This window comes from Thalassobaculum fulvum, from assembly GCF_014652915.1.
Lineage (GTDB): Bacteria > Pseudomonadota > Alphaproteobacteria > Thalassobaculales > Thalassobaculaceae > Thalassobaculum_A > Thalassobaculum_A fulvum.
Genome location: NZ_BMZS01000002.1, coordinates 206728 through 318047, shown reverse-complemented (window position 1 = coordinate 318047; position 111320 = coordinate 206728). Strand labels below are relative to the sequence as shown.

Below are 111320 nucleotides of genomic sequence, written 5' to 3'. Positions count from 1 at the left end.
AGGTCGGCGGCCGCGAGGTCGCGCGCCTGCACCCGGACACCGCGGCGGCCCGCGGCATCGCGACCGGCGACGTGATCCGGATCTTCAACGCCCGCGGCGCCTGCCTGGCGGCGGCCGAGCTGTCGGACGCGGTGATGCCGGGCGTGGTCCACCTGCCGACCGGCGCCTGGTTCGACCCGGCGCCCGGCGGCGAGGGTGTGGATGACGAGGCCGGCGCGTTCTGCGTGCACGGCAACCCGAACGTCCTGACCCGCGACGTCGGCACCTCGCGCCTGGCCCAGGGCTGCTGCGGCCAGGTCACCGTGGTGGAGTGCGAGAAATACGCCGGCGAGGCGCCGGCGGTTCGGGCCCATGTGCCGCCGGTGGGGGCGTAGGGGAGGCTCTGGAAAGGAGCAGGGTTGGCGGGTTTGGGTGGGAAGCGGTCGTTCGGGAACCGAACTGGCAATGTCAGATAGGCGCCACAAAGCGGTCTTTGCTTGTCAGGGAGCGCAGCCGGCAATTGAGACCATAGCGGCTTGACGAGTTTCGCCACGGTAATCCTGTATCCTACCAGTCACGGTGATCACAGTCCTCCGATTGACCATTCATCCCATGGCACTCCATTCGAGAGCCTGCCCGCCGCAATCTCCCGAGCGACAGTCGAAGAATAAGTTGAGAGAGGCCATGGTCGCATTGAGCCAGATCCGCTTCCTCCAAGATTCGCCAGTCGGAAGTAGTCGGCAATGTCACGGACGTTCGGGTCTGCCCATGCAATTTGGCGGGTCAGGTCGTTGAGCAGGGCACCAACCGGACGGAAGGTGGTATCTTGCGATGCTGAATCGTGCGAACTGCAGCTCATTGCCGTCATTGGACCACATGCGGCACCGAACACCTTAGTCAACTCTGCTTCGGTGTCTGGATTCCAAGCAGCCTCGTAGCGCGATATCAACATCTTGGACCAAGTCGCCAGATCAGCGACACATAGGACATCCATCTCGAGCCGAGGATGCGCAACTTTGGACGCCGTCGCCTCAAGAGCACTTTGGATATTCTCGATGGGTTTTGATTTTTCACCCTTCCAACTGTGAGAATGCGCAAGAAGTCCATAGATGAGCGGTGATCGGAGTTCAACGCGCGGGCTCCCTTCTCGGGGGGCGTAAAGCCCCTTGAATTCAGCGCATCTTATTATCGACGCTGTCACGTGCGCGGCGGTGATAGTGGTCTTGCATTCAAACGCTGCAGCCACACCGCCTGCCAACCAGATCTTCTTCTCCAGGAGCTTTCTTGGGTACGCAGGCTTAAGCACAACGACGTCGATCTGCGGCGACATCCGCCCGTCGTGTCCGATCAGCCTGCCCTTGGTCTCGACGTGATAGGCTGGCGGCAACCACTCCTTGAAAAGTCTTGCCCAATTTTCCTCGCCTTCATCGCCTGCGGTCCCGGGATCCTGTGCAGCGCGTGCGTAGATACGATCGTATTCAGATCCCATCTCATTCGTAATCTGCGCCATGAAACTATGAAGGTCGTGATCGGGCATGCTTCGATGCCTTTCTGAAATCAGGTCCGACAACCGGCATCATAACGTGTGAATTCTTGACTGACGCCGTGCCTAGGAAATCACGAAGGGAATTTCGACCCAGGCAATATCCTCTTTGTGCCAAAAGCCGCCATCACGATCCTGAAGCGCCGACGGCGGCAATGGGTCGACTCCGGTCGCTTGGTTTCTCTCCCGCTATCCCCCACCCCTGACCCGCTCCACCGCCGCCAGCACCCGGGTCGGCGTCGCCGGGGCGTCCAGCTCGACCTTCGCGCCCGGCGGCCCGACGCTCGCCACCGCGTCGCGGATCGCCAGCCAGACCGACAGCGCCAGCATCAGCGGCGGCTCGCCGACCGCCTTGGAGCGCATCACCGTGGCCTCGCGGTTCGGGGCGTCCGCCAGCAGCCGGGTGTTGAACACCGGCGGCACGTCGCGCGAGCCGGGGATCTTGTAGGTCGACGGGCCGTGGGTGCCGAGCCGGCCGCGGTCGTCCCACCACAGCTCCTCCGAGGTCAGCCAGCCCATGCCCTGCACGAACGCGCCCTCGATCTGGCCGCGGTCGATCGCCGGGTTCAGCGAATTTCCGCAGTCCTGCAGCAGCTCGGCGCGCAGCACCCTGAGCTCGCCGGTCAGGGTGTCGATCGCCACCTCGGCCGCCGCCGCCCCGTAGGTGAAGTAGAAGAACGGCCGGCCGGTGCAGGTGGCGGCGTCCCAGTGGATCTTCGGGGTGCGGTAGAAGCCGGTCGACGACAGCGACACCCGACGGCTCCAGCAGAGCTGCGCCAGCTCGCCGAACGACAGGCTCTCGTTGCGGGCGAACACCCGGCCGTCGTCGAACGTCACCTCGCCGGCCGGCACGCCGAAGCGCTCGGCCATCACCTCGACCATGCGGCCCCTGATGGTCTCTGCGGCGGCCAGCGCCGCCATGCCGTTCAGGTCCGACCCCGACGACGCCGCGGTCGCCGAGGTGTTCGGCACCTTGGCCGTGCTGGTGGCCGACACCCGGACCCTGTCGACGTCGATCTTGAACGCCTCGGCCACCACCTGGGCGACCTTCACGAACAGGCCCTGGCCCATCTCGGTGCCGCCGTGGTTCAGGTGCACGCTGCCGTCGGTGTAGACGTGCACCAGGGCGCCGGCCTGGTTCAGGGTCGGCAGGTTGAACGAGATGCCGAACTTCACCGGCACCGTCGCCAGGCCCTTCTTCACGACCGGGCTGCTGGCGTTGAAGGCGTCGACCGCGGCGCGCCAGCCGGGCAGGTCGACGCTGCGCGCCAGCTCGCCGGTCACGCGCTCGATGATGTTGTCCTCGACCGTCATGCCGTAGGGCGTGACGTTGTTCGCCTCGACGCCGTAGAAGTTGCGGGCCCGCACGGTGTCGAGCGGCAGCTTCAGGTGCCGCGCCACGTCGTCGAGGATCGCCTCGATCGCGAACATGCCCTGCGGCCCGCCGAAGCCGCGGAACGCGGTGTTCGAGACCTTGTTGGTCTTGCAGGCGAGGCCGGTCACCCGGATGTCGGGGATCCAGTAGCAGTTGTCGGAGTGGCAGAGCGCGCGGGCGACTACGGCCGGCGTCAGGTCGGCGATGTTGCCGGCGTCGCCCGCCAGCACGAGGTCCAGGGCCAGCAGCCGGCCGTCGGCGTCCAGCCCGACGTCGTAGCGGATCAGGAACGGGTGGCGCTTGCCGGTGGCCAGCATGTCGTCGTCGCGGGGCAGGCGCAGCTTGACCGGCCGTCCGGCCTTCCAGGCCAGCAGGGCGGCGATGCCGGCGATTATGGTCGCCTGGCTCTCCTTGCCGCCGAACGCGCCGCCCATGCGCCGCACCTCGACGGTCACCTGGGCGAACGGCAGGCCCAGCAGGTGGGCGACGCCGTGCTGCACCTCGGTCGGGTGCTGGGTCGAGGAATAGACCTGCATGTCGCGGTCCTCGCCCGGCACCGCGATGGCGATCTGGCCCTCCAGGTAGAAATGATCCTGGCCGCCGCAGCGCACCTCGCCCGACAGCCGCAACGGCGCGAGGCCGAGGGCGGCTTCCGGGTTGCCGCGCGCCATCACCTGCGGCGGGGCAACGAACGATTCCGCCGCCAGCGCCTCCTCGACGCTCAGCACCGCCGGCAGCTCCTCCCAGTCGACCGCGACCAGGGCGGCGGCTTCGCGGGCCGCCTCCAGGGTCTCGGCGGCGATCGCGGCGACCGGGTGGCCGGCGTACTCGGCGACGCCCTCGGCCAGCGCCGGCTCGCCCTTCAGGATCGGGCCGATATCGTTGACGCCGGGGATGTCGCCGGCGGTGACCGCGGCGACCACGCCGGGCACTTCCAGCGCGGCGGCCAAGTCGATCGCGCGGATCCGGGCGTGGGCGTGCGGGCTCAGCACCAGGGCGGCGTGCAGGGCGTTGGTGGGGAGCGGCATGTCGTCGAGATACACCGCCCGGCCGCTGACGTGCCCGGCGGCGCTGTCGTGCCGGACCGAGGCGTGCGCGCCGCGGCGCGGGGAGGTGGGGGCGTTCATGGGGCCTCCGCGGTGACAGAGGCCGGTCGCTTCGTGGGTTCCGGATCGACCGCGCCGGGGCGGCGCGCCCGTCCGGAATGACGACAGAAGAAGAGGCTGCCCGCTTCCCGACCTTCATTGTCGTCATTCCGGACCGGATCGCCGTAGGCGAGACGGATCCGGAACCCACGAAGCGACGGGCGTTGCCTCGTGCCCAACATCACAGCGCCTCCAGCCGGACCGGGGCCGGCGCGTCGCACGTCTCCATCTGCAGCCGGCGCAGCAGGTTGGCGGCCGCCGCCAGCCGGTACTTCGTGGTCGCGCGCTGGTCGTCGATCGGGCTGAAGTCCTGCGCCACCGCCGCTTCGATGCCGGCGAGCGCGGAGACCGTCCACGGCCGGCCGACCAGCGCCGCCTCGACCGCCGCCGCGCGCGCCGTGGTCGCGGCCATGCCGCCGTAGTACGCCCGCAGCTCGGTCAGCACCCCGTCCGCGACCGTCAGCCGGAACGCGGCGACCACTGCCGAGATGTCCTGGTCGAAACGCTTCGACAGCTTGTAGGCGACGAAGTGCTGCCCGGCTGCCAGGCGGGGGATGCGGATCGCCGCGATCACCTCGCCGGGCCGCAGCACGGTCCGGCGGTAACCGGTCACGAAGCCGTCGGCCGACACCGTGCGCCGGCCCGCGGCCGAGACCAGCTCGACCGCGGCGTCCAGCGCCATCAGGCAGGGCGGGGTGTCGCCGATCGGCGAGGCGTTCGCCAGGTTGCCGGCGATCGTGCCGAGGTTGCGGATCTGCCGCGAGCCGATCCGCCGCACCAGCGCGCCGAACGCCGGGAAGGCGGCGTCGAGATGCGGCAGCGCCGCGCTGTAGGTGACGGCGCCGCCGAGCACCAGCGCGTCGCCGGTCGTCTCGATCCGCCGCAACTCCGGCACCCGGGCGGTCGAGATCACCACGTCCGGCCGGGCGCGGCGCTTGGTGACGGCGATGCCGAGGTCGGTGCCGCCGCCGAGGATCCAGGCATCCGGGTGGGCGGCCGCGACCGCGGTCAGCTCGTCGAGGGTGTCGGGTGCGAGGAACCGGCGGGAGCCGTCGCCGAACGCGGTGCCGGCCCGGATCGGATCGCCGGCCGCGACCGGCGCGCCGACGGCGATGATCCGACAGGCCTCGACGATCGGCCGGTAGCCGGTGCAGCGGCAGAGATTCCCGGCCAGCGCCTCGTGGATCAGGCCGTCGTCGGCCGGCTCGCCCCCTTGGCCGTAGGCGAACATCGCCATGGCGAAGCCGGGCGTACAGAACCCGCACTGCGTCGCGTCGGACTCGGCGAGCGCGGTCTGCACCGGGTGCGGCGTGCCGTCCGGCCCGCCGAGCCCCTCGACCGTCACTACCGAGCAGCCGTCGAGCTGTGGCAGCAGCATCAGGCAGGAATTGACGGCGCGCCAACCGCCGCCCGCCGATGCGATCGCGATCGTGCAGGCGCCGCAGTCGCCCTCGGCGCAGCCCTCCTTGGTGCCGGTCAGGTGGCGGGTCTCGCGCAGCCAGTCGAGCACGGTGGCGGTGGGCGAGGTGCGCTCCACCGCGACCTCCTGCCCGTTCAGCCGGAACCGGACCGCTCCCTTGATCATCCGGTCAGCTTACACGCGTTGCGGGCAAGCGCCAGACGCCGCCGACTACGCCGCGGCGCTGCCCGACGAGCGGAATGCCCAGCGGGTCATCCGGCGCTCGACCAGCGCGAACACGCCGTACATGGCGATGCCCTCGACCGCCAGCGCGACCAGCCCGGCGAACACCAGCGGCATCTGGAAGTTCGAGCCGGCCTGCGCCATCAGGAAGCCGATGCCGGCGTTGGCGGCGATGGTCTCGGACACCACCGAGCCGACGAAGGCCAGCGTGATCGCCACCTTCAGCGCGCCGAACAGGTACGGCGTGGTCCGCGGGATCCCGACCTTCAGCATGATGTCGAGCTTGCGGGCGCCGAGCGCGCGCAGCACGTCCTCCAGCTCCGGCTCCATGGTGGCGAGGCCGGTGGCGACGTTGACCACGATCGGGAAGAACGAGATCAGGAACGCGGTCAGGATCGCCGGGACCTCGCCGATCCCGAACCAGATCACCAGCACCGGCACCACCGCCACCTTGGGGATGGTGTTGAAGCCGACCATCACCGGGTAGATGCCGCGGTAGACCGTGCGCGACCAGCCGACCACCAGCCCCAGCGCGATGCCGAAGACGACCGCGAGAGCGAAGCCGGCCATGGTGGTCCACAGCGTCACCAGCGAATGCCGCAGCACCGGCCGCCAGTACTGCACCAGGGCGCCGAACACCTCGGACGGTGCCGGCAGGATGAACGGGTCGACCTCCAGCAGCCGGCAGGTCGCCTCCCAGACCGCGAACAGGGCGACGGTGAACCAGACCGGCGCCAGGCGTTCCAGGGTCGCGGTCATGCCGCCCTCACATCGGCGATGCGGCCGCGCAGCTCGTGCACCAGGTCGACGAAGCCGGGCTCGAAGCAGACCTCGAGGTCGCGCGGGCGCGGGAACTCGACCCGGCGGGTGGTGACGATCCGGCCGGGGCGGGCGCTCATCACGTGGATGGTGTCGGCCAGGAACGCGGCCTCGCGCAGGTCGTGGGTCACCAGGATCACCGTGAAGCCGATGCGCTGCCAGAGGTCGCGCAGCACGCACCACAGCTCCTCGCGGGTGAAGGCGTCGAGGGCGGCGAACGGCTCGTCCAGCATCAGCAGCGCCGGCTCGTGGATCAGCGCCCGGCACAGCGAGGCGCGCTGCTGCATGCCGCCCGACAGCTCCCACGGGAAGCGGTCGCCGAAGCCGCCGAGGCCGACGGTCGCCAGCAGCTCCTCGGCGCGCTGCCGGTACTGCTTCTTCTCGGCCCGGAACCGGCGGCGGTGCGGTTCGACGATCTCCAGCGGCAGCAGCACGTTGTCGATCACCGAGCGCCACGGCAGCAGGTTCGGGTTCTGGAACGCCATGCCGGCGATCTTCACCGGCCCCCCGACCGCGGCGCCGTCGACCGCGACCCGGCCGGCGGTCGGCCGTACCAGCCCGGTGACCAGCTTCATCAGGGTCGACTTGCCGCAGCCCGACGGGCCGACCACGGCGGCGAACTCGCCGCGCCCGACCGAAAGGCTGGCACCCTGCAGGGCCGTCACGTCGCCCGATGCGCCCCCACCGGATCGACCGGGGTAGGTCAGGGTGACGTCGTCGAGGGCGACGAAGGGGGTGCTCATGCAGGGGCTCCGATGCCCGTCGCGACGTGGGTCCCGGGTCCGTTCCGCCTGCGGCGAACCGGCCCGGGATGACGGCGGAGAAAGGGCGACGATAGATGCGGAAGGATGGGCGGAATTCCCCCACCCCCTGTCGTCATCCCGGACGGCCCGCCGAAGCGGGACGATCCGGGACCCACCCGCCGCTCCATCGCCACGGCCACTACTTCAGCATGCGGTCGGCCGCCGCCGGCAGGTATTCGGCGGTGAACACGTCCTCCGGCTTCGGGCGGTTGGTGAACTCGTAGGTCACCGCGATCTGGTCGATCGAGGCGGCCAGCCTAGCCGGGTCGACGGCGCCGAAGCCGTTGGCCATCACCCACGGCGTGGCGATGTTGTCGCGGATCGCCATCTTCAGGCGGGCCAGCTCGGTCGCCCGGTCGGCGGTCTCGTTGCGCTTCATGACCGAGTCGATGGCGCTGTCCGGGTCCTTCACCGTGTCCTGCATGCCCTTGATGGTGGCGCGCACGAACCTGGCGACGACCTCCGGGTTGGCGGCGGCGAACTCCGGGTTGACCATGATGGCATTGCCGTACAGCACCAGGCCGTAGTCGGCCATCAGCATGACCTTGATGTCCTCCGGCTTCACGCCGCGGAGCTGCAGGTTGAAGTAGGACGAGAACGAGAAGCCGGTGATGGCGTCGACGTCGCCGTTGGCCAGCATCGGCTCGCGCACCGGGAAGCCGACGTTCTCGATGGTCACCTTGGCGGCGTCGATGCCGTTCTCCTTCACGAACGCCTTCCACTGGGCGTAGGCGCCGTCGGGGGCCGGGGCGCCGAGGATGCGGCCCTCCAGGTCCTTCGGCTTGGCGATGCCGGTCCTGGCAACCGTCACGATCGCGAACGGCGGCCGGTCGTAGACCATCAGCACCGCCTTGACCGCCTTGTCCGGGTTCTGGTCGCGGAACTTCACCAGCGAGTTGATGTCGAAGAAGCCGAGCGGGTAGGTGCCGGCGGCCACCCGGCCGATGCCGGCGACCGAGCCCGGGCCGGTGTCGACGGTGACGTCCAGCCCCTCGGCCTTGTAGTAGCCCTTGTCGATGGCGACGAAGTAGGGCGCCGACGGTCCCTCGAACTTCCAGTCCAGCGCGAACTTGACCGCCGTGTCGGCGAGCGCCGCTCCGGCCGTGGCCAGGGTGAATACCGCAAACGTCGCAAATGCGGCCATCGCCGCGCCGATCCGATGCATCCGCATGGTCCCTGCTCCCTCGTGTTGCCGCCGTCCGCCGGCGAAGCGCCCGCCCGATCCGCAAGCCCTGTGCCATCGGCCCAAGCGGCGGATCGTCGAGCGCCGCCGCGATCCGGTGCCCAAGGCGAGGGCAGAAGAGCGTCTGCAGTGCTCAATCATACGCCAGTGCGGTCGTCCGGATGCTGTCGGACCGAAACGGATTTCGCCGACGGCGAAGTGTCCGCACAAGTCCGGGCAGCCCGCCGGTGGACCGGGCCTTAGCCTATCAGAGGTTGCGACGGCAGTGACTGCGGTGCAAGACTTCCGAGAGTGGGTCGAAGTCGAGCGGCAATGATTGTCTTGGACAGAGTGACTCTGCGCCGTTGCTCGATTGGTCATCAGGACGATCTGCACCGAAACGATCAGGTCGATGAGGGTCGGTAGATGTCTGTTGCTCCGCCCAAAGACGAAGGCGCGGCTGACCCGCCCCGGGAACCGGGGTCGTCGGGCGGTTGGGAGGCCGTCAAGAAGCTGTGGTCAAAGCCTATCGCAACGGCGGTGCTGGCGCTGATCGTTCCGTTCGTCGCCTTGAGCGAGACGTCGCTGAAGGCGATCTTCGCTGCCTGGTTCGACGAGTGTCGCCTGATCATCGAGAAGGATGCCCCGCAGCGCGGGAAGGATCCGGGCACTACGGTCGTGCCCGTGAGGCTGATCGCCGTCGGCAACGCGCCGCAGACGTTGAACCTGGGATTCTCGACGGGCACGCAGAAGGCGCTTCGCGGCGTGGTCTTCGAGCGCGACTACCAAGCCGAGAACTTGGCGTTTCACGGTCTGTCCGGCCAGCCCTGCCCGGGCGACCTCTGCAAGGACCCAGCCTCAACCAACAAGGAAGCGGCCCCGTTTTCCGACGTTGTCGTAAAGATCGCCGACTTCAACCAGAACCTCTCCTACGCCTTCAGTGTCCTGGTCGAGAAGAACGTCGCCAAGTCAGGTGCCGGTGACCGCCTCGATGTCTTCGTTCTGTACGAGCCAATCCAGCTTGCGAAGGCAAGTGGGGTCAGCCCGGTCGTTTGCCGCGCCGAGCGGGCGTCGGTTTTCAATCTCTGGCCGAGGCTCGGGCCGTGGTCCAGGTTTGCGGCGCTCTGCGCCGTCTTTCTGATCCTGACCGCGATTGCGACCCGGCTGCGGTCGACCACACAATGATGTTGCCAGCGGGGGTGGCTATGTCACGGGCATCCTGTCGAATACGCACCATTCGATGGCTGGTCGGTGTACTGCTTGCGGCCGGTCTGGCCGGCCGGGGCGGTGTGGCGGTCGCCGAATCGGTCGTCCTGACCTTCAACGGACACAAGATCGAGGCCGACGGTGCAGAGGCGATCATGACCGACCTGCAGTTCTCGGCCGTGTCGCCGCACGGAGCCGCCTGCGACGACATCGGCGACGAGAACGGTGTGCTGCGGTGCGAGATCCCGTGCGACACGTCGTCGGTCCTGACCAAGCTCGTGCAGGTCTCGCCGGTTCGCCGCGACAGCTACAGTGTCACGCCCGCCCAGCCGCAAGCGCGCCTCAGGGGATGCTCTGTGGATCCGGCCCGGATCAGCATCGTCTACACCCACCTGCGGCATCTGTCGGAACTTGCGCAGTCACGGCTGCGCCGGATCGTCGCGAAGAGCGTCGCGTTGCAGCCGATAGACGTCGCCGGATTGACGAACTCGGTGGCTGTGGCAAGCGCTCTCGCAGCCCATGTCAGCGATCGGACGGATGAACAGGACATCGTGGACTTCGCCGAAATCACCGCAGATCTCGCGGCCTACGAGCAGGGGCTGGGCAATGCTGCCGCGGCCAAGCAGTACGCTGCCTATTCGACGGCGGCGAGCAACGTCATGATCGCGGATGTGGCGCGGTTCTATGGCAAGGAGATCGAGATCCGGCAGTCGGGACTCTTCGGCGACTACTTCAAGAACGTCGAATCGGTATCCGGTCTGCCGAAGAACGATCAGGCCGTTCCCGAAGTCCCGACCGCGCTCCGCGACCGCACCGACGACTTCTTCACTGCCGCGGCCAGGAACAAGAAGCTCGGGTTCGAAACCAGGAAGGGCCTCGGGGACGTCTGGATCGCGCATCGCCAGCTCGAGCGGTAAGCGGGGCTCGCGGAACAGGGTCCAGTTCCCGGTCGCGGCCGGCACTGCCTCTTGATCGCAGCCGTGCGGACGCGCTTATCTCGGCTGGTGGGGCCATAGACGCCCAGCGCGCAGCAACGCCCGGGGGCGGTTTGTGACCGGATACAACGCGTGATCAGCCGCCGCGCCGTCTGGTCGCTGGCCATTGCCGAGACCGTGGTGTGGGCCGGCACGCTCTACCTGTTCCCGGCCCTGCTGACCCATTGGGAGGCCGATCTCGGCTGGTCGAAGACCACGCTGGCCGGCGCCTTCACCCTGGCGGTGCTGATCTCCGCCGCGTCCGCCCCGGTCGCCGGCCGGCTGATCGACGCCGGCCACGGGGTGCGGCTGCTGACCTGGGGAACCGTGGCGGCGGCGGTGCTGGTCGCGCTGCTCTCGCAGGTCCGCGAAGTCTGGCAGTTCTATGCGGTGTGGGCGGTGCTCGGCGTCGCCGCCGCGGCCTGCCTGTACGAGCCGTGCTCGGCCTTCCTGGTGCGGACCCAGGGCGCCGACGCCCGGCGGGTGCTGACCCTGATCACCCTGGTCACCGGCTTCGCCAGCGCGCTGGCGTTCGCCGGCGCCAACGCGATCGCCGGGCCGTGGGGCTGGCGGGCGGCGGTGCTGGCGTTCGCGGCGATGATGCTGGTGGTGGCGACGCCGCTGTTCCATCTCGGCGGGCGCGATGCCGACCGCGGCACCGCCGACCTGCGGGTCGGGCCCGCCCGGGCCGGCTCCGGCGCCCTGCACGCGGCGCTGCGGCGGCCGGCGTTCTGGCTGCTGGCGACGGCGTTCCCGATGATCGCGCTGAACCACGGCATCCTGATCACCCACCTGCTGCCAATGCTGGCCGAGCGCGGGGTGTCGCCGGGGGTGGCGGTGCTGGCGGCGTCCGGCATCGGGCCGATGCAGGTGGTCGGCCGGCTGCTGATGATGTCGGTCGAGCGCCGGGTCTCGATGAACGTGGTGTGCGGCCTGTCGTTCGCGCTGATGGCGGGCGGGGTGGTGGCGCTGATCCTGGCCGAGGCCTCGCCGGTGCTGCTGGCGGTGTTCGTGATCCTGGAGGGGGCCGGCTACGGCGTCACCGCGATCACCCGTCCGGTGGTGTCGGCGACGGTGCTGGGGCGCGACGGCTTCGGCGCGATCTCCGGGGCGCTGGCGTTGCCGTTCATCACCGCCAGCGCGATGGCGCCGACCCTGGCCGCCGCGGTCTGGTCGGTCGCCGGCTACGACGCCGTGCGCATCGGCTTGCTCGGCCTGCTGGCGGTGGCGGCGGTCAGCTTCTTCCTGGCGATCGCGTCGAGCCGGCGACGGTGACCGCCCGCGGAGAGGTCGCCGCGGGCGGTCCCGACGAGCGGTCGGATCAGTACCGGGCGTACACCTTGTCGCCGCCTTCGGCGCCGAACAGCACGACCGCGTAGGGTTCCCCGGTCCGGCCGTCCATGCCCGGCGCATCCGCCGGCATGCCGGGCACCGACAGGCCGCGCGCCTTCGGGCGCTCGGCGAGCAGGCGCCGGACGTCGGACGCCGGCACGTGGCCCTCGACCGTGTAGCCGCCGACCCTGGCGGTGTGACACGAGGCGTACTGGTCGGGCACGCCGGCCATCTCCTTCATCGGCTGCACGTCGTCGACGTCGTGCACCTTCACCGAGAAGCCGGCGGACTGCATGTGCCGGACCCAGCCGGCGCAGCAGCCGCAGCTGGGCGATTTCCAGACCTCGACCTCCTCCTGCGCCGCGGCCGGCATGGCCGCGACGAGCGGCACGCTGAACGCGACGGCACCGAGGGCCAGGAGACCGGCCGCGGCGGAGCGCAGGGACCTTCTGATGGTCATCGATACCTCCAAGGCGCGCGGCCGGTATGTCACATCATGCCCATGGGGCCGGACAGCAGCGCATCGGCCTTGGCCCGCTGATCCTCCGACAGGGCATCGTACAGCGGCCGGACCGCCTGCTCGACCGTCTTCAGGGCGTCGCCGCGGGCCGACATCATGGCGGCCATTCCGGCGATCCGGTCGGGCCAGGGCTTAACGCCCGACTGCATCCGCTCGGCCATCTTCTGGTGCATGGCCCGCATGGTCTCGGCGTTCGCCCGCAGGGCGGTCGCGAAGGCGTCCCATGCCGGTTGCTGGGCCTCGGTGATGCCGATTTCGGCCTTCAGGAAGGCGATGCGCCCTTCCACATGCTCGAACGGCAGGCCCATGCCGCCGCGCATCATCGCCATCATCGGCATGCCGCCGGCGCCGCCATGCATCTGCTGCATCATGGCGGGGCCCATCGAGCCGCCCATCATGCCGCCACCCATCATGCCGCCCCCCATGGCGGCCGGCGGGGTCGGTTGGTCGGTCGTCGCGGCCGGTCCGGCCTGTCCGGCCTGTCCGGCCGAATGGTGCGCCGGTTGCTGGGTCTGGGCCTGGGCGACGGTGGTTGCCGCCAGCAGCGCGACGGCGGGAAGTGTCATGCGAAGGAAGCGGGTCATGGCATTCTCCAGAGGGCGCTCAGCGCCGAACGGCGGGCGGCCCGGGTCAACGGGTGATGCATCGACGGAAAGCCGGGGCAGGGTCTCGCCCCGGCCGCGTCAGGCGCCGGATTTCGGCGGACGCATGCCGGGATCGGGCTCGGCGCCGACGAGCCGGTCCACCGCCGACGACCGGTTTGCCGGAGTCCCGGGGCCGGTCGACACGACTGCGCCGTGCGGCGGCGGGGCGCCGTAGGCGGACAGGCATTGGGGGTGGGAACAGCAATGGCGGTCGCCGGCAGGATCGCCGCGGCAATCGCCGTCGTCGGTGGTCATGCGGTCACGGCCGATGCTGGCGACGCAGGTTGTCCCCTCGCCGCCTTCCGCGCACGACGCCGCGGCCATGCCGGGATGGATTTCGGCGAAGCCCGGGGCGGGGGCGGAGACCAGCGATGCCAGCACCAGCAGGCACGCCATCGCCACACGTATCAGACTGCCGCAGCCCTGCATCGATCCGGTCCGACTGTTCCCTGCCGAGATGGCTTCGCATCGTCGCTCGCGCAACCCTGCGCCGCCGCCGGGCCGAAACCATTGATGCAGGTCAAGCGACGATACCGCTCAGCTCCCCCGGTAGGTCGTGTAGCCCCAGGGCGTGGCCAGCAGCGGCACGTGGTAGTGGCCCTCGGGCTCGGCGATGGCGAACCGGATCGGCACCACGTCCAGGAACGGCGGGTCGGCCAGCGGCACCTCCAGCCCGGCGAAGTAGCCGGCGAGGTCGAAGCGCAGCTCGTAGCGGGCGATCGGCAGCGGCCGGCCGGCGATCAGCGGCGCGTCGGTGCGGCCGTCGGCGTTGGTCATGCCGCGCGCCACCGGGCGCCGTTCCTCGCCCCACAGCTCGAACAGCTCGACCGCCACGCCCTCGGCCGGGCGGCCGCGATGGGTGTCGAGCACATGGGTCGACAGCCGGCCCACCACCGGCAGCCGGTCGGCGGCGGTCACCTTCTGGTCGAGCCGCAGGGCGCCGATCCGCAGCACCTCCTCGAGCGCGGTGGCGAGCTCGGCCTCCGGGGTGTTGTCCAGTCGCCGGGCGAACCGGCGCAGGATCGATTCCTTGCCGTGCCGGCGCACGCAGACGATGAACGGGAACCCGAACCTGGCGTGGTAGGCGGCGTTCAGCTCGTGGAACCGCTGGAACTCGGCGTCGGTCAGCCGGTCGAGCCCGGCGCTGGCCTGCTCGGCGGTGGATTCGTCGGTCAGGTCGCCGGCCCGGGCGGCCTTGCCGGCCAGGTCCGGGTGGCCGCGCACCAGCGCCAGGCGACGCTCCACCGGAGCCCCGCGGATGGCGGCGCAGAGCGCGGCGTGGAGGTCGGCGAGGCTGGCGTACGGCCGGCCGGAGGCGGCCGCCTCGACCACCCAGGGTGCGTGCTCGAACACCCCGCCGAGCGCTGAAACGAAGCCGGCGTCGTCCAGGCGGTTGAGGTCGTCGAGGGTGATGGCGTCGGTCATCGCTGCTGCTCCGGGCCGGGCGCGCCGGCGGCCAGCCAGGCGGCCAGCACGGCCCGCTCCTCGGGCCGGATGTCGGTGACGTTGCCGGGCGGCATGGCCGACGAGCGGACGGCGTTCAGGCCGATCATCTGGGCATGGGCGCGGATGCGCTCGGGCGTGTCGAGCTTGACGCCCTTCGGGGCCGCGGGGATGCCGTCCCAGGCGGCGTAGTCGCCGTGGCACATGCTGCAGCGGGAGATCACGATCTCCTCGACCGCGGCGAATTCCGGGGCCGGCGAGGCGCCGGAGCCAAGCACCTCGTCGCGCGGTCCGGCGGCCGACAGCCAGCCGATCAGCGCCAGCCCGGCGGCCGCCACGCCCCAGGTCCACCATGGGCTGCCCTTGCCGGCGTGCCGGGCGTTGAAGAAGTGCCGGATGACCGGGCCGAGCGTCAGCAGGACGGCGACGATCACCCAGTTGTATTTCGTCGCGAACAGCAGCGGGTAGTGGTTGCTGACCATCAGCAGGATGACCGGCAGGGTCAGGTAGTTGTTGTGCACCGAGCGCTGCTTGGCCTGGGCGCCGAGCGCCGGGTCCGGCTTCTCGCCGGCCAGCAGGGCGGCGACCGTCTTCTTCTGGTTCGGGATGATCACCACGAACACGTTGGCCACCATCATGGTGCCGATCAGCGCGCCGATCTGCACGAACGCGGCGCGGCCGCTGAACACCTGGGTCAGGCCCCAGGTGGCGGCCACCAGGAAGACGTAGCCGACCAGCGACAGCGCGGTGGCGTTGCGGCCCAGCGGCGAGCGGCACAGCGCCTCGTAGATCAGCCAGCCGGCCAGCAGGGCGCCCAGGCTCAGCGCGATCGCGGCATTCGGATCGAGCGCCATCACCGTGCGGTCGACCAGGAACAGCTCGGCGCCCAGGTAGTAGACCAGCACCAGCAGGGCGAAGCCGCTCAGCCAGGTGGTGTAGGCCTCCCACTTGAACCAGGTCACCTCGTCGGGCATGCGGGCCGGCGCCACCAGGTACTTCACCATGTTGTAGAAGCCGCCGCCGTGGACCTGCCAGGCCTCACCCTGGACGCCGTCGGGCAGGCCGTCGCGCCGGCGCAGGCTGAGGTCGAGGGCGATGAAGTAGAACGAGCTGCCGATCCAGGCGATGCCGGCGACGACGTGCAGCCAGCGCACCGTCATCTCGGCCCAAGCGACGACCACCGCATCCATTTCGCCGTTCCCGCCCTTGCCGCACCCGGAACCGTCACGCTACACGGCGGCCCGATCGGCCAGCAAGCTTCGCGGCGGCGGCCGGCCGCGTCATACTCGTATCCCGATTGCACCGGAGACCGTCATGACGGACGAAACCTTCCTGCGCCGCGCCATCGAGCTGAGCCGCGGCAACGCCGTGTCCGCCGAGGGCGGGCCGTTCGGCGCCGTGGTGGTGCGCGACGGCGAGATCGTCGGCGAGGGCGTCAACCGGGTGACCACCGACCAAGACCCGACCGCGCATGCCGAGATGGTGGCGATCCGCGAGGCCTGCGCGCGGCTGGGCACCCACGACCTGTCCGGCGCGGTGGTCTACACCAGTTGCGAGCCGTGTCCGATGTGCCTGACCGCGATCCTGTGGGCCCGGATCGACCGCATGGTCTACGCCAACACCCGCGCCGACGCGGCCGAGATCGGGTTCGACGACGCCTGGTTCTACGAGCAGGTGGCGCTGCCGATCGGCGAGCGGGCGCTGCCGGCCGTCAACCTGCTGCGCGACGAGGCCCGGGCGGTGTTCCGGCAGTGGTACGAGAACCCCGACAAGAACCCGTACTAATAATTTATCGAGATGGATTTAAGGTTTTGTTTAGTCCAGCGACGCGAGGACATCTTGTATTTTCGTTGGTTGAATAGCCCAGCGATATGCGGGCAGAACCTCCCAAGAATACCCGAAATCAACTGCATCTGATACGACGGTTTGGCGCTCTTGGAAATTGATGCGCTCAATTGTTCCATCAGATTGCTTGTACCAAGCTTGGAGAAAGTCAATTCTATACAAGAAATCAATGATTCGTCGAAAATCAGGCGTGCCGCGTTCATCAGAGAATCGAATTCTAGCTCCATGAATCCGTAAGGTATCTTTGATATGAGTAATAAGTTTATCATTTGTATAGCGGAAATGCTCAGTAGCTTTGCCGGTAGATTTAGCTGGCTTGAATGATGTTAGAAGGTGTTCAAGCCCATGAAGTCTTGTTCTAAACTCAACTCCAAGATCATTTAACCTATCTTCAGAGTATCTTGGGAATATATCGTTCAAATTCGTTGATGATATTATATTATTGGATTTTACGTGAGCTTCAGATGCTGCCATTGTAAGTAAAGTAATGAGATCTCGCGGCCTGCTTCTTACCATAGAAAGCAGAACGTGCCGAGTGGGCGCGTTTTCCCATTTTCCGTACCCGTCAAATCTAGGTACGATTACTGCATTATATATCCGTGCAATTTCTTCTTGTGAGGCATCAGAATTCAAAAACTTACGGTAATCAAATTGAATATTAAAATATTTTGCAATTCGATTTGCAATCACGACATAAATATCATGTATTGACCAGCGAAGAAATATAGTGTTCTCTCTGATTTTATCAATATCAGAGTTATTACGAGATAGCATATCCCACATATCCCATCTGATTGCAATTTTGAATTTGATATTCTTCTCCCGCCTGCTGATATCAAAGCACGCATTCAGCATGGAATTTATGTAGTGAAGTGCTTTCGGACTGCCGTCCCATCCTCTGTCAAGGTCGTCTAAATAAAAAACAATAGATTTCACTTTCGATAAATTAACATTATTTCTAACAAATATATCTGATGCGCCTTGTGATTTTCTTGAAATGTACTTCGATGCATATGATAAAAACTCTGGTAAGCTTCTTAAGTGCTCAGATATTCGATTGTCAGTGATATCGGATGCGCTGGATGTCACAAGATGCGCCATTGCTTCACGCGCAAATACATTTTTCCATTCGCTAACGGCCTTCAGCATGTTATCGGAAACGGAATCGGTTCGATTGTATAGATCAGAGGCATCCATGATAACTGGTATTATTTCATCGCTCTGAAGTCTTTCAATGCGATGGGCGCGAAGCATTGCACTCTTGCCGCTACCCTTGTTGCCAACGGCTATGCGGAGCGGAAACTCCGCTGAAAAGGCCTCGTAGAAGCCATTTGTTACGAAATACTCTTCGAATTTTTCGATGCTTTCCTGTTCAGCGTCAAGAGAACCAAAAAGATCTCTGACGGTCTGAGGGTCGAATGCAAAAACGCGCTTTTTTCCAGTGCCTGATACCGGCGTTGCCATTATGTTCCCATTCTGACGGTTGAGCCTATTGCTTGTTGTCAGGCGAATACGGACAAACTGCCAATCCAAGCATCATCGGCTAAACCAGCGAGAATGCAAGCTTTGCGGGAGCCGGCTGGATCATAACGTAGATGGTCGGTCGCATCGAAAGTTCGAGTTTGACCGGAGGGAACTGCCCAGCGAATAAGTGAAGTCATGGGCTGGTCGAAGGACGGATCGGGCGGACGGCGCCGCGGCTACCACCACGGCAACCTGCGCGAGGCGCTGATCGAGGCGGCGCTGGCGCTGATCGCCGAGAAGGGTCCGTCCGGCTTCAGTTTCGCCGACGCCGCGCGCTCGGCCGGGGTCAGCTCGGCTGCCCCCTACCGGCACTTCCGCGACCGCGAGGCGCTGCTCGCCGACGTCGCCCGCCGCGGCTTCGAGCTGTTCGAGCAGCGCCTGGACGCGGCCTGGAACGACGGCCGGCCCGACACCTTCGCCGCCTTCGAGAACACCGGCCGCGCCTACCTGGCGTTCGCGCGCGACGAGCCGGCGCACTACTCGGCGATGTTCGAGGCCGGGGTCGACCTGGATTCCGATCCCGAACTGCGCAGGGCCGCCGACCGGGCGTTCGCGGTGATCCGCAAGGCCGCCGAGGCGCTGTGCAGCCATGCCCCCGCCGGGGTGCCGCGGCCGCCGGCGATGATGGTCGCCCTGCATCTCTGGTCGATGGCGCACGGCATCGCCTCGCTGTTCGGCCGCGGCGACGCCGGCCGCCGCAAGCTGCCGATGGCGCCCGAGGAGCTGCTCGAGGCCGGGGTGCTGGTCTATCTCAAGGGGCTGGGACTGGGCGCGACGAAGGGGTGACGCGCTCTGCGGTCCGCCCGTCCGATTTTTCGTCCGTCGGTTCTTGAACCGCGGTACGCGCCGGGCCATGTGAATGTTACTAACATTAACATGGTGTGGTCATGGCGATCGTTGAGAAGCTGGACGACATCGGCAAGCCGGCCTGGATCGGTTTGATGGTGTTCGGGTTCATCGTGTTCTGGCCGGCCGGTCTGGCGGTTCTGGCCTATCTGATCTGGAGCGGACGAATGGGATGCTGGAAGCGTAGCCGGGGCCAGTGGTGGCACGGCGAGAAGCGGGCGAGCACGGGCAACAGCGCGTTCGACGAGTACCGTGCCGAGACCCTCAAGCGCCTCGAGGACGAGCAGAAGGAGTTCGTGGACTTCCTCGACCGGCTTCGCAGGGCCAAGGACAAGGCCGAGTTCGACCAGTTCATGGCGGAGCAGCGAGGCCGCCGCCCCGACGGCCCGGCCCCCGAGGCCCCGGGCGCCTGAACACTGCAGATCAGCCCTGTCGGCCCGTCGCGCCGCGGTCACCCGCGGGGCGGCGGGCTCTCGGTTTCCGGGTCCTCGTCGAGATCCGTCGGCCGGGTGAGGACGATGACGCCGAGCATGCCGGTCTCCGGCATCCCGATCGGCGCCTCCGCCCGGTACCAGACCGGGTGGCTCATCGCATCGCCGACATACCGCAACTCCCCGATGAACAGCCGCGGTGCGGCCAGCAGCGCCCGATAGTGCGCGAGGAAGATGCCGCGCGTCGGTTCCGGCAGCTCCGACACCCAGCGCCCCTGCATCCGCATGTTGGCCTCGGCCGCGATCAGGTTGCCGTAGATCCGGTAGCGGAAATCCTCGCCATCGCGGCCGACCTCCAGCTTGTGGACGTGCCCGAGATGGCGGGCCAGCCGGTCGATCGGCGTGCCCGGCGGCAGGAAGCCGGCAACCGCGTGGCGGTCGAACCATGCCTTGAAGTCGTGCTGGGCGCGGTACCAGCGCCCGGGATCGGCGATCTCGACGATGTTGCCGCCGACGCTTCCGGCGACGTGCGGGGGATTGTCGGGGTCGATGTCGTCGAGGTACTGACTGGGCACGGTCGGCAACCCGTCTGTTCGAGTTTCCTGATATCTACAATACCAGAGAACCGCCGGCCTCCCCAATCCGGGGGGTATTGCCGTCTCCGGTTCGTCAGGCCGGATGTCCGCACTCGCGGACGCCGGGCGGCAGCGGCGGGACCGCTGGGCGGGACCGCTTGGCGGGACCGGTGCTCCCGCACTAGCATTCACGGGAGCCCGGCGGGCCCGGGTGGATGGCAACGGTGCAGGGCTGCGGCCGATGGCGACACCGGCGGGCGGATCGGGCGAGGGCGGCGGCGAACGGCTGCGGGACGTTCTGGTGACCCCGGCCTGCCGGGATTTCCTCGATGCCTGGATGCGCTGGCGCGGCGACGCGGTGGCGCCGCGGCGCGGCCAGATCGAGCTCGGCGATGTCGCCCGCCACCTGCACTGGCTGAGCGTGCTCGAGATCCGGTCGGCCGAGGACATGGTGTTCCGGCTGGTCGGCTCGTCGATCAACGCGAGTCGCGGGCGCGAGCTGACCGGCACCAGCCTGAAGAACCTGTCGCGGCCGGAGGACTGGCCGCGCCGCTCGCGGATCAACGTGGCGCTGGCCGAGCGGCCGTGCGGACTCTGCTTCCGGGTGCTGTTCGGCTACACGATCGGTCCGCCGGTCTATTCGGAATACGTCTGCCTGCCGGTGTTCGCCGACACCGACGATGCGCCGCGCCAGTTGTTCACGATCCGTCAGCCGGTCGAGAACGTGGCGCTGAAGCTGCCGCAGCTCGACCCGGTCTACAACCAGGTCGGCGAGGCGAACCGGTTCGTCGACATCGGGGCCGGCGTGCCGGACATCGGGATGCTGCCGGTGCCGCTGCCCCCGATGACGCTGTGACCGCCGGTCGTCACACGATCATCCAGCCGGACTGCCCCTGATCCGCGGCCGCCACGTCGGTTCCCGCCGGGCGAAGGTCGATCGCGTACCAGGCGACCCCCTCGTACACGTAGCCTTCGGCGGTCGTGCCTTCGTCGTAGTCGGCGGTGTAGAGATGGTCGGTGCTGCGCTCGGAGTAGAACCGGTGGATCGCCACGGTCCCCGGCTGCTGTGCGGCGAGGCCGGTGAAGCTTCCGCCTTCGTAGGCGAAGTCGCTGCCGGGCTGCGACAGGGCCGCGATCTCCGCCGGGTCGGTGGTCAGAACGTAGTCGGAGGCGCTCGCCGAGAAGAACCGGTGCACACCGATCAGGCCGGGTGCGGACCCCTCGTTGGAGAACGGCACCCCCTCCTCGACGTAGCCGGTCCGCAGCGCAGCCTCGGCCTCGCTCGAGCTGGCCGTGTACAGATGCGTGCCGTTGCCCGGGTCGTAGAGCCGGAACACCACCGGCAGGTCGTCGTCGGCATCGTAGTCGGCCACGTTCTGGGCGGCGTAGCTCGTCGTACCGAGATCGTCCAGGCTGACGTCGATTGAGAACCGCTGGGCTGCTGCCGGGGCGGTGTAGATGACCCCGTCGGTCGGCGTGCGTCCCGGCCCGCCTGGGTTGTAGACGTCGGTGTACCCGGCCTCGGAGCTGCCGGGCATCACGACGGTCGTCAGCCTTGCGATCGCGGCAGCATCGCCCGTCAGGATGATGTCGAGGTAATTGTCGTGGTCCTCCTGGTACTGGATCGGGTTGATCGCCGTCTCGTCGTCGACGGCCTCACCAAGTTCCGCCAGACCGATGACCCGCAGCTTCCCGACCCCGAGGTCGTAGTCGACACCGTCCTGCGTGATGGTGACGGTGGAGCCGTCGGCATGCGTCGCCTCGAGCTTGAACATCCGCTCGAACTCGGTCGGCAGGAACCCGCTGACCCCGTCGGGCGAGAACCCGCCGGACGTGTAAAGCCGCAGTCGGTAGGTGGCCTCGTCGCCGTAATACGAGGCACCGTCGTTCGGCATGTTGTTCGACAGGACGGATGGCGAGAAGTCGCCGGCCGAGGTGAACTCGGTGAGCCGGGCGCCGACCAGTTGCGGCCCGGAGACGTAGTGATGGCCGCTCTGGGCGGTCAGGCCGACGATCGAGACGGGCCCGTCCCGGCCGACCGCCATGAGCGGCGTGTCGTCCTCGACGATGGTGACCGAGACCGGGTAGCGGGCGCCCTCTGTGCCGGGGGTCAGCCGGTTGCCGAAATCGCCGAAGAAAACGATGACGTGGCGTTCGTTGTAGTCGTAGTTGGGGTTGAGGGCCGCCACCTCGGGGGTGATCACCTCGCCGGTGTTGAGGGTGATGGCGATGTCCGTCGGATCGACCGTGCTCGGCAGCACCGGCCAGCTGAACACCACCGGCATGGCGTCCTGAAACTCGGGCAGACCGCCGAATCCCCCGACCGCGATGCCGAGCGGCGATCCCGCCGAGGAGAGGTTGCGCAGCGGCGCGGTCGGGTCCGCCGCGGCGTAGTCCAGGTTGACTCCCGCCCCGGCCTGTACCGCGAGGTGCAGGTCGTCAACCGTCAACAGCCCGGGAATGCCGGAGATGCCCTCGAAGGCATAGTCCGCGGTCAGGATCTGGGGTGTCTCGGTCCAAAGGTCGGCATTCAGAATGACGTCGCGGTGCAACTGCACGTAGGCCGGCAGCGATGTCGCGTCGGCCGTCGACGTGTCGGACATGAATGCTCTCCCCTCCGGTCCGGAACGGACCTCACCGGGTGCGGACGGTAGTGGCATCTCCGCTGCCCGATCAATTCCGTTCTGCGAGCTATTGGTTTTCTGTCGCGGAGGATCGTCTGTCGCGTCGCGGTGTCGTAGGTTCCGCCATTCTGTGGAGGGCGACGACGATGATCGACAGGACGAATTCCGAACGCCTGACCGCGTTGAGCGCGGCGCTTGGCACCACGGCCTGGACCCGCACCTTCAAGTCGGTACCGCCGAGCCTCGACCATACGCGGATCGAGTTCGCCGACGTCGCGCCGATCCACCGGGCGTTCGCGCCGATGGTCCGCGATCAGGCGTTCGACATCTGCGAGATGGCGCTGTTCACCTTCCTGCAGGCGCGGGCCTACGGCAAGCCGCTGGTGCTGCTGCCGGTGGCGGTCGCGGCCCGGTTCCAGGAACAGTCGCTGTGGTGCCGGGCGGACGACGCGGGCATCGCCGGGCCGGCCGATCTGAGCGGCCGGCGGGTCGGGGTCCGCGCCTACAGCCAGACGACGGGCGGCTGGCTGCGTGGCGTGCTGGCTGAGGATTTCGGGGTGGCGGCCGACAGCATCCGCTGGACGACCTTCGAGGGGGCGCACGTGGCGGAGTATGCGGATCCGCCCTGGGTCGAGCGGGCGGCGGCTGGCGCCGACATGCTGGCGATGCTGCGCGGCGGCGCGCTCGACGCCGTCATCGTCGGCAACGAGCCGCCGAACGACCCGGCGCTGCGCCAGGTGTTCCCGGACCCGGCCGCCGCCGGCGAGCGGTTCCGGGCCCGGCACGGCTTCGTGCCGGTCAACCACCTGGTGGCGGCCCGGCGGGAGCTGGCGGAGACCCGGCCGGAACTGGTCTCCGGCTTCGCCGCCGCGCTCGGCCGCGCCCTGACCGAGGCCGGCGCGCCGCTGCCGCTCGGCCGTGCCGCGCTCGACCCGGCCGTGACCCTGGCGGCGCGCTGGGCCTTTGAGCAGGGCCTGCTGCCGCGCGCCCTGACCCTCGACGAGATCTGGGCGGGCACGCCCGGCTGACTCCGCAGCGGCCGGTGGGTTCCGGCTCCGTCGCGCCGCCGGCCCTCCGGTCCGGCATGACGACGGAGGAGGGGATCGCGTCGCCTCTCTTCCCTACCGGTATCTCAGTGGTATCTCGGTGACAGTGGTATCTCGGTGACAGTGCGCTTATCTAAGCGCGTATCTCGGTGACAGTGCACTTATCTAAGCGCGTTCGCCGGTCAGTCGCGCCCCTCCAATAAAGTGCACTGTCACCGAAACCAATAAAGTGCACTGTCACCGAAACTTACTGTCACCGAAACTTCTGATACGGTTGCCAGACCGAAGCGCACCGCCGACTCTGTCCTTCCGAGAGGGAGGAGCCGAATGAGCCTGACGGTCAGCCGCCACATCCCCGTGCGCCCGGACTGGGTCGCGAGCCGGGTCGAGGAGCCGCTCGAGCCGGCCCTGCCGATCGTCGACCCGCACCACCACCTCTGGCACCGGCCCGACTCGCGCTACGTCGCCGAGGACCTGCTGGCCGACATCGCCGGCTCCGGCCACCGGATCGTCGCCACCGTCTACGAGGAATGCCACGCCTGGTACCGCGACGGCGGCGACCCGGTCGAGGGACCGCTGGGCGAGGTGGAGTACGCCGCCGCGGTCGGCGACCGGGCCAAGGCGGAGGGCCGGCCGACGGCGCTCTGCCGGGGCGTGGTCGGTACCATGGACCTGACGGCCGGCGACCGGGTGCGGCCGGCGCTGGAGCGGGCGATCGACCTCGGGCACGGCCGGCTGAAGGGGCTGCGCTGCAGCAGCGTCCATCATCCGGACCCGACGGCCCACGGCTCGATGCTGAACGTCCCGCCGGGCCTTCTGGCGGGCGCGGCCTTCCGCGCCGGCTTCGCGCATCTGGCGCCGCTCGGCCTGTCGTTCGACGCCTGGATGTACCACACCCAGCTCGCCGACTGCGCCGACCTGGCCGATGCGTTTCCGGACACCGCGATCGTGCTGAACCATGTCGGCGGGGCGATCGGGATCGGCCCCTATGCCGGACGGCGCGACGAGGTGTTCGCGGCCTGGCGTACGGCCCTCGGCGAGGTGGCGCGGCGGTCCAACGTGGCGGTCAAGCTCGGCGGGCTCGGCATGCGGCTGTTCGGCTTCGACCTGCACGAGGGCGAGCGGGCACCGGACTCCGAGACCGTGGCCGCCGCCTGGAAACCCTATGTCGAGACCGCGATCGAGCTGTTCGGCCCGGAGCGCGCGATGTTCGAAAGCAACTTCCCGGTCGACAAGGGCAGCTGCGGCTACGGGGTGCTGTGGAACGCCTTCAAGCGGCTGGCGGCGGGGTATTCGGCCGACGACCGGCGGGCGCTGTTCCTGGGAACCGCCGACCGGATCTACCGGCTGGGGCTGGACGGCGGGGCGTGAACCTCGGTCGCTCTAGCGGGACGCCCGCTGCTTCAGCGCCTTCTCGATCTCGGCCGACGGGGTCTCGCGCAGCAGGGCGCCGCTGCTCGGGTTGTAGACGCGGTCGCCGCAGTGCACTCCGCCGGCGAAGTAGCTCTCGCGGATCGGCAGCTTGGTCGTCTTGTTCAGGCGCTGCATCACGCCGTTGAAGACCCGGAGCGTGGTGGCCTTGTCGCAGGTGACGCCACGGGTCTTCTCGGACGGCTCGCACACGCAGGCGCGGTTGTCGCCGGTTCCGCACCGGTACAGCTCGACACTGGAATCCAGGCGCTCGCCGTTCGTCGCCTTCGCGAAGCAGCCGTCGGGCGATAGCGCCAGCGGATAGCCGTCGGCGGCCATCGCGGTGCCGTCGACGCCGAGCCATTCGAGCTTCACGCCCTCCTCGCCGACATGCACCGAGGGTTCGAAGCGGTGCATGTACAGGCTGCCGCTCTCGCGATACCGCCAGGTCTCGACGAAGTTCTGCCCAGGGCCGAGATGCAGGTAGCGGCGCTCCTCCTGAAGGCCGCCGCCGGCATAGTAAGATTTGCGGACCTTGCCGGCGTCGGGGTTCTCGGCGTCCCGGTCGCTGTCACCGTATTCGGTCAGGCCCTCGACCGAGCCGTCGCGCCGGACCGTCACCGATCGAACGCGCTTGCCGTGGTCGTAGTAGGTTGCGCTCAGGTCGCCGGCCTTGCTCTTCAGCCAGCCGGTGAACGGCGTGCGCTTCTCCTCGTCGATCTGGCAGCGCCCGTCCGGCAGGATCTTCTTGCAGGTGATGTGGTAGGCGCCGAACAGGTTGGCCACGACGTCGCCGGTCTGCTGCATGCGGAACACCGTGGCGCCCGAGATGTCGATGCGCGGCGCCCGCTCGCGCTGCGACCCGACCTCGTCGCTGGCGGTACGACCCGGTTTCGGCGCGGCCTGCACGGTGATCCGCACCTGCTCCTCGACGGTGACGCCGCCCTTGTCGCGGGCGACGACGGCGAGGTCGTAGAGGCCCGGCTGCTCGAAGGTCAGCGGGAACCGGGCGCGCTGCTCCTGGACGGTCTGCTCGGATACCGTCTGGCCCCCGGATCTGAGGGTCAGGGCGAAGGGCGGGCTGCCGGCGGTGATCGCGACCTCGACGGTGGCGCTGCCGCCCGGCTTCACGGTGCCGGGCACGGCGGTCAGGGCCAGGGCCATCGGCGTCCGGTCGTCGATGCCGATGCGGGTCGGCACCTCGATCCGGGTCGCCTTGTCGAACACGTCGAGCTGCAGCCACTGCAGCTTCCTGCCGGAGCCGACGTTCAGGCGCTCGAAGAACCGGTCGCGCCCGACCTCGCGGGTGACGTCGATGCCGGTGTCGGTGGTCCACCGGACCGTATAGGCGCCGTCGCCGCCGGTGATCGATGCGACCGCCAGCAGGCGGCCCTGCTCGTCGGCGCTGTCGGCCAGCTCGACGTCGACCCTGAAGGGGACGATCACCCGCAGCCGCTCGGATCCGGCGATGCCCCGCTGGCCGGTGGCGGTGACGTCGAGCATGTAGACCTTGCTGCGGTCGAACGTCAGCGGGATCTCGAACCGGTTCGCGTCCACCGTCTGCCGGCCGGCCGGGGCGTCGTCGATCGACCAGGACAGTGCGTAGGGCCCGACGTCGGCGCCGGCGGGGGCCTCGATCCGGCCCCTGATCGTGATCGGCGTCCCGACCGGTTGCGGGTCCAACGCCTCGAACGCGATGGTCAGGCCGGCTTCGATCCGGGCCTGATGCTTGGTGATGATGTGCGACCAGTCGTCGACCGCCAGGGTCTGAGACCGGAACGGGCCGACGGCGACCGTGTACTCGACGCGGGCGTCGGGGCTGCCGACCAGGACGATCTCGTACTGGCCGTCGGCGGCCGAGACGGTCTGCGACGCCACCAGGACCTCCGGGGGGGCGGCGATCTCCAGGGTCGGGCTGGCGTCGCCGAGATCGACGCCATCCGGCAGCTCGAACCGGCCGAGCACCGCCTTCGGGCGCACCGTCTTCAGGGCCTCGAGGGTCTCGTCGTCGCGCCGGGCCGAGCCGCCGTCGCCGAGGCGGGAGACCAGGTGGTCATGGATCAGCAGGTCGGGGTCGGTGGACAGGCGTCCCCTCAGCTCGGCGTCGAAACCCGGCCGGCCGGTCCGGCGCTCCAGGATCGCGGCAGCCTGCGCCCGGGCCATCCCCAGCGAGACCATGATCCCCTTGATGCGATCCCAGATCCGCAAGGTCTCGCGGAACGTCTCGGCGGCCTGGCCCCGGGCCGCGGCGAAGCCGCCCGGCAGTCCATAGAACCTGAACGCCGCCGGTACGTCGACGACGGTGGCGTCGCGGTACAGCTTCACGCGCCGCAGGAACGCCAGGATGTCGTCGATCGCCGGGGCGCCGCCGACGCCGGCCGGCGCCCTGTCCCACCCGGTGCCGTTCCAGAAATACAGGACGGCGTCGTTCTCGAAGTCGACATACAGCTCCTTGATGGTGCCGGACGGGCAGGCGGTGCCGCCGAAGCCGAAGGCGGCGTTCTTCGGGTTGGCCTTGTTGGTGACGCCGTGGGCCCAGGCGCCGACGCAGCCCATGTCCCACTTCGAGAACACCACCCGCAGGCGCAGCGTCGCGGCCAGCAGCTCGTTCGCCATCTCGGCATAGGCCTGAACGAAATCGCCCAGGATCGGCAGGCTGCCGGCCGCGGTGCCGAGCAGCGAGAACAGCGCCCTTTCGCGGTCGCCCAGCTCGGTGCCGGTCAGGCCCTTGTGGATGGTGCCGGCGACCTCGAGGGCGGTGCCGACCGGCTTCTTGAGGTAGTCGTGGATGCCGCGCAGGCGGTCCTCGGTCGCCTCGAAACGGTCGAGCCACTGGCCCTTCAGCCCGTATTCCTTGACCTTCTTGACGTAGGATTCCCGCTCGGTGATCGCCTCCAGCCCGCGGGTTTTCTCGGTCAGCTCGGCGAGCTGGCCGGCGCCGCGGTCGTAGACCGCCTTCAGGTCCCGGTAGACCGCCAGGCTCTCCCCGTTGACGAAGTCCCTGACCAGCGCCCGGTAAGGCGAATCGTCCCCGGCCGCCTCGACCGCGGCCCAGAACGCCCTCCTGGTGTCCCCGGTGTCCTTGTAGACCGCCTTGAACGTGGCGCGCGCCTTCTCGTTGCCGGAAATCGCCGCCGACAGCGCCAGGTACCTGGCGTCCGACTTCCATTGCGCGGTGATCGCGTTGGCCCTGGTCTCGATCATCCCGAGGCCGCCGGCGATCTCGTCGTAGACTTGGTCCTCCAGCCGGCTCCGCAACTGGTCGCGGTCGAGCCTGAGTGCCGGCTCGGCGGTGGCGAAGGCGGACACCAGCGCCGGCAGCAGGCCGAGCGCGACGGCCAGGATCGATATCGCGCGCCTCATGGTGCCGCCCCTCCCGGCGTCAGGAACCGGGCTTGCAAAGACCGTCGCCGCCCTTGGCGTGACGCTTGACGTCGATGCCGCCGTCGCCGGTGAGCGCGACCGTCGCGCTGCCGCCGGCCGGATCGCAGGACACCCGGTTGCCGTCGCCGTCGCGGGCGTCGCCCTTGGCGGCCAGACCGCACCGGCTCAGATTCGGCACGCCGTTGCGGGTCCCGTAGCTGAGGCTGCCGCAGGTGAGCCGTGCCCTCGCCGTCTGCACATCTACGGGCTGGGCCAGGGTCTCGCACTGCCGCAGCGTGCCGTCCGGGAACAGCAGCAGCTCGCCGCCGGCGCACACGCCGCCGCCGCCGCCCGGCAGCGTCACCTGGACGGCCGAGGGTTCGGCCAGGGTGCAGCGCATCACGGTGCCGTCGGCCGTCATCTGCAGCCGGTCCCGGCAGCTCGCCGGGGTTCCGCCGGCGTCGGGCACCGGGATCCGCGCAGGGGCTGCCAGGGTGCAGTCGGTCACCGTGCCGTCGCCGCGCATCCTGTAGCCGCTCTCGCACAGCACCCTGGCGGGCCGGCCCGGGCGCAGGACGAGCTCGTCGACGATGTCCTTCTCCTCGCATCGCGCGCTGATGACGGTCGGTCGGCCGGGCGGGCCGTCCTTGGCATAGCGGTTCGGCGCCCAGATGTTGCACGCCGGCTCCGGCAAACCGCCCTGGGCCAGCCGGGCCTTGAAGGCGGCATTGTCGGTGGTGCAGCCGTCGGGCATCGACTTGAGGCTGCCGTCGGGCAGGAACGAGAACGCGCTGCCCTGCGGACAGTCATAGGCCTCGCCGTCGTAGGCCCAGGTGAAGGCGACGGCGGCCGCCCGGGAACAGCCGCGCGGCGCGAGGTCGGCGTGCAACGAGGCGCTGCCGCATCGCAGCTCGCCGAGCGGGCTGGCCATGGCGACCGCGCCGCCGCTGTTGGCATTGCACTCGATCAGGCTCACCTGCCAGGTGCCGCTGGCCTTGTCCTGCTGGCGATACAGGATGGTGTAGCCGCAGGCATAGCTGCGCCCGTTGCCGGCGAACACCACCGGGTCGTCCCGACCCTCGCACCGATCGAGGCCGTGCTCGTCGAACTGCACGATCCCGCCGGGGCAGCTGACGGTCGCGCCGTCCATGTCCTCCGGCACCAGGGTGGTCGGCGCCGCGAGTTCGCAGGTACGCAGCCGCCCGCCGGGCAACAGCCCGGCGAACTTCCCGGCAGCGCAGGCGATCCGGTGCTGGCCGTCCCGGCCCGCCGCGAAGATCTGCTCTGACTTGAGCTTCTTGCATGACAGCCCGTCCTGGCTCAGGTCGCGGGCCTCGCAGTCGAGGATGCCGGACACGACGGGAGACGGTTCCGGGACGGCGGCTGCCGCGGGCTCCGGTGCCGGAACCGGGGCCGCGGTCGGGGCGGGAGTTGGCACGCGCGCCGGCGCCGAGGAACTCCTGGCCGGTGCGTCGCGCCGGCGGGCGTTGAACGGCCGAGTCGGCGGGGTGTCGCAGCTTCCCCAGCGGCCGTCGAGCACATTGCCGTCGGCCGACAGCACGGCCTCGAGTTTGCCCCAGCGGGTGGCGCCGAGCCGGCTGCCCTGGCAGGCCGCGCCGGCGGTACCGTCCGGTATTGCCCACAGGCCGGTCAGCTGGCCGTCGCTGAAGCTGCCCTCGAACCGGCCGTCCGGATTGCCCAGGGTGCCCTCGACGAGGTCCATCACCTGATCGAGGTTCAGGGTCGTGGCCGGACCCTCGGCCGTCCACGCGCCGGCGACGGTGGCGGTAACGGCGGCCGGCGGGACCGGTGCCGCCGCCAGGGGAGCGGCAGGCAGTGGTGCGGCCGGCAGGGGAGCGGCAGGCGGCGGAGCGGCAGGCGGCGGTGCGGCCGGCGGCGGTGCGGCAGGCAGCGGGGTGGGTGCCACGACCGACACCGGCACCGAGGCGACGATGGCGTAGCCGCCGGCCGGCCAGTCGGTGTAGAGCCGGACCTCGTAGTCGCCGGGCGGCAGCGGCTTGAAGCGGTGGGTGCCGCTGGTCGGGCGGCCGGCGAGCATCACCAGGTCGAAATACTGCTGCGGCGTCTGGCCCTTGCCGGCGATTGCCAGCCAGTCCTGTCCCTTGGCGGGCAGGTTCTCGAACCGGACTTCGACCCCCTCGTCCGGCACGAAGCCGGGGCTGGTGGCGACGATCAGCGGCGCCGGCGGCGCGGGTGCCGCGACGGGCCGCGGTGGCGCCGGTATCGGCGCCGCCGGCGGCGGTGCGGCAGGGGAGGGTGCGGCAGGGGAGGGTGCCGCCGCAATCGCCGGTGCCGGGCGGGCATAGTGGTCGTAGGCGTCGTAGCTGCCGCCCGTGGCCAGTCCGCCGACCTGGTCGGCCGAGCGGGCGCTCAGGTCGCAGCGGTTCTGGCCCTTGTAGTAGTCGAAGGACCGACACGCGAACGCGGTCTCGGCGACGCACGCCTTGGCGCAATCCTCGGGCGATACGCCGGTCAGGTGGCGGTCGTTGTGGCCGGAGATCGCCGCATTCCCGGTGCGGCGGAAGTTCGCCAGCGCCGGCGGGGCGGGCTCGGCAATCCGTTTCGGCCTGGCCGCGGCCATCGCGTCGACGGCGGCGGTCAGCTTTTCCTGCAGCTCGGCGTCGGGAATGCCGTCGACGGTCAGGCCGCGGTCGCGCTGGAACTGGCTGATCGCCGACCGGGTCCGCCGCCCCATCAGCCCGTCGGGAGTGCCGGCGTCGTAGCCGAGCGTTCCGAGCATGGTCTGGATCGCCAGCACCATGTCTTTCGGCGCTGACGGTTGCGCCGGCGGGGTGGTTGCCGGCGCCGTGGTGGCCGGCGGGGGGGCCTTGACCGTTCCGAGTTCGGCGACCTTCGCCTCGGCCTCCTCGATCCCGCCTTTGGCGGCCAGCCGGTAGTAGTGCAGCGCCTGGTCCGTGCTGGCCGGGCCGCCCTCGCCCCGCTCGAACATCCGGGCGAGCAGGAACTGGGCGATCGGGACGCCGCCATCGGCCGCCTTGCGGTGCCACTGCCGGGCGGCGGCAGGGTCGACGGCGAAGCCGACGCCCTTCTGGTGGGCCAGGCCGATGCGGAACTGCGCCATCGGGTAGCCGGCGTCGGCCGCCATCTTGAACTGCTTGATCGCTTCGGCGGCCGCGCCGACGGCGGCGTTGCTGCGGCCCAGCAGATAGCGGAGCCGCGGCTCGTCGGAATGGATGCCGGCGGCGATGCCACAGGACAGGACCGCGCCCAGGCCGACCTTCGTGATCGGAACCCCGGGCGCCTTGCGGTGCGGATCGTCCGGATCCGAGGCGTACGTGTCGCAGTCGGTGACACCGGTCTCGGCGACGGCCGGGACGGCGATGCCGGTCGACAAGAGAGCGGCAATACAAACGGCGACGCTACCCCGTGCCAGCAGTCGGGTAAGAGACAGGCCCATGATCGCTCCCCTCCATCGAGGCTGATCGGAGCTTCCCGGCTCTCGCTGGGTCCTGTCCTTGATCTATGCCAATTGGCGGGCGGGTCTCGTCGAAGTCTCGCAAGTACTGCCGCAAGCCGGGTCCGGCACCGGGCCAAGCTCGACCGATGCGGCGCGGCGGCGGGGAGAGGCCTACCGACGATAGCCCTTGCCGCGCACCTTCACGGCTTCGAGCGACGACAGGTCCCCCGCCGGGATCGAATGGCCGCCCGGGAACGGCGCGCCGGGGCGGGCGCCGATGGCGGTCCGGACCCGGTCGTCCTGGTAGTAGGCGTCGTAGACCCGGAACACCAGGCTCCGGAAGGCCGGCCTGTCGCTTTCCGAAAAGCCCCGGACCAGTTCGACCCGCTCGCCCAGGGCGAGGTCGGCAAACGGATCGTCGAACCGGTCGAGGATGCCGGCCAACTCGGCCAGGTACCCGGGCGCTTGGGTACTCAGATAAGCCAGGAGGTCGATACCCCCGGCGCTCGGCATGGAGCCGTCCTCGCTGGCCGGCACGATGGTGTCCTGCAGGGCCGACAGCCGCCGGAGCTGTGCGTCGGTGAAGGCCGGGGTCGTCGCGTTTTCCATCGGTCCGCCCTCAGTCGTCGAACAGGTTGGCGAGGTTCGCCTTGATCTTGTCGCCGATGTACAGCGCCAGCGCCTGGATGGTGCTGGTCGGGTTCACGCCGCCGGCGGTGACGAAGATGCTGCCGTCGACGATGAACAGGTTCTTCACGTCGTGGCTGCGGCCCCAACCGTTCACCACCGAGCGTTCCGGGTCAGCGCCCATCCGCGCGGTGCCCAGCAGGTGCCAGCCGCCGACCCGCAGCAGAGGGGTCTCGATGATCTCCACCGCGCCGGCCGCCCGCATCACCTCCTTGCCGCGCTCCAGGCCGTGGGCCAGCATCTTCCTGCTGTTCTCGCTGAGCCGGTAGGTGACCTTCGGCGCCGGGATGCCGCTGGAGTCCTTCAGCTCGGGGTCGAGCGTCACCTGGTTGCACTCCTCGGGCAGGTCCTCGCAGACCGCCAGGCACTGCACCGTGTGGTCGAAGTACCGGTCGAACTGCTCGTGGTGGCCGGGGCCCCAGGGGATGGTGCCGCCCGCCAGTCCCTTCATGGCGGTCGCCAGCGGTCCGGCGGCGCCACGGGTCACCTGCATGTTGTAGCCGCGCACGAAGCCGCGCTCGAGGTCGGTCTCGTAGAACTCCTTGCTCAGGATGCAGCAGCCTTGCGGCCCCTTGTGGGTGTCCAGCCGCTCCTCGAACACGCCGGTCGCGACCGCGACCGGGTGGAACATCAGATTCTTGCCGACCAGCCCGCTGCGGTTCGCCAGCCCGTCGGGAAACTGCTTCGATTTGGAGTTCAGCAGGATGCGCGGGGTGCCGACGCCGTTGCAGGCCATGATCACGACCTCGGCCTTCTGGAAGCACTCCCGGCCGTCGGCGTCGTAGTAGACGACGCCGTCCGCCATGCCGTCGTCGTTCACCGTGACCTCGCGCACCCGGCAGCGCGTGCGCAGTTCGACGCCGGCCCGCAACGCCTCCGGCCAGTAGGTGATGTCGACGCTGCCCTTGGCACCCTGCGAGCAGCCGGTCATGCAGGGATTGAGGTTCAGGCACTTGTCCCGGCCCTCGTAGGGCTGCGACAGGATCGCCGAGTCCGACGGCCACCAGTGCCAGCCGAGCCGGTCGAAGCCGCGTGCCACGGTCTCGCCGACCAGGCCGATCGGGATCGGCGGCAGCGGCAGCTGCTTGGGCGGGTACATCGGGTCGCCGGGCAGGCCGGAGACCCCCATGATCCGGTCGTTCTGGACGAAGTAGGGCTCCAGGTCGTCGTAGGTGACCGGCCAGTCGTCGGCGACGCCGTCCAGGGTCTTTACGCGGAAGTCCGACGGGTGCAGGCGGGGGAAATGCGCGGCGTAGGCGATGGTGCTGCCGCCGACGGCGTTGAAGTTCAGCACGTCGATCGGCGAATCGGTGCCGTTGACCGGGTAGTCGACGTCGAGCGCTCGGACGTTCGGGTCGACGTGGTGGGCGCCGAACTGCTGGGCCTCCCAGTTGTTGCGGGTCGTCGGGTAGTGCGACGACGACATCCAGTCGCCCTGCTCCAGGCACAGGATGCGCATCCGGGTCTCGGTCAGGCTCCAGGCGATCGCCGCGCCCGAGGCGCCGGCGCCGATGATCAGAACGTCGACCGGATCGTTGCTGGGCGATGCCCCCTTGTCGGCCACCTCGGTGTCTCCCCCGATACCTGCTTTTGGCGCATTGTCGGGCGGCGCGCAGCGCGAGCCAAGCCCGATTTGCCGCGTCGATGTGCCCCGGTCGGGAAGCCCGCTATCGAGGCGTTGACACCGGGCCGGTTCGGGAATATTTGCATTCCGAATTCTGAATTCTGATTGTGCGACCGGGTTCCGGTGTGCGGGTCCCGCACGCGGGGCCTGTTCGTGCTGGCGCGGCGGGGAACGGACCTTGAACTCGATCGTCAACGTGGTGCTGCCGGTCTTCGGGCTGATCCTGACCGGCTACCTGGCGGGCTGGCGCAACCTGCTGGGCCGGGCCAGCAGCGAGGCGCTCAACGGCTTCGTGTTCTACTTCGCGCTGCCGGTCCTGCTGTTCCTGGCGATGGCCCGGATCGACACCGCGACGGTGCTGAACGGCCCGTACATCGCCGCCTACCTGTTGGGCCAGGTCGCCACCATGACGATCGGCATCGCGGTCGCCCGCACCCTGTTCCGGGTCTCGTTCGCCGAGGCGGCGACTCACGGCACGGTCGGGATCTACGGCAATGTCGGTTACATGGGCATTCCGCTGGTGCTGACGGCGTTCGGCGAGTCCTGGCTGCCGCCGGTGGTGATCGCGACGATCATCAACGCCGCCCTGAACATCGCGATCCTGACCGCGGTGATCGAGAGCGGGCGGCAGGACGGCTCCGGTGCGAAGGCGCTGCGCAAGGTCGCGGTCTCGGTCGCCAGCAGCCCGATCCTGGTGGCGCCGGTGCTCGGCTTCCTGTGGGCCCTGGCCGGGCTGTCGCTGCCGGCGCCGCTGGTCACCTACGGCACGATCCTCGGCGCGGCCGCCGGCCCGTGCGCGCTGTTCTCGATCGGGCTGTCGCTGGTCGGCCTGCCGCTCAGCGAGGGGCGCGCCGAGGTGGCGTCGATGACGTTCCTGAAGCTGCTGGTCCACCCGGTCGCGGCCTGGGCGTTCGCGGCCTGGCTGCTCGCCGACCAGCCGCAACTGTTCGTGATCTGCATCCTGATGGCGGCGCTGCCGACCGGCGCCAACCTGTTCGTGCTGGTGCAGCGCTACAAGATCTACGTGGCCCGCACCTCGACCGGCATCCTGGCGACCACCACCCTCAGCCTGCTGACGCTGTCGGGGCTGTTCTACCTGTTCGCGTCGTCCGGCCTGCATCTTTGACCGGGGCGGACGTCAGCCCGGCTCGAGACGAACAAACCGCGCCCGCATCGACAGACCGTCCGGCAGATCGACCGGAAGATGCAGTCGGTCGCCGAGGGCGGTCCGGAGCGCCTGTACACCGGTTTCGAGGAAGGTCTCCCCTACGCCGGGCCTCAACCGGACCTGAACCAAGGCGTCTTCGAGGTCCGGGCGGGCGCCGTGCCGGCCGACGCGGTGCCGATCGTCGACGAGGACGTCGCGGCCGTCATCGGTTTTCGGTCGAGCGGGCGAGGGATCACGCGGGTTTTCGACCTGGACGGCACGCTGGTGTCGATCGACGAAGTCGGCCTGCAGAGTCCCGCGATCGACCCGATCGATCTCATCACGATCGGCGGGGTCGTCGCGGTCTCGGTCCGGAAGGCCGTCCAACTCCTCGGGCGCACGGTGTCCGCGCAGGCCGTCGGCAAAGGCGCTGCCGGTCTGCTGAGACAGGAAGCGCTTCAGACCCTGAGGGCCGTCTTCCGATCGTCGGCCACGACGCAGTTGAGGTTCTCCAGGGCGGCGCTCAAGCACATGCGGAACCCCGACCGCCATGTTCCGGTCCATATCCTCAGGCTGGCGATCCGGCACGGCCGACGGTCTCCGGATCCGCAGAACGTCCCTGGATTGTCCATGTATAGGATACCGATGAGATGCGCCGGAAAGAGCTATGAACTGGAAGTTCTGATCCGCGAATCCGACAACACGATCGTGCACTTCTCGTACAAGGGTTGATCATGTCCGCCCCGATCGTCTCGATTTCCACGCCGCGCCGGGAGCCTTCCAGCGCACGCTCGGGCCTCGTCGAAGGGCTGCATCTCGAGAGCAGGCTGTTCTGGCCCGCGCGTGTCGCCACGCCCGCGAACCTGTCCGAGCGGCTTACGGACTCGTACGGCCTGGCTCGGAGGCACTACCGGGTGCACGTCGCGGACCTGGAGCTCAGTTTCTCCCGATACCAGGCGGAGGATCGGTTCAGGCTGGACGAGATCTACGCCTTCACAAACCCGCAACTCTGGAAGCGGGAGGCGCTCGCGGCGCCTCCCGGCGGGGCGGAGCCGGGGTATCTGCTGTTCGATGTCCCGTATGACGAGGACGAGGTCGTCTACACGATGGGCGACCGCGCCGAACTGGTCTTCGACGAGCAGAATGCCCGTCTCCGGTCCCGGTTCGCCGAGCGGGGGGCGGAGGGGCGTTGGATCGGCTTGGCCGACACGCTGTTCGCCGTAGTCGACGGCCGGGAATTGCTCGCTCTGCAGTTCGAGGCGTTCACGATCGGCGAAAATCCGGCCTGACGGTGGCGTCGGCCGGGCTCGGGCGAGTGTTCAGCGGTGGTTTTCGTAAGTGTTGGTCGGGGAGAGAGGATTCGAACCTCCGGCCCCTGCCTCCCGAAGACAGTGCTCTACCAGGCTGAGCTACTCCCCGACCGATACGGGCGATGGGCTGCCCGCCGGGATGCGAGGGCGTGATATAGCGGGTCGTCGCAGGCGCATCAAGCTCGGATTGCATCGACGGAAGAACGAAATGCCGCACCCGGTGCGGGGCGGTCGCCGAGGCCGCGAAACCGGCGCGACACGGGTTCCCGGCGCCGCCATCCTCTGGTTAGCTGTCGCCGCCGACACCGTACCGGGAGACCGCCCCATGGCCGCGACAGCCCCCACCGTCAGTCTCAGCCTCGACGAGGTGCACGCGCTCGCCGCCGGCTGCCTGGCCGCCAACGGCTGCGACGCCGAGAATGCGCGCGCCGTCGCCGACACCATCACCGCGGCCGAGCGCGACATCTGCCTGTCGCACGGCCTGTTCCGGCTGCCCGGCTACGTCGCCTCGCTGCGCAGTGGCAAGGCGAACGGCCGGGCGCAGCCGGTCGTCGAGGATTTGGCGCCCGGCGTGGTCCGGGTCGACGGCAAGGGCGGGTTCGCGCCGCTGGCGCTGGAGGCCGGGCGGGCGCCGCTGGCCGCCAAGGCGCGGTCCCAGGGGGTCGCGGCGCTGGCGCTGAACGACATCCACCATTTCGCGGCGCTGTGGCCGGAGGTCGAGGCGCTGGCCGAGCAGGGGCTGTGCGCCTTCGCGTTCACCGCCGCCTTCCCCTACGTGGTGGCGGCCGGCGGGCGCACGCCGATCTACGGCACCAACCCGATGGCGTTCGCGTGGCCGCGACCGGGGCGCGCCCCGCTGGTGTTCGACCAGGCCTCCTCGGCGCTGGCCCGCGGCGAGATCATGATCGCCGCCCGCGAGGGCCATGCGGTGCCGCCCGGCACCGGCATCGACGCCGAGGGCCGCGAGACCACCGATCCGAACGCCATCCTCGACGGCGGTGCCCAGCTGCCGTTCGGCGGCTACAAGGGCGCCTCGATCGCCTTGATGATCGAGCTGCTGGTCGGCGCGCTGATCGGCGACAGGTTCAGCTTCGAGGCGCTGGCCGTCGACAACCACGACGGCGGCCCGCCGAAGGGCGGCGAACTGATGCTGGCGATCGACCCGGCCCGGTTCGGCGACCCGGAGAACTTCGCAGCCCATGCCGAGCTGCTGTTCGGTCGTATCACCGCCGAGGAAGGCGTGCGCCTGCCGGGCGACCGGCGCCGGCGCAACCGCGAGGTCACCGCGGTCGACGGCGTGCAGGTCGATTCCGCGCTGCATGCCAAGGTCGTCGAGCTGGCCGGCGGCTGAGCCGGCATTTTTTGATTTGATCCCGGCGGCCGAAATGCCGATGGTGCGCCGAACGGGGTGGTCGCCCGAAACACGACCCGCGGGATTTGAGGGGCAGCTTGCGGCCGCGAGACCAACTGCTAAAGCGCCACGGATGCGTTCCGTGGGCCCTGGTTCAAGGCACGGAGCATCCCATGACGGGACCGGAAGGCACGGCCAGTTTGTCCAGCACATCGCGGGTCGCGACCTCGCGCCGCCATTCGCTCGCCAAGACGCTGAGCTGGCGCGTCACCGCCACCATAGACACCTTCATCATCAGCTTCTTCGTCACCGGCAGCTTCGCCTGGGCCGGGTCGATCGCCGGGCTCGAGGTGATGACCAAGATGGGCTTGTACTACGTCCACGAACGCGCCTGGGCGCGCGTGCGCTGGGGCAGCCACTGACGGCTGGCCCCGGGCCAACGCCCACGGATCAGTAGGCGCGCTCGACGCAGAAGTCGACGAGTTCCTCCAGGGCGGCCCGGTACGGGTTCGCCGGGAAGCGCGCGAGGGCGGCGCGGGCCGCACCGGCGTACTCGCGGGCCCGGTCGAGCGAGGCCTCCAGCGTGCCGTGCCCGACCATCAGGCGCTGGGCCTCGGCGAGGTCGCCGTCGCGCTGGTCGAGGTCCTCGATCGTGCGCTTCCAGAACGTCCGCTCGGCCTCGTCGCCGGCCTGATAGGCCAGGATCACCGGCAGGGTCACCTTGCCTTCGCGGAAGTCGTCGCCGACCGTCTTGCCGAGCGCCGCCTGCTCGGCGGCGTAGTCGAGCACGTCGTCGACCAGCTGAAAGGCGACCCCGAGGTCGCGGCCGAAGCCCTCGAGCGCCAGTTCCTCGTCCTGCGGCCGCTCGGCCACCACCGGCCCGATCTGGGCGGCGGCGGCGAACAGCTGCGCGGTCTTGCAGCGGATCACCTCGAGATAGGCGTCCTCGGTCGTGGTGATGTCGTTGGTGGTGACGAGCTGGTGGACCTCGCCCTCGGCGATGATCGCCGAGGCGTCCGACAGGATCTTCAGGACCTTGAGCGAGCCGTCGCCGACCATGAGCTGGAAGGCCCGGCTGAACAGGAAGTCGCCGACCAGCACGCTGGCCTGGTTGCCCCAGACAGCGTTGGCGGTGTCCTTGCCGCGCCGCAAGTCGCTCTCGTCGACCACGTCGTCGTGGAGCAGGGTGGCGGTGTGGATGAATTCGACGCAGGCCGCCAGGCCGATGTGGCGCTCCCCCGTGTAGCCGCACAGCCCGGCGGTCGCCAGGGTCAGCATCGGCCGCAGCCGCTTGCCGCCGGACGCCACGATGTGGCCGGCGAGCTGCGGAATCAGGGCGACCGGGCTCTGCATGTGCTCGAGGATCGCCCGGTTGACCTTCTCCATGTCGGCGGCCACGAGCCGCCGCAGGGCTTCCACGCCGGGTTGGCGGGCCCCTGGCTGGGACGTCTGGCGGTCGGCGCTGGCCGGAGCGGCAATCGAGGGCACGGCGTCTCCTGCGTCGCTTGACGCTGCTGAGGCTGGAAGCGAGCATAGAAAGGCCCCAATCTCGGTCAAGTCAACAACCGGTCACACCCAGCCCGGAGGCGCAACGCCGCATGCGGGAGCTGCTCCGCACCAACGATCTGGTAAGGCTGTCATATCTGGAGGCGCTGCTCCGGGCCGAAGGCATCGAGTCGCTGGTTCTCGACGGCCATATGAGCGTCCTGGAGGGCAGCGCCGGGGCCATCCCCCGGCGCCTGATGGTCACCGGCGACGACCACGACCGGGCGCGCCGCGTGCTGGAGGCGGCGGGTGAGCGCCTCGACGCCGGCTGACGACCCGGTCAGTGACGAGGCGGTCACCGAGGACGCGCTGCTCGGCGGCAGGGTGCGGTTGCGGCAGCCGCGCGACGGCTACCGGGCGGCGGTCGACCCGGTCCTGCTGGCGGCCGCGGTCCCGGCACGGCCCGGCGAGCGGGTGCTGGACCTGGGATGCGGGGCCGGGGCGGTGTTCCTGTGCCTGCTGGCGCGCGAGCCGGCCTTGCGCGTGGTCGCGGTCGAGCGCGACCCGGAGATGGCCGCGCTGGCGCGCGCCAATGTCGCGCTCAACGGCGTGACCGACGGCGTCGAGGTGGTCGAGGCCGACGTCGCGGCGCTGGCGCCGGACTGGCGCGAAGGCGGCTTCGACCACGTCGTCAGCAACCCGCCCTACCTGCCGCCCGGCCGCGCCGACCCGTCGCCGCACCCCGGGCGTGCCGCCGCCGGGGTCGAGGCCGGCGTCGACGTCGCTACCTGGATAGGGCGGGCGCGGCGCTGCCTGCGGCACAAGGGACGGCTGACCGTGGTGCACCGGGCCGACCGGCTGGCCGAGCTGCTGGCACCGCTGCAGCACGGCTTCGGCGAGGTGGTGGTGTTCCCGCTGTGGCCGAAGCCGGGGCGCGACGCCCGGCGGGTGGTCGTGACCGCCCGCAAGGGGGTGAGGGGGCCGCTGCGGCTGGCGGCCGGGCTGGTCCTGCACGCCGAGGACGGCGGCTATACGAAGACGGCCGACGCCGCGTTGCGCGGCGCCGGCCTCGATCTCGGGGCACAGGGCCCGGTGGCGTGACGCCACCGGCGTGCAGGCCGATCAGGAGATCAGCACGAACTTCGCCACGAAGGCGACCGCGATCACGTAGACCGCCGCCGACACCTTGGCGCCCTGGCCGGTCAGCACCTTCACCACCGCATAGGCGATGAAGCCGAAGCCGATGCCGTTGGCGATCGAGAAGGTCAGCGGCATCGAGATCGCCGCGATCACGCCGGGCGCGTACTCGGTCAGGTCCTCCCAGTCGAGCTCGGACAGGCCGCGAGCCATCAGGCAGGCCACGTAGACCAGTGCCGGCGCCGTGGCATAGGCCGGGATGGTGCCGGCCAGCGGCGAGAAGAACAGGCCGAGCAGGAACAGCAGGGCGACCACGCAGGCGGTCAGCCCGGTCCGCCCGCCGGCCCGGATGCCGGCCGCGCTCTCGATGTAGCTGGTGGTGGTCGAGGTGCCGAGGCCGGCGCCGACGACGGTGGCGACGGAGTCGGCCATCAGCGCCTTCTTGAGCCGCGGCAGCCGGCCCTGCTCGTCGAGCAGCCCGGCCCGGTGGGCGACGCCGACCAGGGTCCCGGCAGTGTCGAACAGGTCGACGAAGAAGAACGCGAACACCACCGCGATCAGCCCGACGTTGAGGGCGCCCACGATGTCGAGCTGCATCAGGGTCGGCGCCAGGCTCGGCGGCATCGACATCACGCCGCCCGGCGGGCTGACGCCCATGATCACGCCGACCAGCGTGACGCCGAGGATCGACAGGATGATCGCGCCCGGCACCCGCAGGTAGTCGAGAACCACCATCGCCAGGAAGCCGGCGGCGGCCAGCAGCACCGGCGCCGACGAGATGTCGCCGAGCCCGACCAGGGTGGCCGGGTGGTCGATCACGATCCCGGCGTTCTTCATGCCGATGATCGCCAGGAACAGGCCGATGCCGGCCGAGATCGCGATCTTCAGCGAGCGCGGGATGGAGTTCACCACCCATTCGCGGACCGGCAGCAGCGACAGGATGATGAACAGCACGCCCGACAGGAACACCGCGCCGAGCGCGACCTGCCAGGAGTAGTTCATGCCCATGACGACGCCGTAGGTGAAGTAGGCGTTCAGCCCCATGCCCGGCGCCAGCGCGATCGGGTAGTTGGCGTACAGGCCCATGATCAGCGTGCCGACCGCCGCCGCCAGGCAGGTGGCGACGAACACCGCGCCCTGGTCCATGCCGGTCGCCGCCAGGATCGACGGGTTCACGAACATGATGTAGGCCATGGTCAGGAACGTCGTGATGCCGGCCAGCACCTCGGTCCGGACCGTCGTCCCGTGCTCGGAGAGCCTGAAGGTGGATTCGAGCATGCGCACCCCCCGCGATGGGACCGGACTCGACCGTCCGGTCAATTCACAGAGTGTGCGAGCGCCGCCGCCGGGTGTCGAGCAGGGGCCGGAATCCACGGGATGCGGCCGGTTCCGGCGGTCTCGGCAGGCGCGTTAACCACAGGGAATCGGAACCCGTCGCGCATTGTGGCGAGGCGCCGGGTGCCCTATCTAGCGACAATGTCCTGGTACGATCCCATCCTCGACAGGGTGCGCAGCCGGCCGCCCATCGTGTCGGTCGTCCCGCTGCGCGGCGTCATCGGCAGCCTCGGCCCGTTGCGCCGCGGCCTCTCGGTCGACGCGGTCGGCCCGCTCCTGCAGGCGGCGTTCCGGCCGCGGTCGGTGACCGCCGTCGCCCTGGTGGTGAACTCGCCCGGCGGCTCGCCGGCGCAGTCGGAGCTGATCGCCGGCCGGATCCGCGATCTGGCGGCCGAGTACGACAAGCCGGTGATCGCCTTCGTCGAGGACGTGGCGGCGTCCGGCGGCTACTGGCTGGCCTGCGCCGCCGACGAGATCCGGGTGACGCCGACCTCGATCGTCGGATCGATCGGCGTGATCAGCGCCAGCTTCGGGTTCCAGGACGCGATTGCCCGCCTCGGGGTCGAGCGGCGGGTCCACACGGCCGGCAGCCGCAAGTCGCTGCTCGACCCGTTCCGGCCGGAACAGGCGGAGGACGTCGAGCACCTGACGGCGATCCAGCAGGAGATGCACGCCCGCTTCATCGCCTGGGTGCGCAGCCGGCGCGGCGACCGGCTGAAGCCGGAGGACGAGCCGGAGCTGCTGGAGGGCAAGTTCTGGACCGGGGCCCGCAGCGTCGAGCTCGGGCTGGCCGACGGCGAGGGCGAGCTGCGTCGAACCCTGCGCGAGCGCTACGGTGCGCGCACCCGGTTCCGGGTACTGTCGCGCAGCCCGGGACTGGCGCGCCGGCTCGGCCTGGCGGGTGCCGACGGGCCGGGGGCGGCCGACGGCGCGCTGGCCGGCCTGGCCGACGGCCTGATCGGCGCGGTCGAGGAGCGGGCACTGTGGTCGCGGTTCGGGCTGTGAACCCGGAATCCGGTTTCAGGGTCGTGCCGGTAGTGCCGGGCGGCGAGCGTCGCCCTTGCGTTGCCGCGTTCGCGGGTTAAAAGAGGACGTATGTTCAGTGTTTCGAAGATCCTGGCGCTCGTGGCCATCCTCGGCGCCGTCTGGTACGGGTTCAAGCTGATCGGCCGCCTTGACGACGCGCGCTCGCGCAAGGCCGAGCGGTCGTCTCGCACCGATCCGACCCCCCGCGACCGTCGCGAGGAAGGCGACGGCGTCCTGGACCTGGTCAAGGACGAGCGCGGGAACTACGTGGCCAAAGACAAGCGGGACGACCGCGTCTGACCCTGCGAGGCCGGGCCGGCCGCAACCGTGGTAGTGCCGGAAATCCCGCGACCCGGGGGCCGCCCGTCAGGCTGACGGGCGGGCCTCGGCGGCGCGGCGGCGCAACCGGTCGTTGCCGCTGCGCTGCTGGCCCTGCGGGCGGCCCGGGCGCTGCTTCTGACCGTTCTGCTTCGGCCGACCGCCATTGCCGTTCCCGGCGTTGGTGCGGCGGGCGCGCTGCGAGGCGGCGACCGGCGGGCGCCGGCCGGAGCGGTACTCGGCCTCGATGCCGCCGTCGTGGAACTCGTGGCCGGCGTCGACCTCGATCTTGCGGCGGGTCGCCGACTCGATCGCCATCAGGTTGCCGATCTCCTCGGTCTCGCAGAACGACACGGCGACGCCGTCGGCGCCGGCACGCGCCGTGCGGCCGATGCGGTGGACATAGGTCTCCGGCACGTCCGGCATGTCCATGTTGACCACGTGGCTGACCTCGTGGACGTCGATGCCGCGGGCCGCGATGTCGGTCGCCACCAGGATCGGCAGGCGGCCGCGCTTGAACGCGTCGAGCGCGGTCTGGCGGGCGCCCTGGCTCTTGTTGCCGTGCAGCCCCTCGGCCTGCAGGCCGGCGCGGCGCAGCGAGTCGACCACGCGGTCGACGCCGTGCTTGGTGCGCACGAACACGATGGCCCGCGACACCTCCGGCGCCGCCAGCAGGCGGGCCAGCAGGGCCCGCTTGTTCGGGCGGTCGACGAACATCACGCTCTGGCGGATCCGCTCGATCGGGGTGGTGGTCGGGGTGATCTCGACCCGCTCCGGCTTGCGCAGCAGGCTGGCGGCGAGTTCCTCGATCGACGGCGGCATGGTGGCCGAGAACAGCGCGGTCTGCCGTTCGGCCGGAACCAGGGCGGCGATCCGCCGGACATCGCGCACGAAGCCGAGGTCGAGCATGCGGTCGGCCTCGTCGAGCACGAAGTACTCGATCCGGTCCAGGAACACGGCGCGCTGGTCGATCAGGTCGAGCAGCCGGCCCGGGGTGGCGATCAGCACCTCGACGCCGCGCTGCAGGGCGACCGCCTGCGGGCGGGCCGAGACGCCGCCGTGGACCAGCGCCTGGCGCAGGCCGAGCGGCCGGCCGAAGGTCTCCACGGTGCCGGCGATCTGCACCGCCAGCTCGCGGGTCGGGGTCAGGATCAGCGCCCGCGGCGCCTTCGGGATGCGCTTGTCGCGCGCGCCCTCGGCGGCCAGGCGGTGCAGCATCGGAAGCGTGAAGGCGGCGGTCTTGCCGGTGCCGGTCTGGGCCAGGCCCAGCAGGTCGCGGCCGGCCATCAGCGGCGGGATCGCGCCGACCTGGATCGGCGTCGGGGTGTCGAAGCCGCACGTGGCGGCGGTCCGCAGAATGGCGTCGGCGAGGCCGAGCCCGCGGAAGTCTTGAACGGTCATGTAGTTCCTCGAATGCGCGCGAGGCGCCGGACGCGGTGCGTCAACGGCGCTTGCGCGGGGGTTGGCGGCGCGGTCCGCCGGGGCCGGGGCCCCCGGAGCGCTCGTCCTTGTGTCGGAAATTGATACGACCCTTGGTCAGGTCGTAGGGCGTCATTTCGACGGTCACGCGGTCACCCGCCAGGATCCGGATCTTGAACTTCTTCATCCGGCCGGCGGTGTAGGCGATGATGTCGTGGCCATTGTCGAGCTCGACGCGATAGAGCCCGTCGGGAAGGACGTCGCGGACGACGCCTTCGAATTCGATCATGTCATCCTTGGCCAATACTCGCTCCTCGGCGGTTGACGGTGGGATGCGCCCGGCCGGCCGTCACGCGACAGGCCGGACGCATCACCAAGCCCGGTCCGCTCAGACGGCGCGCAGATCGGTCGCGGCGTACTTGCCGTTGCGACCGCGCTCGACCTCGAACGAAACCTTCTGGCCCTCGTTGAGCCCGCCCATGCCGGCGCGCTCGACCGCCGAGATGTGGACGAAAACGTCAGAGGAACCGTCCTCCGGCTCGATGAAGCCGTAGCCCTTGGTCGCGTTGAACCACTTAACAGTACCGGTAGCCATTGGGGTCATCTCCCAAACGTGGAACGACCCGCCGCACCTTTGCGGCGGGGAAATCAAACTGCAGATTGGGAGAAAACCAACTTCGCGGTCGTGCCGTGACTCGGAAACGCCCAAGCGCGTTCGATGGCCTCGTATATGGGGCAAGCCGCGGTTCCGCGCAAGAAAATATCTTAACGGACAGGTGCTGTGCGACGCCGGGTGTGGCGCTTCTGCACCGGTTTGCCGGGGGACCTCGACGCCGGTCGCGCGGGTGGGTTCCGGATCGGCCGCGCCTTGGGCGCTGCCGTCCGGAATGACGACGAGAGAGGAGAGCGGCGTCCGTCCTCCTTCCTGTCGTCATTCCGGACCGGACCGCCGGTGGCGGGACGGAGCCGGAACCCACTCAGCGCCCCAACCCACTCAGCGCCCCGAGGCTAGAACAGCCCCTCGATCTGGCCCTGGGCGTTCAGGGTGATCTTGTTGGCGGCCGGCACCCGCGGCAGGCCCGGCATGGTCATGATCTCGCCGCAGATCACCACCACGAACTCGGCGCCGTTCGACAGCCGGACCTCGCGCACCGGCAGGGTGTGGCCGGTCGGCGCGCCCTTGGCGTTCGGGTCGGTCGAGAAGCTGTACTGGGTCTTGGCGATGCAGACCGGGAAGTTCGCCCCGCCGAGCGCCTCGATCTCCTTGAACTGGGCGCGGGTCTTGGCGTCGACCGCGATGTCGTCGGCCCGGTAGATCTCGCGGGCGATGGTGCGGACCTTGTCCTCCAGCCCGACCTCGTCGCCGTACAGCGGCTTGAAGGCGGCGCGCCTGGACTCCGCCAGCTCGACCACGTGGTGGGCCAGGTCGACGGTGCCGGCCGAGCCGTCGGCCCAGTGGTTGCACACGATGGCGTCGGCCCCGAGCGAGGCCAGCTCCTCGCGCACCGCGGCGATCTCGGCGTCGGTGTCGGTGATGAAGCGGTTCAGCGCGACCGCCACCGGCACCCCGAACTTCTGGGTGTTCTCGACGTGGCGGGCGATGTTCGACACGCCGCGGCGAACCGCCTCGACGTTCTCGGTGCCGAGGTCCTCCTTGGCGACCCCGCCGTGCATCTTCAGCGCCCGCACGGTGCCCACCACGACCGCGGCGGCCGGTGCCAGCCCGGCCTTGCGGCATTTGATGTCGAAGAACTTCTCGGCCCCCAGGTCGGCGCCGAAGCCGGCCTCGGTGACCACGTAGTCGGCGAGCTTGAGGGCGGCCTTGGTCGCCATTACCGAGTTGCAGCCGTGGGCGATGTTGGCGAACGGCCCGCCGTGGATGAACGCCGGGTTGTTCTCCAGGGTCTGCACCAGGTTCGGCGACAGCGCGTCCTTGAGCAGCACGGTCATGGCGCCGTCGGCCTCGAGCTCGCGGGCGTGCACCGGCTTGCGGTCGCGGGTGTAGCCGACGACGATCGCGCCGAGCCGGCGCTTGAGGTCGTCGAGGTCGGTCGACAGGCAGAGGATCGCCATGATCTCGGAGGCGACCACGATGTCGAAGCCGTCCTCGCGCGGGAAGCCGTTGGCGACCCCGCCCAGCGAGTTGACGATCGACCGCAGCGCCCGGTCGTTCATGTCGAGCGCTCGCCGCCAGGTGATGCGCCGCGGGTCGAGCCCGACCGCGTTGCCCCAGTAGACGTGGTTGTCGATCAGCGCCGCCAGCAGGTTGTTGGCGGCGGCGATGGCGTGGAAGTCGCCGGTGAAGTGGAGGTTGATGTCCTCCATCGGCACCACCTGGGCATAGCCGCCGCCGGCCGCCCCGCCCTTGACCCCGAAGCACGGCCCGAGCGACGGCTCGCGCAGGCAGATCGCCGCCTTCTTGCCGATCCGGTTCAGCGCGTCGCCGAGCCCGACCGTGGTGGTGGTCTTGCCCTCGCCGGCGGCGGTCGGGTTGATGCCGGTGACCAGGATCAGCTTGCCGTCCGGCCGGTCCTTCAGCGAATCGATGTAGCCGAGGTCGATCTTGGCCTTGGTGTGCCCGTAGGGCATCAGGCTCTCGGACGGGATGCCGAGGCCGGCGCCGATCTCCATGATCGGCTTCATCTTTGCCTCGCGGGCGATCTCGATGTCGGACTTCACCATGGCCGGATTCCCTCCCTCGGGCCGAATGCGGTGCGGATGGCCGGGACGGTAGCGCAACAGGCGGGCCGCGGTGTGCGATTTCCGACGCTCAAGGGTTCGGGGGCGTCTCGGGGATCGCTGATCCATTTCCTTGACTTGGGCAGGGGCAGCCGCGGACCTCTGGCCCGTGCAGTCATCTTCAAAAAAGACCGAACTTCGTGATCGTCCAAACGAATATCAGCAGAGCCACTGCGGCGATCGCTGCGATCGGGTTTTCAGAATTCGTTATGATAATTAACCGACGCATTAGATCGTTGTTCTTATAACGCTGCAACGCTTCGTCCCTGAGTTGGTCTTTTCGTTTCTGAATCGTATGAAGAAGAAACAATAAAATTATTGATATAACCACAACGCACAGGAAAATGGCGAGCTTAGTCAGAAGGGACGGCCCGTCTTCGGGAGAAGGGCAGTCAGCATAGTAGATATTTTCAAGCCAACAGCCTCTGAGGTCCGCCATCGATGTTCTGTTCCATCGGCTGACACTGTGCCGCGACGTCAAGTGTCCTGGGCTGCGCCGACTGTAACCAAGAACGCGAACGCACGCGAGGGTTGCGATGAGGCGGTTCGGGCCGCGAAGGGCCGGCCGACGCTAGCTCCGGCCTGCCAGGAAGCTCGCCATGTGGAACCACTGCTGCTCGTCGGCCCACGCCCACCCTTTCCCGACCGGGCACGCGTGCCGGGCCAGACAGCCGCACTCGCGGCAGTCGCGGCCGGCTGCGCTCCTGACGTGGGCGGCGCAGCGGTCGGCGGCGTAGGTCGTGCCGTCGAAGGCGCCGACCGGGCAGGCGGTCAGGCACGGGCGGTCGGCACAGGCGTCGCAGGGCGACGGCGTCTCGGCGCGCTCCGGCACCTCGCGCGTGTCGGCGAAGAGCATCGCCGCGCGCAGGGCGTGCCACAGGCCGTATCGCGGATGGATCAGCAGGCCGAGCGGGGTCGGATGCACCGGCTCGGCGCGCATTGCCCAGCGCTGGAACGGCCGGTAGGGCGGGCCGTCGTTCGGCAGCACGAGCGCGGCGCCGAAGCGGACGGCGACCGGGGCCAGGGTCGAACGGGTCCAGCGGTCGAGCGGATCCGGGCCGTCCGGCTGTTCGGCGCTGAAGCGTTGCCAGAGCAGCGGGCCGGCGTGACCGATCATCGCCACCGTGCCGCCGTCCTCGTCGTTGAAGCCGCCGTTCAGCCGGAACCCGAACGGCTCGACCGCCGCCCGCAGCTCTTCCCACCAGTCGCCCGGCTCGCCCGCCGGGCTCACGGCAGCACCAGCACCGCGCGGAAGTCGTTGACGTTGGTCAGGGTCGGGCCGGTGACCAGCAGCCGGCCGAGGGCCTCGAACGCGCCATAGCCGTCGTTGTTCGCCAGCCGCGCCGTCAGGTCGACGCCGGTCGCCCGGGCCCGCGCCAGGTCGCCGGGCAGGAACAGGGCGCCGGCGTTGTCCTCGGTGCCGTCGATGCCGTCGGTGTCGCCGGCGACCGCGGCGATCCGGTCGGCGACGTCGCCGCAGCGCTTCTCGACCGCCACCGCCAGCGCCGCCAGGAACTCGGCGTTGCGCCCGCCGCGCCCGCTGCCGCGCACCGTCACCGTGGTCTCGCCGCCGGACAGCAGCACCGCCGGGGCCTCCGCCGGCTGGCCGTGGCGGGCGACTTGCGCCGCGATGCCGGCCATCACCATGGCGACCTCGCGGGCCTCGCCCTCGATGGCGTCGCCCAGGATCACCGGCGTGGCGCCTGCCGCGCGCGCCACCTCGGCGGCGGCCTCGAGCGAGGCCTGCGGGCGGGCGACCATCACGGTCTCGACCCGCCCGAACAGCTTGTCGCCGGCCTTCGGGGTCTCGAACGCCGGGTCCGACAGCGCCTTCGCCACCGCCGCCGGCGGCTCGATCCCGTACTTGGCCAGCACCGCGCGGGCATCGGAAAGGGTGGTCGTATCAGGGACCGTTGGCCCGGAGGCGATCACGTCCGGGTCGTCGCCCGGCACGTCGGAGATCAGGTAGGCGTGCACCCGCGCCGGCGCCGCGGCTGCGGCCAGCCTACCGCCCTTGATCGCCGACAAGTGCTTGCGCACGGCGTTCATCTCGTGGATCGAGGCGCCGGACCTCAGCAGGGCGCGGTTGACGTCCTGCTTGTCCTCCAGGGTCACGCCCTCGGCCGGCAGCGCCAGCAGGGCCGAGCCGCCGCCGGAGATCAGCGCGACCACCCGGTCCTCGGGCCCGAGCCCGCGCACCAGCTCCAGAATCCGCCCGGCGGCTTCGCGCCCGGCGGCGTCCGGCACCGGGTGGGCGGCCTCCACGACCTCGATGCGGTCGGTCGGGCAGCCGTGGCCATAGCGGGTGACCACCAGGCCTTCCAACGGAGCGTCCGGCGCGTGCTCGGCCCACACCGCCTCGGTCGCCGCCGCCATCGCCGCTGCGGCCTTGCCGGCGCCGATCACCACGGTGCGGCCGGCGCACGGCGCCTTGGCCAGCGGTACCAGGAACGGCGGCAGGCAGACCTTCGGGTCGGCGGCCGCCAGGGCGGCGTCGAACATCCGGCGCAGCAAAGCTTCCGAATCGATCACGGGGTCTCGCTCCCGGACGCCTTCCAGGCCTCGTACTCGGCCTTGGTCTCGGGGTTCGGCGGGTACAGGCCGATGGTGGCGCGGCCCTCCTCGACCCGGGCCTGCACCCAGCGCTCGAAACGGTCCTGCTCGACCGCGTCGGCGGTGACCGCCTCGGCGATGCCGGCCGGCACCACCACCACGCCGTCGGAATCGCAGACCAGCACGTCGCCGGGGAAGATCGTGACGTCGCCGCAGGCGATCGGGCCCTGCACGGCGCCACCGGACAGTTCGGTGATCGAGGCCGGCGCGGCGGTGCCCAGGCACCAGATCGGCAGGCCGGTGGCGGCCACGCCCTTGCGGTCGCGCACCGCGCCGTCGGCCACCACGGCGGCGACCCCGCGCCTGGCCAGCCGGGCGGCCAGGATGTCGCCGAGGGTACCGGTGGTCGCCACGCCGCGCGCCTCGACCGCCAGGATCGCGCCCGGCGGGCACTCCTCGATGGCGACCCGCGGGCCGTAGCCGGGGGCGCCGAGCACCGACGGGTCCGACAGGTCCTCGCGCAGCGGCAGGAAGCGGAGCGTGTAGGCCGGGCCGACCACGCAGCCCTGGTCGGGCGTCAGCGGCTTCACCCCGGCGACCGCATGGTGGCGGATGCCGCGCTTCAGCAGCTGCATCGACACCGTGGCGGTGCCGACGGCGCGCAGCCGGTCGTAGGTTTCATTCATGGGGGACCTCCTCGCAGGAGGACCAGTGTGTCGCCGGGAGAGGACCACGACAATCGGAAGCTTCACCTGCCCCCGTTCACGTCGCCCCGCTCAGATCATCCGATCGGCGCCACTCTCGATCTCGGGGTCGAAGGCCGCCGCGAGGCGGCGAATCGCCGGACGCAGCCGCTCCATCTGCGGGCTGTAGTTCAACTCGAGGCCGGAACGCTCGCCGATCTCGTCCGCCAGCGACCGCAGGTTGTCGGCCGCGGCCAGCAAACGGGTACGTTCCTGCTCCGAACTGGTCTGCACCACGTCCGCGATGATCTCGGCTGCAAGAAGCAGTCGTCTGGGCATGAGCGAACTCTCCGACAGAGCGGTTGTACGGGCGTCAACAGGTTAAGAACGCTGATGGAATCGGGCCGTCGATCACTGATACGATGTAGTTTGGCTTGCTTGTCTATCAAGTCCGTCCGATTGCCGGAAAAATGACGACCGCATGGCTTCGACGTCGGTTTTCACGCCGTGCGGCAGGACCCGTTTCCCGCAGATTTCAGTTGCCCGCTCGGTCAGTTCGGCCGCTGCAGCTTCGAGCAACGGGCGGTCGGCGGCGTTCACCGTTCGTGCGACGTCGAGCAGAATCTCGGCGGCCATCAGCAGGCGTCCGGGCATACACGACCTCGCTTGAGTGTCCTTCGACGACCATGCGGTGGCCCGATCGACGAAACGCCCAGGCCAGTTCGCCAGCCGAAGGTGTCGTGAATTTCGTTTACATTTGATTAAAGGTGGCGGCGCAGCGTGTGCGACGCGGCCCGGGTCAGTCGCGCAGAGGCGACACCGCTTCCGGACAGAACACCGCGGCCAGGTGCCGGATGGTCGGCAGAATCCGCTGCATCTCGGCATCGATGTTCGGATTGAGATTGTTGAGCGCCATCAGGCGCTGGGCCTCGCCCTCCAGGGTCTCGGCGAGGCGGGTCAGCGCATCGCTGTCCAGGTCGACCGACCCGTTGGCGGCGACGTCCCTTACGATCTCGGCGGCGAGGAGCAGGCGACGCGGCATGGCTGAGCCCAGGCGATGAATTAGAAAAATTGCTTAAAAACCGATTCGCATACTCTCGTAACCGATTCGCTGCCCTCGGTCGAGCCGTTCCGTCCTGGAGCGCCGGCGGCCTCCCGCCGCCTTGTCTTTGCTTCCGGCTCGCGTATCGTCGGCGCCGTTGCATGTCGTACGACGAGTCGAGAGCAGGACAGATGAGCAGTCAGACAGCTGGTGACGGAGCCTCGGGCGGGGGCGCCAACCGGATGAGCGGGGCCGAGGCGGTGGTGCGGACCCTGGAGGCGCACGGCGTCGACCGCATCTTCGGCCTGTGCGGCGACACCAGCCTGCCGTTCTACGATGCCCTGCACCGGATCGGTGGCGGCATCAGCCACGTGCTGACCCGCGACGAGCGCTCGGCCGCCTACATGGCCGACGGCTACGCCCGGGTGTCCGGCAAGGTCGGGGTGTGCGAGGGACCGTCGGGCGGCGGCGCCACCTACATCCTGCCGGGCGTGGTCGAGGCCAACGAGAGCTCGGTGCCGATTCTCGCCATCACCACCGACATCGCGGTCGGCTCGCGCGGCAAGTACGCGCTGACCGAGCTCGACCAGAAGGCGCTGTTCCGGCCGCTGGCCAAGTGGAACACCGTGCTCGACCGGGCCGAGGACGTGCCGCGCACCCTGCGGGCGGCGTTCCGGGCGATGACCACCGGCCGGCCGGGGGCGGCCCATATCGGCCTGCCGTTCGACGTCCAGAAGGGCCCGGTCGACGCCGACGACGTGTGGGGCGACCCGGCGCTCGGCACCTGGCCGGCCCGGCGCAGCGCCCCGGATCCGGCGGCGGTCGAGGCGGCGGCCGACGCGCTGGCCTCGGCGAAGTTCCCGGTGATCGTGGTCGGCGGCGGACCGGTGATCGCCGGCGCCTTCGACGAACTGCGGGCGGTGGCGGAAGCGCTCGGCGCAGTGGTCGCCACCACCATCAGCGGCCAGGGCGCGATCGGCGACGGCCATCCGCTGGCGCTCGGCGTGGTGGGGAGCAACGGTGGCGTGGTCGAGACCCGCGAGGTCCTGATGCAGGCCGACCTGGTGTTCTTCGTGGGCTGCCGGGCCGGCTCGGTCACCACCGAGCGCTGGCGGTTCCCCGAGCCCGGCAAGACCCGGGTCGTGCATCTCGACAGCGACCCGCAGGTGATCGGCGCGACCTACCCGACCGAGGTCGCGCTGGTCGGCGACGCCAAGCTGGGTCTGGCTGCGCTCGCGACGACGCTGGCCGCCAAGGGGGTGACGCGCGATGGCGCCGACGCCGCCGCCAAGGTCGCCGATGCCAGGCGCCGCAAGTATGCGGCGTTCCGCGAGCTGGCCGAGAGCGACGAGATGCCGATCCGGCCGGAGCGGCTGGTGGCGTCGCTGCAGCGGGTGCTGCCGGCGGAGTCGGTGGTGGTCGCCGACCCGGGCACGCCGTGCCCCTATCTTTCCGCCTATCTCGACTGGGAGCAGACCGGTCGGCGGTTCTTCTCGAACCGGGCACACGGCGCGCTCGGCTACTCGATGGCGGCGGCGACCGGCGCCTGGTACGGCCGGCCGTCGGCCAAGGTGGTCAGCGTCATGGGCGACGGCAGCTTCGGCTTCACCGCCGGCGAGCTCGAGACCATCGTCCGGCTGGGCGCGCCGATCACCATGATCGTGGTGTCGAACGCGGTGTACGGCTGGATCAAGGCCGGCCAGAAGACCGGCTTCGGCCAGCGCTACTATTCGGTCGACTTCAGCCGCACCGACCACGCCAGGGTCGCCGAGGCGTTCGGCGTGAAGGCCTGGACCGTGACCGATCCGGCCGAGCTGGACGGCACCCTGAAGAAGGCGCTCGAGCACGGCGGGCCGACCCTGGTCGACGTGCTCTGCCAGCCGCTGCACGAGGCCCGCGCGCCGGTCAGCGAATGGGTGGCGTAGCGGCAGGGTAGCGCAGAGGCCGGTGGGTCCCGGATCGTGCTGAGCGCGTCCGGGATGAGGGCCTTGGGGTAAGTGTTCCGGGTTTCTCTTCCTCATCCCGGCCGCAGCGGCGCAGCCGCGGAGAGCCGGGACCAACCCGCCGCTCAGCCGCCCGACCGGAACCAGGCTTCCAGATGGTCGACGAAGGCGCGGACCTTGGCGGCGACGTAGCGGCTCTGGTGGTGGACGGCGTGGATGCCCAGCTCGGGGCCGTGCCAGCCGGGCAGCACGGCGACCAGCCGACCGTCGGCCAGGTAGGGCGCCAGGATGAAGTCCGGCTGCAGGACGATGCCGGCACCGCCGGCGGCGGCTTCCGCGATGATGTCGCCGTTGTTGGCGACCAGCGATCCGCCGACCCGCGGGGTGGCCTCGCGGCCGTCATCGTGCACCAGGCGCGGCGATCCCAGGGCGGCCGAGTAGCTGTATCCGAGCCAGTTGTGCCGGGAGAGGTCCTCCGGCTCTTTCGGGGTCCCGTGGGCGGCGAGGTAACCGGGGCTGGCCGCCAGACGCACGGTAATGGTGCCGATCCGGCGCGCGACCAGGGTGGAGTCCGGCAGGCGGCCGATACGGACCGCGACGTCGTAGCCTTCCTCGATCAGGTCGACCACGCGGTCGTTGGCCGTCAGTTCGACCGCCAGGTCGGGGTAGCGGTCCAGGAACGACGGCAGGGCCGCCGCCACGTGCAGGCGCCCGAAGGTGACCGGCACGTTGACCCGCAGGGTGCCGCGCGGCGACGCCCGTTCGCCGCGCACCTCGGTCTCGGCTTCGTCGAACTCCGCCAGCAGCCGGCGGGCCCGCTCCAGATAGCCGGCCCCGGCCTGGGTGGTGCTGACCCGCCGCGTCGTGCGCTGCAGCAGCTTCACGCCGAGCCGGTCCTCCAGCGCCTGGACGTGCCGGCTGGTCATCGCCCGCGACAGGCCGAGCCTGCCGGCCGCCTCGGTGAAACTGCCGGTCTCGGCGACGGCGACGAAGGTCTGCAGGACGGTGAGACGATCCATTGTCTCGTAATATGAGACAATAATTCTCAGATTCCTATCATTATCCCAATTGCCGGACTTCCTACCTTCAGCTTCGACGATCGGCCCCCTTGGTTGCGGGCCGCTGATGTGGAGGCAGAGACATGACCGACGACAAGACCGTTCCCTATGCCGCCCTGCTGCTGCGCCTGACCCTCGGGGTGGCGTTCCTGGCGCACGGCGCGCTCAAGGTCTTCGTGTTCACCATTCCGGGCACCGTGCAGTTCTTCGAGTCGATCGGGTACCCGGGCTTCTTCGCCTACCTTGTGATCCTGGCCGAGCTCGGCGGCGGCGCCGCCCTGCTGATCGGAGCCTACGTCCGGCCGGTGGCGGTCGCCTTGATCCCGGTGATGATCGGCGCGACCCTGCAGCACGCCGGCAACGGCTGGCTGTTCTCGGCCCAGGGCGGCGGCTGGGAGTTCCCGGTGTTCTGGACCATGACGCTCGTAGTGCAGGCCCTGCTCGGCGCCGGCGCCCTGGCGGTCCGGCTACCGGCCCCGGAAGCCGTGCCGGCCTGGGCCCGCTGAGCCGATCGGGAGGGAGAGCCATGACCGCGATGCCGGCCCTGTTCGTCAGCCACGGCGCCCCCACCCTGATCCTCGACGACGTCCCGGCCCGCGCCTTCCTGGCGCGGGTCGGTGGCGATCTCGGCCGGCCGTCGGCGATCGTGGTGGTGAGCGCCCACTATGAGGCGACCGGCGTTCGCGTCGACCGCTCGGCGTGGCCGCGGACGATCCACGACTTCCGCGGCTTTCCGCCGGCGCTCTACGAGATGCAGTACCCGGCCCCGGGCGATCCGGCGCTCGCCGACGAGATCGTCGGGCTGGTCCGGGCGGCCGGGCTGGACGCCGAGACCGACGAGGGCTGGGGTCTCGACCACGGCGCCTGGGTCCCGCTCATGCTGATGTACCCGGAAGCCGACATCCCGGTGGTTGCGGTCTCGGTCGACCCGGACGCCGGGCCAGAGCATCACCGCCGCCTGGGGGCGGCCCTGGCGCCGCTGCGCGAGCGCGGGGTGCTGATCCTGTGCTCCGGGTCGTTCACCCACAATCTCCACGAGATACCGCGGCCGTTCCGGCAGATCGAGACCCCGGCGCCGGATTGGGTCCGGGAGTTCGCCGACTGGGCGGCGGCGGCGATCGTCGAGGGCCGGACGGGCGACCTGCTGGACTACCGCCGGGTCGCGCCGCACGGTGCCCGCAACCATCCGACCGAGGAGCATTTCCTGCCGCTGTTCGCGGCCATGGGGGCGGGGGGCGGCGGTGCCGGCCGGCGGATGCACGACAGCACCACTTTCGCGGTGCTGCGCATGGACGCCTACGCGTTCGGATGATTTCGGGTGGCTGCGGTCAGGCGGCCCGCCACTTGATGGAGCAGCCCATCGACGGCACCTGCTCCTCCGGCCCCTCGCCGGTGGCCGCGATCCGACGCATCGCCTCCAGCAGCTCGCGCCGGGCATCCGGCACCGGGGTGGTGCGCGACGCGTCGAGCCGGCCGCGATAGCGCAACGCCAGGTCGGCGTCGTAGCCGAAGAAGTCCGGCGTGCAGACGGCCTCGTAGGCCCGTGCCACCATCTGGGTCTCGTCGAGGAGGTACGGGAACGGGAAGCGGTGCTCGGCGGCGAACGCCCGCATCCGGTCCGGCGCGTCGGCCGGGTAGGCGCGGTAGTCGTTCGACATGATGGCGACGACCCCGATGCCCTCGGCCAGCAGGGCGCGCGAATCCTCGACGATCCGGTCGGCGATCGCCCGGACATACGGGCAATGGTTGCAGATGAACATGATCAGCGTGCCGTGCTCGCCGCGGACGTCGTCCAGCCGGACGGTGCGGCCGTGAAGGTCGGGCAACGCGAATTCCGGCGCTCGCGATCCGAGCTCCGGCAGGGTCGGCAGGGTGGTCATGGCTTTCTCCGGCGTGCCGGGATTCGCCTTTCCGGACCGGCGATCAGACGGACAGCGCCTCGATCAGCCAGGCATAGGCGGCGATGGCCGCGGCCATCATGGTGCCGACGACGAGCGTATCTCCGAGATCTGCCCGGCCGGCACGGGCCGTGAGCGGGCTGCGGCACCGGCAGCGACGCAAACACTCGTTCATGGCATCCTCCTTTCCGGTCCCGGGGAGGAGAGGCATCCCCGCTTTCGCCCCGGGTCCGCGTCCCGCTATCATGAGACATCGGGACCACGGCGAAAAGCCCAACATCGGATTGGGGCGGATTCATGACGAGTCGGCAGCTTCCGGGACCGGGGGAGACCTTTCTCGACCATCTCGGGCATTTCGTTCCGGACATGGAGGCGGCGCACCGCGCCCTGACGCGTCTCGGCTTCGTGCAAACCCCCTACACCGTGCACCAGACCACGCCGGGGCCCGGGCAACCGCCGGTTCCGGGCGGTACCGCCAACCGCTGCGTGATGCTGCGCGAGGGCTACATCGAGGTGCTGTGCGTGGTCGACCCGCAGCACCCAACCGGGGCGCGCACCCAGCGCCAGCTCGACCGCTATACCGGCGTTCACATTGTCGCGATGACCGACGCCGACGCGCTGTCGCGCCGCGACCGGCTGGACGCCGCCGGGTTCGAGACCCAGGACCCGGTGAACCTGCGGCGCGCGGTACCGCTGGAGGGCGGCGGCGAGGGCATGGCCGCCTTCACGGTCTGCCGCACCCCTGCCGATTCGATGGCGGAAGGCCGGGTGCAGATCCTCACCCACCTGACCGAGGACCTGGTCTGGCAGCCGCGCTGGATGACCCACGAGAACGGCATCACGGCACTGCGCGACGTGGTGATCCTGCCCGAGGACCTGGCCGAGGCGACCGACCGCTACGCCCGCTTCACCGAGGCGGCACCGAAGCGGATCGACGAGGACATGGTGCGGCTGGAGCTGGCGCGCGGCGGCGTGGTGCTGACGACGCCGGCCGGCGCCGAGCGCCTGTTCCCCGGCGCGACCGTGCCGCCGGTGCCGGGGGTGATGGGGTACGGGCTGCTGTCGGACGGGCTGGCGGCGACCCGGGCGTTCCTGGAAGGCCGCGGATTCCCGGTGGTCGACACCGGCCCCGGCCTGGTCGGCCTCGGCCTGCCGGCCAGCCTGGGCGGTGCCTGGCTGATCGCCGAGGACGAGCGGGCGTTCCCGTGGAGCCTGCGAGCCGCCGGGTAGGGCGGCGCGGCCTCAGCCCCGCGTCTGCCGATAGAACGCCACGGTCTCGGCCAGGCCCTCGTCCAGGGTGCGCTCACGGCCGAGCGGCAGCGCGCCGTTGCCCCACTCGTTGGCGGCGCTCGTGCCGCTCGGGAGGGCCGGGCCGTCGGCCCGGATGTCGGATCCCGGCACGATCCGGCGGATTGCGGCGGCGACCTCGTCCATGGTCGCCACCCGGCCGGTCAGGTTCATGGTGTGGGCGCCGGTCAGCTCGGTCCGGCTAGCGGCCTCGTAGGCCGCCGCGACGTCGTCGACATGGACCATGCCGGCCGAGCCCGTAAACGGGATGACGTAGGGCTCGCCGCGCGCCGCTGCCCGGCAGGCCAGGGTCGGGCCGGCGGTCAGGCCGCTGGCGCGCCCGGGGCCGTAGACCACGAACGGCCGGAACCCCATGCTGGCGATCCCGGCATCCTCCCAGTACGCCCGCGCGCTGCCCTCGTTGGCCAGCTTGAAGGCGCCGTAGTGGGTGGTCGGGAACGGCTCCGGGCGGTCGTCGGGCCCGTACACCCCGCCGCTGCTGGTGTACACGACCTGGCGGATGCCGTGCCGGCGGGCCGCCTCGAACACGTTGAGGGTGCCGAGCACGTTGATGCGGGCGCCGGCCAGCGGGTCGTCCTGGCAGGCCGGGGTCAGGACGCCGGCGAGGTGGACGATGCCGTCGCAGCCCTCGGCGGCAGCCGCGACCGCGCCGGTGTCGACGATATCGCCGACCTGCCAGTCGAGCCGGTCGGCCGCCTCGCCGGCGATCGTCCGGGCCAGCGTGCGGTCGTGGTGCCGCTCGAACACCCGGACCTCGACGTTGCCGCGGGTCAGGCGGCTGGCGATCCAGGCGCCGAGGAAGCCGCCGCCGGTCAGGAGAATGCGCATCGGGGTCCCATGACTGCCGATCAGGACTTGGCCGGCCGCTTGCCGTGACTCGGCGCCGGGGTGCCGGGGTTCAGCGAGACGTGGGTGTGGATCGCCTTCCACCTGGCGTTCCGGCGCGCCCGCGAGAACGCGACGGTGGCCCGGCCCGGCCGCGGGAAGCGGTGGCCGTCGGCGGTGATGCCGGTCGAGGAGAAGGTGATGATCCCCAGCGCCATCCGGCGGTCCGGCGACACCGCGACCTTCAGGGTCGGCAGCAGGAAGCTGAAGTCCTCGATGGTCGGCCAGACCGACCGCCACTGGTCGTTCTCCAGGTCCTGCAGCCCCTCGACCACGTCCATGTGGGTGCCGAAGCTGGCGACGTTGTCCTCGAACAGGTCGCGGGCCGGCACGAAGTCGACGTCGGCGACGTTGACGGTCCATTCCGCGAACCACTGCCGGATCGCGTTGAAGTCGTCCTCGGGCACGTTCCAGGTGTAGGTCATGGCGGTGCTCTCCCCTGGCAGCGGATCGTCAGCTCAGCTCGTCCTCGATGAACGCCTTGATCACCGGCTCCATGCCGGGGTCGCGGTGGAAGCCCATGGCGTCGGCGCGGGCGGTCTCGAAGCGCGCCGGCCAGCCGTACACGATCTTCTCGATCAGCGGGTCGCGCTGCCACTTGACGCGGGCCGCCACCTCCGGGCCGGCGATCGCCTCCAGCGCCCGGACCATCTCGCCGACGGTCGTGGTGAAGCCGGGCAGGGCGACGGCGCGCCACGGCCCCCAGGCCTCGGCCGGCAGGTCGTGGGCGCGGCGGGTGTTGGCGACGATGGTGCGCGGGCTGGCTAGCCACATCTCGGTCTCCGGCGCCACCGGGCAGATCGCCTCCTGGCCCTGCAGCGGCTCGCGGATGATCGAGCTGGCGAAGGTCGAGGCCGCCTTGTTCGGCTTGCCGGGCCGCACCACCACGGTCGGGTAGCGCAGCGCCCTTCCGTCCAGGAAGCCCTTGCGGCTGTAGTCGTTGATCAGCAGCTCGCCGATCGCCTTCTGCACGCCGTAGGAGTTCTGAGGGGTGAGCTGCTGGTTGTCGGTGACCACCTCCGGCAGCTCGCCGCCATAGGCCGCGCACGAGCTGGCGAACACCAGCTTCGGCCGGTTGCCGTGGCGCCGCGCGATCTCGAGGATGGTGCGGGTCGCGTCCAGGTTGACCCGCATGCCGAGGTCGAAGTCGGCCTCGGCGCCGGCGCTGACCACCGCGGCCAGGTGGTAGACCGAGTCGGTGTCGGGGCGGATCGCCTCGGCCAGCAGGTCCTCATCGGCGACGTCGCCGGTCACCGCGGTCACGCGGCTGTCCTCGGCCAGGTCGGCCGGCGGTGCCACCATGTCGACCAGGGCGACGTTCTCGATGCCGAGCGCGTTGTCGGCCAGCAGGGAACGGGCGAGCTTGACGCCGAGGAAGCCGGCGCCACCGGTAATAGCGATCTTCACGTCAGTAGCCCTTCATCCAGGAGAGACCCTCGACCGTGCCGGCCTTCGGGCGGTACTCGCAGCCGACCCAGCCGTCGTAGCCGAGCCGGTCCATCAGGTCGAACAGGTAGGGGTAGTTGATCTCGCCGACATTCGGCTCGTGGCGTTCCGGCACGCCGGCGATCTGCACGTGCCGGATGATGTCCAGGTGCTTCTCGAAGTTCTTGGCCAGGTCGCCCTCGACGATCTGCACGTGGTAGAAGTCGAACTGCAGCCCGACGTTGTCGGCGCCGACCGCCTCGATGATGGCGCGGCCCTGGTCCTGGGTGTTCAGGAAGTAGCCGGGGATGTCGCGGGTGTTGATCGGCTCGATGATCAGCGTCTTGCCGCGGGCGGCGGCCTTCGGGGCGGCGCGCTTCAGGTTGGCGATCAGGGTCTCGGTGCAGGCCTCGCGGCTGACGCCGGCCGGCACGATGCCGCTCATCACGTGCAGCAGCTCGTTGCCGAGGGTGTCGGCATAGCCGAGCGCCTGGTCGAGGGCGGCGTCGAACTCGGCCTCCTTGCCCGGCATCGCGCCGAAGCCGCGGTCGCCCTTCGAGAAGTCGCCGGGATACAGGTTGAACAGCGCCTGGCTCAGGCCGGCCGCCTCCAGCTTGGCCCGCAGCTCGACCGCGTCCCAGTCGTAGGGGAACAGGAACTCCACGCCCTTGAACCCGGCCATGGCGGCGGCGTCGAAGCGGTCGAGGAAATCGACCTCGTTGAACATCATCGAAAGGTTCGCGGCGAACTTCGGCATGGCGTCCCACCCTCGGGGTTTTATGATTGACCCGACGATACGCGCGCCGGCCGGCGCGCGCCAAGGGTCCGTCATGCTCCAAGGGTACAGGCCCGAGCACAGAAAACGAGAGAGGAAACCCGATGCCGCCGATCCTCGGATGCGTGGCCGACGACTTCACCGGCGCCACCGACCTCGCCAACATGCTGGTCCGCGGCGGGCTGCGCACCGTGCAGCTGATCGGCGTGCCGCCATCGGGTGGAACGGGACCGGATGCGGCGGTACCCGACGTCGACGCGGTCGTGGTGGCGCTGAAGTCGCGGACCACGCCGGCGGCGGACGCGGTGCGGGAGTCGGTGGCGGCGCTCGACTGGCTGAAGGCGGCCGGCTGCCGGCGGTTCTTCTTCAAGTACTGCTCGACCTTCGACTCCACCGACGACGGCAACATCGGGCCGGTCGCCGACGCCCTGCTGGACCGGCTCGGCGCGCATTTCACGATCGCCTGCCCGGCGTTCCCGGAGACCGGTCGGACGATCTTCAAGGGCCACCTGTTCGTCGGCGACGTGCTGCTGTCGGACAGCTCGATGCGGCACCACCCGCTGACCCCGATGACCGACTCCAACCTGGTGGCGGTGCTCGGCCGGCAGACGCCGCGCAAGGTCGGGCTGGTGCAGTACCGCGACGTCGCCGCCGGGGCGGAGGCGGTGCTGGCGCGCATCGACGCGCTGATCGAGGAGGGCTGCGGCCATGCGGTGGTCGACGCGGTCAGCGACGAGCAGCTCCACGTGATCGGCGAGGCGGTCGCCGACCTGGCCCTGGTCACCGGCGGTTCCGGCGTCGCCATCGGCCTGCCGGACGCCTACCGGCGGCGCGGGCTGGTCGGCACCTCGGGCGAGGGCGCGGCGACGGTGCCGGCGATCGCGGGCAAGGCGGCGGTGCTGGCCGGGTCCTGCTCGGCGGCGACCCTCGGGCAGATCGCCGAGTGGCAGAAGACCCGGCCGTCCTACAACATCGACCCGCTGCGGCTGGCCGACGGCGAGGATGTGGCGGCCGAGGCGCTGGCGTTCGTGCGCGAGCGGCTGGCCGACGGCCCGGTGCTGGTCTACGCCAGCGCGCCGCCGGAGACCGTCAAGGCGGTGCAGGCCAGGCTCGGGCGGGCCGAGGCCGGCGAGATCGTCGAACGGGCGATGGCGCGGATCGCCAAGGCGCTGGTCGACCAGGACGGCGTTCGCCGGCTGGTGGTAGCCGGCGGCGAGACCTCGGGCGCGGTGGTGTCGGCGCTCGGCGTCACCGGCCTGCGCATCGGCGCCCAGATCGACCCGGGCGTGCCCGGCACCGTCACCCTGGACGACCCGGCGATCGCGCTGGCGTTGAAGTCCGGGAACTTCGGCGGGCCGGACTTCTTCGCGAAGGCGCTGGCGCAGATGCCGTGAGGGGGGCCTCCCGTCATCCCCTGGGTTCCGGATCGACCGCTGTGCGGCCGTTCGGAATGACGAAAATGGGGAAGCCGATGTCTCTCCCTCTACCGTCATTCCGGAGCGGGCCGCCGGAGGCGGAACGCATCCGGAACCCACTCGCTGCCTTGGTGATCGTCCGCACTACGCCGCCTGCTCGCGCGCGACCGCGTCCCTGATCGCCGCCACCCTGGCCACCGTGGTGCCGGCGATCCAGTCGCCCTCGGCGACGTCGCGGTACAGCACCCAGACCCGGCGGGCCTCGGCCGCGTCCCAGGCGGTGCCCTCGGCGGCCAGGCAGGCCCGGGCCAGTTCCGCCGCCAGCGCCGGCTTGGCGTCGGCGGCCAGCGAGCCGACCGGCGCGGCGATCTCGATCCGCCACAGCGGTCGCGCCGGGGCGGCACCGGATCGGGTGATGGCGGTTTCCGGCATCGGGTGCAGGTAGACCCAGGTCAGCGACGCCGCCAGCCGGCTGTCGCCATAGCCCTCGGCCCGGCGCGCCAGCCGCGCCAGCTCGTCGGCCAGCACCTGCCGGCCTTCGGCGTCCAGCACGGTCTCGCTCAGGTACACGTCGATCAGCGGCATCGGGTCCTCCATCGGTTATGCGATGGCGCAATCATCCTGCTTGCATGGCGATCGGGACAGACGGCAGGATCGCCAAAGTTCAGGGGTGATCCGGACGGGGACTCGAGATGGCGACACCGTTGATCCGCGCCGTCCTGCTGATCCGCGACGGCGGCTTCGCGTCGGCGGTCGCCGGGCCGGCCGAGATCCTGCGGCTGGCCGGCGTGGCGCCGCGGGTGCTGGCGGGCCGGCCGACCCGGCCGCGGTTCCGGGTCACCATCGCGTCGCCGGACGGCGGGCTGGTGGCCTGCGTCGGCGGGCTGACCGCCCAGGCCGAGGCGGCGCTGGCCGACCTCGGTGTCCCGGACCTGGTGCTGGTCGGGTCGTCCGGGATATCCGGCAAGGCGATCGCGGTCGGGCCGGCCGATGCCGGCGTCTCGGGCTGGCTGCGGGCGGCCTATGACGGCGGGGCGGTGATCGCGGCGGTCTGCTCCGGGGTGTTCCAGCTCGGCCGGGCCGGGCTGCTGGACGGGCGCCGGGCGACCACCCACTGGGCCTATGCCGACGATCTGCGGCGCTTGGTCCCGGCCGCCGACGTGCGGCCGGCGCGGATGGTGATCGACGACGACCGGATCGTCACCGCCGGCGGCGTCAACGCCGCCTCCGACCTGGCGCTGCATCTGGTCGAGCGGTTCTGCGGCCGCGAGGAGGCGCGCGACCTGGCCAACGCCCTGGTGCTGGACCTGCCGCGCGCCGCGCAGTCCGAGTACGCCGGCTGGCTCGGCCCGTCGGGCCATGGCGACGACGCGGTCATGCGGGTGCAGCGGGCGATCGCCGCCCGCCCCGAGGCGGTGGCCGGGGTCGAGGCCCTCGCCGCCTCGGTGGGCCTGAGCCCGCGCAGCCTGGCCCGCCGGTTCCGGGCGGCCACCGGCGAGACGGTGATCGAGTGCATCCAGCGCCTGCGGGTCGCGCGGGCCCGCGAGCTGCTGGAGAGCGAGCGGCTGCCGGTCGAGGCGGTGTCACGCCGGGTCGGCTACGAGGACGTGGCGTTCTTCCGCCGGCTGTTCCGCAAGTACACCGGCCTGACGCCGAGCGGCCATCGCCAGCGCTTCGGCCTGCCGGACGGTGGCCGGCCAAGTGCCGCCGGCGACTGACCGGAGTTGCCATCGGCGCAGTCATCGGTGGCGTCGAGGCGCCCGCCTGCCCATCTGAGTCGGTGACGGACCATGGATTTCCGCGCAACCAGACGGAGCACAGCCATGACCGAGCCGAAAAAGCCCCTGCGCAAGCGTGACGTCGACGATCCCACCGATCGCGAGTCTGAACACACGGAAGCGGAGCGCAAACGCGGGCGAACGAAACCCGACAGGGTCGACGAAGCCGGCAGGGAGTCCTTCCCGGCCAGCGATCCCCCCGCCTGGACGCCGTGACGTCGAGCGGGTTTTCCCGCGGTCAGAGCGGAACCCTGGCGACGCCCCAGATCGGGCCGTGATCCTCGGCCTGCAGCAGGACGACCAGGGCGTCGGCGCCGCGGTGCCAGGTGTCGGCGTCGACCGTCACCGACAGGTCGCCGCCGGTCCAGCGGCCGATCCGGCTGACGCTGCGGACTACGTTGTAGTCGGCCAGCACCCGGCCCGAGTTCTCGCCCCGGCGGACCTCGGTCACGTGCTTGGCGTCGATGGCGGCCAGCAGCAGGTCGGCGGAGCCGGTGGCCGCGGCCTTGGGCACGAACACGGTGACCGCGCCGTCGGAGCGGCGGCCGAACTCGACCGGGATCGACGGACGCACCGCCGGGCCGAGCTGCAGGCGTTCGCGGATCGCGGACTCGACGGCGCCACGGCGCGAGCCGACCTCGTGGCTCACGCCGTCGATCACCATCTGCGGGGTGTAGATGGTGCGCTGGCGAAGCCGGGCGGCATAGGCCCGCTGGCGCCGGGTGTAGGCCGGGTCGCCGAACGGATCCTTCCAGCCGATGTAGTCCCAGTAGTCGACATGGAACGCCAGGGCGACGACGTCGTCGCGCTTCGCCAGCTCGCCGAGGAAAGCGTCGGCCGGCGGGCAGGAACTGCAGCCCTGGCTGGTGAACAGCTCGACCACCACCGGCCGCCGGTGCGGGCCGACGGCCGCGGCCGGACCCGCGACCGCCATGAGGCCGGCGGCGAGTCCGGAAGCCGTGAAGGCGCGTCTGGTAACCATGAATCGAAGCTAGGCGCAGGCCCGGATCACCGCCAGTGACGAGGACGTGAGGCGCTGACGTGAGGCGCTACTGCCCGGGCGCGCGCGGCCGGAACAGGTCCCAGGCGTACTCGTTGCCGACGAAGATGATGGTGTCGGTCACGAAGTTGGCGCCGACGAACGCGATCGCCGCCGTGGTGCTGCCGCCGAAGGTCAGGCCGAGGGTGAAGTTGCGGCTCGAGTTCAGCACCCGGTACAGCACGGTCTTGTGCAGGATGTCTTCGTGGGTCTTCTCGCCGGGCGGCGGACCGACCATCTGCCAGGCGTACTCGTAGCCGTAGTACAGCGCCGCCGCCGACGCCGCGTTGGCGACGAAGAAGCCGCCGCCGGCGACCGCCGCGCCGCCCAGCAGCACGTCGTACAGCGCCAGGTCCGACAGGTTGGCCACCGCCTGGTAGGTCAGGGTCTTGTAGAGGGTGCGCTCCCAGACCGGCAGGCTGCCGTCGGTGGCGGCCGTCGCCGGATCGGCGGGCGCGGGCTGTTGCGCCTGCACGGGGTGCGTCGCCAGGAGAGCGAGCACCATGACCAGCAGCGACAGGCAACCGCGGACCGTCATCGGGGTCTCCCTCCGCTTCTGCAACGGCACGTCGAGCGTCGCAGCGCGAACCGGCGAAGTCCAGCCGGGATCGCCGGCAGTCGGTGGGTCGAGGTCGATGGATCGCGGCCGGAGAACGCGAAACGGGCGCTCCCGAGGGAGCGCCCGTCGCCGTTCCGGACGGTCCGGTCGTCGCGCCTATGCGGCCGACGACAGGTTCCGCAGCACGTAGTGCAGGATGCCGCCGTGGCGGTAGTAGTCGACCTCGTTGGCGGTATCGATCCGGCACAGCAGGTCGAGCTGCTTGGTCGAGCCGTCGGCGTAGTGGATCGTGCACGGCACCGTCATGCGCGGGGTGATGCCGCCCTCGATGCCGGTGATGTCGATGGTCTCCTCGCCGGTCAGGCCGAGCGACTTGCGGTCGGTGCCCTCCGGGAACTGCAGCGGCAGCACGCCCATGCCGACCAGGTTCGAGCGGTGGATGCGCTCGAAGCTCTCGGCGATGACCGCCTTGGCGCCGAGCAGGCGGGTGCCCTTGGCCGCCCAGTCGCGCGACGAGCCGGTGCCGTACTCCTTGCCGCCGATCACGACGAGGGGGGTGCCCTCGTCCTGGTACTTCATGGCGGCCTCGTAGATCGACATCTGCTTGCCGGTCGGGACGTATTTGGTCACGCCGCCGGTCACCCCCGGGGTCATCTCGTTCTGCAGCCGGATGTTCGCGAAGGTGCCGCGCATCATGATCTCGTGGTTGCCGCGCCGGGCCCCGTACGAGTTGAAGTCCAGCGGCCGGATCTGGCGCTCCAGCAGGTAGTCGCCCGCCGGGCCGTCCTTCTTGATCGAGCCGGCCGGCGAGATGTGGTCGGTGGTGATCGAGTCGCCGAGCAGGGCCAGGACCCGGGCCCCCTTGATGTCGGCGAAATCGCCCGGCTCCTTCGACATGCCGACGAAGTAGGGCGGGTTCTGCACGTAGGTCGACCCGGAATCCCACTCGTAGGTCAGGCCGCCGGAGACCTGCACGGCCTGCCACTCGTCGCCGCCGTGGAACACGTTGGCGTAGCGGCTGCGGTACATCTCCGGCGTCAGCTTGGTCCGGAGCACCTGCTCGACCTCGTGGCTGGTCGGCCAGATGTCCTTCAGGTAGACCGGGTTGCCGTCCTGGTCGGTGCCGAGCGCGTCGTTGTTCAGGTCGACCAGCAGCGAGCCGGCGATCGCGTAGGCGACCACCAGCGGCGGCGAGGCCAGCCAGTTCGCCTTGACGTGCGGGTTCACCCGGCCCTCGAAGTTGCGGTTGCCCGACAGCACCGAGCAGACCGCCAGGTCACCGGCCTCGACCGCGTTGGCGAGCGGGTCCGGCAGCGGGCCCGAGTTGCCGATGCAGGTGGTGCAGCCGTAGCCGACCAGGTTGAAGCCGAGCGCGTCGAGGTGCTCCTGCAGGCCGGCGGCCTCCAGGTAGTCGGTCACCACCTGGCTGCCCGGGGCCAGCGAGGTCTTGACCCAGGGCTTCACCGTCAGGCCCTTGGCGTGCGCCTTCTGGGCGACCAGGCCGGCGGCGATCAGCACGCTCGGGTTCGAGGTATTGGTGCAGCTGGTGATGGCGGCGATCACCACGTCGCCGTCGCTGAGCTCGTAGTCGGCGCCCTCGACCTTGGCCGAGCGGACCTTGCCGGTGCCGTCGCCGAGGGTCTTCTTCAGGGCGCTCTCGAAGGCCGACTTGGCTTCGGTCAGCAGGACCCGGTCCTGCGGCCGCTTCGGGCCGGCCAGCGACGGCACCACCGTCGACATGTCGAGCTCGAGGGTGTCGGTGAACGCCGGATCGGCCGAGCCTTCCTCGCGCCACATGCCCTGGGCCTTGGCGTAGGCCTCGACCAGCTTCACCCGGTCCTCGTCGCGGCCGGTGAAGCGCAGGTAGTTCAGGGTCTCCTGGTCGATCGGGAAGAACCCGCAGGTCGCGCCGTATTCCGGCGCCATGTTGGCGATGGTCGCCCGGTCGGCCAGCGGCAGGTGGTCGAGGCCGGGGCCGAAGAACTCGACGAACTTGCCGACCACGCCCTTGGCGCGCAGCATCTGGGTGACCGTCAGCACCAGGTCGGTGGCGGTGGCGCCCTCCGGCAGCCTGCCGGTCAGCTTGAAGCCGACGACCTCGGGGATCAGCATCGACACCGGCTGGCCGAGCATCGAGGACTCGGCCTCGATGCCGCCGACACCCCAGCCCAGCACCGCCATGCCGTTCACCATGGTGGTGTGGCTGTCGGTACCGACCAGGGTATCCGGATAGGCGACGGTCTCGCCGTTCTCGGTCTTGGTCCACACGGTCTGCGCCAGGTACTCCAGGTTGACCTGGTGGCAGATGCCGGTGCCCGGCGGCACGACCCGGAAGTTGTCGAACGCCTTCTGGCCCCACTTCAGGAACTCGTAGCGCTCCTTGTTGCGCTCGAACTCCAGGGCGACGTTCTTCTTGAAGCTGTCCGGGCCGCCGAACTCGTCGACCATCACCGAGTGGTCGATGACCAGGTCGACCGGCGACAACGGGTTGATCTTGGTCGGGTCGCCGCCGAGGGTCTGCATGGCGTCGCGCATGGCGGCCAGGTCGACCACCGCCGGCACGCCGGTGAAGTCCTGCATCAGGACCCGGGCCGGGCGGTAGGCGATCTCGCGGTTCGACTTGCGATGCTTCGCCCAGTCGGCCAGCGCCGCCACGTCCTCCTTGGACACGGTCACGCCGTCCTCGAAGCGCAGCAGGTTCTCCAGCAGCACCTTCAGCGAGTACGGCAGGCGCGCCACCTCGGGGTGCGCGGCGGCCAGGGCGCCGAGATTGTAGTAGGTGTACTTCTTGCCGCCGACGTCGAGGGTCGACTTGGATTTGAAGCTGTCCAGGCCAGCAGTCACGGCTGTCTCCTATCGATTGACTGCGCGGCCGTCCGAGGTGCGCCTCGGCCCGGTCGGCTCCTTCGGGAAATGCGCGCGCCCCTTATAGTCATCCGGCCGACGAATCGGAAGAGGCGGCAGGGCCGATCGTCGCAGGTTCCGCAGCGACCGGCGCGACGGTTCGCGGGCGGCTTCCCACACCCGAAATGGGAACTCTGCCGTGCGCTGTCGATGCCGTTTCGTGCCAGGATCGGCGCGCGGATGGAGGTACCGGAGGACGAGCCGATGCTGTTCATGGTCATCGAGCGGTTCCGCGACGACGACATGGTGCCGGCCTACCGGCGGCTGCGCGACCGGGGGCGGCAGCTGCCGGACGGGCTGGAATACGTCGACAGCTGGATCGAGGCGAATTTCGGGCGCTGCTTCCAGCTCATGCGGTGCGACGACGCCCGCCTGCTGCAGGAGTGGGTGCTGGGGTGGCGCGGCACCGGCACGACCTTCGAGATCGTCCCGGTGGTCCCGAGCCAGGAGACCCGGGCCGTCGTCGAGCCGCTCCTGGATCCGCCGACGTCGGGGTAACCCCGACGGCGAGGGGTGTTGCTGCAACGGCCCGGCGGTTCCGCTACACTCGTCCGGGGACGGGCCGTCGCGGGCGGACGTCGCTGCGACCGACGGAGGGAGCGATGGCCCGGACCGTTTCGCAGGGGGCTGGCTCAGAGGGAACACGTGGGCCGGTACGGCTGGAATCGCTGGAGCACGATCCGGCAATGGCGCCCCATCCGAGGTTGGCGGCCGCTCTTGCCGCCTGGGAGGCGGCGCCCAAGGTCGACGGCATTCCGCTGCGCCGGTCGGTGTCGCCGGAGCTGGTACCCGACGCCGTCGGCCAGATCGGCATCGTCGACGTGCTGCCGACCGGCGACTTCCGATACCGGTTGTTCGGATCGGCGCTGGTGGCGGCGCTCGGCTACGACGCCACCGGGCGGCTGACATCCGAACTCGACCCGCCGGAATACGCCGAGCTGATCACCCGGCAATACCGGGCGGTGGTGACGGCGCGCCGGCCGATCCTGCACGAGATCCGCACGCAGGGATCGGAGGCCCGGATGCTCCGCTACTTCCGGCTGACCGCCCCGCTGACGCTCGGCGACGGGCGGGTCGACCAGCTCTGGATGACGGTGGCGATGCTCGGCAGCTTCGGCGAGGAGGTCTTCAATCCCCGGGTCACGGCGCTGTTCCGCCCGCGCGACTGAACGGCCGCTCGCTCAGGCTTCCTCCCAGACGACCGGGCAGGTCAGCAGGTAGCCGGCGCCGTAGACCGTGCGGATCAGCGGCTTGCGGTCGGCGTCGCCGGCACCCTGCAGCTTCTTGCGCAGCCGCGACACCCGGACGTCGATCGAGCGGTCGAAGCTGTCCTCGCTGCCGGCCTTGGTCAGCAGGAAGTCGCGCGACAGTACGCGCTGCGGCGCTTCCAGGAAGGTCTGCATCAGCCGGGCCTCGCCGGCCCCGAGCTCGACCGGGTTGCCGTCCGGCGCGGTCAGCGCCAGGGCACCGGCGTCGAAGCGCCAGCCGGCGAAGTGCGCGACCGCCACCGCCCGCCCGGGCGACCGCGGCCCGGCCTCGGCCCGGCGCAGCACCGAGCGGACCCTCGCCACCACCTCGCGCGGGTCGAACGGCTTGATCACGAAGTCGTCGGCGCCGAGCTCCAGGCCGACGATGCGGTCGGACGGGTGCTGGCGGGCCGACAGGATGATGACCGGCAGCGGCGCGATCTCGCGGATCCGCTGCAGCAGGCCGATCCCGTCCATGTCGGGCAGCCCGAGGTCCATCACGCACAGGCTCGGCGCCTTGCGCTGCAGGGCCGCCAGGAACGGCTCGCCGGCCCCGTAGCACTCGACCTTGAAGCCGTGCTCCTCGAGGGTGCGCGCGATCATCTCGGCGATCGGCCGCTCGTCCTCGACGATGGCGATGGTCTTGGTCATGGCTGTGCACCGTGCGGCGCCGCGGCGTGCGGCGGAGCGGCGGGTGGGTTCCGGAGCCGGGCGCTCATGCGCCCCCTCCGGAATGACGACGAAGATGGGTAGGCGCCCGACCCCCGGGGCCACCAACTCTACTCTTCGTCATCCCGGAGGGTCCGCGCAAGCGGACGGCTCCGGGACCCACGGGGCGACGGGCGCCGCCGACCGAGGGATCGCCGGATGTGCGAGCACCGCTCACACCGAGCGGCCCATGAGGCCGGCCAGGGCCTCGGTGGCGAACGGCTTGGCAAGCACCGGGAACGGGCAGCTCGCGAGCTCCTGTGTCTCCCGGCCTTCGGCATAGCCGCTGATCAGCCCGACCCGGATCGCCGGCGTCAGGGTCTTGGCCTCCCTGGCGAGCGCGATCCCGTTCATCTGGCCCGGCATGACGATGTCGGAGATCAGGTAGCGGATCTCGCCGATCGACCGGATCATGTCCAAGGCCTCGCCGGCGTCCTCGGCCTCCAGGACGAGGTAGCCGAGGTCGTTGAGCTGCCGCCGCACCACGGCCCGCACGCCGGTGTCGTCCTCGACCAGCAGGACCAGCTCGCCGGTGCCGGTGACCTGGTTGCGCTCGCCGCTGTCGTCCTCGTCCCCGGCCGGTTCCGCCTGCGGCTCGGTGCATGGCAGGTAGAGGGTGACGCACGCACCTTCGCCGGGCGGCGAGGCAATCGTCACCGTGCCGGCCGAGCGCCGGGCGAAGCCGTAGACGGTGCTGAGCCCGAGACCGTTGCCGGCGCCGAACTCCTTGGTGGTGAAGAACGGCTCGAAGGCGCGCCGGCGCACCTCCTCGGTCATGCCGGGGCCGGTGTCCTTGACGTCGATCCGGACGTAGTCGCCGGGCGCCACGCCGAGCACCGTCGCCCGGACCGAGTCGACCGGTGTCTCGGCGATCGTGAACAGGATCCGGCCGCGCCCGCCCATGGCGTCGCGGGCGTTGAGCGCGAGGTTGAGCAGGGCGTTCTCGAGCTGGCTGCGGTCGGCCCGCGCCGGGCGCGGCACGTCGGTGAGCTGGGTGACCACCTCGACCGAGCTCGGCATCGAGCGCCGCAGCAGCCGCGACAGGTCGACGACGGTGGCGGCGACGTCGACCGGGCGCGGCTCGCCGGTGCTGCCGCGGGCGAAGGCCAGCAGGCGGTTGACCAGGCTGGACCCGCGGTTGGCGGCGTCGATCGCCGGGTCCACGAACTCGGCCAGTTCGGGCCGGTCGGCCGCAAGTCGGCGCAGGGCGTTCAGGTTGCCGAGCACGATGGTCAGCAGGTTGTTGAAGTCGTGGGCGACCCCGCCGGTCAGCTGGCCGACCGCCTCCATCTTCTGGGCCTGCTGCAGCTCGGCCTCGCGCAGCTTCTGCTCGGTGATGTCGAGCGAGAGCACGAAGCAGCCATGCACCTCGCCGTGCTCGTCCATGTCGGGCAGCAGGGTGCTGCGCATCTCGGCGAGCCGGCCGTCCGGCCCGGTGCGCCGGTACTCGTAGGTCACCTCGTGGCCCGCGAGCGCCCGGCGCAGGTGCGGCTCGAGCTCGCCGTACAGCCGGTCGCCGATGACCTCGGGGACGGCGCGCCCGATGATGCTCTCGGCGGTCAGCCCGAACCACGCGGCGTAGCGGCGGTTCGCGAAGGTGTAGCAGGGCTCGGCGTCGAACCTTGCGATCAGGGCCGGGATCGCGTCGGTGATCAGCCGCAGCCGCTGCTCGCTCTCGCGCAGCTTGGCGGTCCGGTCGGAGACGGCGCGTTCCAGCGCCTCCTCGCGCTGCCGCTGGTCGGTGATGTCGGTGTAGGTGGTGACGAAGCCGCCGCCCGGCAGCGGCTCGCCCTTGATGGCCACGACCTCGCCGCTCGGCCGCCTGCGCTCCAGGTAGTGCGGCCGGAACGCGCCGGCCCGCCTGACCCGTTCGGCGACCATGGTCTCGATGTCGCCGTCGCCGTACTCGCCGCGCTCGGCGTTGAACCGCATGAACTCGGCGAACGGCGTGCCGGGCCGGCTGAGGCGCTCCGGCAGCTCGAGCAGCTCGAACAGCCAGCGGTTCGAGGCGACCAGACGCAGGTCGCCGTCGAACACCGTGAACCCCTGGTTGATGTGGTCGAGGGCGGCCTGCAGAAGCCTGAGCTGCACCCCGGCCGGTGTCTCGTCGGCCATGACGCCACGGGTCTTCCGTTTCCTGGGCGCGAACTATAGCACGCGCACGAGCGTGTCGTTCAAGAACCGGTAAGTAACAATGTCGGTTCGTGGCGATACAATTCGTCACAATCAAGAATAACTTTTGCAATGATCATGAACTAGCGTTTCCGCGACAAAGAATTCGGAGGCTGTTCGAAGGGTGTCGGGGCACCTGGAGAAGTGTCGGTTGCCGGCAGGCGGGGACGGGTACCGGTGGCCGTCATCGGTCCGGCGCCGCCGGGCGGGAGATCCGGGGGATTGCTTGCGGGCGCGCGAGAATTCGCGTAATCGAGAGCCCTTCCCGGCGGGTGAGGCTGTCGGGTAAAATGGAATTTCACGACCGTCCGGTCGAGCCGCGGTCAACGCGGCCGGCGACAGGGCGGTAGGGCGAGCAGGGATGGGACGCTTAGAGGGATGCCGGAACCGCGGCGGGCGCGGCGGCATGTCTCGTTCCTCCCTGTGCGACTGGGACAGCGGAGGAACGGCGGTCGATGAAGTATCCTGACCCGGCGGTCTACGACACCCTGCCGAAGCTGCTTCGGCACAATGCGCAGGAGCACCCCGGCGAGGTCGCGCTGCGTCTCAAGGAATACGGCATCTGGCACGAGACGACGTGGGGCGAGTACCTCGCGAAGGTCCGCCGGATCGCGCTCGGCCTGAAGGAAATGGGCGTCGGGGCGGGCGACGTGGTCGCCATGATCGGCGACAACGACGTCGACTGGATCTCCTTCGAGATTGCGGCCCATGCGGCCGGCGCGATGACGCTCGGCGTGTACCGCGACGCGCTCGAGGAAGAGGTCGGCTACCTGGTCGGCTATGCCGACGCCAAGGTGGTGTTCGCCCAGGACCAGGAGCAGGTCGACAAGCTCATCAGCCTCGGCGACAAGGCCGCCTCGGTGCAGCGGATCGTCTATTCCGAGACCCGCGGCATGCGGACGGAGACCGACCCCCGGGTCGTAGGCCTGGCCGCCCTCGAACAGCGCGGCGAGGAACTGCACCGGGCCGACCCGGCGGCGTTCGACCGGCTGGTCGACGCGACCTCCGGCGACGACGTCGCGATCCTGTGCACGACGTCGGGGACGACCTCGAACCCGAAGCTGGCCATGCTGCCGCACGGCCGCTTCATCCGCCACGTCATCACCTACCTGAAGGCCGATCCGAAGGATCATACCGACGAGTACGTGTCGGTGCTGCCGCTGCCGTGGATCATGGAGCAGATCTACTGCCTGGGATTCGGGCTGGTGGCGCGGATGACCGTGAACTTCCCGGAGAGCGAAGGCACCATGTTCCAGGACCTTCGGGAGATCGGCCCGACGTTCCTGCTGCTGGCGCCGCGGCTCTGGGAACAGATCGCCGCCGACATGCGGGCCCGGATGATGGACGCCTCGGCGATCAACCAGTGGATCTTCGACAAGGGCATCAAGCTCGGCATGAAGGCGGTCGAGCAGGGCCGTCGGTCCGGCCTCGCCGACGTCATGCTGTTCAGCGCGCTGCGCGACCGGCTCGGTTTCAGCCGGGTGCGGTCGGCCGCCACCGGCGGTGCGGCGATGGGCCCGGAGACCTTCAAGCTGTTCCTGGCGATGGGCGTGCCGCTCAAGCAGCTGTACGGCCAGACCGAGACGCTCGGGGCCTATACCCTGCAGGCCGGCAGCGAGCTGGACGTCGATACCGTCGGCCCGCCGTTCGAAGGCTGCGAGGTGAAGATCCTCAATCCCGATGTCGAAGGCGTCGGCGAGATCGTCACCCGTCACGACAACATGTTCCTCGGCTACTTCCGGAACGAGGAGGCCACCAAGGCCGACCTGCGGGACGGCTGGATGCACACCGGCGACGCCGGCTTCTTCGACTCCAAGGGCCGCCTGGTGGTCATCGACCGCCTGAAGGACATTGCCGAGACCTCGACCGGGGTGCGGTTCTCGCCGCAGTACATCGAGAACAAGCTCAAATTCTCGCCCTATGTCGGCGAGGCGGTGATCCTCGGGGCCGGGTATGAGTTCCTGACCGCGATCATCTGCGTGCGGTTCTCGATCGTGTCGAAATGGGCCGAGAAGAACCGTATCGGCTTCACGTCCTATACCGGCCTGTCGGCCGAGCCGCGGGTCTATGAGCTGATCCGCGGGGAGATCGCGCATGTCAACGCCAGCCTGCCCGAAAAGCAGCGGATCCAGCGGTTCCTGCTGCTCTACAAGGAGCTGGACGCCGACGACGGTGAGCTGACCCGGACCCGCAAGGTCCGTCGCGGCGTGGTCTCCGAGCGCTATGGCCAGCTGATCGACGCGCTGTACAGCGGGGCGCAGACCGCGCAGCTCGACACTGAGGTGACGTTCGAGGACGGCCGCAAGAGCCGGATCAAGGCGGACATGCGCATCATGGAGGTCGGCGGCGCGCCGGCCGCGGAACTCAAGAAGGCGGGCTGATCCGTGGCGGAAGCTGAAACCTTGAATGCCCCCGAGGTCGGGGGGGCGGTGCAGCGCACCTTCGGCGAGCCGGTGCTGACCCTCGAGAACATCGGGCTCGGCTTCGGCGGGGTGAAGGCGATCGACGGCGTCAGCTTCGAGGTGCGCCGGGGCGAGATCATGGCGATCATCGGGCCGAACGGCGCCGGCAAGTCGTCGATGCTCAACTGCATCAACGGCTTCTACAAGCCGCAGGTCGGCACGATCACCTTCAAGGGGCGCACCATGCCGGCCATGGATCCGCATTTCGCGGCGTCCAACGGCATCGCCCGGACCTTCCAGAACATCGCGCTGTTCCGGGGCATGTCGACCCTGGACAACCTGATGACCGGGCGGGTGCTGAAGATGAAGCGCGGCTTCTTCTGGCAAGCACTGCACTGGGGGCCGGCGCAGAAGGAGGAGCTGGAGAACCGGGCGTACGTCGAGCACGTGATCGACTTCCTGGAGATCCAGGCGATCCGGCGTACCCCGGTCGGACGATTGCCTTACGGTCTGCAGAAGCGCGTCGAGCTCGGCCGTGCGCTCGCCATGGAGCCCGAGATCCTGCTGCTCGACGAGCCGATGGCCGGCATGAACGTCGAGGAGAAGCAGGACATGTCGCGCTTCATCCTCGAGGTGAACGAGGAGTTCGGCACCACCATCGTGCTGATCGAGCACGACATGGGCGTGGTCATGGACATCTCGGACCACGTGGTGGTGCTCGACTACGGCCGGAAGATCGCCGACGGCACTCCGGACGAGGTTCGGGCCAACCAGCAGGTCATCGACGCCTATCTCGGCGTTTCCCACGACTGATCGGCGGAGACGCGATCCCCATGTCGGAACTTTGGTTCTTCTTCGAGGTGCTGCTGAGCGGGATGTTCGCCGGCACCATGTACTCGCTGGTCGCGCTCGGCTTCGTGCTGATCTTCAAGGCCTCCGGCGTGTTCAACTTCGCCCAGGGCACCATGGTGCTGTTCGCCGCCCTGTGCTTCGTCGGCTTCCTGGAGATGGGGCTGCCGATGGTGGTGGCGGCGCTCATCGCCATCGCGATCATGGTGGCCTGGGCCTTCACTGTGGAACGGCTGGTGCTGCGCCATCTGGTCAACCAGGAGCCGATCATCCTGTTCATGGCGACCATCGGCGTGTCGTTCTTCCTGGAGGGTTTCGGCGAGTTCATCTGGGGCGGCGACGTGCACCCCCTGAACGTCGGAATTCCGGATGACGCGTGGTTCGTCGGCCCCGACGGCGCGATGATGATCCAGCAGTTCGACCTGTCGGCGGCGGTGATCGCCGGCCTGCTGGTCACCGTGCTGGCCCTGTTCTTCCACTACACCCGGATCGGCCGGGCACTGCGGGCCGTCGCCGACGACCACCAGGCGGCGCTGTCGGTCGGCATCCCGCTGAACCAGATCTGGGTGATCGTGTGGTCGGTCGCCGGCTTCGTGGCGCTGGTCGCCGGCATCATCTGGGGCTCTCGCCTGGGCGTGCAGTTCTCGCTGTCGATCGTCGCCCTGAAAGCGCTGCCGGTGCTGATCCTCGGCGGCTTTACCTCGGTTCCCGGCGCGATCGTCGGCGGGTTGATCATCGGTGCCGGCGAGAAGCTGGCCGAGATCTACATCGGCCCGTTCTTCGGCGGCGCCATCGAGGAGTGGTTCGCCTACGTGCTGGCGATGTTCTTCCTGTTGTTCCGTCCGCAGGGCCTGTTCGGCGAGCGGATCATCGAGCGAGTGTGAGGCGGCGATGTTTTACCGTGAAGCCGGTATCTTCAAGACGAGCTACGCCTCCGACCAGGCGCTGTTCCGGATCCCGCTCGACCGCCTGTTCGTCATCGGCGTGGTGGCGGCCGCCTACCTGGTGGTGCCGTTCGTCGGCGACCAGTACTGGCTGGGCTCGATCCTGCTGCCGTCGCTGATCCTGTCGATCGCGGCGCTGGGCCTGAACATCCTGACCGGCTATTGCGGCCAGGTCAGCCTCGGCACCGGCGCCTTCATGGCGGCTGGCGCGTTCATGGCCTACAAGTTCGCCAGCAACATCACCTGGTTGCCGATCCCTGTCGTGATCGTCCTCGGCGGGCTGTGCGCGGCGGCGATCGGGGTGGCCTTCGGCCTGCCGAGCCTGCGCATCAAGGGGTTCTACCTGGCGGTGACGACGCTGGCCGCGCAGTTCTTCCTGCTGTGGCTGTTCCAGAAGATCCCGTGGTTCGTGAACTACTCGATCGCCGGCGTGCCGACCGCGCCGCCGCGCGAGATCTTCGGCATCCTGGTGACCGGCGCCGAGGCCAGCCCGGCCGCCCGCTATCTATTCGTGCTGACCTTCGCGGTCGTGCTGGCGCTGGTCGCCGCCAACCTGGTGCGCGGCCGCATCGGCCGGACCTGGATGGCGATCCGCGACATGGACATCGCCGCCGAGCTTATCGGCATCAAGCCGCTGAACACCAAGCTGTCGGCGTTCGCGGTCAGCTCGTTCTACTGCGGCGTGGCGGGCGCGCTCTGGTCGTTCTGCTACATCAACACCGTCGAGGCATCGGCCTTCGACATCTTCCGGTCGTTCATGGTCCTGTTCATGGTGATCGTCGGCGGGCTGGGCAGCATCCTCGGCTCGTTCCTGGGGGCGTTCTTCATCTTCCTGCTGCCGATCGGCCTGAACAATGCGGTGACGACCTTCGGCCTGCCGATCGCCACCGAGACGATCACGTACATCGAGTTCATGGTGTTCGGCGCGCTCATCGTCTTCTTTCTGATCGTCGAGCCGCACGGGCTCGCCCGGCTCTGGCAGATCGTGAAGGAGAAGCTCCGGCTGTGGCCGTTCCCGTACTGAGCGGACGGCGTCGGTTCCCGGCGGCGGGGGGCCATGATAACTTTGCATCAAGCTGCCGCGCGTGAAGAACAAGGCAGATCTTCTGTGAACAGGGAGGATATCGGACCATGAGCATTCGCAGTCTCACCCTGGCCCTGGCGGGGGCCGCCATCGGCCTTGCGGGGCTGGCCGGCGCGGCTTCGGCGGCCGACCAGATCTACATCCCGAACCTGGTCTACAAGACGGGTCCGTACGGCCCGAGCGGTACGCCGGTCGCCCATGGCGTCGCCGATTACCTGGCGATGATCAACATGCGCGACGGCGGCGTGAACGGCGTGCCGATCCTCTACGAGGAGTGCGAGACCGGCTACAAGACCGACCGCGGCGTCGAGTGCTACGACCGCGTGAAGAACCAGAACGGCGGCGCCGTCGTCATCAACCCGTGGTCGACCGGCATCACCTACGCGCTGATCGAGAAGGCGACTGCCGACAAGATCCCGATCCTGTCGCTCGGCTACGGCCGGACCTCGGCGGCCGACGGCCGGGTGTTCCCGTACGTCTTCAACTTCCCGTCGACCTACTGGAACCAGGCGACCGCGATCTTCAAGTACATCGCCGATCAGGAGGGCGGGTTCGACAAGCTGAAGGGCAAGAACTTCGGCTTCGTGTACCTCGACCACCCGTACGGCAAGGAGCCGATCCCGACTCTCGACATCCTGGCCGAGAAGTACGGCTTCACCTACGACAAGTACCCGGTGCCGCCGGCGTCGATGACCGAGCAGAAGTCGATCTGGCTGCAGATCCGCCGCTCCAAGCCGGCCTACGTCATCATGTGGGGCTGGGGCGCGATGAACGCCACGGCGATCACCGAGGCGTCCAACGTCAAGTACCCGATGGATCACTTCATCGGAAACTGGTGGGCGGCGGCCGAGCCGGACGTCGTGCCGGTCGGCGAAGCGGCCAAGGGCTACAAGGGCGCCACCTTCAACGGTGTCGGCACCGACTTCGCGGTCTACAAGGACATCAACGCCCTGTATGACGCGGGCAAGGGCACCTGGAGCAAGGACCAGATCGGCGGCGTGCTGTACTCGCGCGGCCTGGTCACCGGCGCCTACATGGTCGAGGCGATCAAGGTCGCTCAGGCCAAGTTCGGCAACCGGGCGATCACCGGCGAGGAGATGCAGTACGGCCTCGAGAACCTCGATCTGGACGCCGCCAAGATCGCGAAGCTGGGCCTGACCGGGCTGATGCCTCCGGTCAAGGTCACCTGCGACAACCACGAGGGCCAGAACCCGGCCATCCTGATCCAGCAGTGGAACGGCAAGGCCTGGGAGATCAAGTCCGACTGGATTGCGGCCGACACCGCCCTGGTCCGTCCGCTGATCGAACAGGACGCGGCCCAGTACGCCAAGGAGAACAACATCACCCCGCGCAGCTGCTCGTAAGCTGGGCAGGTTGAGTTGAACCCGGGACGCCGGGGCTTCGGCCCCGGCGTTTCCGCAAGACGCTTTGCGACGTCGCCCGCGATCCGCGCGGGGATGTCGGGGAGGAACAGGGAATGACCGCCGCCACCGAAGCATCCGCTCCCGCCGCGCCGCTGCTGCGGGTCAACAACATCGAGGTCATCTACGACCACGTGATCCTGGTGTTGAGGGGCGTGTCGCTCGAGGTGCCGCAAGGCGGCATCGTCGCCCTGCTGGGCGCCAACGGCGCCGGCAAGACCACGACCCTCAAGGCGATCTCCAACCTGCTCGGCACCGAGCGCGGCGAGGTCACCAAGGGATCGATCGAATTCGACGGCGCCAACGTCGAGGCGTCGAGCCCGAACGACCTGGTCAAGCGCGGCTGCATCCAGGTGATGGAAGGCCGCCACTGCTTCGAGCACCTGACGGTCGAGGAGAACCTGCTGACCGGCGCGTTCACGCGCGGCGGCGACCGGGCCGGCATCCAGGCCGATCTGGAGATGGTCTACAACTACTTCCCGCGCCTGCGCGAGCGGCGTACCAGCCAGGCCGGCTACACCTCGGGCGGCGAGCAGCAGATGTGCGCCATCGGCCGGGCGCTGATGAGCCGGCCGAAGATGATCCTGCTGGACGAGCCGTCGATGGGCCTGGCGCCGCAGCTGGTCGAGCAGATCTTCGAGATCGTGAAGACGATCAACGAGAACGAGGGCGTGACCATCCTGCTGGCCGAGCAGAACACCAACATCGCCCTCAAATACGCTCGCTACGGCTACATCCTGGAGAGCGGCCGGGTGGTGATGGAAGGGTCCGCCGACATGCTGCGGAACAACGAGGACGTGAAGGAGTTCTACCTCGGCCTCGGCGGCGAGGGCCGGAAGTCCTTCCGCGACGTCAAGCAGTACCGCCGCCGCAAGCGCTGGCTCGGCTGAGCCGACGCGCCGGCGAGTAGGTCCCGGATCGCCGCGTCGCGTCGTCCGGGACGAGGCTGCAACGCTCTCCTCCCGCCTCATCCCGGCCGGAACGGCGAAGCCGTGGAGAGCCGGGGCCCACGAAGCGACGGGCCGCACCGCCCAAATGACAGGAGAGGCCGTCATGGCCGAGTATTACGACGACCTCGAGACCCGCAGCGCGGACGCCCGTGCCGCTTGGCTGGCCGCGGCCCTGCCGAAGCAGATCGCCCACGCCAAGGCGAACGCCGCGCACTTCGCGCGCTCGCTGGCGGAATTCGACCCGGCCATGGTCACCGACCGGGCGGCGCTGGCCAAGCTGCCGGTGATCCGCAAGTCGGACCTGCACGACCTGCAGCAGGCCGAGCCGCCGCTGGGCGGGCTGAACGCCACGCCGGCCGGGAAGCTGGCCCGGGTGTTCATGTCGCCGGGCCCGATTTTCGAGCCCGAGGGCCACGGCCCCGACGGCTTCCGGTTCGCCCGGGCGCTGTTCGCCGCCGGCTTCCGCAAGGGTGAGCTGGTGCACAACACCTTCGCCTACCACCTCACCCCGGCTGGCCGGATCTGCGAGAGCGGCGCGCACGCGCTGGGATGCCCGGTGTTCCCGGCCGGCGTCGGCAACACCGAGCAGCAGGTGCAGGCGATCGCCGCCCTGAAGCCGCGCAACTACGTCGGCACGCCGTCCTTCCTGCGGATCATCCTGGAGAAGGCGAAGGAGCTGGGCGCCGACGTCTCGTCGCTGCGCCACGCCCTGGTCTCCGGCGAGGCGCTGCCGCCGAGCCTGCGCGCCGAGTTGGGAGAGTACGGGGTGGCGGTCCTGCAGGCCTACGCCACCGCCGACGTCGGGTTGATCGCCTACGAGTCCGAGGCCAAGGAAGGCCTGATCGTCGACGAGGGCGCGGTCGTCGAGATCGTGCGCCCGGGTACCGGCGACCCGGTGCCGGACGGCGAGGTCGGCGAGGTGGTGGTCACGGTGTTCAACGCCGACTATCCGCTGGTCCGCTTCGGCACCGGCGACATGTCGGCGGTCATGGCCGGCACCAGCCCGTGCGGGCGCACCAACATGCGAATCAAAGGCTGGATGGGCCGGGCCGACCAGACCACCAAGATCAAGGGCATGTTCGTGCACCCGAGCCAGGTCGCCGAGATCGCCAAACGCCACCCGGAGATCGCCCGGGCCCGGCTCGAGGTGACCGGCGAGAAGGGCAACGACAGCATGACCCTGCTGTGCGAGGTCGCAGGATCGCCCGAGGGCCTGGCCGAGGCGGTGACCGCGACCCTGTCCTCGGTCACCAAGCTGCGCGGCGCGGTCAGGCTGGTGGCGAAAGGCGAGCTGCCGAACGACGGCAAGGTGATCGCCGACCTGCGCAGCTACGAGTAGGGGGCGCGCCTGACACTTGGTGGGTCCCGGCTCTCCGCGGCTTCGCCGCTGCGGCCGGGATGAGGGATTGCTGAGGCTTCCCAACTGCCCTCATCCCGGACGACGCGAAGCGGCGATCCGGGACCTACCCGCGTCAGTCACTCACCCCGCGACCGCCGCCACGCTCTCCTTCAGCCACCGCGCGTACCCGGCGATCCGCCAGTCCTCGTCGTGGCGGCCGACGATCTGGACGCCGACCGGCATGCCGCCGACCGCAAGCATCGGCACGGTGACCGCCGGGCAGCCGATCGCCGAGGTCCAGGCGTTGTAGGCCGGCAGGCCCGTCATGTGGGTGATGCCGGGCTCGCCGGCGCCCGAGTTGCCCGCCATCAGCGGCGCCGGGCCGGCCGAGGACAGGGTGATCATGGCGTCGGCGGTGCCGGCGACCGCCCGGAACCGGCTGCGCATCGCCTCGCGCTTGGCCAGTGCGGCCCGATAGTCGTCGATCGACATGGCCTCGGCCAGCTCCAGCCGGGTCCGCATGCTGTCGCTCAGCTTGGTGACGTCCTTGTAGGCCAGGTTGCGGAGCGTCCAGCGCAGTTCCCAGCCGCAGATATCGCGGCACAGCAGCAGGCTCTCGGCGATCTCGCGCTCGAGCGCCTCGACGTCGGCGCGGTCGGTGCGGCGGACCAGGGTGACCCCGGCGGCGGCGACCGCCTCCAGCAGCCGCTCGAAGGCGCCGAGCGTGGCGTCGTCGGTCTGCGCCCAGCCCTCGCTCTCGACCACGATCAGCGAGCGCGGGGCGGCGGCCGGTGGTGCCGCCTCCGGGCCGTACAGGCCGGGGAAGCCGGGGTCGCCGCCGCTGAACCGGGCCAGCGCGTACGCCACCGCCCACATGTCCTCGATGCCGCCGGCATGCACGCCGAGATGGCTGTGGCTGAGGCCCTGGCGCTCGCCACGATGCAGGGCGCCGAGGGTCGGCTTGATGGCGGTGTTGGCGCAGAACCCGGCCGGCCGGATCACCGAGCCGACGACCTGGCTGCCGATCGCCGCCGGCACCATGCCGGCGCCGACCGCTGCGGCCGAGCCGGAGGACGAGCCGCCGGGCGTGCGGGCCGGGTCGAACGGGTTGGTGGTCGGCCCCGGATGCGAGAAGCCGAGCTCGGTGGTGACGGTCTTGCCGAGCACCAGGGCGCCGGCCAGCCGCAGGGCCTGGACGCAGGCGGAGTCCTCGCCGGTGGTGCGGCCGGCGTAGAGCGGGCTGCCCATCTGGGTCGGCAGGTCGCGGGTCATGTACAGGTCCTTGACCCCGACCGGCATGCCGTCGACCGGCGACAGCGGCTTGCCCTCGCGCCAGCGCTTGTCGGCCGCCTCGGCCGCCGGCATCGCCGCGACCTCGTTCAGGGTCACCCAGGCCCGCACCTTCGGCTCGCGGGCGGCGATCACCGCGAGACAGCGCGCCAGATAGTCGCTCGGGCGGTCGGCGCCGCTCCGGAACGCCTCGGCATGGTCGCTCCAGGTCAACGGACGGTAGGTCGCGGGGTCGTATCCCGGCTTGCCAAGCGCGGCACCTTCGGTCATCGCTGCGTCTCCCTCGTTCCGGCCTTCGATCGATGTCCCTCGAACTGACCCTGGCCCTGCTCGTCGTCTCCGTGGCCCTCGCCGGCGCTGCCTGGTTCATGCAGCGGCGGCCGCGCGACCCCTTCGACCCGCCCCTGGTGCCGTGGACGGCGATCCAGGTGATCGCCGTCGTGGCGGCCCTGCTGATGGCCGCCCACCTGGTGTCGCTGGCGACTGGCCAGCCGCTCAAGGGACGGCGGATGTTCTGACGTCGGCGCCCGTCGCATCATGGGTCCCGGAGCCGGCTGCTAGCGCAGCCCCTCCGGGATGACGGCAATTATTCTACTCGTCATCCCGGAGGGGGCGCGTCAGCGACCGGCTCCGGGACCCACCCGCCGCCTCGGTGTCCGGCGCCCTCACTGCCCCGTGAAGTTCGGCTTGCGCTTCTCCATGAAGGCGGTGCGGCCTTCCTTGTAGTCCTGGCTGTCGAAGCACTTGGCGACGGTCCGGTTGACCGCCTCCAGGTCCCAGTCCTTCTGCGGCTTGGCCAGCTCCATCAGGCTGTGCTTGACCGCCGCGATCGACAGCGGGGCGTTGCCGGCGATGCGCTCGGCCAGCGGCCAGATCGCGTCGTCCAGCTCGGCCTTCGGGACCACCCGGTTCACCAGCCCCATGATCCGCGCCTCCTCGGCGTCGAACTGGCGGGCAGTGTAGAAGATCTCGGCGACGAACTGCGGGCCGACGATGTCGTACAGACGCCGCACCCCCTCGAAGGCGTAGCCGATGCCGAGCTTGGCCGCCGGCACCGCGAAGCGCGCGTCCTCGGAGCAGATCCGGATGTCGCAGTCGAGCGCGATCGCCAGGCCGCCGCCGATGCAGTAGCCGTCGATCCGCGCGATCGTCGGCTTCATCAGGCCCTGCACGGTCTTGTGATAAGTGGAGACCGCCTCGTTGTAGACCTCGATGTGCTCGACCGAGGCGCGCTCGTTCTCGAACTTCGAGATGTCGGCGCCTGCCACGAAGGCCTTGTTGCCGGCCCCGGTCAGCACCACGCAGCGCACCGTGTCGTCGTCGGCGAAGGTGGCGACCGCCGCGGCCGCGTCGCGCCACATGGCGAGCGACATGGCGTTGTGGCGGGCCGGGTTGTTGAAGGTGACGACGCCGACGCCGCCCCGGCGCTCGACGAGGATCGGGTCGGTGGCGCTCATCGTGGGAGTGATCTCCTGGGTAGCCATGGGTGCTCCGTGGAATCGGGCGACCGTCGGGTCGCTCGGGGGCGGCTGCGGACGCGCCGCGAAAGGAGCCGAACAGTAGACCAGCCGCGGCCGGGAGCCAACGATCCGTGCCGCCCCGGAGCGACGCGATGTCGCATTGCGGCGGGGTCTCGACACCGGGCACCGGCGCACCCATATGAGCGTCAAGGTCAGTACGGACCTACACCGGCTGACCGAGCGGGACATGCTCCCGTTGAAGACTGCGAAGCGGCGCCGACACCTCCCCCTCCCCCCCCGCAGTGCGGCGTCGCTTCCTTTTCTTTCCCTGACGGAACGTTCCAGTGCGTGGCCCGGCGCGAAGATGGGCGCTATAGAGGCGCCATGACCGGTACAGATCAGCTCGACGTCCGCAACCTGTCGGCCAGCCGTGGCGGCCGCCCGGTGTTCCGCGACCTGTCGTTCTCGCTGGCCAGCGGCGGCGCGCTGCGCCTGGCCGGCCGCAACGGCGGCGGCAAGACCACGCTGCTGCGCATCGTCGCCGGCCTCGGCCGGGCCGATACGGGCGAGGTGCTGTGGAACGGCGAGCCGGTGACCGACGACCGCGAGGCGCACGCCGGCCGGGTCGGCTGGCTCGGCCATGCCGACGCCCTGAAGACCGCCCTGACCGCGCGCGAGAACGTCGAGGCGGCGCTCCGCGTCGCCGGCCGACCGACCGACCGGCTGGGCGATGCGCTGGATGCCCTGGCGCTGACCCGGCTGGCGGAGCTGCCGGCCGGCTGGCTGTCGTCCGGGCAGCGCCGGCGCACCGCGCTCGCCCGGGTGCTGGCCAGCGGCGCGTCGCTGTGGCTGCTGGACGAGCCGACGGTCGGGCTCGACGCCGCCTCGGTCGCCGCGCTGGAGCGCGCGATCGCCGCGCACCGGGCTGAAGGCGGCATGGTGATCGCCGCCACCCATACCGCCCTCGATCTCGGCGACGACGCCGTCGACCTCGACCCGGCGGCGCATGCCGACGCCGGCCGGTTGCCGGAGGCGGTGGCTTGAGCGGCTTTCTCGCCCTGATCGGCCGCGATCTGCGGCTGGCCCGACGCCAAGGGGCCGACGTCGCCATGACCCTGGCGTTCTTCGTGGTGGTGGTGGCGCTATTCCCGCTCGGCCTCGGGCCGACGCCGGCGCTGCTGGCCCGGATCGCCCCCGGCGTGCTGTGGGTGACCGCGCTGCTGGCGGCGATGCTGTCGTTCGACCGGCTGTTCCAGCAGGACGCCGACGACGGCGGCCTCGACCTGCTGGCGCTGTCCGGCCTGCCGCTGGCGGTGGTGGCGCTGGCCAAGGCGGTGGCGCACTGGTTGACCACCGGGCTGCCGACGGTGCTGCTGGCGCCGCTGCTGGCGGTGACCCTCGACCTGCCGGCGGCCGCCTATCCGGCGCTGATGGCCGGCCTGCTGCTCGGCACCCCGACCGTCAGCCTGCTCGGCACCGTCGGGGCGGCGCTGGTGGTCGGCGCCCGGCGGGCCGGGGTGCTGGTGGCGCTGATCGTGCTGCCGCTGACCATCCCGGTGCTGATCTTCGGGGTGGCGGCCGTGGAAGCCGGCAGCGCCGGGCTGGAGACCCGGCCGCACCTGCTGCTGCTGGCGGCCCTGCTGGCGGGCGCCGTGCCGCTGGCGCCGCTGGCGGCCGGAGCGGCCTTGCGTCAGGCGGTCGAGTAGGGGATATCCAGGGCATGCATCGCTTCGCCAATCCGACCCGTTTCCTGCGGCTCGCCAACGCGCTGCTCCCGTGGCTCGGCGTCGCGGCCGTCGGCCTGCTCGGCTATGGGCTCTGGCTCGGCCTGCTCAACTCGCCGGCCGACTACCAGCAGGGTGAGACCGTGCGGATCATGTACGTCCATGTCCCGGCCGCCTGGGTGGCGCTGGCCGGGTACAGCACGCTGGCGCTGGCCAGCGCGGCGTTCCTGGTGTGGAAGCATCCGCTGGCCGACCTGGCGGCCCGGGCGGCGTCGCCGGTCGGCGCCGGGTTCACGGCGATCGCGCTGGTCACCGGGGCGCTGTGGGGCCAGCCGATGTGGGGCACCTGGTGGGTCTGGGACGCCCGCCTGACCTCGGTGCTGGTGCTGTTCTTCCTGTATCTCGGCCACATGGCGCTGACCAACGCGTTCGACGACCCGGAGCGCGGCGGCAAGGCCGGCGCGGTGCTGGCGCTGGTCGGCGTGGTCAACCTGCCGATCATCAAGTTCTCGGTCGACTGGTGGAACACCCTGCACCAGCCGGCCAGCGTGCTGCGGATGGGCGGCTCGACCATCGACCCGGCCATGCTGACGCCGCTGTTTGTGATGGCCGGCGGCTACTTCGCGGTGTTCGCGGTCGCCCTGCTGCTGCGAATCCGCGCCCTGTACGCGGAACGCCGCCTGCGCCAGCTCCGGCTGTCCCTGCCGGATGCGTGACGGTGTCGCGGAAGCGGCATCGCGCCTTGGCGGATCGGGGCACATCGCCTACGTTCAGACCGGGCGGGTACAGGGACTGACAGGAGCGATCCGGCATTGTCGGAATTCTTCGCGATGGGCGGCTACGCGGTCTTCGTCTGGCCGTCCTACGCCGTTGCTTTCGGGGTGATGGCCGGGCTGGTGGCCTGGGCCTGGATCAGCGCCCGCCGAGGTGAGGCCGAGGTCGAGCGGTTGCGCGCGGCCGGCCTGGACACCCGCCGTCGGTCTGCCGACGCGGTCCGGGAGAACCCGGCATGAGCCGCCGCCCCTACCGCTCGCGCAAGAATCGCCGGCTGGCGCTGGTGATCGGCGGGCTGGCGTTCCTCGGCATCGCCGTCGCCCTGGTGCTCACCGCCTTCCAGGACAGCGTGGTGTTCTTCTTCAGCCCGACCGACCTGGCGGCCAAGGAGATCGGCCCGGACCGCCGGGTGCGCGTCGGCGGGCTGGTCGAGGAGGGCTCGGTCACCCGCGGCCCCGGCGACGGCGAGATCCGCTTCCTGGTCACCGACGGCAACACCACCCTGCCGATCCGCTATGTCGGCGTGCTGCCGGACCTGTTCCGCGAGGGCCAGGGCGTGGTCGCCCAGGGCCGGCTCGCCGGCGGCACCTTCGAGGCTGACGAGGTGCTGGCCAAGCACGACGAGAACTACATGCCGCCCGAGGTTGCCGACGCCCTGAAGAAGCAGGGTCACTGGGAGCCGGGCAAGCCGATGCCGGGGTCCGGCTCGTGATCGCCGAACTCGGGCACGTCGCGCTGACGGTGGCGCTGATGGTGGCGCTGCTGCAGGCGACCGTCCCGCTGTGGGGGGCCGCGCGCGGGGACACCGGGCTGACCGGGTTCGCGCGGCCGGCGGCGCTGGTGCAGTTCGGCGCCGTCGCCATCGCCTTCGGGGCGCTGACCCACGCCTACCTGGTCTCCGACTTCTCGCTGGTCAACGTCGCCAGCAACTCGCACTCGGCCAAGCCGCTGATCTACAAGCTGTCTGGCGTGTGGGGGAACCACGAGGGCTCGATGCTGCTGTGGGTCCTGATCCTGGCGCTGTTCGGGGCGGCGGTGGCGGCGTTCGGCGGCAACCTGCCGGACGGGCTCAGGGCCCGGACCCTGGCGGTGCAGGCGATGATCGGGGTCGGGTTCCTGGCGTTCATCCTGTTCACCTCGAACCCGTTCGAGCGGCTGTCGCCGGCGCCGATCGACGGCAACGGCCTGAACCCGCTGCTGCAGGACATCGGCCTGGCCCTGCATCCGCCGATGCTGTACCTCGGCTATGTCGGGTTCTCGACGACGTTCTCGTTCGCCGTCGCGGCGCTGCTGGAGGGCCGGGTCGATCCGGCCTGGGCGCGCTGGGTACGGCCCTGGGCGCTGGCCGCCTGGACCATGCTGACCGCCGGTATCGCGCTCGGCTCCGGCTGGGCCTACTACGAGCTCGGCTGGGGCGGCTGGTGGTTCTGGGACCCGGTCGAGAACGCCAGCTTCATGCCGTGGCTGGCCGGCACCGCGCTGCTGCACTCGGCGATCGTGGTCGAGAAGCGCGGCGCGCTGAAGAGCTGGACGGTCCTGCTGGCGCTGGTGGCGTTCTCGTTCTCGCTGCTCGGCACCTTCCTGGTGCGTTCCGGCGTGCTGACCAGCGTGCACGCCTTCGCGGTCGACCCCGAGCGCGGCATGTTCATCCTGGGGCTGCTGGCGGTCGCGATCGGTGCCAGCTTCATCCTGTACGCTTGGCGGGCACCGTCGATGGAAGGCGGCGGCATGTTCCGGCCGATCAGCCGCGAGGGCGGGCTGGTGCTCAACAACCTGCTGATGAGCACGGCGGCCGCCACGGTGCTGATCGGCACCCTGTACCCGCTGGCGCTGGAGACCGTGACCGGCGAGAAGGTTTCGGTCGGCGCTCCGTACTTCGAGGCGACCTTCGTGCCGATCATGGTGCCGATGATCCTGGCGCTCGGCGTCGGCCCGCTGCTGGCCTGGAAGCGCGGCGATCTCGCCGGCGCGCTCGGCCGGCTGTGGGTGGCGGCGCTCGCCGCGGTCGGCATCGGCCTGTCCGTGCTGTACCTGCGCGGTGCGCCGGTCGGTGCCGCCATCGGCTTCGGCCTGGCGGTCTGGCTGGCGGTCTCGGTGATCACCGAATGGGCCGAACGGGTGCGGCTGTTCCGCATCCCGCTCGGGCAGTCGGTAGCGCGGGCGCTCGGCCTGCCGCGCTCGGCCTACGGGATGAGCCTCGCGCATCTCGGCGTCGCGGTGTTCATCATGGGCGCGGTCGGCGAGACCTTCTTCTCGTCCGAGGTGGTCCGGTTCGCCGGCCCCGGCGACCGCATCGAGATCGCCGACCGCACCCTGACCTTCGAGGGCGTGATCAACCGCAACGGCCCGAACTACGAGGCCGAGGTCGGGGTCTTCGTGCTGCCGTCCGGCGACCGCCTGGAATCCGAGCGCCGGTTCTATCCGGTCGAGGGGCAGCGAACCACCGAGGCGGCGATCCGCTCGCGCCCCGATGCCGACGTGTACGCGGTGCTCGGGGAGCCGGCGGGCGACGGCCGGTGGACCGTGCGGATCTACGTCAAGTCGCTGGTCATGTGGCTGTGGGGCGGCTGCGGGCTGATGGTGCTGGGCGGCCTGGTCTCGCTCGCCGACCGCCGCCTGCGGGTCGGCGCCCCGGGACCCCGGCGGGCCAGCTGGCGGCCGGCCCATGCCGGCGTCGGCGACGCTGATTGAGAGCCTGAACCCATGCGCCGCCTCCTGTTCCTGCTGCCGCTGGCGGTCGTGCTCGCCCTGGTCGGCGCGCTCGCCTGGCCGATCCTGGAGGGTCGGGACCCGCGGGCGCTGCCGTCGGTGCTGCTCGACAAGCCGGTGCCGGCGTTCGACCTGCCGGGACTGGCCGCCGACACCGGGGGCCTGCATTCCGACGAGCTGTCGGGCCGGCCGGTGCTGGTCAACGTGTTCGCGTCCTGGTGCGCACCGTGCCGGCAGGAAATCCCGCTGCTGGTCCAGCTCTCCGCCGAGGGCGTGCCGATCTACGGCATCGCCTACAAGGACGAGCCGGCGGCGACCCGCAAGTTCCTGGCCCAGCTCGGCGACCCGTATCGCGGTGTCGGCGTCGACCGCGACGGCCGGATCGCGATCGAGTTCGGGGTGTACGGCGTGCCGGAGACCTACGTGATCGACGGCGCCGGCCGGATCCGCCACCGGCACGTCGGCGCGGTGACCGAGGACGTGGCCCGCCGCACGCTGCTGCCGCTGCTGGAGGAACTCTCGAAATGACGGGCAGGCGGGTCCTCCGTGCCGCGGCGCTCGCGGCGGTGCTGTTCGGCGCGCTGCCGGCGGGTGCCGTGCAGCCGGACGAGATGCTCCGGGACCCCGCCCTGGAACAGCGGGCGCGCGAGCTGAGCGCCGGCGTGCGCTGCCTGGTCTGCCAGAACCAGTCGATCGACGATTCCAACGCCGATCTCGCGCGCGACCTGCGCAAGCTGGTGCGCGAGCGGCTGCTGGCCGGGGACACCGACCAGCAGGTGCTGGACTACCTGACCGCCCGCTACGGGCCGTTCGTGCTGCTGGAGCCGCCGAAGACCCGCAGCACCTGGCTGCTGTGGTACGGGCCGTTCGCGCTGCTCGCGGTCGGCGCCGCCGGCGTGGCCGCGGCCGCGGCGCTGCGGGCCCGGCGCCGGGCCGAGCCGGAGCCGCTGTCGGCCGAGGAGCGGTCGCGCCTCGAGGCGTTGCTGTCCGACGAGGCTGCCGGGACGAACGAGGATCCCCGATGATGCTGTGGATCGTGATCGGGGTGCTGCTGCTCGCGGCGGTGCTGGCGCTGCTGGCGCCGCTGGTCCGGCGGCCGGCGCCGGCTGCCGACCGCGCGGAACACGGATTCGAGGTGCTGCGCGACCAGTTGGCCGAGGTCGAGCGCGACCGCGCCGCGGGGCGGCTCGACGCGGCGTCGGCGGAGGCGGCGCGGCTGGAGATCGAGCGTCGCCTGCTGGCCGAAGCCGACCGGCACGCCGGCGGCCGGACCGGCGAGACGGTTCCCGAGGAGGCCGGCCGCCGGCGCCGCATGGCGGCCGCCGCGCTGGTGATCCTGGCGGTGCCGATCGGCAGTGTCGCCCTGTACCTGATGCACGGCCGCCCGGACCTGCCGGACGCCCCGCTCGCCTCGCGGTCGGCGGAGCGGGCGCGCATGGCCGAGGTCGCCGAGAGCCGGCGCGGCCTGGGCGAGATGGCGACCGAGCTGGAGCGCCGTCTCGCCGAACAGCCGGGCGACGTCGAGGGCTGGCTGCTGCTCGGGCGGACCCGCATGACGCTCGGCGACACCGACGCGGCGGTCGAGGCGTTCCGGAACGCCGCCGTGGCCGGCAGCGGCGACCCGCTGGCCTTCTCGCAGCTCGGCGAGGCGCTGGTGCGCGCCAATGACGGCGTGGTCGGGCAGGAGGCCAGGGACGCCTTCGCGAAGGCCCTCGAGAAGATGCCCGGCGAGCCGCGGTCCCGCTTCTACATGGGGGTGGCGAGCGAGCAGGCCGGCAACCTCCAGGAGGCGCTGGACTGGTGGCTGGCGCTGGAAGCCGACACCCCGCCGGACGCGCCGTGGCGGCAGGTGCTGTCGACCCGGATCGAGCAGGTGGCCGGCCGCTCGGGCGCCGACCTGGCGGCACTGCGCGCCAAGGTGCGCGGCGGCCGGCCGGCCCAGCCGCCGGTCGGGCCGAGTTCGGAGGACCTGGCCGCCGCCCAGCAGATGGCGCCCGAGGACCGGCTGGCGATGATCGAGGGCATGGTCGCCGGCCTGGCGGCACGGCTCGAGGCGAACCCCGACGACCTCGAGGGCTGGCGGCGGCTCGGCCGGTCCTACCTGGTGCTCAACAAGCGCGACGAGGCGATCGAGGCCTATCGCCGGGCGGCCGAGGTCGCGCCCGACGACGTCGAAGTGCTGCTCGACTACGCCCACGCCCTGTTCCCGCCCGGCACCTCGGAGCGTGACATCCCGCCGGCCTTCGCGACCGTAATCGCGCAGGTGCGGGAGCTGGAGCCGGACAACGCCGAGGGACTGTTCTTCGGCGGCCTGCTGGCGATGCGTCGCGGCGACCATGCCGAGGCCCGGGACCTGTGGAGCCGGCTGGTCGAGAAACTGCCCGCCGACTCGCCGATCCGGGCGGCGGTGCAGAAGCGGCTGGACGCGCTGCCGACGAACTGACGGCGCGCTCTCGGGGTTGGCCTCGACCCGACCGGATCGGTACGGTTGCCCGGATCACCGGAGGGTCCCGACCATGCCGTCGCCGCAACCGCCCGAGCGTCACTTCCCAGCGGTCGAGTTCGAGCGGCGGCTGGCCCGGCTGCACGCCATCATGCGGGCGCACCGGCTGGACGCCCTGCTGCTGACGACGCCGCCGAACGTACGCTACGTGACCGGCTTCGACAGCCAGTTCTGGGAGAGCCCGACCCGGCCCTGGTTCGTGGTGGTGCCGCTCGACGGGGCGCCGATCGCCGTCATTCCCGACATCGGGGTGCCGGAGATGGCGCGCACCTGGGTCGCCGACATCCGCTCCTGGCCGGCGCCGGTGCCGGAGGACGACGGGATCTCCCTGCTGGCCGCCGCGATCGCGGGGGTGGCGCGCCGGTTCGGCCGGGTCGGTGCCGAACTCGGCCGGGAGATGACCCTGCGCATGCCGGTCCTGGATTTCCTGACGCTGCGCGAGCGGCTGCGCGGCCTGGAGGTGGTCGACGGCGCGCCGGCGATCTGGGAGGCACGGATGGTCAAGACTCCCGCCGAGATCGCCTGCATCCGCCACATCTGCCGGATCGCCAGCGACGCCTACGAGGCGCTGCCGCCGAAGCTCGAAATCGGCATGACGGAGCGCGAGGCTGCCCGCCGCCTGCGCATCGACATCGCCGAGCGCGGCGCCGACGCTACGCCGTTCCTGCCGGCGATCTCCGGCCCCGGCGGGGTCGCCCAGATCGTCTGCGGGCCCGGCGACCGGGAGTTGCGGGACGGCGACATCCTGTTCTTCGACACCGGCTCGACCTTCGCCGGATATTTCTGCGACTTCGACCGCAACTACGCGATCGGCCGGGCGTCGGACGAGGTCCGGCGGGCCCACGAGGCGGTCTGGGACGCGACCGAGGCCGGCATCGCAGCGGCCGTGCCGGGCGCCACCACCGACGACGTCTGGCAGGCGATGGCCAGGGTGCTGGAGGCCGCCGGGTCGGTCGGCAACAACGTCGGCCGGCTCGGCCACGGCGTCGGCCTGCAGCTGACCGAGCCGCCCTCCAACCGGCCGGGCGACGGCACGGTGATCCGCGAGGGCATGGTCCTGACCATCGAGCCCGGAATGGCGTACGCGCCGGACCGGATGATCGTGCACGAGGAGAACGTCGCGATCACCGCCGACCGGGCCGAACTGCTGACCGCACGGGCGCCGCGCGAGCTGCCGGTGATCCGGTAGCCGGCCATTCGTGCCGGTCCGGATCGGCGTCGATCCGATCCGGCAAAAATCCATTGCCGGCCGCGCGTTGCCGGCTATGCTGCCGCTTTACAGCTTTGTTGCATCGCACTCCGACACAGGACCGTCGATGGTCGTCGCCCCGTCCGATCCTGACGCCTCCGCCGTTACCGGCGGACCCATGCTGGCCGTGACCGACCTGCACAAGCGTTTCGGCAACCTGGAGGTCCTGAAGGGGGTGTCGCTGACCGCCCGCCAGGGCGACGTGATCTCGATGATCGGCGCCTCCGGGTCGGGCAAGTCGACCTTCCTGAGATGCATCAACCTGCTGGAGATTCCCGACGCCGGCGAGGTCCGGGTCGACGGCGAGCTGATCGGCATGGTGCCGGTTCGCGGCGGCGGTATGCGCCCGGCCGACAGCCGCCAGGTCGACCGCATCCGCTCGCGGCTCGGCATGGTGTTCCAGAGCTTCAACCTGTGGACCCACATGACGGTGCTCGAGAACGTCATCGAGGCACCGGTCCATGTACTCGGCGTGCCGAAGCGCGAGGCGGTCGAGCGCGCCGAGGCGCTGCTCGACAAGGTCGGCATCGCCGACAAGCGCAACCAGTACCCGGCCCACCTGTCGGGCGGCCAGCAGCAGCGCTGCGCGATCGCGCGCGCGCTCGCGATGGAGCCGCAGGTCATGCTGTTCGACGAGCCGACCTCGGCGCTCGACCCCGAACTGGTCGGGGAAGTGCTGAAGGTCATGCGGGACCTCGCCGACGAGGGCCGCACCATGATCATCGTGACCCACGAGATGCGCTTCGCCCGCGAGGTGTCGAGCGAGATCGTGTTCCTGCATCAGGGCCGGATCGAGGAGCAGGGACCGCCGGCCCAGGTGTTCGGATCGCCGCAGTCCGAACGCTGCCGCCAATTCCTCGCGACCTCTCAACACGCGGCCGCGGGGTAGTCGTCCGACGGGGCCGCCGGTCGGAGGGCGACCGCGGCCCGACGGGGACAGTCGAAAGCCCGCGAGGGCAAAAAGACCAGGAGGGACTTCACGTGAAGAAGACGCTTACGACTCTCGCCGCCGTCGCGGCGCTCGCCGTCGCCGGCATCGCGGCCGACGCCTCGGCCAAGGACTGGGGCAAGGGCTCGAAGGTCCGGATCGCCACCGAAGGCGCCTACGCGCCGTGGAACTTCACCGACAGCTCCGGCAAGCTGGTCGGCTTCGAGGTCGATCTCGCCGCCGACCTGTGCAAGCGCATGGAGGTCGAGTGCGAGGTCGTGCAGCAGGCCTGGGAAGGAATCATCCCGGCGCTCGAGGCCGGCAAGTACGACGTGATCATGGCCGGCATGTCGATCACCGAGAAGCGCAAGAAGGTGATCTCCTTCTCGCGCTCCTACGCGCAGACCCCGGCGGTGTTCGTGGTGGTGAAGTCGAGCCCGTCGGCCGGCTTCAAGACCGAGCTCGAGCGGGCCAACCTCGACGAGGTCGACGCCGCCGAGCAGGGCGCGATCGACGCCCTGGTCAAGGAGTTCAAGGGCAAGACCGTCGGTGTGCAGATCTCGACCACCCACGAGAACTTCCTGCGCGAGTACTTGGCCAACGACGTCACCATCAAGACCTACGACACCCAGGAGAACCTGGACCTCGACCTGCAGGCCGGCCGGGTCGACGCGGCCCTGGCCTCGGCGTCCTACTGGGTGCCGCTGCTGAGCTCCGACAAGGGCAAGGACATGCTCATGGTCGGTCCGAAGCTGACCGGCGGGCCGTTCGGCGCCGGTGTCGGCGCCGGCATCCGGCAGGACGACAAGGCCCTGGTCGAGATGTTCAGCAAGGCGATCGACGCGGCCATCGCCGACGGTTCGCTGTCCAAGCTCGCCGTGCAGTGGTTCGGCTTCGACGCCTCGGCGAAGTGAGCTGACGTTCAGCATGCCGGGACTGGCCGGGGCAACCGCCCCCGGCCGGTCCCGTTCCGTTTGAACGGGGGGCCGATCCCGCATGTCCGAGTGGATGAGCCTGCTGGCCTGGGGCGATGCCGGCTGGGGCGACGAGATGGTCCGCGGCGCGCTGTGGACCCTGGTGCTCGCCACCGTGGCGTTCGCGCTCGGGGTCGCGATCGGCTCGCTCGGGGCGACCGCCAAGCTGTCGTCGCTGCCGCCGGCCCGCTGGCTGGGGCAGGGCTACACCACGGTGATCCGCGGCGTGCCCGACCTGCTGGTGATCTACCTGCTGTTCTTCGGCGGCAACCAGGCGGTCATGGCGATCGCCCGTGGCCTGTTCGGCTATGACGGCTACATCGAGCTCAATGCCTTCACCATCGGTGCGATCGCCCTCGGGACGGTGTCGGGAGCCTATTCAACCGAGGTCATCCGCGGCGCGGTGCTGGCGGTGCCGCGCGGCCAGATCGAGGCGGCGCGGGCGTGCGGCATGAGCGGCTGGCTGCTGTTCCGCCGGATCATGGTGCCGCAGGTGGCACGCTACGCCCTGCCGGGACTCGGCAACGTCTGGCAGCTCACCCTCAAGGACACCTCGCTGATCTCGATCGTCGGGCTGGTGGAGATCATGCGTTCGGCCTCGATCGCGTCCGGGTCGACCCAGAAGCCGTTCGTCTTCTACCTGTCGGCGGCGGTTCTGTACCTGTGCCTCACGGCCGGTTCGAACCGGGTGTTCGGGCTGGCGGAACTGTGGGCCAACCGCGGCGTGCGGAGGGCCTGAGCCATGCGCTTCGAGCTGTTCGGCGAGTACTTCCCGGACCTGCTGTCGGGCATCCCGATGATGCTCCAGCTCGCCGGGCTGTCGCTGTTCCTGGGATTCTTCCTGGCGGTCCTGCTGGCGGTCCTGCGGACCTCCGGCATCCGGCCGCTGGAATGGTTCGTGCGCGGCTACGTCTACGTGTTCCGCGGTACTCCGCTGCTGGTGCAGATCTTCCTGATCTACTACGGCACCGGCCAGTTCGACCTGATCAAGCAGAGCTTCCTGTGGCCGGTGCTGCGCGAGGCCTACTGGTGCGCGATCATCGCGCTGACCCTGAACACCGGCGCCTACACCTCGGAGATCATCCGCGGCGGCATCGAGGCGGTGCCGTGGGGCCAGGTCGAGGCCGCCAAGGCCTGCGGCATGAGCGCCTGGCTGCGGTTCCGGCGGGTCGTGTTCCCGCAGGCCATCCGCCAGGCGCTGCCGGGCTACGGCAACGAGATCATCCTGATGATCAAGTCGACCTCGCTGGCCAGCACCATCACCCTGCTGGAGGTCACCGGCATCGCCCGGAAGATCATCAGCCAGACCTACGCGCCGCTCGAGCTGTTCGTCATGGCCGGCGCGATCTACCTGACCATCGTGTTCACGGTCACCCGGATCGTCGACTGGATCGAGAACCGGCTGTCGCCCGAACTTGCCGGCCGCCGGCACGTCGAGGACGCCGAGAAGGACCTCGCCAGCGTCCATTGACCGGCTGGTCCTCTCCGCTGACGCCACCGCGCGCCAAATCTGGGACTTTTCATATGCAAGGTATTTTATGGAATTTTCATTGCGAACTTTAATTTAGGCGGGATTCCGATCCTCCATCATAAAAGGCGAATGTACTGACCTGCCCACCGGAGGTACCTCGCCATGTCATCCCGCCACCGCGACGATTTCGACGACGATTCCGACCTTGACGACGACGACACCCTGATCGGCGGCGAGGACGAAGACGAGAACGAGATCGAAGGCACCAAGGGCAACGACTCGCTGGTCGGCACCGGCGGCGCCGACTCGATCGACGGCGAGAAGGGTGACGACACCCTGTCCGGCGGCGCCGGCAACGACACCCTGGACGGCGGCAAGGGCGACGACCTGATCTACGGCGGCGACGGCGCCGACCTGTTCGTGGTCCGCACCGATCGCGGCGCCGACCAGATCGCCGACTTCACCGGCGGCGAGGACGTGATCCGGGTGCACGCCAGCTCGCACAGCAGCGGCATCAGCGACTTCGCCAGCCTGCTGGAGAACACCGCCGACGACGCCGACGGCAATGCGGTCATCGACCTCGGCGGCGGCAACTCGGTCACCCTGCTCGGCGTCGGGACCTCGTCGCTGACCGCCTCGAACTTCAGCTTCGGCGGCAACAACATCCGCGGCGAAAGCGGTGACGACATCCTGAGCGGGGCCGCCGACGACGACATCATCAGCGGGGCCGACGGCGCCGACACGGTGTCAGGCGGCGACGGCCTGGACGTGATCTACGGCAACCAGGACGACGACTGCCTGTCCGGCGACGGCGGCGACGACACGCTGTACGGCGGGCAGGCCGACGACGTGGCCGACGGTGGTCTGGACGACGACATCCTGTACGGCAACCTCGGCGACGACCGGCTGAGCGGCAGCGCCGGCGCCGACACCATCTTCGGCGGCCAGGGCAACGACGCGGTGCTCGGCAGCGACGGCGACGACGTGCTGTTCGGCAATCTCGGCGACGACACCCTGTCCGGCGGCGCCGGCAACGACGTGCTCGCCGGCAATGGCGGGGCCGACGTGTTCGCGTTCGCCGACGGTTCCGGCGCCGACTCGGTCGCCGACTTCGACGGGACGTCCGGCGACCGGCTGCATATCGCCGCGGATGCCAACGGCAACGGGATCGGCAGCTTCGCGCAGCTCGCCTCGGCGATCTCCGAGGACGCCGGCGGCAACGCCCTGATCGACCTCGGCGGCGGCAACTCGATCACCCTGATCGGGGTGCGGTCGACCGAGCTGTCGGAGACCGACTTCCTGTTCAGCTGACCCGCTCGGCGCGGTTGGCATTTCTCTGGCTCGGGCTATCCTCCGGCGGCATGCAGCTGCAGCCGGGAGATGGCCCTTGCCGATCGAACTCACGCCGTTTCCGGCGGACGGTGCCGAGATGCTGGAGCGCTGGCTGGCGGGCCCGCTGGTCGCGCGCTGGTGGAAGGCGCACTGGACCGTGCCGGTGCTCGAGGCGCTGCGCGCCGGCGGGCCGTTGCCCGCGGGCACCCGCGCCTGGCTCGTCGAGCTGGACGGGCAGCCGGTCGGTTATGCCCAGGACCGCGACGCTCTCCGCGACAGCGACGGCTGGAAGGCGGAAGACGGCGTCGGACCCGGGACCCGGGCGGTCGCAGTCCTGCTCGGCGAGCCGGCGGCCCTGAACCGCAAGCTCGGTCGCGAGGCGATCCGGGAACTGGCCCGGCGGCTGTTCGCCGAGCCCGGAGTCGACCGTCTGGTGGCGGCGCCCCACCCGGACAACTGGCCCGCCATCATCGCCTTCAAGCGCGCCGGATTCCGCGAGCGCGGGCGGCGCCAGTTCCCGGACGGTCCGGTCATGGTGCTGACCGCCGCGAAAGCGGTCTGGAAGGGTTGACAGGAAGGCGAAACGGTCGTTTTCGAGAGCGTCCGTCGTGATACCCTTCCGTCCCGGTGAGGGGCGATCCGGCCCGACTGCGCATCGAGGGTGGTGGTGCAAGACCTGGAAGAAATGAAGCGCCGGCTGTCGGACCTGAAGACCGAGCACCGGGACCTCGACGACGTGATCGCCCGCCTGCTGGAGAAGGCCCCTTTCGACCAGCTGCAGCTTCAGCGGCTGAAGAAACGCAAGCTGATGCTGAAGGACGAGATCTCGCGCCTCGAGAGCCGGCTGCTGCCCGACATCATCGCCTGAAACCGGCCGGGACGCGGCGCGCGCCGGTCCCCGCGCTTCAGTCCAGCTCCGCCCCGGCGTTGTACTTCAGGATGACCTTGCGCAGGCCGTCCATCAGTTCGCGGCCGACCGCGCCGCCGTCGCCCTTGATCTTCGCCTGCCGGATGGCCTGCAGCGCGTTGATGTGCATGGCCAGCACGTCGGTCTCGGTCGGGCCGAAGTCCTCGGACAGGTCGATGAACTTGCAGGCGCTGTCGCCGATGTGGCTGACTAGCGGGTAGCCGAAGGTGCCGGCCTGGCCGCGCAGGTCGTGCAGCAGCCGGCGCATGGCGATCAGCGCGCGCTCGCGGGTCATGCCGCCCTGCCTGACGTCGGCCATGGCGGCGGCCAGGGCGGTCACGTTGTCGCTGAAGATCGTCTCGAACTCGCCGCCGAGCTTCTGCACCGACTCCTCGGCCTTGGCGAGCATGTCCGACGGATCGCCGCCCTTGACCTTCACCTTGGTCCGCAGCGGGTTCGGGTTGTCGATGAACTCGACCTTCGGCTTGTCGTTGGCCACCGATCACTCTCCCGGTCGCTCAGGCGCGCTTGACCGCATCCAGGTCGTCGAGGCTGCCGGTGCGTTGCTGGTCCTCGGTCCGCCGCCGCGGGCCGACGTAGTCGGCCTCGAACCGGCGCCGCCGGTCCGGTCCGAAATACGAGCCGGTCCGCACGAACCGCCGCGGACTCTCGATGATCGAGACGATGCGGGCGTACAGGCTGGCAGCCGACACCGGCTTGGCCAGGAACTCGGTCATGCCGGCGTCGCGCGCCTGGATGACGTTGCGGGCGATGGTGTTGGCCGAGACCACGATCACCGGGATCAGCGGGTTGACGCCGCGTTTGCCGCTGCGGACGGTCTGCAGCAGCTGCATCCCGTTCATGCCTTCCATCTCCCAGTCCATCACGATGAGGTCGATCGGCGTGGCGCGGAGTTCCTCCAGCGCCTCGTAGCCGTCCCGGGCCTCGGCGACGTGATGAATCGACAACCCACGCAGCACGTTCACGATGATCGTGCGCATGAAACGGTTGTCGTCCACCACCAGGGCAGACACGTTGTCGAGCGAATAGGCCTTCATCCCGCAATCTTCGGCGATGTTCCGCTTCTTGATCGGAAAGTCTATCGCGTCGGCGAGGGACTGTCAGCCCGGCCACTGGACGTGATTCTTGCGTGCTTGCACCAGGATGCCGCGTTCCTATAATCCGCCGCTTTCCGCCGAGCGGCCGGAGGAGACATGACCAAGCAAGCGCAGGCGCCGGTGGTCGGCCCGGTAGTGGGCATCGTGATGGGCAGCCAGTCCGACTGGCCGACCATGCGGCACGCCTCGGAGACGCTGGACGCTCTCGGGGTCGCCCACGAGTGCCGTATCGTGTCGGCGCACCGGACCCCGAAGCGGATGATGGAGTACGCCGAGACCGCCCGCGACCGCGGTCTCAAGGTGATCATCGCCGGGGCCGGCGGGGCCGCGCACCTGCCGGGCATGACGGCGTCGATGACGACGCTGCCGGTGCTGGGCGTGCCGGTCGAGAGCAAGGCGCTGTCCGGCATGGACAGCCTGCTGTCGATCGTCCAGATGCCGGGCGGCATCCCGGTCGGCACGCTGGCCATCGGCAAGGCCGGCGCGATCAACGCCGGGCTGATGGCGGCGTCGATCGTCGGCCTGCAGGACGAGGCCGTCGCGGCGGCGCTGGCCGACTGGCGCCGGCGGCAGACCGAGGCGGTCGGTCAGGAACCGGTGAACGAGGACTCGTGATGGCACCGCTGCCCCCCGGCTCGACCATCGGCATTCTCGGCGGCGGCCAGCTCGGGCGGATGACGGCGCTCGCCGCCGGCAACCTCGGCTACCGGTGCCATATCTACGACCCGGTTCCGGACGGCCCGGCCTCGCAGGTATCGGCGGCGACCACCGTCGGCGGCTGGGACGACACGGCGGCGCTGTCGGCGTTCGCGGCGGCCGTCGACGTGGTGACCCTGGAATTCGAGAACGTGCCGGTCTCGACCCTCGAGCTGCTGGCGCGCGACGTTCCGGTGCGGCCGGGGCCGCTGGCGCTGCAGGTGGCGCAGCACCGGGTCGAGGAGAAGCGGTTCGCCCGGCACTGCGGGCTGGAGACCGCGCCGTTCTGGGGCGTGACGACGCTCGACGAGCTGGCCGACGGGCTGTCGGCGGTCGGTGTGCCGGCGATCCTGAAGACCTGCCGGTTCGGCTACGACGGCAAGGGCCAGGTCGCCGTCGACATGGACACATCGCTTCGCGCGGCCTGGGAGGAGCTGGGCTCCGACGACGCCATCCTGGAGCGCCGCATCGCCTTCACCTGCGAGATCTCGGCGATCGTCGCGCGCGGCCTGGACGGCGGGTGCCGGGTGTTCCCGCTCGCCATGAACGAGCATCGCGACGGCATCCTGCGGCGCAGCGTGGCACCGGCGCCGGTCGATCCGGCGGTCGCCCGGGCCGCCGAGGCGGCGGCCGTGGCGCTGGCCGAGGCGCTGGAGCTGGTCGGGCTGCTGGCGGTCGAGTTCTTCGTCACCGGGGACGGCGAGGTGCTGGTCAACGAGATCGCGCCGCGGCCGCACAACTCGGGCCACTGGACCCAGGACGGCTGCGCCACCTCGCAGTTCGAGCAGTTCGTGCGGGCCGTCGTCGGCCTGCCGCTGGGGCCGGTCGACGCGCTGTTCGAGACCGAGATGCTGAACCTGATCGGCGACGACGTGAACGACTGGCCGGCGCTGATCGCCGACCCGACCGCCAAGCTGCACCTCTACGGCAAGGCCGAGGCCCGGCCCGGCCGCAAGATGGGGCACGTCAACCGGCGGCTGCGCCCCTGGCCGAGCGATAGGCCCGCATGAAGCGCAGCGGGCTCGGCAGCTTGCCGCTCAGCTCGCGCCACCGGCCCTTGATCTTCGGGATCCGCATGACGTCGGCGATCCGCCGGTCCAGGAACGCCCAGGTGTCGGCGTGGCCGTCCGAGCTGTCGTCGAGCCAGTACAGCAGGGTCGAGGAGTAGACCGCCGCCAGCAGGCCGCGCTTGCTGTAGAAGTTGAAGTCGGTCGAGCGGTCGCCGCAGGCCCACCAGATCGAATCGACGGTGCGGTACAGGCTCCCGGCCGCGATCCGGGCGTTGCCGGGCAGCGCCAGGTAGCCGAGGCCCAGGCGGACCGCCTCCTTGTGCGGCTCGGCCTGCTCCAGGCGGGTGCGGACGGCGAAGGCGACGCGGTCGCGGATCCGCATCGACTCGAGGTCGGCCTCGTCGAGGGCCGCCACCATGGCGTCGTCGGCCCGCCGCAGCCAGTGGTCGACCGCGCCGCGCACCCCGCGCGGGAACGCGATGTCGACGTCCTCCGGCTCCAGTCCGGCGGCCCGGGCGCCCTCGGTCAGGGTCCGGCGGCTCCAGCCGTCGAACATCACGTGCGGCAGGGCCGCATCCAGGATGCGGTCGCGCAGCGCGTCCATCTGCGGCGTGCGAATCATGAGGTGGCCTCGCGTCGGCGCTCGGCCTCGGCTTCGAGGATCTCCTCGGTGAAGCCCAGGCGGGTTAAGTCGGTCATGCGGTCCAGGTAGAGCACGCCGTCCAGGTGGTCGACCTCGTGCTGCAGCACCCGCGCCCGGGTGCCGCCGACGACCGCCTCGAACGGCTGGCCGTCCGGCGTGGTGGCGGTGACGCGCATCCGGAGGTGGCGCGGCACCTCGCCGCGCAGCCCGGGAATCGACAGGCAGCCCTCCCAGCCCAGCGCGATTTCGTCGCCCAGCGGCTCGAGCACCGGGTTGACCAGCGCGGTCAGCGGGCAGGGGCCGTCGTCGGGATGGTCGGTGGCGCGGGCGTCCGGGACCCTGAAGATCAGCACCCGGCTCGGCACGCCGATCTGCGGTGCGGCAAGGCCGATCCCGCCGGCGTCCGCCAGCGCGGCCTCCATGTCGGCGATCAGCTCACGGATTTCCGGGGCGGTCGCATCGGCGACCGGCTCGGCGACACGGCGCAGGACGGGATCGCCCATGCGGACTATGGACTTCGGCGTCATGATGGGGCATATAGCGCGCCCGTCGCCTCGGGTAAACCAGACCTCCTCTGGTGGCCTGCTGGCGCGGTGCCGCGGTTTCGGCTATAGTCAACGAACGTCGGCGGCCTGGGGCTCCTGGTAGTGGGGTTCCCTTGGCCGTTGTTTGCTGTGCTGAGATCGGAAACGAAAGGAGTGGGAAGTCCGTGCAAGTTACCGTTCGCGACAACAACGTCGACCAGGCCCTGCGCGCGCTGAAGAAGAAGATGCAGCGCGAGGGTGTCTTCCGCGAGATGAAGCTGCGCCGCAACTACGAGAAGCCCTCGGAGAAGAAGGCGCGTGAGCGTGCCGAGGCGGTTCGCCGGCATCGCAAGCTGATGCGGAAGCGCATGGAGCGCGAAGGCTACTAGGATCACGGCGCCCGCGGGGCTCCGGCCCCGGGGACACCACGCGGAGCCGCCCGCCCGGGCGGCTTTTTGCGTGTCCGGATCCAGCCGACATTTGACCGTCGGCGGCGTTGCCCGCCGCGCGGACCCGCCCTAGGATCGGTCGCAAACTGCAACGGCGACCTCCAGGGAGGACGGCATGTCCGGGTCCCACGATCACGGCCACGACCACCACGATCACGATCACGAGCACCCGCGGCTGAGCGAGCTTCAGCTCCGCGTGCGAGCGCTCGAATCGCTGCTGGTGGAGAAGGGGCTGGTCGATCCGGCCGCCCTCGACGAGTTCATCGACATCTACGAGACCAAGGTCGGCCCGCGCAACGGCGCCCGGGTGGTGGCGCGCGCCTGGACCGATCCGGCGTTCCTGGACTGGCTGCGCAAGGATGCCTCGGCCGCCATCAAGTCGTTCGGCTTCGAGGGCCGCCAGGGCGAGCACATGGTCGTGGTCGAGAACACCGACAAGGTCCACAACCTGGTCGTCTGCACGCTGTGCTCCTGCTACCCGTGGCCGGTCCTGGGGCTGCCGCCGGTCTGGTACAAGTCGTCGCCCTACCGCTCGCGGGCGGTCATCGACCCGCGCGGGGTGCTGGCCGATTTCGGTACGGTCCTGCCCGACGACGTCGAGATCAAGGTCTGGGACTCGACCGCCGAGGTCCGCTACCTGGTGCTGCCGCAGCGCCCGGCGGGGACCGAGACCCTGTCCGAGGACGAGCTGGCCGACCTGGTCACCCGCAACTCCATGATCGGCGTCGAGACCGTCAGCTATCCGGCCAGGCCGGCGCGGGAGGCGGCTGAATGAACGGCGCGCACGACATGGGCGGGATGCACGGCTTCGGGCCGGTGCAGGACGAGCCCGAGGACGAGTACTTCCACGGCGAGTGGGAGCGCCGGGCGTTCGCGCTGACCTTGGCCTGCGGCGGCCTCGGCAAGTGGAGCATCGACGAGGGCCGCTACAGCCGCGAGCGCCAGCCGCCGGCCCAGTACCTCGCCAACACCTACTACGAGCAGTGGCTGCATGGGCTCGAGACCCTGCTGGTCGAGAAGGGGCTGGTGACCGAGGAGGAGCTACGCACCGGCAAGGCCGCCGGCCCGAAGCCGAACGACGTCCAGGCGCTGCCGGCCGAGCGGGTCTACAAGGCGCTGCAGCAGGGCTCGCCCTACACCCGCCCGGTCGACCACCCGCCCGGCTTCGCCGTCGGCGACCGGGTGCGGGTGCGCAACGACCACCCGCCGACCCACACCAGGGCGCCGCGCTATGTCCGGGGCCGGGTCGGCACGGTGGTGCTGTACCACGGCGGCCACGTGTTCGCCGACGCCTCGGCGCGGGGCGAGCGCGGCGTCGCCGACCACCTGTACAACGTCGCCTTCGACTCCAAGGATCTCTGGGGCATCCAGGCGCAGCCCGGCGACGTCCACCTCGACCTCTGGGAACCGTATCTGGAGCCGGCATGAGCGCGCAGCAACAGGCGGCCGCGGTCCCGCTCGACGCGCTGCCGCGCATCCCGGTCGACAAGGACGGCCCGGTGTTCCGGGAGCCGTGGGAGGCCCAGGCCTTCGCCATGACCGTGAAGCTGCACGAGGGCGGGCTGTTCACCTGGCCGGAATGGGCGGCGGCGCTGTCGGCGGAGATCGACCGCGCCCAGGCCGCCGGTGATCCGGACCTCGGCGACACCTACTATCAGCACTGGCTGAAGGCGCTGGAGGGGCTGGTGGTCGCCAAGACCGACCTGTCGGCCGACCGCCTGCTCTCGCGCAAGGAAGCCTGGGCCCGGGCCGCCGAGCGGTCCCCGCACGGCGAGCCGATCCTGTTGCCCGAGGACGAACGAGGGTAGGACGCGCCGTCCGGAACGCCGCACCTTCACTCAAGCAGTACCCACATTCGAGTCCGACTGCGACCTCCGCGGACGTGTCCGTTCGCGCGCACCCATTAGGGTTGTAGGTTGAATCAAATTTATCCTTCAATAACTGTATAGGACGATTCGGAACGCCGTCTCGTTAAGGGGAGGGGCGCGTGGTACTGCTGATCCGGGAGCGCGAGTACTCCGACGACGCTTGGTCGGTCGACGTCGAGATCGATGGCGCGACCTTCGGGCCGTTCTCGCTCTCCGACCCGTTCGACGCGGGCGATGTGGACCGAGAGTCGGTCCTCGAATGGTATTTCGAGCAGTGGCTGCGCTTTCCGATGCTCGACGGCGCGCGCGCCGACGCGGCGGCGGCCAGCGTTACCGAGTACGGCGAGGCGCTGTTCGGAGCCGTGTTCGCGTCCCGCCCGGTGCAGGCGGCGTACGAGCGCTGGCGCTCGCAGCCGGCGGGTGATCGGCAGATCGTGATCCAGGGCAGCCATGGCTTCCAACGACTGCATTGGGAGTCGCTGCGCGATCCTGATCGTGGGCTCGATCTGGCGACCGAGGTGTCGTTGTCGCGGGCCTCCCGGCGGGCCGGAATCGAGGCGGCCCAGTACGACCGGGACGCCACGACGGTCCGGGTTCTCGTGGTTACCGCCCGGCCGGGCGGAGCCAACGACGTGGGCTATCGCACCATATCGCGCCCGCTGCTGGACGCGCTGTCGAACATCGAGACGCCGGTGCAGGTCGACCTGCTGCGTCCGGGAACCTATGCCGCCCTGGCGCGGCAGTTGGAGGCCCGGCGCGACACGCCTTACCACGTGGTGCACTTCGACCTGCACGGCGCGGTGCTGAGCCACGAGCAGGCGGGACAGGTGCTGTCCGCCGACGGTGTCGCCGGCGACGGGCTGACCATGCGCTATGGCCGCGATCCTTTGAAGGCGTTCGACGGGGTCGAAGGGTTCCTGCTGTTCGAGCCGGAGACGCCGCCGAAGCGCAAGGGCGATCCGACCTGCGACCTGGCGTCGGCCGACGAGGTCGCCAAGCTGCTGGCCCGGCATCGCGTGCCGATCGCGATCCTCAATGCCTGCCAGTCGGGCAAGCAGGTCGGGGACGAGCGCGAGACCAGCCTGGGCGCCCGCCTGCTCGACGCCGGCGCCGGCACCGTGCTTGCCATGGGGTACTCGGTCACGGTCAGTGCCGCGGCGAAGATGATGCCGGTGCTGTACGCCGCCCTGTTCTCCGGCGCCCCGACCGGCGAGGCGGTGCGGCGGGCGCGGCTGGAACTCGCCAACGACCGGAAGCGAAGGGCGTATTTCGACGCGGAGATCGAGCTCCAGGACTGGATCCTGCCGGTGCTCTATCAGCGGGACCAAGTGAAGCTCACGCCGCGGCGGATGTATCCGGACGAGGAGGCCGCCTGGCTGGAGCGACAGAGCCGCCGCCCGGCCGAGCAGCGGACGGCGACCGGGGCGTTTCTTGGCCGCGACCTGGACGTCCTGGCGGTCGAGCGCCGGCTGATCGCGCACAACGTCCTGCTGATCCAGGGCGGCGGCGGCACCGGCAAGACGACGCTGCTGCGCCATCTGGCGAGCTGGTGGGAGCGGACCGGGTGGATCGAGGCGGCGCACTATTTCGGCTATGACGACCGGGCGTGGACCCTGGAGCAGATTCTCGCCTCGCTGGCCGGGTCGCTTCTCCAGGGCGCGGATCTGGCCGCCTTCGCGACCCTGTCGCTGGCGGCCCAGCAGGAGAAGATCACCCGGGCCCTGCGGGCCAAGCGACGGCTGCTGATCCTCGACAATCTGGAATCGGTGGTCGGCGAGGCGTTCGCCATCCGCAACGAGCTGCCGGAGCCGCGGCGCGAGGAGATCCGCGGCTTCCTGGCGAAGCTTGTCGGTGGGGAGAGCCTGGTGTTGCTGGGCGGTCGCGGTGACGTTCCGTGGCTGGACGCGGAGGTGATCGACGGGGCGACCTATCTGTTGCGCGGGCTCGATGCCGAGGCGGCCTCGGAACTGGCGGCGCGGATCTTCGCACGGGCCGGGATCGCACCGGACATGCGATCGGACTCGATGAAGCGGCTGATGCGGCTCCTGGCGGGGCATCCGCTGGCCATGGAGGTCGTGCTCCCGAATCTCGCCCGGCAGAGCCCCGACGAGATCCTGGCCGGCTTGTCGACCGGCGCTGCCGACCTGGACAAGGACGACGCCCGCCGGACCGAGAGCATCCTGGCCTGCGTGGAGTACTCCCACGCCAATCTGTCGCCGGACGCGCAACGGCTGCTGGAATGCCTGGTGCCTTTCAAGGCGGCGATCATGGTTCCGATGCTGAAGCAGTACGTCGAGGAACTCGTGAAGGAGCCGGAGCTGGCGGACCTTCCGGTCGACCGGTGGGAAGACATGCTCGCTCAAGCTAGGAGTTGGGGCCTGCTCCAGCCACATCCCGATCCGCGGGCAGCGGGCGCCGGATACTGCAGCGTGCAGCCGGTGCTGCCATGGTTCCTGGAGCGCCGCCTTGCGGCAGCCGGGCGTGGAGCTACCCGCGCTGCCATCGGCCGTGCGTTCAGGCGTTTCGTCGAGGGCGTTGGTGGAGCGGTGATGTCACTGGCCCGCTCAAAGGAGCCAGCGCAGCGAGCAATCGGAGAGTTGCTTCTGTCGGTGGAGCACGAGACCTTTGTTGCGGCGCTCGAGGGCGCGCTCGCCGACCATGAGCAGATACTGGGTTCTTACGCTCCACTCTCCTTGTACTACGATCGCGCGCAGAACCACCGAGCGGGTGCCGCCATGGCACGCAAGGTGATGGCTGCGCTCGAGACCTACCCGGAGGTAGCGCTGAACGACCGCCTGCGGCTTGAGACGGTTGGCGTGATCGACGATGCCGCCAAGTACCTCCTGAACATGAAGCAACTCGACGAAGCCGGCAGCGCCTACGCCAAGGCGTTGGAAATGTTCGAAGGACTGAGCGAGGAGGCCAAGGCGCAGTTTCCGGCTGGCAGCGCTGGTATCCTTCATCAGCTTGGCGTCGTCGCGTTGGAGCGTCGCGACTATGCCGCAGCCGAGGAAGCCTGCCGCAAGGCATTGGAGATCTACGTTCGCATCGGTGAAGAGAACAAGGCAGCGGGCACCTATCATCAACTCGGTAGAGTGGCGCAGGAGCGTCGTGACTTTGCTGCGGCCGAGGAGGCCTACGGCAAGGCGTTGGAGATCAAGCTTCGCTTCGACGATCAACACTCAGCGGCGTCGACCTACCACCAGCTTGGCAACGTGGCGCAGCTGCGTCGCGACTTTGCCGCGGCCGAGGAGGCCTACCGCAAGGCGTTGGAGATCAAGCTTCGCTTCGACGATCAACATTCAGCGGCATCGACCTACCACCAACTCGGCATCGTGGCGCAGGTGCGCCGCGACTTCGTAACGGCCGAGGAAGCTTACCGCAAGGCGTTAGAGATCTATCTCCACTTCGATGACGAATTTGAGGCAGCGGACACCTATCACCAGCTCGGCACCGTGAGCCAGGCGCAACGCAATGTTGCCGTCGCCGAGGAGTCCTACCGCAAGGCGTTGGAGATCAAACTCCGCTATGGTGATTATCATTCAGCTGCCACGATCTACCACCAGCTCGGCACCGTGGCGCAGGAGCGTCGTGACTTTGCTGCGGCCGAGGAGGCCTACCACAAGGCGTTGGAGATCAAGCTCGGCTTCGACGATCAGCACTCCGCAGCGTCGACCTACCACCAACTCGGCATTGTAGCGCAGGAGCGTTCCGACTTTGCTGCGGCCGAGGAGGCCTACCTTAAGGCGTTGGAGATCAAGCTTCGGTTCGACGATCAGCACTCAGCGGCGTTGACCTATCACCAACTCGGCACAGTAGCGGAGGAGCGTTCCGACTTTGCCGCGGCCGAGGAAGCCTACCGCAAGGCACTGGAGATCAAGCTCCGCTTCGACAATCAGCATTCGGCGGCGGCAACCTATCACCAGCTCGGCACAGTAGCGGTGGAGCGTCGCGACTTTGGTTCGGCCGAGGAAGCCTTCCGGAAGGCATTGGCAATTTACATGCGGTTCGATGATGAGCACAGCGCAGGGATCGTCGTACGAAGCTGTATCCGTCTCGCCCGGGCCGATGCGCCGCGACGAGAAGCCCTGACCGCGATGGTCGCCGAGGTCATCGGGGCCGATGCCGCGCAAGTGGCGGAGCTGTTCGATGCGGTGACTCCCGAAGATTGATCCGGTCGGCAACCGGACCGTGCGACGGAGATCCGCCTGATCGGGACAGGGACGAAATCCGCCCGTTTGCCTACGCTGGCTTGGTGGCGACGACGAACACCGCCTGCTTGCGCGACGGCCGCCAGTGCTCGGCGATCCGGAAGCCTTGGGCCGTCAGCCCGGCCACCAGGTCCCGTTCGGTGAACACGGTCACCCGGGGCAGCAGCCCGAGGGCCCGGCCGACCGGTGCCACCAGCCCGAACCACCGCATGAAGTCGCCGAGGCAGGCGGTGCTGGAGACGAAGCAGCCGCCGGGCTTGAGCAGCCGGTGGACCTTGGCGATGACCGCGTCCCGGTCGTCCAGCAGGTGCAGGATGCTCATGCCGAGGATCGCATCGAAGCTCTCCGGCGCGGCTTCGAGGTCGTCGATGCCGGTGCGCCGGAACGTGACGTTGCCGATCCGCCGGGCCTCGGCCTTGGCCCGGGCGATCTCGAGCATGCGGGCGGAGATGTCGGTCGCCAGGATGCTGCGGACATACGGCGCATGGGCGAGGGCGGTGGATCCCGTGCCGCAGCCGAACTCCAGGACCGCCATGTGCGGGCGCAGGTACTGGCGGGTGATGTCCAGCTTGCGCTGGTAGGCGGCGTCGTCGGCGACCGGCATCCGGGCATAGCGGTCGGCGATCCGGTCCCAGAACCGGGCGGAGCGTGGCGTGGCGGCGTTCTCGGCGTCGAGGGCGGTCATGGTGCGACGATCCCGGTAGGTCGGCGGTTCGGTCTGCGGCGTCGTAATCCCACGGCGAGCGAATAGAAATTGACCGGATCGGCTGATCCATTATGCATTTATGCATGGATTGGCGTTCCGTGAAGTTCGACTGGAACCGGGCCCGGGCGTTCCTGGTCACGGCCGAGGAGGGTTCGCTCTCCGCCGCCGCGCGCGCGCTCGGCATGGCGCAGCCGACGCTGGGACGGCAGGTCGCCGCCCTGGAGGAGGAACTCGGGGTCGTGCTGTTCGAGCGGGTCGGCCGCGGCCTGACCCTGACCCGCAACGGCCTGGAACTGGTCGAGCACGTCCGGGCGATGGGCGACGCCGCCGGCCGGGTGTCGCTGACGGCATCCGGCCAGTCCCAGGCGATCGCCGGGACCGTCCGGATCACCGCCACCGAGGTCATGTCGGCGTTCATCCTGCCGGCGATCGTCGCCCGGCTGCGCCTCACCGAGCCGGCGATCGAGGTCGAACTCGTCGCGACCAACAGCCTGCGCGACCTGCGGCGCCGCGAGGCCGACATCGCCATCCGGACCGCCCGGCCGACCGATCCCGACCTGATCGCCCGGAAACTGGGCAACGAGACCGCGGAACTCTTCGCCGCGCATCGATACCTCGACCGCGTCGGCGAACTGGCCACCCCGGAGGCGCTGTCGCGGGCGGAGTTCGTCGGGTTCGAGGAGAACGAGCCGTTCCTGGACGGCCTCAACGCCCTGGGGCTGACGCTGTCGGCGCGCAACTTCCCGGTGCTGTGCGGGACCCAGCTGGTCCAGTGGGAACTGGTCAAGCACGGGGCCGGCATCGGGGTCATGGTATCGCGGATCGGCGACGCCGAGCCGCTGGTGCGCCGGGCGGCTCCGTGGCTGCCACCGTTCGGGTACGAGGTCTGGCTGGTGGCGCACCGGGAACTGAACACCAGCCGGCGCGTCCGCCTGGTGTTCGACCGGCTTGCCGACGAGCTGCGTTGCCTGCGGCGCGCCGAACCCTAGCCGGTGACGGCGGGCTCCGATGCGGCGGCGGCGACGGCGCGGGCCAGCACGGTCGCGCCGTGCTCGACCTCCGCCCAGTCGGTCCACTCGTCGGGGGAATGGCTGACGCCGCCTCGCGACGGGACGAAGATCAGGC

Annotated in this window: 112 protein-coding genes and 1 tRNA gene (2 of these 113 only partly in view); 61 read left to right on the top strand and 52 right to left on the bottom strand. The window is 69.9% G+C overall.

Annotation, left to right across the window (positions count from 1 at the left end; all coding sequences use genetic code 11):
- On the top strand, positions 1-374 hold the final stretch of the coding sequence (locus IE246_RS04690) for a molybdopterin guanine dinucleotide-containing S/N-oxide reductase (RefSeq protein ID WP_189987779.1). Its footprint begins 1948 nt before the window's first position; only the last 374 of its 2322 coding nucleotides appear in the window; its start codon lies off the left edge, out of view; the stop codon is at positions 372-374.
- A 188-nt stretch (positions 375-562) separates the two neighbouring features.
- Here the strand turns inward: IE246_RS04690 and IE246_RS04685 are convergent, their stop codons facing one another.
- The 6 genes from IE246_RS04685 to IE246_RS04660 all read right to left on the bottom strand — a co-directional run bounded on the left by IE246_RS04685 (position 563) and on the right by IE246_RS04660 (position 8477).
- Positions 563-1516 carry a DUF6602 domain-containing protein gene (locus IE246_RS04685; RefSeq protein ID WP_189987778.1) on the bottom strand — a complete coding sequence of 318 codons (954 nt, stop codon included), beginning with the start codon at positions 1514-1516 and terminating at the stop codon, positions 563-565.
- 195 nt (positions 1517-1711) lie between these two features.
- Positions 1712-4024: a xanthine dehydrogenase molybdopterin binding subunit gene (xdhB, locus tag IE246_RS04680; RefSeq protein ID WP_189987777.1), complete on the bottom strand. Its 2313-nt coding sequence runs from the start codon at positions 4022-4024 to the stop codon at positions 1712-1714.
- 199 nt (positions 4025-4223) lie between these two features.
- Positions 4224-5627, bottom strand: coding sequence for a xanthine dehydrogenase small subunit (xdhA, locus tag IE246_RS04675; RefSeq protein WP_189987776.1), 1404 nt, complete (start codon positions 5625-5627; stop codon positions 4224-4226).
- 45 nt (positions 5628-5672) lie between these two features.
- Positions 5673-6443, bottom strand: coding sequence for an ABC transporter permease (locus IE246_RS04670; RefSeq protein WP_189987775.1), 771 nt, complete (start codon positions 6441-6443; stop codon positions 5673-5675).
- Complete coding sequence (locus IE246_RS04665; RefSeq protein ID WP_189987774.1) at positions 6440-7246, bottom strand: ABC transporter ATP-binding protein; 807 nt, start codon at positions 7244-7246, stop codon at positions 6440-6442. Before IE246_RS04665 ends, IE246_RS04670 begins: the two co-directional genes overlap by 4 nt.
- 199 nt (positions 7247-7445) lie before the next feature.
- Positions 7446-8477, bottom strand: coding sequence for an ABC transporter substrate-binding protein (locus tag IE246_RS04660; RefSeq protein WP_189987773.1), 1032 nt, complete (start codon positions 8475-8477; stop codon positions 7446-7448).
- Positions 8478-8894: 417 nt separating this feature from the next.
- On the opposite strand from IE246_RS04660, the gene IE246_RS04655 reads away from it, so the two are divergent.
- The 3 genes from IE246_RS04655 (at position 8895) to IE246_RS04645 (ending at position 11923) form a co-directional block, all read left to right on the top strand.
- Complete coding sequence (locus IE246_RS04655; RefSeq protein WP_189987772.1) at positions 8895-9653, top strand: hypothetical protein; 759 nt, start codon at positions 8895-8897, stop codon at positions 9651-9653.
- A 20-nt stretch (positions 9654-9673) separates the two neighbouring features.
- The gene (locus tag IE246_RS04650; protein WP_189987771.1) at positions 9674-10591 is read left to right on the top strand and encodes a hypothetical protein; all 918 of its coding nucleotides are present in this window, start codon (positions 9674-9676) and stop codon (positions 10589-10591) included.
- Between the two features lie 150 nt (positions 10592-10741).
- Positions 10742-11923, top strand: a complete 1182-nt coding sequence (locus IE246_RS04645; protein ID WP_229836390.1) for an MFS transporter — start codon at positions 10742-10744, stop codon at positions 11921-11923.
- Between the two features lie 46 nt (positions 11924-11969).
- On the opposite strand, the gene IE246_RS04640 is transcribed toward IE246_RS04645, so the two are convergent.
- The 5 genes from IE246_RS04640 to IE246_RS04620 form a co-directional block, all read right to left on the bottom strand.
- Entirely contained in the window at positions 11970-12440 is a 471-nt protein-coding gene (locus tag IE246_RS04640; protein WP_189987770.1) for a DUF411 domain-containing protein, read from the bottom strand.
- Between the two features lie 29 nt (positions 12441-12469).
- Positions 12470-13084: a Spy/CpxP family protein refolding chaperone gene (locus IE246_RS04635; RefSeq protein WP_189987769.1), complete on the bottom strand. Its 615-nt coding sequence runs from the start codon at positions 13082-13084 to the stop codon at positions 12470-12472.
- Positions 13085-13183: 99 nt separating this feature from the next.
- Positions 13184-13540: a hypothetical protein gene (locus IE246_RS04630; RefSeq protein WP_189987768.1), complete on the bottom strand. Its 357-nt coding sequence runs from the start codon at positions 13538-13540 to the stop codon at positions 13184-13186.
- 141 nt (positions 13541-13681) lie between these two features.
- Complete coding sequence (gene uraD, locus IE246_RS04625; RefSeq protein ID WP_189987767.1) at positions 13682-14569, bottom strand: 2-oxo-4-hydroxy-4-carboxy-5-ureidoimidazoline decarboxylase; 888 nt, start codon at positions 14567-14569, stop codon at positions 13682-13684.
- Positions 14566-15777: a urate hydroxylase PuuD gene (locus IE246_RS04620; protein WP_189987766.1), complete on the bottom strand. Its 1212-nt coding sequence runs from the start codon at positions 15775-15777 to the stop codon at positions 14566-14568. Before IE246_RS04620 ends, uraD begins: the two co-directional genes overlap by 4 nt.
- A gap of 124 nt (positions 15778-15901) precedes the next feature.
- On the opposite strand from IE246_RS04620, the gene IE246_RS04615 reads away from it, so the two are divergent.
- Positions 15902-16372, top strand: coding sequence for a nucleoside deaminase (locus IE246_RS04615; RefSeq protein ID WP_189987765.1), 471 nt, complete (start codon positions 15902-15904; stop codon positions 16370-16372).
- 30 nt (positions 16373-16402) lie between these two features.
- Here the strand turns inward: IE246_RS04615 and IE246_RS04610 are convergent, their stop codons facing one another.
- Positions 16403-17896, bottom strand: a complete 1494-nt coding sequence (locus IE246_RS04610) for a P-loop ATPase, Sll1717 family (RefSeq protein ID WP_189987764.1) — start codon at positions 17894-17896, stop codon at positions 16403-16405.
- A gap of 195 nt (positions 17897-18091) precedes the next feature.
- Here IE246_RS04610 and IE246_RS04605 point away from each other — a divergent pair, with 195 nt between their 5' ends.
- Both IE246_RS04605 and IE246_RS04600 read left to right on the top strand, forming a co-directional pair.
- Complete coding sequence (locus tag IE246_RS04605) at positions 18092-18742, top strand: TetR/AcrR family transcriptional regulator (RefSeq protein WP_189987763.1); 651 nt, start codon at positions 18092-18094, stop codon at positions 18740-18742.
- Positions 18743-18843: 101 nt separating this feature from the next.
- Positions 18844-19215, top strand: a complete 372-nt coding sequence (locus IE246_RS04600; protein WP_189987762.1) for a DUF2852 domain-containing protein — start codon at positions 18844-18846, stop codon at positions 19213-19215.
- Positions 19216-19253: 38 nt separating this feature from the next.
- On the opposite strand, the gene IE246_RS04595 is transcribed toward IE246_RS04600, so the two are convergent.
- On the bottom strand, positions 19254-19808 hold the full coding sequence (locus IE246_RS04595; RefSeq protein ID WP_189987761.1) for a PAS domain-containing protein: 555 nt from the start codon (positions 19806-19808) through the stop codon (positions 19254-19256).
- A 241-nt stretch (positions 19809-20049) separates the two neighbouring features.
- Between IE246_RS04595 and IE246_RS04590 the strand changes: the two genes are divergently transcribed.
- The gene (locus IE246_RS04590) at positions 20050-20664 is read left to right on the top strand and encodes a PAS domain-containing protein (protein ID WP_189987760.1); all 615 of its coding nucleotides are present in this window, start codon (positions 20050-20052) and stop codon (positions 20662-20664) included.
- A gap of 10 nt (positions 20665-20674) precedes the next feature.
- Here the strand turns inward: IE246_RS04590 and IE246_RS04585 are convergent, their stop codons facing one another.
- Complete coding sequence (locus tag IE246_RS04585) at positions 20675-22411, bottom strand: hypothetical protein (protein ID WP_189987759.1); 1737 nt, start codon at positions 22409-22411, stop codon at positions 20675-20677.
- 167 nt (positions 22412-22578) lie between these two features.
- On the opposite strand from IE246_RS04585, the gene IE246_RS04580 reads away from it, so the two are divergent.
- Both IE246_RS04580 and IE246_RS04575 read left to right on the top strand, forming a co-directional pair.
- Positions 22579-23460, top strand: a complete 882-nt coding sequence (locus IE246_RS04580; RefSeq protein ID WP_189987758.1) for a substrate-binding domain-containing protein — start codon at positions 22579-22581, stop codon at positions 23458-23460.
- Positions 23461-23805: 345 nt separating this feature from the next.
- Positions 23806-24849 carry an amidohydrolase family protein gene (locus tag IE246_RS04575; protein WP_189987757.1) on the top strand — a complete coding sequence of 348 codons (1044 nt, stop codon included), beginning with the start codon at positions 23806-23808 and terminating at the stop codon, positions 24847-24849.
- 12 nt (positions 24850-24861) lie between these two features.
- On the opposite strand, the gene IE246_RS04570 is transcribed toward IE246_RS04575, so the two are convergent.
- From IE246_RS04570 to IE246_RS04555, 4 genes are all read right to left on the bottom strand, one after another.
- Positions 24862-28251 carry a hypothetical protein gene (locus IE246_RS04570; protein ID WP_189987756.1) on the bottom strand — a complete coding sequence of 1130 codons (3390 nt, stop codon included), beginning with the start codon at positions 28249-28251 and terminating at the stop codon, positions 24862-24864.
- 19 nt (positions 28252-28270) lie between these two features.
- Complete coding sequence (locus tag IE246_RS04565; RefSeq protein WP_189987755.1) at positions 28271-31690, bottom strand: peptidoglycan-binding protein; 3420 nt, start codon at positions 31688-31690, stop codon at positions 28271-28273.
- Between the two features lie 171 nt (positions 31691-31861).
- Positions 31862-32299, bottom strand: a complete 438-nt coding sequence (locus tag IE246_RS04560; RefSeq protein WP_189987754.1) for a gluconate 2-dehydrogenase subunit 3 family protein — start codon at positions 32297-32299, stop codon at positions 31862-31864.
- A gap of 10 nt (positions 32300-32309) precedes the next feature.
- A complete protein-coding gene (locus tag IE246_RS04555) occupies positions 32310-33941 on the bottom strand; it encodes a GMC family oxidoreductase (protein ID WP_189987753.1) in 1632 nt (543 codons plus the stop codon).
- Positions 33942-34179: 238 nt separating this feature from the next.
- On the opposite strand from IE246_RS04555, the gene IE246_RS04550 reads away from it, so the two are divergent.
- From IE246_RS04550 to IE246_RS04540, 3 genes are all read left to right on the top strand, one after another.
- Positions 34180-35127 (top strand): AEC family transporter, encoded by a 948-nt coding sequence (locus tag IE246_RS04550; RefSeq protein ID WP_189987752.1) that lies wholly within the window; start codon positions 34180-34182, stop codon positions 35125-35127.
- Between the two features lie 78 nt (positions 35128-35205).
- Positions 35206-35880 carry a hypothetical protein gene (locus tag IE246_RS04545; RefSeq protein ID WP_189987751.1) on the top strand — a complete coding sequence of 225 codons (675 nt, stop codon included), beginning with the start codon at positions 35206-35208 and terminating at the stop codon, positions 35878-35880.
- A gap of 2 nt (positions 35881-35882) precedes the next feature.
- Complete coding sequence (locus IE246_RS04540) at positions 35883-36437, top strand: hypothetical protein (protein WP_189987750.1); 555 nt, start codon at positions 35883-35885, stop codon at positions 36435-36437.
- A gap of 53 nt (positions 36438-36490) precedes the next feature.
- Here the strand turns inward: IE246_RS04540 and IE246_RS04535 are convergent.
- Positions 36491-36567, bottom strand: a tRNA-Pro gene (locus IE246_RS04535).
- A 216-nt stretch (positions 36568-36783) separates the two neighbouring features.
- On the opposite strand from IE246_RS04535, the gene IE246_RS04530 reads away from it, so the two are divergent.
- Together IE246_RS04530 and IE246_RS04525 are read left to right on the top strand one after the other, a co-directional pair.
- Entirely contained in the window at positions 36784-37809 is a 1026-nt protein-coding gene (locus IE246_RS04530; protein ID WP_189987749.1) for an Ldh family oxidoreductase, read from the top strand.
- Positions 37810-38009: 200 nt separating this feature from the next.
- A complete protein-coding gene (locus IE246_RS04525) occupies positions 38010-38231 on the top strand; it encodes a DUF2061 domain-containing protein (protein ID WP_229836385.1) in 222 nt (73 codons plus the stop codon).
- A 28-nt stretch (positions 38232-38259) separates the two neighbouring features.
- Here IE246_RS04525 and IE246_RS04520 read toward each other — a convergent pair whose 3' ends face one another.
- Positions 38260-39288, bottom strand: a complete 1029-nt coding sequence (locus IE246_RS04520) for a polyprenyl synthetase family protein (RefSeq protein WP_189988100.1) — start codon at positions 39286-39288, stop codon at positions 38260-38262.
- 119 nt (positions 39289-39407) lie between these two features.
- On the opposite strand from IE246_RS04520, the gene IE246_RS04515 reads away from it, so the two are divergent.
- Together IE246_RS04515 and IE246_RS04510 are read left to right on the top strand one after the other, a co-directional pair.
- Positions 39408-39626, top strand: coding sequence for a putative signal transducing protein (locus IE246_RS04515; RefSeq protein WP_189987747.1), 219 nt, complete (start codon positions 39408-39410; stop codon positions 39624-39626).
- Positions 39604-40395 (top strand): tRNA1(Val) (adenine(37)-N6)-methyltransferase, encoded by a 792-nt coding sequence (locus IE246_RS04510; RefSeq protein WP_189987746.1) that lies wholly within the window; start codon positions 39604-39606, stop codon positions 40393-40395. Before IE246_RS04515 ends, IE246_RS04510 begins: the two co-directional genes overlap by 23 nt.
- 21 nt (positions 40396-40416) lie before the next feature.
- Here the strand turns inward: IE246_RS04510 and IE246_RS04505 are convergent, their stop codons facing one another.
- Complete coding sequence (locus tag IE246_RS04505; protein ID WP_189987745.1) at positions 40417-41709, bottom strand: NCS2 family permease; 1293 nt, start codon at positions 41707-41709, stop codon at positions 40417-40419.
- A 198-nt stretch (positions 41710-41907) separates the two neighbouring features.
- Here IE246_RS04505 and IE246_RS04500 point away from each other — a divergent pair, with 198 nt between their 5' ends.
- Entirely contained in the window at positions 41908-42771 is an 864-nt protein-coding gene (locus IE246_RS04500; RefSeq protein ID WP_189988099.1) for a S49 family peptidase, read from the top strand.
- A gap of 90 nt (positions 42772-42861) precedes the next feature.
- Complete coding sequence (locus IE246_RS04495; protein ID WP_189987744.1) at positions 42862-43092, top strand: hypothetical protein; 231 nt, start codon at positions 42862-42864, stop codon at positions 43090-43092.
- A gap of 66 nt (positions 43093-43158) precedes the next feature.
- On the opposite strand, the gene IE246_RS04490 is transcribed toward IE246_RS04495, so the two are convergent.
- The 10 genes from IE246_RS04490 to IE246_RS04445 form a co-directional block, all read right to left on the bottom strand.
- A complete protein-coding gene (locus tag IE246_RS04490; protein WP_189987743.1) occupies positions 43159-44511 on the bottom strand; it encodes a DEAD/DEAH box helicase in 1353 nt (450 codons plus the stop codon).
- A gap of 40 nt (positions 44512-44551) precedes the next feature.
- Positions 44552-44833: a translation initiation factor IF-1 gene (infA, locus tag IE246_RS04485; protein ID WP_189987742.1), complete on the bottom strand. Its 282-nt coding sequence runs from the start codon at positions 44831-44833 to the stop codon at positions 44552-44554.
- A gap of 84 nt (positions 44834-44917) precedes the next feature.
- Positions 44918-45124 (bottom strand): cold-shock protein, encoded by a 207-nt coding sequence (locus tag IE246_RS04480; RefSeq protein ID WP_189987741.1) that lies wholly within the window; start codon positions 45122-45124, stop codon positions 44918-44920.
- Between the two features lie 413 nt (positions 45125-45537).
- Positions 45538-47211, bottom strand: coding sequence for a formate--tetrahydrofolate ligase (locus tag IE246_RS04475; RefSeq protein ID WP_189987740.1), 1674 nt, complete (start codon positions 47209-47211; stop codon positions 45538-45540).
- Between the two features lie 628 nt (positions 47212-47839).
- On the bottom strand, positions 47840-48499 hold the full coding sequence (locus tag IE246_RS04470; RefSeq protein WP_189987739.1) for a ferredoxin: 660 nt from the start codon (positions 48497-48499) through the stop codon (positions 47840-47842).
- Positions 48496-49770, bottom strand: coding sequence for a glycerate kinase type-2 family protein (locus IE246_RS04465; RefSeq protein WP_189988098.1), 1275 nt, complete (start codon positions 49768-49770; stop codon positions 48496-48498). The genes IE246_RS04470 and IE246_RS04465 overlap by 4 nt, the downstream gene beginning before the upstream one ends.
- Positions 49771-49796: 26 nt before the next feature.
- Positions 49797-50507 carry an RraA family protein gene (locus IE246_RS04460; RefSeq protein ID WP_189987738.1) on the bottom strand — a complete coding sequence of 237 codons (711 nt, stop codon included), beginning with the start codon at positions 50505-50507 and terminating at the stop codon, positions 49797-49799.
- 90 nt (positions 50508-50597) lie between these two features.
- Complete coding sequence (locus IE246_RS04455; protein WP_189987737.1) at positions 50598-50843, bottom strand: hypothetical protein; 246 nt, start codon at positions 50841-50843, stop codon at positions 50598-50600.
- Between the two features lie 72 nt (positions 50844-50915).
- Complete coding sequence (locus IE246_RS04450; RefSeq protein WP_229836384.1) at positions 50916-51140, bottom strand: hypothetical protein; 225 nt, start codon at positions 51138-51140, stop codon at positions 50916-50918.
- Between the two features lie 163 nt (positions 51141-51303).
- Positions 51304-51546 carry a hypothetical protein gene (locus tag IE246_RS04445; RefSeq protein ID WP_189987735.1) on the bottom strand — a complete coding sequence of 81 codons (243 nt, stop codon included), beginning with the start codon at positions 51544-51546 and terminating at the stop codon, positions 51304-51306.
- Between the two features lie 191 nt (positions 51547-51737).
- Between IE246_RS04445 and IE246_RS04440 the strand changes: the two genes are divergently transcribed.
- Positions 51738-53471 (top strand): thiamine pyrophosphate-binding protein, encoded by a 1734-nt coding sequence (locus IE246_RS04440; protein ID WP_229836380.1) that lies wholly within the window; start codon positions 51738-51740, stop codon positions 53469-53471.
- Between the two features lie 143 nt (positions 53472-53614).
- Here the strand turns inward: IE246_RS04440 and IE246_RS04435 are convergent, their stop codons facing one another.
- Entirely contained in the window at positions 53615-54508 is an 894-nt protein-coding gene (locus IE246_RS04435) for a LysR family transcriptional regulator (protein ID WP_189987734.1), read from the bottom strand.
- Positions 54509-54630: 122 nt separating this feature from the next.
- Between IE246_RS04435 and IE246_RS04430 the strand changes: the two genes are divergently transcribed.
- On the top strand, positions 54631-55053 hold the full coding sequence (locus IE246_RS04430) for a DoxX family protein (RefSeq protein WP_189987733.1): 423 nt from the start codon (positions 54631-54633) through the stop codon (positions 55051-55053).
- A gap of 20 nt (positions 55054-55073) precedes the next feature.
- Positions 55074-55859: a DODA-type extradiol aromatic ring-opening family dioxygenase gene (locus tag IE246_RS04425; protein WP_189987732.1), complete on the top strand. Its 786-nt coding sequence runs from the start codon at positions 55074-55076 to the stop codon at positions 55857-55859.
- A 16-nt stretch (positions 55860-55875) separates the two neighbouring features.
- Here the strand turns inward: IE246_RS04425 and IE246_RS04420 are convergent, their stop codons facing one another.
- Both IE246_RS04420 and IE246_RS04415 read right to left on the bottom strand, forming a co-directional pair.
- Entirely contained in the window at positions 55876-56427 is a 552-nt protein-coding gene (locus tag IE246_RS04420; protein WP_189987731.1) for a thioredoxin family protein, read from the bottom strand.
- Between the two features lie 43 nt (positions 56428-56470).
- On the bottom strand, positions 56471-56620 hold the full coding sequence (locus tag IE246_RS04415; RefSeq protein WP_189987730.1) for a hypothetical protein: 150 nt from the start codon (positions 56618-56620) through the stop codon (positions 56471-56473).
- Positions 56621-56742: 122 nt separating this feature from the next.
- Between IE246_RS04415 and IE246_RS04410 the strand changes: the two genes are divergently transcribed.
- A complete protein-coding gene (locus tag IE246_RS04410; protein WP_189987729.1) occupies positions 56743-57675 on the top strand; it encodes a VOC family protein in 933 nt (310 codons plus the stop codon).
- Between the two features lie 12 nt (positions 57676-57687).
- On the opposite strand, the gene IE246_RS04405 is transcribed toward IE246_RS04410, so the two are convergent.
- The 4 genes from IE246_RS04405 to otnI are packed head-to-tail and all read right to left on the bottom strand — an operon-like array spanning position 57688 to position 60820.
- Positions 57688-58581 carry an NAD-dependent epimerase/dehydratase family protein gene (locus tag IE246_RS04405; RefSeq protein WP_189987728.1) on the bottom strand — a complete coding sequence of 298 codons (894 nt, stop codon included), beginning with the start codon at positions 58579-58581 and terminating at the stop codon, positions 57688-57690.
- Positions 58582-58601: 20 nt separating this feature from the next.
- The gene (locus IE246_RS04400; protein WP_189987727.1) at positions 58602-59063 is read right to left on the bottom strand and encodes a YybH family protein; all 462 of its coding nucleotides are present in this window, start codon (positions 59061-59063) and stop codon (positions 58602-58604) included.
- Positions 59064-59091: 28 nt separating this feature from the next.
- Positions 59092-60045: a D-erythronate dehydrogenase gene (gene denD, locus IE246_RS04395; protein WP_189987726.1), complete on the bottom strand. Its 954-nt coding sequence runs from the start codon at positions 60043-60045 to the stop codon at positions 59092-59094.
- Between the two features lies 1 nt (position 60046).
- Positions 60047-60820, bottom strand: a complete 774-nt coding sequence (gene otnI, locus IE246_RS04390) for a 2-oxo-tetronate isomerase (RefSeq protein ID WP_189987725.1) — start codon at positions 60818-60820, stop codon at positions 60047-60049.
- 122 nt (positions 60821-60942) lie between these two features.
- Here otnI and otnK point away from each other — a divergent pair, with 122 nt between their 5' ends.
- Entirely contained in the window at positions 60943-62232 is a 1290-nt protein-coding gene (gene otnK, locus IE246_RS04385) for a 3-oxo-tetronate kinase (RefSeq protein WP_189987724.1), read from the top strand.
- A 165-nt stretch (positions 62233-62397) separates the two neighbouring features.
- Here otnK and IE246_RS04380 read toward each other — a convergent pair whose 3' ends face one another.
- Entirely contained in the window at positions 62398-62838 is a 441-nt protein-coding gene (locus IE246_RS04380; RefSeq protein WP_229836377.1) for a hypothetical protein, read from the bottom strand.
- Between the two features lie 107 nt (positions 62839-62945).
- Between IE246_RS04380 and IE246_RS04375 the strand changes: the two genes are divergently transcribed.
- Together IE246_RS04375 and IE246_RS04370 are read left to right on the top strand one after the other, a co-directional pair.
- The gene (locus tag IE246_RS04375; RefSeq protein WP_189987722.1) at positions 62946-63971 is read left to right on the top strand and encodes a GlxA family transcriptional regulator; all 1026 of its coding nucleotides are present in this window, start codon (positions 62946-62948) and stop codon (positions 63969-63971) included.
- A 105-nt stretch (positions 63972-64076) separates the two neighbouring features.
- Positions 64077-64247, top strand: a complete 171-nt coding sequence (locus IE246_RS04370) for a hypothetical protein (protein ID WP_189987721.1) — start codon at positions 64077-64079, stop codon at positions 64245-64247.
- 22 nt (positions 64248-64269) lie between these two features.
- On the opposite strand, the gene IE246_RS04365 is transcribed toward IE246_RS04370, so the two are convergent.
- From IE246_RS04365 to acnA, 3 genes are all read right to left on the bottom strand, one after another.
- Positions 64270-65013: a DUF1223 domain-containing protein gene (locus tag IE246_RS04365; protein WP_189987720.1), complete on the bottom strand. Its 744-nt coding sequence runs from the start codon at positions 65011-65013 to the stop codon at positions 64270-64272.
- Between the two features lie 67 nt (positions 65014-65080).
- Complete coding sequence (locus IE246_RS04360) at positions 65081-65608, bottom strand: DUF2061 domain-containing protein (protein ID WP_189987719.1); 528 nt, start codon at positions 65606-65608, stop codon at positions 65081-65083.
- 177 nt (positions 65609-65785) lie between these two features.
- Positions 65786-68473: an aconitate hydratase AcnA gene (acnA, locus tag IE246_RS04355; RefSeq protein ID WP_189987718.1), complete on the bottom strand. Its 2688-nt coding sequence runs from the start codon at positions 68471-68473 to the stop codon at positions 65786-65788.
- A 240-nt stretch (positions 68474-68713) separates the two neighbouring features.
- Here acnA and IE246_RS04350 point away from each other — a divergent pair, with 240 nt between their 5' ends.
- On the top strand, positions 68714-69031 hold the full coding sequence (locus IE246_RS04350) for a DUF3303 domain-containing protein (protein ID WP_229836375.1): 318 nt from the start codon (positions 68714-68716) through the stop codon (positions 69029-69031).
- Between the two features lie 188 nt (positions 69032-69219).
- Positions 69220-69702, top strand: coding sequence for a PAS domain-containing protein (locus IE246_RS04345; RefSeq protein WP_189987717.1), 483 nt, complete (start codon positions 69220-69222; stop codon positions 69700-69702).
- A gap of 12 nt (positions 69703-69714) precedes the next feature.
- On the opposite strand, the gene IE246_RS04340 is transcribed toward IE246_RS04345, so the two are convergent.
- Together IE246_RS04340 and IE246_RS04335 are read right to left on the bottom strand one after the other, a co-directional pair.
- Positions 69715-70431, bottom strand: a complete 717-nt coding sequence (locus IE246_RS04340; RefSeq protein WP_189987716.1) for a response regulator transcription factor — start codon at positions 70429-70431, stop codon at positions 69715-69717.
- Between the two features lie 231 nt (positions 70432-70662).
- Positions 70663-72603 (bottom strand): PAS-domain containing protein, encoded by a 1941-nt coding sequence (locus IE246_RS04335; RefSeq protein WP_189987715.1) that lies wholly within the window; start codon positions 72601-72603, stop codon positions 70663-70665.
- A gap of 512 nt (positions 72604-73115) precedes the next feature.
- Here IE246_RS04335 and IE246_RS04330 point away from each other — a divergent pair.
- The 7 genes from IE246_RS04330 to IE246_RS04300 all read left to right on the top strand — a co-directional run bounded on the left by IE246_RS04330 (position 73116) and on the right by IE246_RS04300 (position 81649).
- Positions 73116-75041: an AMP-binding protein gene (locus IE246_RS04330; protein WP_189987714.1), complete on the top strand. Its 1926-nt coding sequence runs from the start codon at positions 73116-73118 to the stop codon at positions 75039-75041.
- A 3-nt stretch (positions 75042-75044) separates the two neighbouring features.
- Positions 75045-75875, top strand: a complete 831-nt coding sequence (locus IE246_RS04325; RefSeq protein WP_229836372.1) for an ABC transporter ATP-binding protein — start codon at positions 75045-75047, stop codon at positions 75873-75875.
- 20 nt (positions 75876-75895) lie between these two features.
- Entirely contained in the window at positions 75896-76795 is a 900-nt protein-coding gene (locus tag IE246_RS04320; protein WP_189987713.1) for a branched-chain amino acid ABC transporter permease, read from the top strand.
- A 7-nt stretch (positions 76796-76802) separates the two neighbouring features.
- Positions 76803-77879 carry a branched-chain amino acid ABC transporter permease gene (locus IE246_RS04315; RefSeq protein WP_189987712.1) on the top strand — a complete coding sequence of 359 codons (1077 nt, stop codon included), beginning with the start codon at positions 76803-76805 and terminating at the stop codon, positions 77877-77879.
- Positions 77880-77986: 107 nt separating this feature from the next.
- On the top strand, positions 77987-79303 hold the full coding sequence (locus tag IE246_RS04310; protein WP_189987711.1) for an ABC transporter substrate-binding protein: 1317 nt from the start codon (positions 77987-77989) through the stop codon (positions 79301-79303).
- A gap of 113 nt (positions 79304-79416) precedes the next feature.
- Positions 79417-80250, top strand: a complete 834-nt coding sequence (locus tag IE246_RS04305; RefSeq protein WP_189987710.1) for an ABC transporter ATP-binding protein — start codon at positions 79417-79419, stop codon at positions 80248-80250.
- 163 nt (positions 80251-80413) lie between these two features.
- A complete protein-coding gene (locus IE246_RS04300) occupies positions 80414-81649 on the top strand; it encodes a phenylacetate--CoA ligase family protein (RefSeq protein WP_189987709.1) in 1236 nt (411 codons plus the stop codon).
- Positions 81650-81790: 141 nt separating this feature from the next.
- Here IE246_RS04300 and IE246_RS04295 read toward each other — a convergent pair whose 3' ends face one another.
- The gene (locus IE246_RS04295; protein ID WP_189987708.1) at positions 81791-83209 is read right to left on the bottom strand and encodes an amidase; all 1419 of its coding nucleotides are present in this window, start codon (positions 83207-83209) and stop codon (positions 81791-81793) included.
- Positions 83210-83241: 32 nt separating this feature from the next.
- Here IE246_RS04295 and IE246_RS04290 point away from each other — a divergent pair, with 32 nt between their 5' ends.
- Positions 83242-83457, top strand: coding sequence for a hypothetical protein (locus tag IE246_RS04290; protein ID WP_189987707.1), 216 nt, complete (start codon positions 83242-83244; stop codon positions 83455-83457).
- A gap of 147 nt (positions 83458-83604) precedes the next feature.
- On the opposite strand, the gene IE246_RS04285 is transcribed toward IE246_RS04290, so the two are convergent.
- Positions 83605-84396 carry an enoyl-CoA hydratase gene (locus IE246_RS04285; protein WP_189987706.1) on the bottom strand — a complete coding sequence of 264 codons (792 nt, stop codon included), beginning with the start codon at positions 84394-84396 and terminating at the stop codon, positions 83605-83607.
- A gap of 387 nt (positions 84397-84783) precedes the next feature.
- Between IE246_RS04285 and ccmA the strand changes: the two genes are divergently transcribed.
- The 17 genes from ccmA (at position 84784) to IE246_RS04200 (ending at position 98931) form a co-directional block, all read left to right on the top strand.
- Positions 84784-85443 (top strand): cytochrome c biogenesis heme-transporting ATPase CcmA, encoded by a 660-nt coding sequence (ccmA, locus tag IE246_RS04280; protein ID WP_189987705.1) that lies wholly within the window; start codon positions 84784-84786, stop codon positions 85441-85443.
- Positions 85440-86105 (top strand): heme exporter protein CcmB, encoded by a 666-nt coding sequence (ccmB, locus tag IE246_RS04275; RefSeq protein ID WP_189987704.1) that lies wholly within the window; start codon positions 85440-85442, stop codon positions 86103-86105. The genes ccmA and ccmB overlap by 4 nt, the downstream gene beginning before the upstream one ends.
- Positions 86106-86119: 14 nt before the next feature.
- Positions 86120-86839: a heme ABC transporter permease gene (locus tag IE246_RS04270; protein ID WP_189987703.1), complete on the top strand. Its 720-nt coding sequence runs from the start codon at positions 86120-86122 to the stop codon at positions 86837-86839.
- Positions 86840-86935: 96 nt separating this feature from the next.
- Positions 86936-87136, top strand: coding sequence for a heme exporter protein CcmD (gene ccmD / locus IE246_RS04265; RefSeq protein ID WP_189987702.1), 201 nt, complete (start codon positions 86936-86938; stop codon positions 87134-87136).
- A complete protein-coding gene (gene ccmE, locus IE246_RS04260) occupies positions 87133-87609 on the top strand; it encodes a cytochrome c maturation protein CcmE (protein WP_189987701.1) in 477 nt (158 codons plus the stop codon). Before ccmD ends, ccmE begins: the two co-directional genes overlap by 4 nt.
- The gene (locus tag IE246_RS04255) at positions 87606-89588 is read left to right on the top strand and encodes a heme lyase CcmF/NrfE family subunit (protein ID WP_189987700.1); all 1983 of its coding nucleotides are present in this window, start codon (positions 87606-87608) and stop codon (positions 89586-89588) included. The genes ccmE and IE246_RS04255 overlap by 4 nt, the downstream gene beginning before the upstream one ends.
- 12 nt (positions 89589-89600) lie before the next feature.
- A complete protein-coding gene (locus tag IE246_RS04250) occupies positions 89601-90134 on the top strand; it encodes a DsbE family thiol:disulfide interchange protein (protein WP_189987699.1) in 534 nt (177 codons plus the stop codon).
- Positions 90131-90631 (top strand): cytochrome c-type biogenesis protein, encoded by a 501-nt coding sequence (locus tag IE246_RS04245; protein ID WP_189987698.1) that lies wholly within the window; start codon positions 90131-90133, stop codon positions 90629-90631. Before IE246_RS04250 ends, IE246_RS04245 begins: the two co-directional genes overlap by 4 nt.
- Entirely contained in the window at positions 90628-92049 is a 1422-nt protein-coding gene (ccmI, locus tag IE246_RS04240) for a c-type cytochrome biogenesis protein CcmI (RefSeq protein WP_189987697.1), read from the top strand. The genes IE246_RS04245 and ccmI overlap by 4 nt, the downstream gene beginning before the upstream one ends.
- Before the next feature lie 73 nt (positions 92050-92122).
- Positions 92123-93298, top strand: coding sequence for a M24 family metallopeptidase (locus IE246_RS04235; RefSeq protein ID WP_189987696.1), 1176 nt, complete (start codon positions 92123-92125; stop codon positions 93296-93298).
- A gap of 178 nt (positions 93299-93476) precedes the next feature.
- Entirely contained in the window at positions 93477-94247 is a 771-nt protein-coding gene (locus IE246_RS04230) for an ABC transporter ATP-binding protein (RefSeq protein ID WP_189987695.1), read from the top strand.
- A 92-nt stretch (positions 94248-94339) separates the two neighbouring features.
- Positions 94340-95200 carry a lysine/arginine/ornithine ABC transporter substrate-binding protein gene (locus IE246_RS04225; RefSeq protein ID WP_189987694.1) on the top strand — a complete coding sequence of 287 codons (861 nt, stop codon included), beginning with the start codon at positions 94340-94342 and terminating at the stop codon, positions 95198-95200.
- A gap of 82 nt (positions 95201-95282) precedes the next feature.
- Positions 95283-95999 carry an ABC transporter permease gene (locus tag IE246_RS04220; protein WP_189987693.1) on the top strand — a complete coding sequence of 239 codons (717 nt, stop codon included), beginning with the start codon at positions 95283-95285 and terminating at the stop codon, positions 95997-95999.
- 3 nt (positions 96000-96002) lie between these two features.
- Positions 96003-96731 carry an ABC transporter permease gene (locus tag IE246_RS04215; protein WP_189987692.1) on the top strand — a complete coding sequence of 243 codons (729 nt, stop codon included), beginning with the start codon at positions 96003-96005 and terminating at the stop codon, positions 96729-96731.
- A gap of 162 nt (positions 96732-96893) precedes the next feature.
- Positions 96894-98042, top strand: coding sequence for a calcium-binding protein (locus IE246_RS04210; RefSeq protein WP_189987691.1), 1149 nt, complete (start codon positions 96894-96896; stop codon positions 98040-98042).
- A gap of 76 nt (positions 98043-98118) precedes the next feature.
- Positions 98119-98634: a GNAT family N-acetyltransferase gene (locus IE246_RS04205; RefSeq protein WP_189987690.1), complete on the top strand. Its 516-nt coding sequence runs from the start codon at positions 98119-98121 to the stop codon at positions 98632-98634.
- 114 nt (positions 98635-98748) lie between these two features.
- The gene (locus IE246_RS04200) at positions 98749-98931 is read left to right on the top strand and encodes a YdcH family protein (protein WP_189988094.1); all 183 of its coding nucleotides are present in this window, start codon (positions 98749-98751) and stop codon (positions 98929-98931) included.
- 37 nt (positions 98932-98968) lie between these two features.
- Here IE246_RS04200 and IE246_RS04195 read toward each other — a convergent pair whose 3' ends face one another.
- Entirely contained in the window at positions 98969-99469 is a 501-nt protein-coding gene (locus IE246_RS04195; protein WP_189987689.1) for a hypothetical protein, read from the bottom strand.
- A gap of 19 nt (positions 99470-99488) precedes the next feature.
- The gene (locus tag IE246_RS04190; protein ID WP_189987688.1) at positions 99489-100028 is read right to left on the bottom strand and encodes a response regulator; all 540 of its coding nucleotides are present in this window, start codon (positions 100026-100028) and stop codon (positions 99489-99491) included.
- Positions 100029-100184: 156 nt separating this feature from the next.
- Between IE246_RS04190 and purE the strand changes: the two genes are divergently transcribed.
- Positions 100185-100703: a 5-(carboxyamino)imidazole ribonucleotide mutase gene (gene purE, locus IE246_RS04185; RefSeq protein ID WP_189987687.1), complete on the top strand. Its 519-nt coding sequence runs from the start codon at positions 100185-100187 to the stop codon at positions 100701-100703.
- Positions 100703-101794: a 5-(carboxyamino)imidazole ribonucleotide synthase gene (locus IE246_RS04180; RefSeq protein ID WP_189987686.1), complete on the top strand. Its 1092-nt coding sequence runs from the start codon at positions 100703-100705 to the stop codon at positions 101792-101794. Before purE ends, IE246_RS04180 begins: the two co-directional genes overlap by 1 nt.
- Here IE246_RS04180 and IE246_RS04175 read toward each other — a convergent pair.
- Positions 101751-102416 carry a COQ9 family protein gene (locus IE246_RS04175; protein ID WP_189987685.1) on the bottom strand — a complete coding sequence of 222 codons (666 nt, stop codon included), beginning with the start codon at positions 102414-102416 and terminating at the stop codon, positions 101751-101753. The two genes, IE246_RS04180 and IE246_RS04175, sit on opposite strands and share 44 nt — an antisense overlap.
- Complete coding sequence (def, locus tag IE246_RS04170; protein ID WP_189987684.1) at positions 102413-102964, bottom strand: peptide deformylase; 552 nt, start codon at positions 102962-102964, stop codon at positions 102413-102415. The genes IE246_RS04175 and def overlap by 4 nt, the downstream gene beginning before the upstream one ends.
- A gap of 182 nt (positions 102965-103146) precedes the next feature.
- Here def and rpsU point away from each other — a divergent pair, with 182 nt between their 5' ends.
- The 5 genes from rpsU (at position 103147) to IE246_RS04145 (ending at position 109450) form a co-directional block, all read left to right on the top strand.
- Complete coding sequence (rpsU, locus tag IE246_RS04165) at positions 103147-103350, top strand: 30S ribosomal protein S21 (protein ID WP_189987683.1); 204 nt, start codon at positions 103147-103149, stop codon at positions 103348-103350.
- A 175-nt stretch (positions 103351-103525) separates the two neighbouring features.
- On the top strand, positions 103526-104185 hold the full coding sequence (nthA, locus tag IE246_RS04160; protein ID WP_189987682.1) for a nitrile hydratase subunit alpha: 660 nt from the start codon (positions 103526-103528) through the stop codon (positions 104183-104185).
- Entirely contained in the window at positions 104182-104838 is a 657-nt protein-coding gene (gene nthB, locus IE246_RS04155; RefSeq protein ID WP_189987681.1) for a nitrile hydratase subunit beta, read from the top strand. The genes nthA and nthB overlap by 4 nt, the downstream gene beginning before the upstream one ends.
- The gene (locus IE246_RS04150; protein ID WP_189987680.1) at positions 104835-105218 is read left to right on the top strand and encodes a nitrile hydratase accessory protein; all 384 of its coding nucleotides are present in this window, start codon (positions 104835-104837) and stop codon (positions 105216-105218) included. The genes nthB and IE246_RS04150 overlap by 4 nt, the downstream gene beginning before the upstream one ends.
- 179 nt (positions 105219-105397) lie before the next feature.
- Positions 105398-109450 carry a tetratricopeptide repeat protein gene (locus IE246_RS04145; protein ID WP_189987679.1) on the top strand — a complete coding sequence of 1351 codons (4053 nt, stop codon included), beginning with the start codon at positions 105398-105400 and terminating at the stop codon, positions 109448-109450.
- Between the two features lie 70 nt (positions 109451-109520).
- Here IE246_RS04145 and IE246_RS04140 read toward each other — a convergent pair whose 3' ends face one another.
- The gene (locus IE246_RS04140) at positions 109521-110174 is read right to left on the bottom strand and encodes a class I SAM-dependent methyltransferase (RefSeq protein WP_189987678.1); all 654 of its coding nucleotides are present in this window, start codon (positions 110172-110174) and stop codon (positions 109521-109523) included.
- Between the two features lie 119 nt (positions 110175-110293).
- Here IE246_RS04140 and IE246_RS04135 point away from each other — a divergent pair, with 119 nt between their 5' ends.
- Entirely contained in the window at positions 110294-111184 is an 891-nt protein-coding gene (locus tag IE246_RS04135; RefSeq protein ID WP_229836366.1) for a LysR family transcriptional regulator, read from the top strand.
- On the opposite strand, the gene IE246_RS04130 is transcribed toward IE246_RS04135, so the two are convergent.
- Positions 111181-111320: the final stretch of a Zn-dependent hydrolase gene (locus IE246_RS04130; protein WP_189987676.1), read on the bottom strand. Its footprint extends 1126 nt past the window's final position; 140 of the gene's 1266 nt are visible here — the last part of the coding sequence; its start codon lies off the right edge, out of view; the stop codon is at positions 111181-111183. The two genes, IE246_RS04135 and IE246_RS04130, sit on opposite strands and share 4 nt — an antisense overlap.

What these genes read in the sequence shown, in the direction of transcription:
- IE246_RS04570 (WP_189987756.1), bottom strand. Translation starts at nt 28,251, where the DNA reads ATGAGGCGCGCGATATCGATCCTGGCCGTCGCGCTCGGCCTGCTGCCG.
- IE246_RS04320 (WP_189987713.1), top strand. Translation starts at nt 75,896, where the DNA reads ATGTCGGAACTTTGGTTCTTCTTCGAGGTGCTGCTGAGCGGGATGTTC.
- IE246_RS04440 (WP_229836380.1), top strand. Translation starts at nt 51,738, where the DNA reads ATGAGCAGTCAGACAGCTGGTGACGGAGCCTCGGGCGGGGGCGCCAAC.
- IE246_RS04665 (WP_189987774.1), bottom strand. Translation starts at nt 7,246, where the DNA reads ATGAGCACCCCCTTCGTCGCCCTCGACGACGTCACCCTGACCTACCCC.
- IE246_RS04490 (WP_189987743.1), bottom strand. Translation starts at nt 44,511, where the DNA reads ATGACCGTTCAAGACTTCCGCGGGCTCGGCCTCGCCGACGCCATTCTG.
- IE246_RS04405 (WP_189987728.1), bottom strand. Translation starts at nt 58,581, where the DNA reads ATGCGCATTCTCCTGACCGGCGGCGGCTTCCTCGGCGCCTGGATCGCC.
- IE246_RS04335 (WP_189987715.1), bottom strand. Translation starts at nt 72,603, where the DNA reads ATGGCCGACGAGACACCGGCCGGGGTGCAGCTCAGGCTTCTGCAGGCC.
- nthB (WP_189987681.1), top strand. Translation starts at nt 104,182, where the DNA reads ATGAACGGCGCGCACGACATGGGCGGGATGCACGGCTTCGGGCCGGTG.
- IE246_RS04415 (WP_189987730.1), bottom strand. Translation starts at nt 56,620, where the DNA reads ATGAACGAGTGTTTGCGTCGCTGCCGGTGCCGCAGCCCGCTCACGGCC.
- IE246_RS04295 (WP_189987708.1), bottom strand. Translation starts at nt 83,209, where the DNA reads ATGACCGAAGGTGCCGCGCTTGGCAAGCCGGGATACGACCCCGCGACC.
- IE246_RS04650 (WP_189987771.1), top strand. Translation starts at nt 9,674, where the DNA reads ATGTCACGGGCATCCTGTCGAATACGCACCATTCGATGGCTGGTCGGT.
- IE246_RS04465 (WP_189988098.1), bottom strand. Translation starts at nt 49,770, where the DNA reads ATGTTCGACGCCGCCCTGGCGGCCGCCGACCCGAAGGTCTGCCTGCCG.
- IE246_RS04670 (WP_189987775.1), bottom strand. Translation starts at nt 6,443, where the DNA reads ATGACCGCGACCCTGGAACGCCTGGCGCCGGTCTGGTTCACCGTCGCC.
- IE246_RS04220 (WP_189987693.1), top strand. Translation starts at nt 95,283, where the DNA reads ATGTCCGAGTGGATGAGCCTGCTGGCCTGGGGCGATGCCGGCTGGGGC.
- purE (WP_189987687.1), top strand. Translation starts at nt 100,185, where the DNA reads ATGACCAAGCAAGCGCAGGCGCCGGTGGTCGGCCCGGTAGTGGGCATC.
- IE246_RS04150 (WP_189987680.1), top strand. Translation starts at nt 104,835, where the DNA reads ATGAGCGCGCAGCAACAGGCGGCCGCGGTCCCGCTCGACGCGCTGCCG.
- IE246_RS04380 (WP_229836377.1), bottom strand. Translation starts at nt 62,838, where the DNA reads ATGCCGCTGATCGACGTGTACCTGAGCGAGACCGTGCTGGACGCCGAA.
- otnI (WP_189987725.1), bottom strand. Translation starts at nt 60,820, where the DNA reads ATGCCGAAGTTCGCCGCGAACCTTTCGATGATGTTCAACGAGGTCGAT.
- ccmA (WP_189987705.1), top strand. Translation starts at nt 84,784, where the DNA reads ATGACCGGTACAGATCAGCTCGACGTCCGCAACCTGTCGGCCAGCCGT.
- IE246_RS04140 (WP_189987678.1), bottom strand. Translation starts at nt 110,174, where the DNA reads ATGACCGCCCTCGACGCCGAGAACGCCGCCACGCCACGCTCCGCCCGG.
- IE246_RS04600 (WP_189987762.1), top strand. Translation starts at nt 18,844, where the DNA reads ATGGCGATCGTTGAGAAGCTGGACGACATCGGCAAGCCGGCCTGGATC.
- IE246_RS04200 (WP_189988094.1), top strand. Translation starts at nt 98,749, where the DNA reads ATGAAGCGCCGGCTGTCGGACCTGAAGACCGAGCACCGGGACCTCGAC.
- IE246_RS04285 (WP_189987706.1), bottom strand. Translation starts at nt 84,396, where the DNA reads ATGAGCGCCACCGACCCGATCCTCGTCGAGCGCCGGGGCGGCGTCGGC.
- IE246_RS04310 (WP_189987711.1), top strand. Translation starts at nt 77,987, where the DNA reads ATGAGCATTCGCAGTCTCACCCTGGCCCTGGCGGGGGCCGCCATCGGC.
- ccmI (WP_189987697.1), top strand. Translation starts at nt 90,628, where the DNA reads ATGATGCTGTGGATCGTGATCGGGGTGCTGCTGCTCGCGGCGGTGCTG.
- otnK (WP_189987724.1), top strand. Translation starts at nt 60,943, where the DNA reads ATGCCGCCGATCCTCGGATGCGTGGCCGACGACTTCACCGGCGCCACC.
- ccmE (WP_189987701.1), top strand. Translation starts at nt 87,133, where the DNA reads ATGAGCCGCCGCCCCTACCGCTCGCGCAAGAATCGCCGGCTGGCGCTG.
- IE246_RS04330 (WP_189987714.1), top strand. Translation starts at nt 73,116, where the DNA reads ATGAAGTATCCTGACCCGGCGGTCTACGACACCCTGCCGAAGCTGCTT.
- IE246_RS04210 (WP_189987691.1), top strand. Translation starts at nt 96,894, where the DNA reads ATGTCATCCCGCCACCGCGACGATTTCGACGACGATTCCGACCTTGAC.
- IE246_RS04340 (WP_189987716.1), bottom strand. Translation starts at nt 70,431, where the DNA reads ATGACCAAGACCATCGCCATCGTCGAGGACGAGCGGCCGATCGCCGAG.
- IE246_RS04290 (WP_189987707.1), top strand. Translation starts at nt 83,242, where the DNA reads ATGTCCCTCGAACTGACCCTGGCCCTGCTCGTCGTCTCCGTGGCCCTC.
- IE246_RS04230 (WP_189987695.1), top strand. Translation starts at nt 93,477, where the DNA reads ATGCTGGCCGTGACCGACCTGCACAAGCGTTTCGGCAACCTGGAGGTC.
- IE246_RS04660 (WP_189987773.1), bottom strand. Translation starts at nt 8,477, where the DNA reads ATGCGGATGCATCGGATCGGCGCGGCGATGGCCGCATTTGCGACGTTT.
- IE246_RS04640 (WP_189987770.1), bottom strand. Translation starts at nt 12,440, where the DNA reads ATGACCATCAGAAGGTCCCTGCGCTCCGCCGCGGCCGGTCTCCTGGCC.
- IE246_RS04300 (WP_189987709.1), top strand. Translation starts at nt 80,414, where the DNA reads ATGGCCGAGTATTACGACGACCTCGAGACCCGCAGCGCGGACGCCCGT.
- def (WP_189987684.1), bottom strand. Translation starts at nt 102,964, where the DNA reads ATGACGCCGAAGTCCATAGTCCGCATGGGCGATCCCGTCCTGCGCCGT.
- IE246_RS04420 (WP_189987731.1), bottom strand. Translation starts at nt 56,427, where the DNA reads ATGACCACCCTGCCGACCCTGCCGGAGCTCGGATCGCGAGCGCCGGAA.
- IE246_RS04620 (WP_189987766.1), bottom strand. Translation starts at nt 15,777, where the DNA reads ATGGATGCGGTGGTCGTCGCTTGGGCCGAGATGACGGTGCGCTGGCTG.
- IE246_RS04610 (WP_189987764.1), bottom strand. Translation starts at nt 17,896, where the DNA reads ATGGCAACGCCGGTATCAGGCACTGGAAAAAAGCGCGTTTTTGCATTC.
- IE246_RS04315 (WP_189987712.1), top strand. Translation starts at nt 76,803, where the DNA reads ATGTTTTACCGTGAAGCCGGTATCTTCAAGACGAGCTACGCCTCCGAC.
- IE246_RS04190 (WP_189987688.1), bottom strand. Translation starts at nt 100,028, where the DNA reads ATGAAGGCCTATTCGCTCGACAACGTGTCTGCCCTGGTGGTGGACGAC.
- IE246_RS04530 (WP_189987749.1), top strand. Translation starts at nt 36,784, where the DNA reads ATGGCCGCGACAGCCCCCACCGTCAGTCTCAGCCTCGACGAGGTGCAC.
- IE246_RS04560 (WP_189987754.1), bottom strand. Translation starts at nt 32,299, where the DNA reads ATGGAAAACGCGACGACCCCGGCCTTCACCGACGCACAGCTCCGGCGG.
- IE246_RS04505 (WP_189987745.1), bottom strand. Translation starts at nt 41,709, where the DNA reads ATGCTCGAATCCACCTTCAGGCTCTCCGAGCACGGGACGACGGTCCGG.
- IE246_RS04565 (WP_189987755.1), bottom strand. Translation starts at nt 31,690, where the DNA reads ATGGGCCTGTCTCTTACCCGACTGCTGGCACGGGGTAGCGTCGCCGTT.
- IE246_RS04450 (WP_229836384.1), bottom strand. Translation starts at nt 51,140, where the DNA reads ATGGCCGCCGAGATTCTGCTCGACGTCGCACGAACGGTGAACGCCGCC.
- IE246_RS04580 (WP_189987758.1), top strand. Translation starts at nt 22,579, where the DNA reads ATGATCGACAGGACGAATTCCGAACGCCTGACCGCGTTGAGCGCGGCG.
- uraD (WP_189987767.1), bottom strand. Translation starts at nt 14,569, where the DNA reads ATGACCGACGCCATCACCCTCGACGACCTCAACCGCCTGGACGACGCC.
- IE246_RS04605 (WP_189987763.1), top strand. Translation starts at nt 18,092, where the DNA reads ATGGGCTGGTCGAAGGACGGATCGGGCGGACGGCGCCGCGGCTACCAC.
- IE246_RS04425 (WP_189987732.1), top strand. Translation starts at nt 55,074, where the DNA reads ATGACCGCGATGCCGGCCCTGTTCGTCAGCCACGGCGCCCCCACCCTG.
- IE246_RS04365 (WP_189987720.1), bottom strand. Translation starts at nt 65,013, where the DNA reads ATGGTTACCAGACGCGCCTTCACGGCTTCCGGACTCGCCGCCGGCCTC.
- nthA (WP_189987682.1), top strand. Translation starts at nt 103,526, where the DNA reads ATGTCCGGGTCCCACGATCACGGCCACGACCACCACGATCACGATCAC.
- IE246_RS04475 (WP_189987740.1), bottom strand. Translation starts at nt 47,211, where the DNA reads ATGGTGAAGTCCGACATCGAGATCGCCCGCGAGGCAAAGATGAAGCCG.
- IE246_RS04590 (WP_189987760.1), top strand. Translation starts at nt 20,050, where the DNA reads ATGGCGACACCGGCGGGCGGATCGGGCGAGGGCGGCGGCGAACGGCTG.
- IE246_RS04460 (WP_189987738.1), bottom strand. Translation starts at nt 50,507, where the DNA reads ATGAATGAAACCTACGACCGGCTGCGCGCCGTCGGCACCGCCACGGTG.
- IE246_RS04545 (WP_189987751.1), top strand. Translation starts at nt 35,206, where the DNA reads ATGCAGTCGGTCGCCGAGGGCGGTCCGGAGCGCCTGTACACCGGTTTC.
- IE246_RS04435 (WP_189987734.1), bottom strand. Translation starts at nt 54,508, where the DNA reads ATGGATCGTCTCACCGTCCTGCAGACCTTCGTCGCCGTCGCCGAGACC.
- IE246_RS04245 (WP_189987698.1), top strand. Translation starts at nt 90,131, where the DNA reads ATGACGGGCAGGCGGGTCCTCCGTGCCGCGGCGCTCGCGGCGGTGCTG.
- IE246_RS04585 (WP_189987759.1), bottom strand. Translation starts at nt 22,411, where the DNA reads ATGTCCGACACGTCGACGGCCGACGCGACATCGCTGCCGGCCTACGTG.
- IE246_RS04685 (WP_189987778.1), bottom strand. Translation starts at nt 1,516, where the DNA reads ATGCCCGATCACGACCTTCATAGTTTCATGGCGCAGATTACGAATGAG.
- IE246_RS04270 (WP_189987703.1), top strand. Translation starts at nt 86,120, where the DNA reads ATGCATCGCTTCGCCAATCCGACCCGTTTCCTGCGGCTCGCCAACGCG.
- IE246_RS04500 (WP_189988099.1), top strand. Translation starts at nt 41,908, where the DNA reads ATGTCCTGGTACGATCCCATCCTCGACAGGGTGCGCAGCCGGCCGCCC.
- IE246_RS04250 (WP_189987699.1), top strand. Translation starts at nt 89,601, where the DNA reads ATGCGCCGCCTCCTGTTCCTGCTGCCGCTGGCGGTCGTGCTCGCCCTG.
- IE246_RS04540 (WP_189987750.1), top strand. Translation starts at nt 35,883, where the DNA reads ATGTCCGCCCCGATCGTCTCGATTTCCACGCCGCGCCGGGAGCCTTCC.
- IE246_RS04455 (WP_189987737.1), bottom strand. Translation starts at nt 50,843, where the DNA reads ATGCCCAGACGACTGCTTCTTGCAGCCGAGATCATCGCGGACGTGGTG.
- IE246_RS04655 (WP_189987772.1), top strand. Translation starts at nt 8,895, where the DNA reads ATGTCTGTTGCTCCGCCCAAAGACGAAGGCGCGGCTGACCCGCCCCGG.
- xdhA (WP_189987776.1), bottom strand. Translation starts at nt 5,627, where the DNA reads ATGATCAAGGGAGCGGTCCGGTTCCGGCTGAACGGGCAGGAGGTCGCG.
- IE246_RS04235 (WP_189987696.1), top strand. Translation starts at nt 92,123, where the DNA reads ATGCCGTCGCCGCAACCGCCCGAGCGTCACTTCCCAGCGGTCGAGTTC.
- IE246_RS04575 (WP_189987757.1), top strand. Translation starts at nt 23,806, where the DNA reads ATGAGCCTGACGGTCAGCCGCCACATCCCCGTGCGCCCGGACTGGGTC.
- IE246_RS04410 (WP_189987729.1), top strand. Translation starts at nt 56,743, where the DNA reads ATGACGAGTCGGCAGCTTCCGGGACCGGGGGAGACCTTTCTCGACCAT.
- IE246_RS04630 (WP_189987768.1), bottom strand. Translation starts at nt 13,540, where the DNA reads ATGGCGTGCCTGCTGGTGCTGGCATCGCTGGTCTCCGCCCCCGCCCCG.
- IE246_RS04215 (WP_189987692.1), top strand. Translation starts at nt 96,003, where the DNA reads ATGCGCTTCGAGCTGTTCGGCGAGTACTTCCCGGACCTGCTGTCGGGC.
- IE246_RS04400 (WP_189987727.1), bottom strand. Translation starts at nt 59,063, where the DNA reads ATGACCTACACCTGGAACGTGCCCGAGGACGACTTCAACGCGATCCGG.
- IE246_RS04480 (WP_189987741.1), bottom strand. Translation starts at nt 45,124, where the DNA reads ATGGCTACCGGTACTGTTAAGTGGTTCAACGCGACCAAGGGCTACGGC.
- IE246_RS04180 (WP_189987686.1), top strand. Translation starts at nt 100,703, where the DNA reads ATGGCACCGCTGCCCCCCGGCTCGACCATCGGCATTCTCGGCGGCGGC.
- IE246_RS04360 (WP_189987719.1), bottom strand. Translation starts at nt 65,608, where the DNA reads ATGACGGTCCGCGGTTGCCTGTCGCTGCTGGTCATGGTGCTCGCTCTC.
- IE246_RS04345 (WP_189987717.1), top strand. Translation starts at nt 69,220, where the DNA reads ATGGCGCCCCATCCGAGGTTGGCGGCCGCTCTTGCCGCCTGGGAGGCG.
- xdhB (WP_189987777.1), bottom strand. Translation starts at nt 4,024, where the DNA reads ATGAACGCCCCCACCTCCCCGCGCCGCGGCGCGCACGCCTCGGTCCGG.
- IE246_RS04175 (WP_189987685.1), bottom strand. Translation starts at nt 102,416, where the DNA reads ATGATTCGCACGCCGCAGATGGACGCGCTGCGCGACCGCATCCTGGAT.
- IE246_RS04445 (WP_189987735.1), bottom strand. Translation starts at nt 51,546, where the DNA reads ATGCCGCGTCGCCTGCTCCTCGCCGCCGAGATCGTAAGGGACGTCGCC.
- IE246_RS04305 (WP_189987710.1), top strand. Translation starts at nt 79,417, where the DNA reads ATGACCGCCGCCACCGAAGCATCCGCTCCCGCCGCGCCGCTGCTGCGG.
- IE246_RS04515 (WP_189987747.1), top strand. Translation starts at nt 39,408, where the DNA reads ATGCGGGAGCTGCTCCGCACCAACGATCTGGTAAGGCTGTCATATCTG.
- IE246_RS04615 (WP_189987765.1), top strand. Translation starts at nt 15,902, where the DNA reads ATGACGGACGAAACCTTCCTGCGCCGCGCCATCGAGCTGAGCCGCGGC.
- IE246_RS04350 (WP_229836375.1), top strand. Translation starts at nt 68,714, where the DNA reads ATGGAGGTACCGGAGGACGAGCCGATGCTGTTCATGGTCATCGAGCGG.
- IE246_RS04635 (WP_189987769.1), bottom strand. Translation starts at nt 13,084, where the DNA reads ATGACCCGCTTCCTTCGCATGACACTTCCCGCCGTCGCGCTGCTGGCG.
- IE246_RS04375 (WP_189987722.1), top strand. Translation starts at nt 62,946, where the DNA reads ATGGCGACACCGTTGATCCGCGCCGTCCTGCTGATCCGCGACGGCGGC.
- IE246_RS04495 (WP_189987744.1), top strand. Translation starts at nt 42,862, where the DNA reads ATGTTCAGTGTTTCGAAGATCCTGGCGCTCGTGGCCATCCTCGGCGCC.
- IE246_RS04430 (WP_189987733.1), top strand. Translation starts at nt 54,631, where the DNA reads ATGACCGACGACAAGACCGTTCCCTATGCCGCCCTGCTGCTGCGCCTG.
- IE246_RS04370 (WP_189987721.1), top strand. Translation starts at nt 64,077, where the DNA reads ATGACCGAGCCGAAAAAGCCCCTGCGCAAGCGTGACGTCGACGATCCC.